Source organism: Dokdonella ginsengisoli, assembly GCF_042652785.1.
Classification (GTDB): Bacteria; Pseudomonadota; Gammaproteobacteria; order Xanthomonadales; family Rhodanobacteraceae; genus Dokdonella_A; species Dokdonella_A ginsengisoli.
On the sequence record NZ_JBHSHD010000008.1, the window covers coordinates 173,015 to 288,099 of the forward strand.

The 115,085-nt window shown below is 70.5% G+C and carries 90 protein-coding genes, 1 tRNA gene and 1 pseudogene (2 of these 92 running past the window's edge); 43 read left to right on the forward strand and 49 right to left on the reverse strand.

Going from position 1 to position 115,085, the window contains the following annotated elements:
• From ACFO6Q_RS11160 to purD, 10 genes are all read left to right on the forward strand, one after another.
• Positions 1-1,719, forward strand: the 3' portion of a protein-coding gene (locus ACFO6Q_RS11160; RefSeq protein ID WP_380020998.1) for a protein-disulfide reductase DsbD. 609 nt of this gene lie to the left of the window's left edge; the window shows 1,719 of its 2,328 coding nt (coding positions 610-2,328); its start codon lies beyond the left edge, outside the window; the stop codon is at positions 1,717-1,719.
• Entirely contained in the window at positions 1,716-2,267 is a 552-nt protein-coding gene (locus ACFO6Q_RS11165; protein ID WP_380021000.1) for a TlpA family protein disulfide reductase, read from the forward strand. The genes ACFO6Q_RS11160 and ACFO6Q_RS11165 overlap by 4 nt, the downstream gene beginning before the upstream one ends.
• Before the next feature lie 94 nt (positions 2,268-2,361).
• The gene (gene aroQ / locus ACFO6Q_RS11170) at positions 2,362-2,808 is read left to right on the forward strand and encodes a type II 3-dehydroquinate dehydratase (protein ID WP_380021002.1); all 447 of its coding nucleotides are present in this window, start codon (positions 2,362-2,364) and stop codon (positions 2,806-2,808) included.
• A gap of 47 nt (positions 2,809-2,855) precedes the next feature.
• Entirely contained in the window at positions 2,856-3,326 is a 471-nt protein-coding gene (accB, locus tag ACFO6Q_RS11175; RefSeq protein WP_380021003.1) for an acetyl-CoA carboxylase biotin carboxyl carrier protein, read from the forward strand.
• A gap of 94 nt (positions 3,327-3,420) precedes the next feature.
• On the forward strand, positions 3,421-4,788 hold the full coding sequence (gene accC, locus ACFO6Q_RS11180; RefSeq protein WP_380021005.1) for an acetyl-CoA carboxylase biotin carboxylase subunit: 1,368 nt from the start codon (positions 3,421-3,423) through the stop codon (positions 4,786-4,788).
• Positions 4,789-4,900: 112 nt separating this feature from the next.
• Entirely contained in the window at positions 4,901-5,797 is an 897-nt protein-coding gene (gene prmA, locus ACFO6Q_RS11185; protein ID WP_380021007.1) for a 50S ribosomal protein L11 methyltransferase, read from the forward strand.
• Positions 5,798-5,861: 64 nt separating this feature from the next.
• Complete coding sequence (locus tag ACFO6Q_RS11190) at positions 5,862-6,650, forward strand: zinc-ribbon and DUF3426 domain-containing protein (protein ID WP_380021009.1); 789 nt, start codon at positions 5,862-5,864, stop codon at positions 6,648-6,650.
• A gap of 274 nt (positions 6,651-6,924) precedes the next feature.
• Positions 6,925-7,158, forward strand: a complete 234-nt coding sequence (locus ACFO6Q_RS11195) for a helix-turn-helix domain-containing protein (protein WP_380021010.1) — start codon at positions 6,925-6,927, stop codon at positions 7,156-7,158.
• Positions 7,159-7,246: 88 nt separating this feature from the next.
• Positions 7,247-8,824 (forward strand): bifunctional phosphoribosylaminoimidazolecarboxamide formyltransferase/IMP cyclohydrolase, encoded by a 1,578-nt coding sequence (purH, locus tag ACFO6Q_RS11200; protein WP_380021012.1) that lies wholly within the window; start codon positions 7,247-7,249, stop codon positions 8,822-8,824.
• Positions 8,825-9,079: 255 nt separating this feature from the next.
• Positions 9,080-10,363, forward strand: coding sequence for a phosphoribosylamine--glycine ligase (gene purD, locus ACFO6Q_RS11205; protein ID WP_380021014.1), 1,284 nt, complete (start codon positions 9,080-9,082; stop codon positions 10,361-10,363).
• A gap of 17 nt (positions 10,364-10,380) precedes the next feature.
• Here the strand turns inward: purD and ACFO6Q_RS11210 are convergent, their stop codons facing one another.
• Positions 10,381-12,081: a tetratricopeptide repeat protein gene (locus ACFO6Q_RS11210; protein ID WP_380021016.1), complete on the reverse strand. Its 1,701-nt coding sequence runs from the start codon at positions 12,079-12,081 to the stop codon at positions 10,381-10,383.
• A gap of 169 nt (positions 12,082-12,250) precedes the next feature.
• On the opposite strand from ACFO6Q_RS11210, the gene ACFO6Q_RS11215 reads away from it, so the two are divergent.
• A complete protein-coding gene (locus tag ACFO6Q_RS11215) occupies positions 12,251-14,134 on the forward strand; it encodes an MFS transporter (protein ID WP_380021018.1) in 1,884 nt (627 codons plus the stop codon).
• 126 nt (positions 14,135-14,260) lie between these two features.
• On the opposite strand, the gene ACFO6Q_RS11220 is transcribed toward ACFO6Q_RS11215, so the two are convergent.
• The 5 genes from ACFO6Q_RS11220 to ACFO6Q_RS11240 all read right to left on the reverse strand — a co-directional run bounded on the left by ACFO6Q_RS11220 (position 14,261) and on the right by ACFO6Q_RS11240 (position 17,835).
• Positions 14,261-15,136 (reverse strand): beta-lactamase induction protein, encoded by an 876-nt coding sequence (locus tag ACFO6Q_RS11220; RefSeq protein WP_380021020.1) that lies wholly within the window; start codon positions 15,134-15,136, stop codon positions 14,261-14,263.
• Between the two features lie 156 nt (positions 15,137-15,292).
• A complete protein-coding gene (gene nudC, locus ACFO6Q_RS11225; protein ID WP_380021021.1) occupies positions 15,293-16,255 on the reverse strand; it encodes an NAD(+) diphosphatase in 963 nt (320 codons plus the stop codon).
• Positions 16,256-16,265: 10 nt separating this feature from the next.
• Positions 16,266-16,634 carry an iron-sulfur cluster insertion protein ErpA gene (gene erpA / locus ACFO6Q_RS11230; protein WP_380021023.1) on the reverse strand — a complete coding sequence of 123 codons (369 nt, stop codon included), beginning with the start codon at positions 16,632-16,634 and terminating at the stop codon, positions 16,266-16,268.
• Positions 16,635-16,685: 51 nt separating this feature from the next.
• On the reverse strand, positions 16,686-17,114 hold the full coding sequence (locus ACFO6Q_RS11235; protein ID WP_380021025.1) for a bactofilin family protein: 429 nt from the start codon (positions 17,112-17,114) through the stop codon (positions 16,686-16,688).
• Positions 17,101-17,835, reverse strand: coding sequence for a DUF6776 family protein (locus ACFO6Q_RS11240; RefSeq protein WP_380021027.1), 735 nt, complete (start codon positions 17,833-17,835; stop codon positions 17,101-17,103). The genes ACFO6Q_RS11235 and ACFO6Q_RS11240 overlap by 14 nt, the downstream gene beginning before the upstream one ends.
• Positions 17,836-17,945: 110 nt before the next feature.
• Here ACFO6Q_RS11240 and hemJ point away from each other — a divergent pair, with 110 nt between their 5' ends.
• Positions 17,946-18,374, forward strand: a complete 429-nt coding sequence (gene hemJ, locus ACFO6Q_RS11245; protein WP_380021029.1) for a protoporphyrinogen oxidase HemJ — start codon at positions 17,946-17,948, stop codon at positions 18,372-18,374.
• Between the two features lie 92 nt (positions 18,375-18,466).
• The gene (locus ACFO6Q_RS11250; protein ID WP_380021030.1) at positions 18,467-19,828 is read left to right on the forward strand and encodes an EAL domain-containing protein; all 1,362 of its coding nucleotides are present in this window, start codon (positions 18,467-18,469) and stop codon (positions 19,826-19,828) included.
• A gap of 145 nt (positions 19,829-19,973) precedes the next feature.
• Here ACFO6Q_RS11250 and bfr read toward each other — a convergent pair whose 3' ends face one another.
• Both bfr and ACFO6Q_RS11260 read right to left on the reverse strand, forming a co-directional pair.
• Positions 19,974-20,444: a bacterioferritin gene (bfr, locus tag ACFO6Q_RS11255; RefSeq protein ID WP_380021032.1), complete on the reverse strand. Its 471-nt coding sequence runs from the start codon at positions 20,442-20,444 to the stop codon at positions 19,974-19,976.
• Positions 20,445-20,626: 182 nt separating this feature from the next.
• A complete protein-coding gene (locus ACFO6Q_RS11260) occupies positions 20,627-20,830 on the reverse strand; it encodes a (2Fe-2S)-binding protein (protein WP_380021034.1) in 204 nt (67 codons plus the stop codon).
• 467 nt (positions 20,831-21,297) lie between these two features.
• Between ACFO6Q_RS11260 and ACFO6Q_RS11265 the strand changes: the two genes are divergently transcribed.
• The 4 genes from ACFO6Q_RS11265 to ACFO6Q_RS11280 all read left to right on the forward strand — a co-directional run bounded on the left by ACFO6Q_RS11265 (position 21,298) and on the right by ACFO6Q_RS11280 (position 31,021).
• Positions 21,298-23,661 (forward strand): winged helix-turn-helix domain-containing protein, encoded by a 2,364-nt coding sequence (locus ACFO6Q_RS11265; protein ID WP_380021036.1) that lies wholly within the window; start codon positions 21,298-21,300, stop codon positions 23,659-23,661.
• A 231-nt stretch (positions 23,662-23,892) separates the two neighbouring features.
• On the forward strand, positions 23,893-26,262 hold the full coding sequence (locus tag ACFO6Q_RS11270) for a DUF4394 domain-containing protein (protein WP_380021038.1): 2,370 nt from the start codon (positions 23,893-23,895) through the stop codon (positions 26,260-26,262).
• A gap of 139 nt (positions 26,263-26,401) precedes the next feature.
• Positions 26,402-30,094 carry a S8 family serine peptidase gene (locus ACFO6Q_RS11275; RefSeq protein WP_380021040.1) on the forward strand — a complete coding sequence of 1,231 codons (3,693 nt, stop codon included), beginning with the start codon at positions 26,402-26,404 and terminating at the stop codon, positions 30,092-30,094.
• Between the two features lie 105 nt (positions 30,095-30,199).
• Positions 30,200-31,021, forward strand: a complete 822-nt coding sequence (locus tag ACFO6Q_RS11280) for an energy transducer TonB (protein WP_380021041.1) — start codon at positions 30,200-30,202, stop codon at positions 31,019-31,021.
• A gap of 29 nt (positions 31,022-31,050) precedes the next feature.
• On the opposite strand, the gene ACFO6Q_RS11285 is transcribed toward ACFO6Q_RS11280, so the two are convergent.
• Entirely contained in the window at positions 31,051-31,584 is a 534-nt protein-coding gene (locus ACFO6Q_RS11285; RefSeq protein WP_380021043.1) for an RNA pyrophosphohydrolase, read from the reverse strand.
• Between the two features lie 314 nt (positions 31,585-31,898).
• On the reverse strand, positions 31,899-34,643 hold the full coding sequence (locus ACFO6Q_RS11290) for a TonB-dependent receptor plug domain-containing protein (RefSeq protein WP_380021045.1): 2,745 nt from the start codon (positions 34,641-34,643) through the stop codon (positions 31,899-31,901).
• A 242-nt stretch (positions 34,644-34,885) separates the two neighbouring features.
• On the opposite strand from ACFO6Q_RS11290, the gene ACFO6Q_RS11295 reads away from it, so the two are divergent.
• Positions 34,886-36,010, forward strand: coding sequence for a carboxylate-amine ligase (locus ACFO6Q_RS11295; protein ID WP_380021047.1), 1,125 nt, complete (start codon positions 34,886-34,888; stop codon positions 36,008-36,010).
• A 210-nt stretch (positions 36,011-36,220) separates the two neighbouring features.
• Here the strand turns inward: ACFO6Q_RS11295 and ACFO6Q_RS11300 are convergent, their stop codons facing one another.
• A complete protein-coding gene (locus ACFO6Q_RS11300) occupies positions 36,221-36,985 on the reverse strand; it encodes an NYN domain-containing protein (RefSeq protein ID WP_380021049.1) in 765 nt (254 codons plus the stop codon).
• A 141-nt stretch (positions 36,986-37,126) separates the two neighbouring features.
• On the opposite strand from ACFO6Q_RS11300, the gene ACFO6Q_RS11305 reads away from it, so the two are divergent.
• The 3 genes from ACFO6Q_RS11305 (at position 37,127) to ACFO6Q_RS11315 (ending at position 42,698) form a co-directional block, all read left to right on the forward strand.
• On the forward strand, positions 37,127-38,266 hold the full coding sequence (locus ACFO6Q_RS11305) for a serine hydrolase domain-containing protein (RefSeq protein ID WP_380021051.1): 1,140 nt from the start codon (positions 37,127-37,129) through the stop codon (positions 38,264-38,266).
• An 83-nt stretch (positions 38,267-38,349) separates the two neighbouring features.
• On the forward strand, positions 38,350-40,707 hold the full coding sequence (locus ACFO6Q_RS11310; protein WP_380021053.1) for a winged helix-turn-helix domain-containing protein: 2,358 nt from the start codon (positions 38,350-38,352) through the stop codon (positions 40,705-40,707).
• A 134-nt stretch (positions 40,708-40,841) separates the two neighbouring features.
• A complete protein-coding gene (locus ACFO6Q_RS11315; protein WP_380021055.1) occupies positions 40,842-42,698 on the forward strand; it encodes a choice-of-anchor Q domain-containing protein in 1,857 nt (618 codons plus the stop codon).
• 85 nt (positions 42,699-42,783) lie between these two features.
• On the opposite strand, the gene ACFO6Q_RS11320 is transcribed toward ACFO6Q_RS11315, so the two are convergent.
• The 4 genes from ACFO6Q_RS11320 to ACFO6Q_RS11335 form a co-directional block, all read right to left on the reverse strand.
• Positions 42,784-46,761 (reverse strand): Ig-like domain-containing protein, encoded by a 3,978-nt coding sequence (locus tag ACFO6Q_RS11320; RefSeq protein WP_380021057.1) that lies wholly within the window; start codon positions 46,759-46,761, stop codon positions 42,784-42,786.
• Positions 46,762-46,859: 98 nt separating this feature from the next.
• Positions 46,860-47,633 carry a hypothetical protein gene (locus tag ACFO6Q_RS11325; RefSeq protein WP_380021059.1) on the reverse strand — a complete coding sequence of 258 codons (774 nt, stop codon included), beginning with the start codon at positions 47,631-47,633 and terminating at the stop codon, positions 46,860-46,862.
• 58 nt (positions 47,634-47,691) lie between these two features.
• Positions 47,692-48,291, reverse strand: coding sequence for an RNA polymerase sigma factor (locus ACFO6Q_RS11330; RefSeq protein WP_380021061.1), 600 nt, complete (start codon positions 48,289-48,291; stop codon positions 47,692-47,694).
• Entirely contained in the window at positions 48,288-51,566 is a 3,279-nt protein-coding gene (locus ACFO6Q_RS11335; protein WP_380021063.1) for a CHAT domain-containing tetratricopeptide repeat protein, read from the reverse strand. The genes ACFO6Q_RS11330 and ACFO6Q_RS11335 overlap by 4 nt, the downstream gene beginning before the upstream one ends.
• A 280-nt stretch (positions 51,567-51,846) precedes the next feature.
• Between ACFO6Q_RS11335 and ACFO6Q_RS11340 the strand changes: the two genes are divergently transcribed.
• Positions 51,847-52,644, forward strand: coding sequence for a DUF4377 domain-containing protein (locus ACFO6Q_RS11340; protein WP_380021065.1), 798 nt, complete (start codon positions 51,847-51,849; stop codon positions 52,642-52,644).
• On the opposite strand, the gene ACFO6Q_RS11345 is transcribed toward ACFO6Q_RS11340, so the two are convergent.
• Genes ACFO6Q_RS11345 through ACFO6Q_RS11355 form a run of 3 tightly spaced genes read right to left on the reverse strand, consistent with a single transcriptional unit; the run spans position 52,641 to position 54,081 of the window.
• The gene (locus ACFO6Q_RS11345) at positions 52,641-53,054 is read right to left on the reverse strand and encodes a hypothetical protein (RefSeq protein ID WP_380021067.1); all 414 of its coding nucleotides are present in this window, start codon (positions 53,052-53,054) and stop codon (positions 52,641-52,643) included. The two genes, ACFO6Q_RS11340 and ACFO6Q_RS11345, sit on opposite strands and share 4 nt — an antisense overlap.
• Complete coding sequence (locus ACFO6Q_RS11350; RefSeq protein ID WP_380021069.1) at positions 53,051-53,449, reverse strand: DUF488 domain-containing protein; 399 nt, start codon at positions 53,447-53,449, stop codon at positions 53,051-53,053. The genes ACFO6Q_RS11345 and ACFO6Q_RS11350 overlap by 4 nt, the downstream gene beginning before the upstream one ends.
• A complete protein-coding gene (locus ACFO6Q_RS11355; RefSeq protein ID WP_380021071.1) occupies positions 53,446-54,081 on the reverse strand; it encodes a uracil-DNA glycosylase family protein in 636 nt (211 codons plus the stop codon). The genes ACFO6Q_RS11350 and ACFO6Q_RS11355 overlap by 4 nt, the downstream gene beginning before the upstream one ends.
• 144 nt (positions 54,082-54,225) lie before the next feature.
• On the opposite strand from ACFO6Q_RS11355, the gene ACFO6Q_RS11360 reads away from it, so the two are divergent.
• A complete protein-coding gene (locus tag ACFO6Q_RS11360; protein WP_380021073.1) occupies positions 54,226-56,364 on the forward strand; it encodes a WD40/YVTN/BNR-like repeat-containing protein in 2,139 nt (712 codons plus the stop codon).
• Positions 56,365-56,468: 104 nt separating this feature from the next.
• Positions 56,469-58,823, forward strand: coding sequence for a winged helix-turn-helix domain-containing protein (locus ACFO6Q_RS11365; RefSeq protein ID WP_380021075.1), 2,355 nt, complete (start codon positions 56,469-56,471; stop codon positions 58,821-58,823).
• Between the two features lie 267 nt (positions 58,824-59,090).
• Here ACFO6Q_RS11365 and ACFO6Q_RS11370 read toward each other — a convergent pair whose 3' ends face one another.
• From ACFO6Q_RS11370 to ACFO6Q_RS11385, 4 genes are all read right to left on the reverse strand, one after another.
• A complete protein-coding gene (locus ACFO6Q_RS11370; RefSeq protein WP_380021077.1) occupies positions 59,091-60,074 on the reverse strand; it encodes a beta propeller repeat protein in 984 nt (327 codons plus the stop codon).
• Between the two features lie 182 nt (positions 60,075-60,256).
• Positions 60,257-60,697, reverse strand: a complete 441-nt coding sequence (locus tag ACFO6Q_RS11375) for a YybH family protein (protein WP_380021079.1) — start codon at positions 60,695-60,697, stop codon at positions 60,257-60,259.
• A gap of 141 nt (positions 60,698-60,838) precedes the next feature.
• Positions 60,839-63,148, reverse strand: coding sequence for a choice-of-anchor Q domain-containing protein (locus tag ACFO6Q_RS11380; RefSeq protein WP_380021080.1), 2,310 nt, complete (start codon positions 63,146-63,148; stop codon positions 60,839-60,841).
• Positions 63,149-63,285: 137 nt separating this feature from the next.
• Positions 63,286-65,343 carry an amidohydrolase gene (locus ACFO6Q_RS11385; protein ID WP_380021082.1) on the reverse strand — a complete coding sequence of 686 codons (2,058 nt, stop codon included), beginning with the start codon at positions 65,341-65,343 and terminating at the stop codon, positions 63,286-63,288.
• Between the two features lie 226 nt (positions 65,344-65,569).
• On the opposite strand from ACFO6Q_RS11385, the gene ACFO6Q_RS11390 reads away from it, so the two are divergent.
• Positions 65,570-68,413: a choice-of-anchor I domain-containing protein gene (locus ACFO6Q_RS11390; RefSeq protein WP_380021084.1), complete on the forward strand. Its 2,844-nt coding sequence runs from the start codon at positions 65,570-65,572 to the stop codon at positions 68,411-68,413.
• Between the two features lie 98 nt (positions 68,414-68,511).
• Positions 68,512-69,951, forward strand: a complete 1,440-nt coding sequence (locus ACFO6Q_RS11395; RefSeq protein ID WP_380021085.1) for a right-handed parallel beta-helix repeat-containing protein — start codon at positions 68,512-68,514, stop codon at positions 69,949-69,951.
• Between the two features lie 111 nt (positions 69,952-70,062).
• Here the strand turns inward: ACFO6Q_RS11395 and ACFO6Q_RS11400 are convergent, their stop codons facing one another.
• Complete coding sequence (locus tag ACFO6Q_RS11400; RefSeq protein WP_380021087.1) at positions 70,063-70,461, reverse strand: VOC family protein; 399 nt, start codon at positions 70,459-70,461, stop codon at positions 70,063-70,065.
• A gap of 325 nt (positions 70,462-70,786) precedes the next feature.
• Here ACFO6Q_RS11400 and ACFO6Q_RS11405 point away from each other — a divergent pair, with 325 nt between their 5' ends.
• Positions 70,787-70,933, forward strand: a complete 147-nt coding sequence (locus ACFO6Q_RS11405) for a hypothetical protein (RefSeq protein ID WP_380021089.1) — start codon at positions 70,787-70,789, stop codon at positions 70,931-70,933.
• 62 nt (positions 70,934-70,995) lie between these two features.
• Here the strand turns inward: ACFO6Q_RS11405 and ACFO6Q_RS11410 are convergent, their stop codons facing one another.
• From ACFO6Q_RS11410 to trxA, 4 genes are all read right to left on the reverse strand, one after another.
• Entirely contained in the window at positions 70,996-71,433 is a 438-nt protein-coding gene (locus tag ACFO6Q_RS11410; protein ID WP_380021091.1) for a hypothetical protein, read from the reverse strand.
• Positions 71,434-71,662: 229 nt separating this feature from the next.
• Positions 71,663-71,736, reverse strand: a tRNA-OTHER gene (locus ACFO6Q_RS11415).
• Between the two features lie 292 nt (positions 71,737-72,028).
• Complete coding sequence (locus ACFO6Q_RS11420) at positions 72,029-72,268, reverse strand: hypothetical protein (protein WP_380021093.1); 240 nt, start codon at positions 72,266-72,268, stop codon at positions 72,029-72,031.
• Positions 72,269-72,623: 355 nt separating this feature from the next.
• Positions 72,624-72,950, reverse strand: a complete 327-nt coding sequence (gene trxA / locus ACFO6Q_RS11425; RefSeq protein ID WP_380021094.1) for a thioredoxin — start codon at positions 72,948-72,950, stop codon at positions 72,624-72,626.
• Positions 72,951-73,098: 148 nt separating this feature from the next.
• On the opposite strand from trxA, the gene ACFO6Q_RS11430 reads away from it, so the two are divergent.
• Together ACFO6Q_RS11430 and ACFO6Q_RS11435 are read left to right on the forward strand one after the other, a co-directional pair.
• Complete coding sequence (locus tag ACFO6Q_RS11430) at positions 73,099-73,359, forward strand: hypothetical protein (protein ID WP_380021096.1); 261 nt, start codon at positions 73,099-73,101, stop codon at positions 73,357-73,359.
• Between the two features lie 5 nt (positions 73,360-73,364).
• The gene (locus tag ACFO6Q_RS11435; RefSeq protein WP_380021098.1) at positions 73,365-74,372 is read left to right on the forward strand and encodes a hypothetical protein; all 1,008 of its coding nucleotides are present in this window, start codon (positions 73,365-73,367) and stop codon (positions 74,370-74,372) included.
• A 279-nt stretch (positions 74,373-74,651) separates the two neighbouring features.
• Here the strand turns inward: ACFO6Q_RS11435 and ACFO6Q_RS11440 are convergent, their stop codons facing one another.
• The gene (locus ACFO6Q_RS11440; protein ID WP_380021100.1) at positions 74,652-75,464 is read right to left on the reverse strand and encodes a TSCPD domain-containing protein; all 813 of its coding nucleotides are present in this window, start codon (positions 75,462-75,464) and stop codon (positions 74,652-74,654) included.
• A 159-nt stretch (positions 75,465-75,623) separates the two neighbouring features.
• Here ACFO6Q_RS11440 and ACFO6Q_RS11445 point away from each other — a divergent pair.
• Positions 75,624-75,905, forward strand: a pseudogene (locus ACFO6Q_RS11445) (hypothetical protein); the annotation flags it as partial.
• 185 nt (positions 75,906-76,090) lie between these two features.
• Here the strand turns inward: ACFO6Q_RS11445 and ACFO6Q_RS11450 are convergent.
• Positions 76,091-76,708: a hypothetical protein gene (locus ACFO6Q_RS11450; protein ID WP_380021102.1), complete on the reverse strand. Its 618-nt coding sequence runs from the start codon at positions 76,706-76,708 to the stop codon at positions 76,091-76,093.
• 105 nt (positions 76,709-76,813) lie between these two features.
• Positions 76,814-78,961: an adenosylcobalamin-dependent ribonucleoside-diphosphate reductase gene (locus ACFO6Q_RS11455; protein WP_380021104.1), complete on the reverse strand. Its 2,148-nt coding sequence runs from the start codon at positions 78,959-78,961 to the stop codon at positions 76,814-76,816.
• Positions 78,962-79,404: 443 nt separating this feature from the next.
• On the opposite strand from ACFO6Q_RS11455, the gene ACFO6Q_RS11460 reads away from it, so the two are divergent.
• The 5 genes from ACFO6Q_RS11460 to ACFO6Q_RS11480 all read left to right on the forward strand — a co-directional run bounded on the left by ACFO6Q_RS11460 (position 79,405) and on the right by ACFO6Q_RS11480 (position 85,228).
• On the forward strand, positions 79,405-80,790 hold the full coding sequence (locus tag ACFO6Q_RS11460) for a DegQ family serine endoprotease (RefSeq protein WP_380021105.1): 1,386 nt from the start codon (positions 79,405-79,407) through the stop codon (positions 80,788-80,790).
• 116 nt (positions 80,791-80,906) lie between these two features.
• On the forward strand, positions 80,907-82,214 hold the full coding sequence (locus ACFO6Q_RS11465) for a substrate-binding domain-containing protein (protein ID WP_380021107.1): 1,308 nt from the start codon (positions 80,907-80,909) through the stop codon (positions 82,212-82,214).
• Between the two features lie 28 nt (positions 82,215-82,242).
• A complete protein-coding gene (locus tag ACFO6Q_RS11470; protein ID WP_380021109.1) occupies positions 82,243-82,935 on the forward strand; it encodes an HAD family hydrolase in 693 nt (230 codons plus the stop codon).
• 24 nt (positions 82,936-82,959) lie between these two features.
• On the forward strand, positions 82,960-84,339 hold the full coding sequence (locus ACFO6Q_RS11475) for a leucyl aminopeptidase family protein (protein WP_380021111.1): 1,380 nt from the start codon (positions 82,960-82,962) through the stop codon (positions 84,337-84,339).
• A 112-nt stretch (positions 84,340-84,451) separates the two neighbouring features.
• Entirely contained in the window at positions 84,452-85,228 is a 777-nt protein-coding gene (locus ACFO6Q_RS11480; protein WP_380021113.1) for a class I SAM-dependent methyltransferase, read from the forward strand.
• A gap of 106 nt (positions 85,229-85,334) precedes the next feature.
• Here the strand turns inward: ACFO6Q_RS11480 and ACFO6Q_RS11485 are convergent, their stop codons facing one another.
• The 4 genes from ACFO6Q_RS11485 to lipB form a co-directional block, all read right to left on the reverse strand.
• Positions 85,335-85,952 carry a YiiX family permuted papain-like enzyme gene (locus tag ACFO6Q_RS11485; RefSeq protein ID WP_380021115.1) on the reverse strand — a complete coding sequence of 206 codons (618 nt, stop codon included), beginning with the start codon at positions 85,950-85,952 and terminating at the stop codon, positions 85,335-85,337.
• Between the two features lie 20 nt (positions 85,953-85,972).
• Positions 85,973-88,291, reverse strand: coding sequence for a carboxy terminal-processing peptidase (locus ACFO6Q_RS11490; protein ID WP_380021117.1), 2,319 nt, complete (start codon positions 88,289-88,291; stop codon positions 85,973-85,975).
• A gap of 175 nt (positions 88,292-88,466) precedes the next feature.
• Positions 88,467-89,468 carry a lipoyl synthase gene (gene lipA / locus ACFO6Q_RS11495; protein ID WP_380021119.1) on the reverse strand — a complete coding sequence of 334 codons (1,002 nt, stop codon included), beginning with the start codon at positions 89,466-89,468 and terminating at the stop codon, positions 88,467-88,469.
• Positions 89,465-90,151 carry a lipoyl(octanoyl) transferase LipB gene (gene lipB, locus ACFO6Q_RS11500; RefSeq protein ID WP_380021121.1) on the reverse strand — a complete coding sequence of 229 codons (687 nt, stop codon included), beginning with the start codon at positions 90,149-90,151 and terminating at the stop codon, positions 89,465-89,467. Before lipB ends, lipA begins: the two co-directional genes overlap by 4 nt.
• A gap of 152 nt (positions 90,152-90,303) precedes the next feature.
• Between lipB and ACFO6Q_RS11505 the strand changes: the two genes are divergently transcribed.
• Positions 90,304-92,259 carry a hypothetical protein gene (locus tag ACFO6Q_RS11505; RefSeq protein WP_380021123.1) on the forward strand — a complete coding sequence of 652 codons (1,956 nt, stop codon included), beginning with the start codon at positions 90,304-90,306 and terminating at the stop codon, positions 92,257-92,259.
• A gap of 72 nt (positions 92,260-92,331) precedes the next feature.
• On the opposite strand, the gene ACFO6Q_RS11510 is transcribed toward ACFO6Q_RS11505, so the two are convergent.
• The 4 genes from ACFO6Q_RS11510 to mltB all read right to left on the reverse strand — a co-directional run bounded on the left by ACFO6Q_RS11510 (position 92,332) and on the right by mltB (position 96,006).
• On the reverse strand, positions 92,332-92,622 hold the full coding sequence (locus tag ACFO6Q_RS11510; RefSeq protein WP_380021124.1) for a DUF493 family protein: 291 nt from the start codon (positions 92,620-92,622) through the stop codon (positions 92,332-92,334).
• The gene (locus ACFO6Q_RS11515) at positions 92,619-93,953 is read right to left on the reverse strand and encodes a D-alanyl-D-alanine carboxypeptidase family protein (protein ID WP_380021126.1); all 1,335 of its coding nucleotides are present in this window, start codon (positions 93,951-93,953) and stop codon (positions 92,619-92,621) included. The genes ACFO6Q_RS11510 and ACFO6Q_RS11515 overlap by 4 nt, the downstream gene beginning before the upstream one ends.
• A 104-nt stretch (positions 93,954-94,057) precedes the next feature.
• Positions 94,058-94,996 carry a septal ring lytic transglycosylase RlpA family protein gene (locus ACFO6Q_RS11520; RefSeq protein ID WP_380021128.1) on the reverse strand — a complete coding sequence of 313 codons (939 nt, stop codon included), beginning with the start codon at positions 94,994-94,996 and terminating at the stop codon, positions 94,058-94,060.
• Positions 94,993-96,006, reverse strand: a complete 1,014-nt coding sequence (gene mltB, locus ACFO6Q_RS11525) for a lytic murein transglycosylase B (protein ID WP_380021130.1) — start codon at positions 96,004-96,006, stop codon at positions 94,993-94,995. Before mltB ends, ACFO6Q_RS11520 begins: the two co-directional genes overlap by 4 nt.
• 241 nt (positions 96,007-96,247) lie before the next feature.
• Between mltB and ACFO6Q_RS11530 the strand changes: the two genes are divergently transcribed.
• The gene (locus ACFO6Q_RS11530; RefSeq protein ID WP_380021132.1) at positions 96,248-96,736 is read left to right on the forward strand and encodes a hypothetical protein; all 489 of its coding nucleotides are present in this window, start codon (positions 96,248-96,250) and stop codon (positions 96,734-96,736) included.
• A 57-nt stretch (positions 96,737-96,793) separates the two neighbouring features.
• Here ACFO6Q_RS11530 and rodA read toward each other — a convergent pair whose 3' ends face one another.
• The 5 genes from rodA to ACFO6Q_RS11555 all read right to left on the reverse strand — a co-directional run bounded on the left by rodA (position 96,794) and on the right by ACFO6Q_RS11555 (position 102,682).
• Positions 96,794-97,918, reverse strand: coding sequence for a rod shape-determining protein RodA (gene rodA / locus ACFO6Q_RS11535; RefSeq protein WP_380021134.1), 1,125 nt, complete (start codon positions 97,916-97,918; stop codon positions 96,794-96,796).
• Positions 97,915-99,879, reverse strand: coding sequence for a penicillin-binding protein 2 (mrdA, locus tag ACFO6Q_RS11540; protein ID WP_380021136.1), 1,965 nt, complete (start codon positions 99,877-99,879; stop codon positions 97,915-97,917). Before mrdA ends, rodA begins: the two co-directional genes overlap by 4 nt.
• Before the next feature lie 101 nt (positions 99,880-99,980).
• Positions 99,981-100,469: a rod shape-determining protein MreD gene (mreD, locus tag ACFO6Q_RS11545; RefSeq protein ID WP_380021138.1), complete on the reverse strand. Its 489-nt coding sequence runs from the start codon at positions 100,467-100,469 to the stop codon at positions 99,981-99,983.
• Positions 100,466-101,449, reverse strand: a complete 984-nt coding sequence (gene mreC, locus ACFO6Q_RS11550) for a rod shape-determining protein MreC (RefSeq protein ID WP_380021140.1) — start codon at positions 101,447-101,449, stop codon at positions 100,466-100,468. The genes mreD and mreC overlap by 4 nt, the downstream gene beginning before the upstream one ends.
• A 186-nt stretch (positions 101,450-101,635) precedes the next feature.
• A complete protein-coding gene (locus ACFO6Q_RS11555; protein ID WP_380021142.1) occupies positions 101,636-102,682 on the reverse strand; it encodes a rod shape-determining protein in 1,047 nt (348 codons plus the stop codon).
• 372 nt (positions 102,683-103,054) lie between these two features.
• On the opposite strand from ACFO6Q_RS11555, the gene ACFO6Q_RS11560 reads away from it, so the two are divergent.
• Together ACFO6Q_RS11560 and ACFO6Q_RS11565 are read left to right on the forward strand one after the other, a co-directional pair.
• Positions 103,055-103,990 carry a carbohydrate kinase family protein gene (locus ACFO6Q_RS11560; protein ID WP_380021144.1) on the forward strand — a complete coding sequence of 312 codons (936 nt, stop codon included), beginning with the start codon at positions 103,055-103,057 and terminating at the stop codon, positions 103,988-103,990.
• Between the two features lie 37 nt (positions 103,991-104,027).
• Positions 104,028-104,468, forward strand: a complete 441-nt coding sequence (locus tag ACFO6Q_RS11565; protein WP_380021146.1) for a DUF192 domain-containing protein — start codon at positions 104,028-104,030, stop codon at positions 104,466-104,468.
• Between the two features lie 365 nt (positions 104,469-104,833).
• Here the strand turns inward: ACFO6Q_RS11565 and ACFO6Q_RS11570 are convergent, their stop codons facing one another.
• Positions 104,834-105,031, reverse strand: coding sequence for a rubredoxin (locus ACFO6Q_RS11570; protein ID WP_380021148.1), 198 nt, complete (start codon positions 105,029-105,031; stop codon positions 104,834-104,836).
• A gap of 66 nt (positions 105,032-105,097) precedes the next feature.
• On the opposite strand from ACFO6Q_RS11570, the gene thiE reads away from it, so the two are divergent.
• The gene (gene thiE, locus ACFO6Q_RS11575) at positions 105,098-105,733 is read left to right on the forward strand and encodes a thiamine phosphate synthase (protein ID WP_380021150.1); all 636 of its coding nucleotides are present in this window, start codon (positions 105,098-105,100) and stop codon (positions 105,731-105,733) included.
• Between the two features lie 236 nt (positions 105,734-105,969).
• Positions 105,970-107,256, forward strand: a complete 1,287-nt coding sequence (gene hemL, locus ACFO6Q_RS11580) for a glutamate-1-semialdehyde 2,1-aminomutase (protein WP_380021152.1) — start codon at positions 105,970-105,972, stop codon at positions 107,254-107,256.
• 31 nt (positions 107,257-107,287) lie between these two features.
• Here the strand turns inward: hemL and ACFO6Q_RS11585 are convergent, their stop codons facing one another.
• A complete protein-coding gene (locus tag ACFO6Q_RS11585) occupies positions 107,288-108,718 on the reverse strand; it encodes a metal-dependent hydrolase family protein (RefSeq protein WP_380021154.1) in 1,431 nt (476 codons plus the stop codon).
• A gap of 283 nt (positions 108,719-109,001) precedes the next feature.
• On the opposite strand from ACFO6Q_RS11585, the gene ACFO6Q_RS11590 reads away from it, so the two are divergent.
• Together ACFO6Q_RS11590 and ACFO6Q_RS11595 are read left to right on the forward strand one after the other, a co-directional pair.
• Complete coding sequence (locus ACFO6Q_RS11590; protein WP_380021156.1) at positions 109,002-109,460, forward strand: DUF2628 domain-containing protein; 459 nt, start codon at positions 109,002-109,004, stop codon at positions 109,458-109,460.
• A gap of 22 nt (positions 109,461-109,482) precedes the next feature.
• The gene (locus tag ACFO6Q_RS11595; protein WP_380021157.1) at positions 109,483-109,986 is read left to right on the forward strand and encodes a hypothetical protein; all 504 of its coding nucleotides are present in this window, start codon (positions 109,483-109,485) and stop codon (positions 109,984-109,986) included.
• A gap of 9 nt (positions 109,987-109,995) precedes the next feature.
• Here ACFO6Q_RS11595 and ACFO6Q_RS11600 read toward each other — a convergent pair whose 3' ends face one another.
• From ACFO6Q_RS11600 to ACFO6Q_RS11615, 4 genes are all read right to left on the reverse strand, one after another.
• On the reverse strand, positions 109,996-112,941 hold the full coding sequence (locus tag ACFO6Q_RS11600; RefSeq protein WP_380021159.1) for a serine/threonine-protein kinase: 2,946 nt from the start codon (positions 112,939-112,941) through the stop codon (positions 109,996-109,998).
• Positions 112,941-113,534, reverse strand: coding sequence for an ECF-type sigma factor (locus ACFO6Q_RS11605; RefSeq protein ID WP_380021161.1), 594 nt, complete (start codon positions 113,532-113,534; stop codon positions 112,941-112,943). The genes ACFO6Q_RS11600 and ACFO6Q_RS11605 overlap by 1 nt, the downstream gene beginning before the upstream one ends.
• A 95-nt stretch (positions 113,535-113,629) precedes the next feature.
• Positions 113,630-114,862: an acetylornithine/succinylornithine family transaminase gene (locus ACFO6Q_RS11610; protein WP_380021162.1), complete on the reverse strand. Its 1,233-nt coding sequence runs from the start codon at positions 114,860-114,862 to the stop codon at positions 113,630-113,632.
• An 8-nt stretch (positions 114,863-114,870) separates the two neighbouring features.
• Positions 114,871-115,085, reverse strand: partial view of a VOC family protein gene (locus ACFO6Q_RS11615; protein ID WP_380021164.1) — the final stretch only. The gene runs 223 nt beyond the window's last position; the window shows 215 of its 438 coding nt (coding positions 224-438); the start codon falls outside the window, past its right edge — the gene reads right to left on this strand; it ends in the stop codon at positions 114,871-114,873.

The window sequence follows — 115,085 nt, forward strand, 5'->3', positions numbered from 1 at the left end:
TGGACGATGCCGAAGGGCTACTACCTGTATCGCGACAAGAGCACGGTGACCCTGGCCGGCGGCGACGGCGTGCGCATCGGCGCGCCGCGCTGGCCCGAGGGCGTGCCGCACACCGACGAGCACTTCGGCGAGGTCGTGGTGTATTTCGACCAGGTCGAGCTGCCGCTGCCGCTCGCGCGCGAACGCGGCGAGGCGCAGACGATCAAGGTGCACGCCGAATACCAGGGCTGCCAGGACGACGGCATCTGCTACCCGGTGATGACGCGCGAGATCGCCGTCGACCTGCCGGCGGCGACGGCGCAGGAGCTGGCAGCGGCGAAGGCATCTTTCGTGCCGGCGGCGCCGAACCCGGCACAGCCCTCGCCCGGCGCGGATGCGCCGACCGCTCCCGCCAGCGGCAGCGGTGACGGCATCGGCGGGCAGTCCGAAGAGCAGGTGCTGGCGGCGAACCTGTCGAGCAACCGCCTGCTCGCCCTGCTGTCGTTCTTCGGCTTCGGCCTGCTGCTCGCGTTCACGCCGTGCGTGTTCCCGATGGTCCCGATCCTGTCCGGCATCATCGCCGGCTCCGGCGAGAACATCTCCACGCGGCGCGCCTTCGTGCTGTCGGTGGTCTACGTGCTGGCGACCTGCGTGGTGTTCACCATCGCCGGCGTCATCGCCGGGCTGGCCGGGGCCAACCTGCAGGCGGCGTTCCAGAAGCCGTGGATCCTGTGGAGCTTCGCCGGCGTCTTCGTGCTGCTGGCGCTGAGCATGTTCGGCTTCTACGAGCTGCAACTGCCCAGTTCGCTGCAGACCCGGCTGGCCGATCTGAGCAACCGCCAGAAGGGCGGCTCGCTGATCGGCGTGGCGATCATGGGCCTGCTCTCGGCGCTGATCGTCGGCCCCTGCGTCGCGCCGCCGCTGGCCGCGGCCGTGCTGTACATCAGCCAGACGCGCGATCCGGTGTTCGGCGGTCTCGCACTGTTCGTGCTGAGCCTGGGCATGGGCGCGCCGCTGGTCGTGTTCGGCACCGCCGCAGGGCGCTACCTGCCGCGCGCCGGCGCCTGGATGAACGCGGTCAAGGCGGTGTTCGGCGTGCTGTTCCTGGGCCTGGCGATCTGGATGCTCAGCCGCATCCTCGACGGCGTCTGGGTGATGCTGATGAGCGGCGCGCTGCTGATCGGTTCGGCGGTCTATCTCGGTGCGCTGGAGCGCCTGCCGGACGGCGCGTCCGGCTGGAGCCGGTTGTGGAAGGCGCTCGGCGTGATGCTGCTCCTGCTCGGCGCGGCCCAGCTGATCGGCGCCGCCGCCGGCGGTCGCGACGTGCTCAAGCCGCTCGGCGGCATCGTCGCCGCCGGCGGCAAGGAGAGCGCCGCCGGCGAACTCGCCTTCCGCAAGATCAAGACCGTCGCCGACCTCGAGCGCGAAGTCGCCGCCGCCGCGCAGGGCGGCCGCCGCGTGATGCTCGACTTCTATGCCGACTGGTGCGTCAGCTGCAAGGAAATGGAGAAGTTCACCTTCACCCAGCCGGCCGTGCACCAGGGCCTCGCCGACTTCGTCCTGCTCAAGGCCGACGTCACCGCCAACGACGAGGCCGACCAGGCCATGCTCAAGCGCTTCGGCCTGTTCGGCCCGCCGGCGACGATCTTCTTCGCCGGCGGCGAGGAGCGCCGTGCGCTGCGCCTGATCGGCTTTGAGAACGCCGACGCCTTCGTCGCGCGCATCGGCAAGCTGCAGTGAGCGTGTTCAACCGCACGAACCTGCTGATCCTGGTCATCGCCGCGGTCGGCGCGGGCGCCGGCTTCCTCGCCGGCGGCTGGCTGCGGCCGGCGCCGCCGCAGTACGCCGCGCCGCACGCGCTGAAGGTCGGCGATGCCAGCACGCCGGTGGCGCTGCCGGACCTGGACGGCAAGCCGCAGTCGTTCGAGCAGTGGCGCGGCAAGCTCGTGCTGGTGAACTTCTGGGCCAGCTGGTGCGGCCCCTGCCGTGAGGAAATGCCCCTGCTCGACCGCAGCCAGCGGCGCTACGCCGGGCAGGGCCTGCAGATCGTCGGCGTCGCCGCCGATACGCCCGAAGCGACGCAGACATTCCTGAAGGAGTACCCGGTCGCCTATCCGATCCTGGTCGACGATCCGGCGCGCGGCAGCGACGTCGCGCTCGACTACGGCAACCTGCGCGGCGTGCTGCCGTTCACCGTGCTGATCGGCCGCGACGGCCGCATCCTCGCGCAACGCGCCGGCAATTTCAGCGAGGCGGCGCTGGACGCGTGGCTCGCGCCGCATATCTAGCCGCAAACTCCGGCATTTCCCGTCAAACGTCGTCGAACTGGACAGATTGCCGGACGTCCTCCAGACTAGCGGCCCGTTTTCGGCGGACGCGCCCGTGGCGAAGATCCTGGTCCTGCACGGCCCCAACCTCAACCTGCTCGGCACGCGCGAGCCGGAGGTCTACGGCCGCACGACGCTGGCCGAGATCGACGCGGACCTCGTCGCACGCGCCGCCGCCGCCGGGCACGCGCTGGAGCATTTCCAGTCCAATGCCGAGCACGAGCTGGTCGAGCGCGTGCAGCGCGCCCGCACCGACGGCACCGGCTTCATCCTGATCAACCCGGGCGCGTTCACGCACACCAGCATCGCCCTGCGCGACGCGCTCGCGGCGGTGGCGATCCCGTTCATCGAGGTGCACCTGTCGAACGTGCACGCACGCGAAGCGTTCCGCCGCCACAGCTATCTTTCCGACATCGCCGTCGGCGTGATCTGCGGCCTCGGCCCGATCGGTTACGGCCTCGCCCTCGCCGCGGCGGCGCAACGGCTGGATCACGCCGGCTGACACAGCCGGCCTCAGAACATCATCGTTCCGAACCTCAGAGGTTCTCCATGGATCTGCGCAAGATTAAGAAACTGATCGACCTGCTCGAGGAATCCAACCTCGCCGAACTGGAAATCAAGGAAGGCGAGGAGATCGTGCGCCTTTCGCGCCTGCCCAAGGGCATGGTCGCCTCGCTGCCGCAGATGGCGCCGATGGCGCCCGTGCGCATGGAGGCGCCGGCGCCGGCCGCCGCGCCCGTCGCCGAGGCGTCCGCGCCGGCCGGCGGCGGCAAGTCGCTGCCGGAAGGTCACACGGTCAAGGCGCCGATGGTCGGCACCTTCTACGCCTCGGCCAATCCGGAAGCCGCGCCGTTCGTGAAGATCGGCCAGTCGGTCAAGGCCGGCGACACGCTCGGCATCATCGAGGCGATGAAGATGTTCAACCAGATCGAGGCCGACGTCAGCGGCACGGTGCTGGCGATCCTCGTCAACAACGGCCAGCCGGTCGAGTTCGACGAGCCGATGTTCGTCATCGGATGAAACCGGGGCCGAGGGCTGAGGGCTCAGGGCTGAAAAGCCCGCGCCATCGCTCACGGCCCATCGCTTCGGCCCTCAGCCCTAGGCCCTCTGCCCTATGCTCGACAAAGTCGTAATCGCCAACCGCGGCGAGATCGCACTGCGCGTGCTGCGCGCCTGCCATACGCTCGGCATCAAGACGGTCGCCGTGCACTCGACCGCGGACCGCAACCTCAAGCACGTCGGCATGGCCGACGAGTCGATCTGCATCGGTCCGCCGCCGGCGGCCGAGAGCTATCTGAACGTGCCGGCGATCATCGCCGCGGCGGAAGTGACCGACGCGCAGGCGATCCATCCCGGCTACGGCTTCCTGTCGGAGAACGCCGACTTCGCCGAGCGCGTGGAGAAGTCCGGCTTCATCTTCATCGGACCGACCGCCGACGTGATCCGCCTGATGGGCGACAAGGTCGAGGCGATCCGCGCGATGAAGGCGGCCGGCGTGCCGTGCGTGCCGGGTTCGGGCGGACCGCTGGGCGAGGACATCGCCGCGAACGCGAAGATCGCGCGCGAGATCGGCTACCCGGTCATCATCAAGGCCGCCGGCGGCGGCGGCGGACGCGGCATGCGCGTCGTGCACACCGAGGCGCACCTGTCCAACGCGATCCAGATGACCAAGTCCGAGGCCAAGGCCGCGTTCGGCAACGGCGAGGTCTACATGGAGAAGTTCCTGGAGAATCCTCGCCACGTCGAGATCCAGGTGCTCGCCGACGGCCAGGGCAATGCGATCCACCTCGGCGAGCGCGACTGCTCGATGCAGCGCCGCCACCAGAAGGTGGTCGAGGAAGCGCCCGCGCCGGGCATCACGCCGGAGCAGCGCGCCGAGATCGGCAAGGTCTGCGTCGAAGCCTGCCTGCGCATCGGCTACCGCGGCGCGGGCACGTTCGAGTTCCTGTACGAGGACGGCCGCTTCTACTTCATCGAGATGAACACGCGCATCCAGGTCGAGCATCCGGTGACCGAGCTGATCACCGGCGTCGACCTCGTGCGCGAACAGCTCCTGATCGCCGCTGGCGAGAAGCTGTCGATCCGCCAGGAAGACGTCGTGCTGAACGGCCACGCGATCGAATGCCGCGTCAACGCCGAGGATCCGGACACGTTCATGCCCAGTCCCGGCACGGTCAAGCGCTTCGAGGCGCCGGGTGGCCCCGGCGTGCGCGTGGACACGCACGTCTACGACGGCTACCGCATCCCGCCGAACTACGATTCGATGATCGGCAAGCTGATCGTGCACGGCCGCGACCGCGCCACCGCGATCGCGCGCATGCGCATCGCGCTGTCGGAGATGGTCGTCGAAGGCATCAAGACCAACGTGCCGCTGCAGCAGCGCATCATGGCCGACGGCGGCTTCCAGGCCGGCGGACAGAACATCCACTACCTCGAGCGGCGCATCGCCGAGGCGAAGGACAAGGCGATCGGCATTGGGTGAAAAGCAGGGCTGAGGGCCTGGGGCTGAGGGCTGAAAAGCGGCAGTCCCCAATGCCCTCGCCCGCGCCTTCCGCTTTTGAGCCCTCAGCCCTTCGCCCTCAGCCCCAGCTCCCATGCCCTTTCTCGAACTCTCCCTCACGCTGCGCGCGTCCGACCAGGAACGCGTCGAACTCGCACTGGAAGAAGTCGGCGCGCTCAGCGTGACCCTGCTCGACGCCGAGGTCGACACACCGAACGAGCGCGCGATCCTCGAGCCGGGCGTCGGCCAGACGCCGCTGTGGGGCGAGATCGCGCTGCAGGCGCTGTTCGACCCCGACGCCGATCGCGCCGGCCTGGTGCACGTGCTGACCGACCTGCTGCCGGACCTCGCGCCCGATCGCATCGCTTTCCGCGAGGTCGCCGACCAGGACTGGACGCGCGTGTGGATGGACCAGTTCCACCCGATGCGCTTCGGCCGCCGCCTGTGGATCTACCCGTGGAACGTCGAGCCGCCGGCCGACGCGGACGCGGTGATCGTCCGCCTCGACCCCGGCCTCGCCTTCGGCACCGGCACGCATCCGACCACCGCGCTGTGCCTGGAGTGGCTGGACGGCATCGAGCTGGCCGGCCGCAGCGTGATCGACTACGGCTGCGGCTCCGGCGTGCTCGCGATCGCCGCGCTCAAGCTCGGCGCGGCGCGCGTCGCCGGCGTCGACAACGATCCGCAGGCACTCGAGGCGAGCCGCGACAACGCCGCGCGCAACGGCGTCGACGACCGCCTCGAGCTGTTCATGCCGGAGGAATTCGCCGACGCGCCGGCCGAGGTGTTCGTCGCCAACATCCTCGCCGGCCCGCTGGGCGAGCTGGCGCCGCGCTTCGCCGCGAACGTGCGTCCGGGCGGCCTGCTGGCGCTGTCGGGCATTCTCGCCGGGCAGGCGCAGGAACTCGTCGAGCGCTATGCCGCGTGGTTCGACGACCTCGTCGTGACGACGCGCGAGGACTGGGTGCGCATCGCCGGCCGCCGCCGCTGAGCGGCCGCCGCGCGCACCGACACCGGTCACGTCGACGACGCGGCCGGCGCCGTACAATCGCCGGATGTACGTGCAATGTCCCGAGTGCCTGACGATCTTCAAGCTCGGCGGCGCCGAGCTGGCCGCGGCCGGCGGGCGCGTGCGTTGCGGGCATTGCGCGGCCGGCTTCGACGCCTTGCGCACGCTGACCGACCAGCTGCCGCCGGAACCGATCGAATACCTCGACACGCATCCCGCCGGCGAGCTGCCGCCGCAGCTGGACCTGCCGGTGTTCCGGCCCAATCCGGCGCAGGCGATGCTGTTCGTCGCGCCGGCCGAACGCACGCTCGCCGCCGAGCGTTCGACCCTGCCGGCCTTCGCCGCGGCGCGCCGGCGCGCGCGCCCGCCGCGCACCGCGCGCTGGCTGGCCGGCTGCGCGCTGCTGGCGCTGACCCTACTCGGCGAGGTCGCCTGGGCCGAACGCGCGCGCTGGCTCGACGACGCGCGCACGCGCCCCTGGCTCGACGCGGCCTGCGCCCGGCTCGGCTGCACCCTGCCGCTGCGCCGCGACGCGTCCGCACTGACCCTGCTGTCGCGCGACATCCGCCCGCATCCGTCGGTCGAAGGCGCGCTGATCGTCTCCGCCACCGTGCGCAACGACGCGGACTTCGCGCAGGCGTATCCGACCGTCGACATCACCCTGTCGGACCTCGACGAGAAGCGCATCGCGATGCGCCGTTTCATGCCGCGCGAGTACCTCGGCGACACGCGCGGCATTGAACGCGGGCTCGCCGCCGGCGCCAGCGCGGCGCTCGTATTCGAGGTCGCCGATCCGGGGCGCAACGCGGTCGCGTTCGAGTTCAAGTTCGAGTAGAACCGCCGTCCGCGGCGCCGTGTTCAACGATCGCTTGAAGAAGCGCGCGCAAGCCGCGCCGACGCAAAGGCATCGCCGTCGCGGCGTGCTCGCCTCACCGGATTTCACATTCCCAGGACTTACCAAGGCGCACCGGCAGCGCTACTATCCCCTTCCGACGTGTCTCCCAATCGGCGCGTCGGCCCACTCAAGGAAGTTCGTTTCATCTGAAGGGGCCCTGGTCGCTGTGAACGCCGCAAGTCTTCAGCGCGCCGATGGCGCGCACGAATCCTCGTTGCAACCCGCGCTGCGCGAATGTGTCTCGCGCGCCGTACGCCGCTATCTCTCCGACGTCGAATCCGAACCGGGCGAAGGCCTGCACGCGCTCGTCATGTGCGAAGTCGAGTCGCCGCTGCTGCGCGAGGTCATGACCTGGTACGGCGGCAACCAGAGCCGCGCCGCGGCCGCCCTGGGCATCAACCGCGCCACCCTGCGCAAGAAGCTGCAGCAGTACGGCCTGGCCGACTGAACGGCCCCGTGCGCCCTCGGCCCCGGCCGGAGGCGCGAAATCCGCCGCGCCGCTACAATTCCGCTTTTCCCGGCGGTCTGCCTCAGCCATGTTCGATGCGACTCTCGTCCCCACGCGGCGCGCGCTGCTCAGCGTTTCCGACAAGTCCGGCCTGACCGATCTCGCGCGCGGACTCGACGCCCTCGGCGTCGCCCTGCTCTCGACCGGCGGCACCGCCAAGGCGCTGCGCGAGGCCGGGCTGCCGGTGACCGACGTCAGCACGCTGACCGGCTTTCCCGAGATCATGGACGGCCGCGTCAAGACGCTGCACCCGCGCGTGCACGGCGGACTGCTCGGCCGGCGCGGCGTCGACGACGCGGTGATGGAGCACCACGGCATTCCGCCGATCGATCTGCTGGTGGTCAACCTGTATCCGTTCGAGCAGGTCACCGCGGCGCCGGACTGCACGCTCGCCGACGCCATCGAGAACATCGACATCGGCGGCCCGGCGATGCTGCGCGCGGCGGCGAAGAATCACGAGCACGTGGCGGTGGCCGTCGATCCGGCCGACTACGCCGAAGTGCTCGAGGCGCTCGCGCACGGCGGCACCTCGCTGGCGCTGCGCCGCCGGCTGGCCGCCAAGACCTACGCGCACACCTCGCGCTACGACGGCCTGGTCGCCAACTGGCTCGGCACGCGCGCCGACACCGACAAGCCCGAAGCGTTCGCTCCGAGCCTGCGCCTGGCCTTCGAGCGCAGGCAGACGCTGCGCTACGGCGAGAACCCGCACCAGGGCGCCGCGCTCTACGTCGAGCAGGATCCGCCGCCGGGCACCGTCGCCGGCGCGCGCGTGCTGGCCGGCAAGGAACTGTCCTACAACAACATCGCCGACGCCGACGCCGCGCTCGAATGCGTGAAGGCGTTCCGCAAGACGCCGGCCTGCGTCATCGTCAAGCACGCCAACCCCTGCGGCGTCGCGCTCGGCGCAAACCTCGCCGAAGCCTACGAGCACGCCTACGCGACCGATCCGGTGTCCGCGTTCGGCGGCATCATCGCGTTCAACGGCCGCCTCGACGCGGCCACCGCGAAGACGATCGTCGCGCGCCAGTTCGTCGAGGTGGTGGTCGCGCCGTCCTTCGACGAGGACGCGATCGCGGCGATCGCGGCCAAGCCGAACGTGCGCGTGCTGGAGACCGGCGACTGGAGCGAGCTGCCGCCGCACGCGCAGGACTACAAGCGCATCGCCGGCGGCCTGCTGGTGCAGGACGCCGATCGCGACACGCTGCTGCTGTCGGACCTGAAGGTCGTCTCCAGGCGCACGCCGGACGCTGCCGAGCTGCACGACCTGCTGTTCGCCTGGCACGTGGCGATGTACGTGAAGTCCAATGCGATCGTCTACGCGCGCGGCGGCCGCACGATCGGCGTCGGCGCCGGCCAGATGAGCCGCGTGATCAGCGCCAAGATCGCCGCGCTGAAGGCGGCCGAGGCCAAGCTCGAAGTGCCCGGCAGCGTGATGGCGTCCGATGCGTTCTTCCCGTTCCGCGACGGCATCGACGCCGCCGCCGAAGCCGGCATCCGCGCCGTAATCCAGCCCGGAGGCTCGATGCGCGACGCCGAAGTGATCGCCGCCGCCGACGAGCACGGCATGGCGATGGTGTTCACGGGCGTTCGCCACTTCCGGCATTGAGGCCGCTACGCGGCATCAATCCCAAAGTTCGCATGGCAAACTTTGGGCCCCGGCCTTGCTCTTCCACACCCCCATTCGCGCCTTTGGCGCGAATCGCCCCCTGACTCAAGGGGGCATTGACGCCGCTACGCGGCATCAACCCCAAAGTTCGCATGGCAAACTTTGGGCCCCGGCCTTGCTCTTCCACACCCCCATTCGCGCCTCTGGCGCGAATCGCCCCCTGACTCAGGGGGCATTGACCGCAGGAATCGCGTTATGAAAATTCTCGTCATCGGTTCCGGCGGCCGCGAACACGCGCTGGCCTGGAAGCTGAAGCAGTCGCCGCGCGTCGGTGAAGTGATCGTCGCGCCGGGCAATGCCGGCACGGCGACGGAACCGGGCGTGCGCAACGCCGACGTCGCGGTGACCGACGTCGACGGCCTGCTCGAGCTGGCGCTCGACGAGGACGTCGCGCTCACCGTGGTCGGTCCGGAGGCGGCGCTCGCCGCCGGCGTGGTCGACCGCTTCCGCGCCGGCGGCCTGCCCTGCTTCGGGCCGACGCGCATCGCCGCGCAGCTGGAAAGCTCCAAGGCGTTCGCCAAGGACTTCCTCGCCCGGCACAACATCCCGACCGCGCACTACGCGGTGTTCACCGAGCTGGATCGCGCGCTGGCGCATGTGCGCGAGCGCGGCGCGCCGATCGTGATCAAGGCCGACGGCCTCGCCGCCGGCAAGGGCGTGGTGGTCGCGCTGACCCTGGCCGACGCCGAGCAGGCGCTGCGCGACATGCTCGGCGCGCACGCGTTCGGCGACGCCTCGGCGCGTGTCGTGGTGGAGGAATTCCTCGACGGCGAGGAAGCCAGCTACATCGTCATGAGCGACGGCGCGCACGTGCTGCCGCTGGCGACCAGCCAGGACCACAAGCGCCGCGACGAGGGCGATCTCGGCCCGAACACCGGCGGCATGGGCGCGTACTCGCCGGCGCCGGTGGTCACGCCGGACGTCGAGCGGCGCATCCTCGACGAGATCGTGCGTCCGACCATCGCCGGCATGGCCGCCGAAGGCGCGCCGTTCACCGGCTTCCTGTACGTCGGGCTGATGATCGACCGCAGCGGCGCGCCGAAGGTCATCGAGTTCAATGCGCGTCTGGGCGATCCGGAAACGCAGCCGATCCTGCTACGCCTGAAATCCGACCTGGTCGAGCTGGCCGAGGCCGCGCTGGACGGCCGCCTGGACGCGCTCACGGCGCAATGGGATCCGCGCCCCGCGCTCGGCGTCGTGGTCGCCGCTGCCGGCTATCCCGGCAAGGTGCGCAGCGGCGACGCGATCGCCGGACTGGATTCACCGGCCGGCGACGACAGCAAGGTGTTCCATGCCGGCACGCGCCTCGACGCGGCCGGCCGCGTGGTCACCGCCGGCGGCCGCGTGCTGACCGTCTGCGCGCTGGGCCAGGACATCGAATCGGCGCGCGAACGCGCCTATGCGGCGGCGCGTGCGATCACCTTCGACGGCGCCTTCCACCGCCGCGACATCGGCCACCGCGCGCTGCGCCGCGGCTGACGGCGCGAACGCCGCCGTCAGGGCTTCTTCGGCGGCGCGGCGGCGGGCGTGGCCGACAGCGGCGGACCGCGGTCGGGCTCCAGCCGCGCCGGACGGTAGATGCTGGAACTGGCCGGCCACGGCCGGTCCGGCAGTTTCTTCGCCTGCAGCTGCTGCAGGACCTCGCGGAACGGAGCGAGCTCGGCCTGCCCGCCGCCGCGCAGGACCAGGAACATCGCGCCCTGCTGCGTCTTCACCGCGTCGTCCCACTTGCCGTTTGCGGCCAGCGCGAGCGCGTAGGCCTCGCCCACCTGCGCCGACTCGCTGCCGCGATAGATCTTGCCGGCGTAGTCCAGCGCCATGCGCTTCTCGTCGGCGCTGGCGGCCGAACAGGTGCTGGCCAGGCGCACGAACAGCTGCAGCAGATATGGATCGTTGGCGCTCTTGGCGAGCGCGCCGTTGACGTCCTTGAGGCCGGCGGCGCAGCGCCCGGCCGCGACTTCCGCCGCCACCAGCCGCGCCAGCGCGTCGCCGTCGCCGCTCAGCTCGGTCACCTTGCGGTACTGCTCGATCGCGCCGTCGTAGCGGGCGTTGCGCAGCAGCAGGTTGCCGAGCGAGACGCGCGCGCCGATCTGCTTCGGATCGAGCCGGATCGCGTCCTCGTAGCCGCGCTGCGCGCCGGCGTCGTCGCCGGCGACTTCGCGCACGGCGCCCTGGCTGAAGCGCGCGACGGCATTCTTGCCGTCGGCCGCGATCGCCGCCGCGGCACGCGATTCGGCCGCAGGGATGTTTCCGGAAATCGCCTCGATGCGCGCGTACAGCGACAGCACCGCGACATCGTTCGGGGCGATCTTGAGCGCCTTGTCCAGGCTCGCGCGCGCGGCGGCGTACTGACGCTGGCCGGACTGCACGATCGCCTCGTTCATCGCCTGCGCCTTCGGATCGACCGGCTTCTGCGGCGCGGTCGGTGCGGCCGGCGGAGCCTTGGCCGCGTTGCGGCCGAACAGCCCGCTGCCGAGCGGGTCGTACAGCGACGGGGTATTGTTTCCGGCCTTGGCGCGGGCCTCCGCGGCGGCCTTGGCGTCGCCCGCGCCGGCATGGGCGTCGGCCAGCTGCGCGTAGAGCTTGTTCGCGTCGGGAGCGAGCTTGAGCGCGCGATCGAGCTGGTCGATCGCGTCGCGGTAGCGCTTCTGCCGCAGCGCGATGTCGCCGAGCATCGCGTACGGCACCGCCTCGTCCTGCTTCTTGGCGGTGTATTCCTCGAGCATCTTGCGCGCGCCGTCGAGATCGCCGGCGGCGATGCGCTGGTTGGCCGCGGCGGTGCGGATCGGCAGGTAGTTCTGGTCGAGCGCGAAGGCGTTCTCGAACGAGGTCTTCGCGCCGAGCGCGTTGCGGTCGTTGAGCGAGATGATGCCTTGCAGGTAGCGCCAGCGTCCGTCCTTGGGGGCGAGCAGGACCGCGTCCTCGATCGCCACCGTGGCGGCGGCGTTGAGCTCGTTGCGCGAATAGACCGTCGCCAGCAGCGCGTAGGCCTCGGCGAGCCGGTCGCCGGCGAGCGTGGCGCGCACGCGGTCGAACTCCTCGCGCTCCTTGCGCAGCGCCTCGGCCTTCGGCGCGGGCAGCTTGGTCAGGTCCGGCACCGGCACGGGCTTGAGCAGCGCGTCTTCGGCGTGCAGCAGCGGCGCCGCGAGCGCGAGGCCGACGGCGAGAACGATCTTGGACAGCGGGCTTGGGGACATCGGCGGATACCGCGGCGACGCGGCCATGGAGGAACAAGCCGCGCAGTTTACCTGCTCGCCGCGGCGCGCGCGGCGGACCGGCACCGACGCGCAAAGTTCGCCGCCTCCGCGTCGCCAACTCATGCGACGTCCTGCTAGATTCGCGCCACTTCCCGGGAATCGGCGCGCCATGAGCGGCTCCAACCAGTTCGATCTGCTGCGCACGCGCCGTTTCGCGCCGTTCTTCGCCACGCAGGCGCTCGGCGCGTTCAACGACAACGCCTTCCGCCAGGCGATGATCGTGCTGATCGGCTTCCATCTCGGCCTGTCGGTGGAGAAGGCCGGCACCTACGCGATGATCGCGCCGGCGATCTTCATCCTGCCGTTCTTCCTGTTCTCCGCCAGCGCCGGCCAGATCGCCGAGAAGTTCGAGAAGACGCGCCTGATCCGCTACATCAAGCTGTTCGAGATCGGCGCGATGCTGCTGGCGGTGTACGCGTTCCACGCGCACCAGGTCTGGCTGCTGTTCGTCGTGCTGTTCCTGATGGGGCTGCATTCGACCGCGTTCGGGCCGATCAAGTACGCGATCCTGCCGCAGGCGCTGAAGTCCGAGGAACTGGTCGGCGGCAACGGCCTGGTCGAGATGGGCACCTCGATCGCCGTGCTGCTCGGCATGATGGCCGGCGGCGCGCTGATGGCGCTCGGCGACTTCGGCACCACCGCCGCCTCGGTCCTGGTGGTCGCGATCGCGGTGGCCGGCTATCTCACCAGCCGCGCGATCCCGCCGGCGCCGGCGACCGCGCCGGACCTGAAGTTCAACTACAACGCCGCCGGCGAGACCGTGCGCACGATGCGCTACATCGGCGCGAACCGCACGATCTTCAATTCGGTGCTCGGCATCTCCTGGTTCTGGTTCTTCGGCACCGTGTTCACCTCGCAGCTGCCGGCCTACACGCAGGTCTTCCTCGGCGGCGGCGAGAGCGTGCTGAACCTGACGCTGGCGCTGTTCTCGATCGGCGTCGGCGTCGGCTCGCTGCTGTGCGAACGGCTGTCCGGCCACAAGGTCGAGATCGGGCTGGTGCCGTTCGGCTCGATCGGCATGACCGTGTTCGCGCTCGATCTGTATTTCGCGCGGCCGCTGCCCGCCGCCGTGAACGGCCTCGGCCTCGGCGCGTTCCTGCTCGCGCCGGGGCACTGGCGCATCGTGCTCGACCTGGTGCTGATCGGCGCATTCGCCGGCCTGTTCATCGTGCCGCTGTTCGCGCTGGTGCAGAGCCGCAGCGAGCGCAGCGAACTGTCGCGGGTGATCGCCGGCAACAACATCTTGAACGCGCTGTTCATGGTGCTCGCGGCTGGCCTCGGCCTCGGCCTCACTGCGCTCGGCTTCTCGATCCCGCAGATCTTCCTCACCGTCGCGCTGCTGAATGCGGCGGTCGCGATCTACATCTACACGCTGGTGCCCGAATTCCTGATGCGGTTCCTGTCGTGGGTCCTCGTCAAGACGCTATACCGCATCGAGGCCGACGGCGCCGCGCGCGTGCCCGAGGAGGGCCCGGCGCTGCTGGTCTGCAACCACGTCAGCTTCATGGACCCGCTGATCGTCATGGGCATCGTGCGGCGGCCGATCCGCTTCGTGATGTACTACAAGATCTTCCGCATCCCGCTGCTGAACTTCATCTTCCGCACGGCCAAGGCGATCCCGATCGCCGGCGCGAAGGAAGACGCCGAACTGCTCGAGCGCGCCTTCGACGAGGTCGACCGCGCGCTCGCCGACGGCGAACTGGTGTGCATCTTCCCCGAAGGCGGCCTGACGCGCGACGGCGAGATCGCGCCGTTCCGCCCCGGCGTCGAGCACATCCTCGCGCGCCGGCCGGTGCCGGTGGTGCCGATCGCGCTGCGCGGCCTGTGGGGTTCGGTGTTCAGCCGGCGCGATTCCGCGCTCGGCCGCTCGCGGCTGCCGCGACGGTTCTGGTCGCGCATCGGCATCGCCTTCGACGAGCCGCTGCCGGCGGCGCAGGCCAGCGCGGCCGTGCTCGAAGCGAAGGTGCGCGCGCTGCGCGGCGATCAGGCCTGAGCACCGCCGGCAGGCCATGCGCCGGAACTTGCGCCTGTGCGCCGATCTCGCCGCGCCTGCGCAGCGGGGAAGCCGCCGCACGAGCGAAGTGTTCGTCGTCGACGCCCTGACCGCGACGCGTGTCCGTCAGGTCGCCCAGCCGGCGATCACGCACAGCGCGATCAGCGCCACCCAGACGTAGAGGATGCGGCGCAGCACGGTGCGCGTATCGGCGAGTTCCACCAGCGGATTGTCGACGTCGGCGGCGTAGCCGTCGCCGGCCACCACGTCGGCGTCGATGCCGGCGCGCGCCAGCACGCCGAGGAAGCCGAGGTCGAGCGTGAAATAGCCCTGGCCGTGCGCGGCGTGGTAGTCGCGCCAGGTCTTGATCACGGCGTCGAACTCGGTCACCAGCGCCAGCGTCAGCGCGACCAGGTGCGACGGCGCCCAGTCGAGCACCAGCGCCGTGCGCTCGAGCAGCGCGCGGCGCTCGCCGTCGATTTCCACGGTGAAGGAGGGATGCCGCGCGAGCAGCTGCACGATGCGGTAGGCCAGCGCGCCGGCGGGGCCGAGGATCACGAACCAGAACAGCACGCCGAACCAGCGCGACAGCGCCGAGGCGAACGTGGCCTCGACCAGCGGAGCGGACTGCAGCGGCAGCGGCTGCGCCTCGGGCACCGGCCGCAGGCCCTGCACGGCGGCGTGGCGCCGGTCGCTGTCGGGCGCCTTCAGTACCGCCTCGATGTCGGCGTCGAGATCGCGCGGACCCCAGCTGTAGAACAGCACCAGCGCGCCGAAGGCGAGCACCGGCAGGCCGAACAGCACGTGCGCGAGCGCGCTCTGCACCAGCACGCAGAGCACGAACACGATGGCCGGAATCAGCAGCGGCGACGGCGCGCCGTGCGAGCCGTTCCAGCGCGACAGCCAGCGCTTGAGCCACGAGAAATCGCGCAGGCGCGCGAGATCGGGCAGCGCATGAGCCGCCGCGAGCACCAGCACAACCGCCAGCAGAGTCTTTGCCATGGAGCGTTCTCGAAATTGCCCGCCATCGATGCGACGCGGCGCCGCGTTCATTCTAATGCGATCGTTGGTGATCGCCAGATTCCGGCGACTCGTCGCGCGCGCGCATGACGACCGCTCCGCACGATCCCTCCGCGGCCGCAGCTTCCACCGGCGCGGTCAGTCGCGCGGTTTCTGCCAGGGCTCGTCGGAAGCCAGCTCGGCCAGTTCCAGGCCGCTGCGGCTGCGCAGCCAGTCGGCGATCAGCTCGTGCGAGACCGACACGCGCGGCGGCAGCACCAGGCGCCGCTCGGCGAGTTCGCGCACGAGGTCGTCGACGCCGAACCAGCGCGCGTCGCACAGCTCCGGACCGAGGTGGATGGTCGGATCGACCGCCTCGGCGGTGAAGCCGAGCATCAGCGAGGCGGGGAACGGCCACGGCTGCGAGGAGTGGTAGGTGCAGGCACCCACGCGCACGCCCGATTCCTCGTGGACCTCGCGGCGCACGGCGTCCTCGAGCGACTCGCCCGGTTCGACGAAGCCGGCCAGGGTCGAATAGCGGTTTTCCGGCCAGCTCGCCTGCCGGCCGAGCAGGCAGCGGTCGCCGAAGCTGACGATCACGATCATCGCCGGATCGACGCGCGGGAAATGCTCGATCGCGCAGTCCGGGTTCGTGCAGCGCGCGCGATGGCCGAGCGCGGCGAGAAGCAGCGGCGCCGAGCAGTTCGCGCAATAGCGCGTGCGCGCATGCCAGTGCGCATAGGCGCGTGCATAGGCGAACAGCCCGGCGTCGTGCGCGGGCAGGCGCAGGCCGGCGCCGCGCAGGTCGATGAAGCCCGCTGCCAGGGCGGCGGCCACGCCGGCAGCGGTCGCCGCGTCCAGTTCCAGCGAGAACAGCGGGCCGCCGACGTCGGCGCCGAGATAGGTCGGTATGGCCTCCGCTGCGAACGCCCTGCGTTCGGCGGCGTCCAGCAGCCGCAGCCCGTCGCGCGCGGCCGTTGCCAGGGCGCGGCCGTCGTCGGCGACCAGCACGAAGCGCGCGCGCGCGTCGGCGAGCTGCGCGGCGCCCCATTCGGCGTCGTCGCGCGACTCGGCGTTGCGTTCCAGCGGATGGCCGGCGAAAACGTTGACGCGGTCGCTCACGGGCGCCGGGTCAGACGGTGAAGGACGAACCGCAACCGCAGGTCGTCTTCGCGTTCGGATTGCGGATCACGAACTGCGCGCCGGTCAGCGATTCGGAATAGTCGATCTCGGCACCGGCGAGGTACTGCAGGCTCAGCGGATCGACCAGCAGGGTCACCCCGTCGCGGTCGACGGCGAGGTCGTCCTCGGCGCGCGCCTCGTCGAAGGTGAAGCCGTACTGGAACCCCGAGCAGCCGCCGCCGCTGATGTACACGCGCAGCTTCAGCTCCGGATTGCCCTCCTCGGCGATCAGCTCGCGCACCTTGCCGGCCGCGGCGTGGGTGAACACGAGCGGCGCGGCGTCGGCGTCGAGGTAGCTGGGCGTGGTGGTTTCGGTCATGTCGGCAGGCCCGCGGGGACCCGCTCAAGATCGCGCCGGAGGCGCTTCATTTCAAGTCAGGCCTTCGGCGACCACGCCGCTCAGCTCCGGCGCCGGCAGGCGGCGCGGCGGTTCGCTCTGGTACAGCATCTTGCCGTTGATCTGCGCGCCGGCCGCCATCTCCAGCAGCTTGTAGTGCACGTTGCCTTCGATGCGCGCGTTGCCGGCCAGTTCGAGACGCTCGCCGACGAAGATGTCGCCGTTGACCGTGCCGTTGATGACCGCGTTGGCGACGCGCACCTCGCCGTTGACGCGGCCCTTGTCGCTCAGCGTGAGTACCGAGTCGGCGCCTTCGGCCGAAACGGAGCCGTCGATGACGCCTTCCAGGTGCAGGCCGCCGCCGAACTGCACGTCGCCGCGGATCGTGGTGCCCTCGGCGATCAGCGTGCTGATCGCCGCGATCGACTGCTTGCCGTTGCTCTTGCCGCTACTGCCGAACATCGTCTTTCCCCTCAGCCTCGCCATTGACGGCATCCTTCCACTCGAATTCCTGCTCGACGCGACCGCCGTCGCCGTCGGCCCGCACCTTCACGCGATTGGGCGCGAACCCCGGCGGGAGCATGATGGTACCGTTCACCTGCTGGAAATACTTGAAGCCGTACTCGATTCCGGCGTTGTCCAGGCCCTGTCCCAGCGCGCTCCAGTCGAGCGCGGCGAGCTTGCCGTCGCGCACGCCCTCGATCGACAGCGTCAGGCGGCCCTTGATGTCCTGGCCGCGCTTGAAGTTCTGCGTCAGGGTCGCGCTGAAGTTCCACGCGCCGCCGCCGTCGCCGACCGGCTTCATGGACAGCGCGTGCACGGCCAGGCCCTCGCGCTTGGAGCCGCCGACGAGGCGGCCATAGAAGGCCAGGTCGGCGCGCAGCGCGTCGATCTCCTCGTCGCGCTCGCGCAAGGTGCGCTGCACGTCGGTGAGCGCCTCGCGCGCGACCTGCTCGGAACGCTCGAGCACCGCGACGTGCTTCTTCAGCTCCTCGTTCTGCGCCTCGGCCGCGGCCAGCACGGCGCGGCTGTTCTCCTTGCGCAGGCCGCTGGCCAGACCCGAGGCGATCGCGGCGACGACCAGCAGGGAACCGAGCCACGCGACTGCGAGCAGCAGCCATTCGCGGCGCTGGCGCCCGGGATCGTGCTTGCGCACGACGAAGGGAGGAATGACACGGGGCATCGTCGGGAGACTCGCGCGGACGAATCCGAAGCTTATAGTCGCGCCCGCGAGCTGCGGTCAAGGCGCCGGCGTCCGCGCCGTATACTCGCCGTCCGCCTCGGGAGTCGCGCATGCTGTGGCTGAAAGCGTTTCACGTGATCTTCGTCGTGACCTGGTTCGCCGGCCTGTTCTACCTGCCGCGCCTGTTCGTCTACCACGCCGAAGCGGACGAGGCCGTCGTGCGCGAGCGCCTGAAGATCATGCAGCGGCGGCTGCTGATGATCACGCACGTCGGCGGCGCGCTGGCGCTGGGCTTCGGCCTGCTCACGCTCGGCTCGTTCGCCCACGCCAGCCTGGGCTACCTGCAGCAGGGCTGGCTGCACGCCAAGCTGGCGCTGGTGGTTCTGCTGATCGTCTACCACGCGATGCTGGTGAAGCTGGTGCGCGAGTTCGCGCAGGACCGCATCCGCCATTCCAGTCGCTGGCTGCGCGTGTTCAACGAGGTGCCCGCGCTGCTGCTCGTCGCGATCGTCCTGCTGGTCGTCGTCAAGCCGTTCTGAGGTCCGCGTAAACATCCGAAACGCGACGTGCATGGCTCACGGCCTGTGCACTCGCGGACTGGTACATTCGCGCCGACCCACGGGGGACGCCGATGTTCGCGCACGAAGGCCAGCGGCCCGACCAGCGATCACTGCTGCAGTCGCAGCTGCCGCAGCGCCTGACGCGCCTGCGGCGGCGCGGGGAGAGGCTGCGCGAGGGCTGGGACGTCAACACCCTCGCCCTGCTCGGCGACGATGCCGGCTTCCTCGCCGCGGCGCTGAGCCAGTCCGGATCCGGCGACATCGCCGACGCGCTGGGCGAACTGGCGGCGGCGGTCGCCCCCCTGCTCGATCCGCCGCGGACGCCGGACCAGGCGAGCATGGATCGCCTCGCCGCCCGCCTCGCGGCGCTGGCGCGCTTCGAACCGGTCGCGATCGCCGAACCGTCCATCGAAGACGAGTTCCCGCTGCTGGCCGCCGCGCCGCCGGTCGAGTGGCATTCCTTCGCGAGTGCCGAACCTGCGCCCGCCGTGCCGGCACCGCCTCCCGCACCGCGGCAACCACCGGTGCTCGACGAGGAGGAAGGCGCGCGGCTGGAAGCCCTGATCGCCGCCGCCGCCGCGCTGGAACAATCCATCGCCGCCGACGGCCTTTCCAGCGACGCGTACACCGGCTTCGGCCACGCCGAACCGGTCGCGCGCACGAACGCGATCGCGCCGCCGGACACGCTCGAGGCGCGCCTGCGCGCCGCGCTCGACGGCGACGGGCTGGAGCTGATGTTCCAGCCGATCGTGCCGCTGCACGGCGAGGCGCGCGAGCAGTTCCAGGCGCTGCTGCGCCTGCGCGGCGGCGACGGACGGATGTACACCGCGGCCGATCTGATTCCCGCGGCGGAGCGCGCCGGGCTGCTCGGCGCAATCGACCGCTGGGCGCTCGAGCGCTGCATCGCGCTGATCGCGCAGCGCATGCAGGCCGGCCGCGCGATGCGCCTGTTCGTCAACCAGTCGCTGCACAGCGTGCGCAACGCCTGGGCGGTCACGCGCATCGAGCGCCTGCTCGGCGAATACCGGATCGGCGCGCAGGCGATCTCGCTGGAGCTGCGCGCCGACGAGGCGGATCTGGCGCCGATCGACGTCGTGCGCTACGCGCATGCGGTGAAGGCGCTCGGCTGCGGCTTCGTGCTGTCCGCGTTCGAGACCGGCGAAACCGGCGAGCGCCTGCTCGCGGCGCTGCCGTTCGACGCGGTGCGGCTCTCGCCGCGTCATCTGCAGCTCGCCGACGCGGACGCGCGCGAGGAACTGCGCGCCCTGGTCGAACGGCTGCACGAGCAGGGCCGCCGCGTCATCGCCCCGCGCGTCGAGGACGCGCGCATCGCCAGCGCGCTGTGGTCGGCCGGCGTCGACTACGTGCAGGGCAATTTCGTGCAGCCGGCCGACAGCGACCTCGGCTTCGACTTCCGCGGCTCGGTCATCTGAGGTCTACACGCGGCTCGTGCAGCGCCGGCCCGATTCGTCGGAGCCGATGATCGGAAGGGACGCGCAGCCTGCGCGCGCCGGCAGGCTCCGCGGTGACGTTCGCTGGCGATTCGCTGGCACCACGCCGGGCGCGATGCCCGCCGGGTCAGCTGTCGATCTTGGTCTGCAGGTACGGCACTTCGCCGAGCTGGCCGATCAGGTTGAGCTGGGTCTCGAGCCAGTCGATGTGCTCTTCCTCGGATTCGAGGATGTGCTCGAACAGCTCGCGGCTGACGTAGTCGCCGAGCTTCTCGGCGTCGGCGATGCCGGCCTTCAGGTCCGGCACCGCCTGCATCTCGAGCTTGAGGTCGCAGGCCAGCGCTTCCTTCGGCGATTCGCCGATCAGCAGCTTGCCCAGCGTCTGCAGGTTCGGCAGGCCGTCGAGGAACAGGATGCGCTCGATCAGCTTGTCCGCGTGCTTCATCTCGTCGATCGATTCCTTGTACTCGTGCTCGGCGAGTTCGGCGTAGCCCCAGTTCTTGTACATGCGGTAATGCAGGAAGTACTGGTTGATCGCGGTCAGTTCGTTGTAGAGCACCTTGTTCAGGTGCTTGATGATCTCGGGATGGCCTTTCATGGCGGGCTCCGGTCGTGGCGGCAGGCACTCGTCGATGCAGCGGCCGAACCGGCGCACGCGAGCGGAACGCGGCGACTATATCGCGCGTCGGCGAGCCATGAAGGAACGAAAATCGCACGCATTTGCGCGTGCGGCGCCGGCGTCCGGCGAGCCGCCGGAGCGGACTTGGGGCGAGCCGCGGCTCAGGCCGCGGCGGCGATCAGCGGCAGGTCGAACGTGCGCCTGGGCACGGCCGTGTCGAGGATCTCGCGGGCCAGATCCTCGCAGCTGCCACAGCAGTCACCGCAGCCGGTGCGACGCTGCAGCTCCGCGAACGTGTGCGCACCCTCGCGGGCGGCTTCGCGGATCGAGCGTTCGGTGACGGCGTTGCAGATGCAGATGTACATGGACGGATTCCGGCGGGACTTGCACATTCAAATGCAAATGCGAATGATTGTCAACAACTGGTCCGTTTCGGCGCCAGGCGGCCGGCTCGGCCGACGCTCCCGCTCGCCCTGTGCCATCGCGCGCCAGCCCACTGACGGGAAAACGGCAGCGCCGAAGAGAGAAGCGTGATTCCCACTTCTCCTGTCGACATTCCTTCCCCTTTGTCAGCGACCCGGGCAGGGATCGCCATCGCGCCGAGCACGGTGCGGATCGACGCAATGAAGGGTTCGCCACTGCAACGGACGGCGCGCAGGAGATCCGCGGTTCCATCGACGCGCGCTGCGCGCTGGTCGGTCATTGCCGTTCGACATGACCGGCTGCCCGGGCGGCGACCTCTGCGGCGCGGCACCGCGTCCGTTCGCGTTCCGCGCGACGGCGGTCCCGGCCTGCGTGTGATGCGCCGCGCCGGATCGGTAGGGGCTAAGCTATGTCGGTGCCGATCTACCGCTTCCGAAACTTCCGCCTCAATCCGCAAGCGCACGAGCTGTATCAGGACGACAAATTGGTCGCGCTGCCGCTGAGCACGCTCGACTGCCTGATCTACCTGATCCAGCATCGTGCGCGCACGGTCGGGCGCGACGAGTTGACCGCCGCGGTCTGGGGTCGTGCCGATGTGAGCGATGTTTCGCTCAGCCACGCGATCATGCGCCTGCGTCGCCTGCTCGGCGATACCGGCAGCGACCAGCATTGCATCCGCACGGTGCAGCGGCTCGGCTATCGCTGGGTGCTCGAGCCGACGCTGGAAGAAGCCGCTCCCGCGTCCGCGATCGAACCGAACGCGAGCACCGTCGCCGAGCCGGCGCCGCCTGCTCCCGCCGCGCCTTCGCCGGCCGTCGGTCGCGCCCGCGCGCGGCGCTGGGGCCTGGCCGCGTTGCTGCTGGCGATGATCGCCATCTGCCTGCTCGCACTGCCGCCGGTGCGCCGGCACGGGCCGGCGCCGGCCGCCGGCGACGTCAAGCGCGTGGCGATGGTGCTGCCGGCCACGGTCGAGGCGCCGGAGGAATGGGCCTGGCTGCGCCTGGGTTTCATGGATCTGGTCGCCAATCGCCTGCGCCAGGGCAAGCTGACCACCACGCCGAGCGAAACCGTGGTCGCGCTGGTCGATGCGCGCGCGCTCGACACCACCGACGCGGACAAGCGGACCGACGCGGCCGCCGATACGCGCCTGCTGATCCAGCCGCACGTCGCGTTCGCCAACGGCTTGTGGAACGTGCGCCTGGAAGCCCGCGGCGGCGGACGCCAGCTGCTGGCCGAAACCCAGTCCAAGGACGTGCTCGCCGGAGGCCGCGCGACGACCGACGAACTGCTGCTCAAACTCGGCCACACGCCGCCCGCCAGCACGTCCACCGAACCTTCCGAAGCGGCGGAAGAGCTGATGCAGCGGGTCAGCGCCGCGGTGCTGGCCGGCCAGCTGGATACCGCACGGGCGCTGATCGAGAACGCTCCGGCCGCCGCCAAGGCGAGTCCGGACATCGCGCTCAGCACCGCTTCCATCGAATTCTTCAGCGGTGAATACGAGGCCAGCCGCAAGCACGACGAGGCCCTGCTCGACCGGCTGCCGGCGGCGACCCAGCCGCGGCTGCGCGCGCGCGTACTGAACCGGCTCGGTGCGACGTATTTCCGCCAGAACCGCTATGCCGACGCCGACGCCGCCTTCAGCGAGGCGATCGCCCTGCTCGCATTGCAGAACGAGCCGGACGTCCTCGCCACCGCCTACACCGGTCGCGGCGCCGTCGCCGGCCAGGCGCAGCGCCTGGACGAGGCGGCCGCGCTGTTCGGCCAGGCGCGCACGCTGCACCAGATGAGCAACGACGCGTTCGGAGTGGCCCGGGTGGATCTCAACCTCGGCGCCGTCGCGATGGACCGCGGCCAGCCGGCCGCCGCCGTGCCGGTGTTCCGCGATGCGGCGGAGCGCTTCGAAACCCTGGCCACGCCGGAGGCGCGCAATTCCGCCCTGCGTTCGCTGGCCGACGCGCAGTCGATGCTGCTCGAACACGCTCAGGCGCTGGCCACCACCGACCGCTTCTGGCCGCCCGAGGCGCACAACCGCAATCCGCGCGAAGGCTGGTGGCTGACCCTGAGCCGGGCGGTGGCGCTGACCGGCGTCGGCCGGCTGCGCGACGCGGAAGCCCTGCTCGAGCGCGTGCGCCGCGACAGCGACCCTGCCGAGGATGCGGTGGCGCGGCTGGAAGCGGAGGCCGTGCTGGCCGATATCGCCCTGCTGCGCGGCAATCCGACGGCAGCGGCGGTGGCGGCGGCAGCGGCACTGACGCCCGCGCTGGAGAGCACCAACTGGCAGGACTACACCTCGACCTGGTTCACGCGGGTGCGCGCCCTGCAGCGCAGCGGCCAGCTGAGCGCCGCGGCCGCCGAAGTCAGGCGCCTGCGCGAATGGGCGCAGAAGCTGTCGGGCGATCGCTGCCTGCTCTACGCAACGCTGGCGCAAGCCGATCAGGCGAACGCGGAGGGCAACCGCGACGCGGCGCTGCGCGGCTATGTCGAAGCGATGACGCGCGCCGAACGCCTGGGCATTCCCGAAGATCTCGTCACGGTGGGCGAATCCTATGTTCCGGCGCTGCTCGCCGCCGGCCAGGTCGACCAGGGCAGCGCCGTCGGCGGACGCCTGGCGCAGTGGGCCGACAAGGACGTGCGCGCGGCGTGGGTGCAGGCGCAGGTCTTCCTGGCCCTCGGCAAGAGCGATGCCGCGCGCACTGCGCTCGCGCGTGCACGGCAGCTCGGCGGCGAGCGCGTCCTGCCCGGCGAGGTCCCGACCGCGACGGCCGGCCGCTGACGGCGGCGAACCGGTCGTTCTTCCGATTCCCACCGGAAAACATGGGTTTGCAACGGCCTCTACAAGCGTTCTACAGACGCCCTACAAACGCCGCCGGGCGCTTTCGGCCAGGCTGAGTCGTCCGCCGGTCCGGCGGAAGCGCCAAGCCCGGCCGGGAGTGCCGGGGATGACACGGCGATGACTGCGCGCATCAGGGCGGAACGCCAGTTGCCACATCCAATCGGGGCATTCATGAAAGCTTCCGCGTTTTTCGGCCAGGCCGCTGCGGCCCTGGCCCTGACCTTGCTCAGCGCCGGCGCGACCTCGCAGCCGCTGCCGCGCACCAGCCTCAACAAGGCCAGTTCCGGCCATGCATTCGCGCTCGGCGCCACGCCGGCGAGCCGGCCCGCCGTACCGGACGGCAGTTGTGCACCCGACGGGCTTTGCCTGAGCGTCACCCTCGCCCTGGCGGACTCCGCCAATCCGGACCTGTGCGGCAGTGCGAGCACGCTGCAGGTGAACGTCGGCGACCAGGTCGACATCTGCTACACCGTCAGCAACAACTCGACCACGCCGCTGAACTACCACTCGCTCAGCGATGATCACCTCGGCACGCTGATGACCAACAGCAACGTCGCGCTGGCACCGGGGGCGAGCTACCGGTACCACCGGACGATCGTCGCCAGCACCAATCCGAACAGCGATACCGGCACCTTCGTTTCGACCTGGACCGCCAGCGACGGCCTCGCCGGCTACACGCCGGACGACACCGCGCCCTATGCCTTCATCGACATCAGCGCCGACGGCACGGCGTTGAACCTGGGTGACGACGCGGCCAGCGCGGTGACGCTGCCGTTCCAGTTCCCGTTCTTCGGCGGCAGCTACGGCAGCCTGTGCATCGGCAACAACGGCGAGCTGCGCTTCGACGCGGCCACCTGTTCGACCTCGCCGTACAACAACCAGGCGCTGCCCACGGCCAGCCTGAACGGCCCGGCGATCCTGCCGTACTGGGACGACATGCTGCCCAACGGCACCCTCTACTACGCCACGCGCAACAGTGCGCCCAACCGGCAGTTCATCGTCGCCTACAAGAACAAGTTCGCTTACGGCGATGGCGGCGACCCGACCGGCCAGACCGGCGCGACCTGGGAGGTGATCCTCGACGAGGCCGGCGGTTCGATCGCGTTCCAGTACCAGACGGCCAGCTTCGGCGGCGCCGCGTCCGGCTACGACGACGGCGTTTCGGCGACCGTCGGCCTGCAGGGCAACAGCACGCTCGCCGACCAGTATTCCTACAACACGGCCAGCCTGCACGACGGCCTCGCCATCGCCTGGACGCCGTCCAACCCGGTCTCGTTCAGCGCGACCGCCTCGGCCACGCTCGACGTCGGCTCGCCGGTCATGATCACCACGCCGGACCGTTCGACCGGCTTCACGCCGACGGTGGACGCCGGCAGCACGGTGAGCGAGCCGCTGCTGATCGACAACATCGGCAACCGCGATCTCCACTGGAGCCTGACGCCGCCGGCGACGAATGCGCATTTCCCGAACGTGCCGCGCGCCACCACGCCGGTGGGCCGCGGCACGCCAGGTCCGCTCGATCCCGTCGCCGGCGCCGCCGGCAAGCGCACGACGCTGGCACCCCTCGGCACGGCCGCGGTGCCGGTCTATGCGGGCAAGGTGCGCGCCGGCCCTTCCGACTTCGTCACGTTCGACGCACTCGATCCGGCGGTGTTCCACACCATCATCGAAGCCAACGCCGCGCTGTTCGGCACCACCTTCGTCGACGGCGACTTCAGCAAGGTGTACGGCGTCGACTACTTCGAAGGCGATCTGTACACGGTCAGCACGCTCGACGGCCAGACCACCCTGGTCGGCAACACCGGCCTGGTCAGCTGCTGCATGGTGGTGCCCGGCGGCATGCGCTGGGATGCGACGACCGGCCTCACCTACCTGGTGATCGACGATTTCAATCCGCGCACCAGCACGCTGTACACGATCGACCTCGCCACCGCGACGACCACCCTGGTCGGCCCGCTCGGCGCGCTGATCCGCGACATCGCGATCGACGGCGACGGCTTGATGTACGGCGTGGATTCCGATGCCGACACGCTGGTCGCGATCGACAAGACCACCGCCGCCACGCAGACGATCGGCTCGCTCGGCATCGACGCCGTGTTCGGCCAGGGTCTGGACTTCGATGCCGAGACCGGTGTGCTGTATCTGGCCAGCGCGAACTCCAACGCAATCTCGACCATGTACACGGTCGATCCGGCCACCGGCGCGACCACGCCGATCGGCCAGATGGGCGGCGAAGTGGACAGCATGGCGATCGCCAAGTCCGGCGTGGTCTGCTCGACTCCGGCCGATACGCCGTGGCTGAGCTACGACCCGGGCAGCGGCACGCTCGCGCCGGACCCGGACATGACCCATCCGGCCACCGTCAACGTCCACTTCGACGCCGGCAGTCTCGCGCCGGGCAGCTACAGCGCCAACCTGTGCGTGTACGGCAACGATCTGGCGCACAGCAAGATCGCCATCCCGGTCAGCCTGACCGTGCAGGAAGCCGGCCCGACCGACGTGATCTTCGCCAACGGCTTCGACAGCGACGCCGAGAACTGACCGCCGCGGATTCCCGGGTTTGCCGCACCCTCCCCGGCGGCAAATGCCGTCCGCTCCTTCCGACCGGAAGGAGCGGACGGAGTCTCGGTGCGGCCGCCTTCCCGTTGCCGCCGCCTCCTTGCAGAAAGGACCATCGTCCATGCGCAACCCGATCACCGTCGCCGTCCTCGCCGCGCTCGCCGGCACCAGCGCCGGGTTGGCGCCGCGCCCGCTGCCGGCGGCGGCTCCCGCTCCGGCGTCCTACAAGCTCTTCGCGCCGAAAGACGCGCTGCCGCCGGGCACCCCCGGCGTGCAGCTGCTCGAGGACTACGGCGATTTCGCGCTGTACCGCAGCGCCACGCCGACCGTGGCGGGCACGCGCGGCGCACTCGCCGCCAAGGCGGACATGGACGTGCTGCAGTTCACCGCACAGCCGTTCGACACCCAGCGCGACCAGCCGGCGCCGCCGGCACCGTTCTCGCCCGAAACCACGCCCGGGCCGTCGCTGCAGCTGGTGCAGTTCGTCGGTCCGGTCAAGAAGGAATGGCTGGACGCTCTGGCCTCGCGCGGCATCGCGCCGGTGCAGTACGTCGCCAGCAACGGCTACCTCGTGTGGGCCGACGAAGCCGCGCAGGCGGAACTGGCGGCCCTGCGCCGCTCGGCCGGCTGGCTGCAGTACGCCGCGCCCTACCAGAGCTTTCTGAAAGTCGATCCGGCGCTGCGCCAGCGGCTGGCCGCGAACGCCGCCGCCAGCGACGAAGTCGACGTGACCGTGCAGGTCTACCGTCACGATGGCGCCGGCGAAACCAGGCAGTTCGTGCAGGAGCGCGCCATGCTGCCGAGCGCACAGCAGGGTCCGCTCGGCGCGGGCGTGCCGAACCACCGCTGGGTGCCGATCCTGAAATACGAAAACCTCAGCCTGCGCGTGCGTCTGGCCGACGTGGTCGCGATCGCCGCGCGCGCGGACGTGACCTTCGTCGGCATCACGCCGACCTTCCGCCAGATGGACGAGAAGCAGGACGTGATCCTGGCCGGCGATTTCGCGCCGAGCCCGGCCTCGATCGACTACGTGCAGTTCCTGACCGAACTGGGTTTCCCGCAGGACCCGGCCGCTTATCCGATCGTCGACGTGACCGACAGCCCGGTCGACGAGGGCGGCACCGGCGTGACCGTGCTGAACACCGCCGACGTCAAGTTCCGCGTGGCCGGCGATGCCGGCCAGCCGTCGCGCGTGGTGTATTTCCAGAACTGCTCGTCGCAGCCGGACGGCGAGGTCGGCGCGATCGACGGCCACGGTTCGCTCAATGCCGGCATCGTGGCCGGCTACGACCAGCGCAGTGGCTTCCCCTACCGCGACGGCGACGGCTTCCAGCTGGGCCTGGGCGTCAATCCGTTCGGCCGCATCGGCTCGACCGCGATCTTCGTGCCGGATTTCGACACCAGCGGCTGCGACAACGGTCCGGCCGGACTGATCGACGCGAACTGGCGCAACGGCGCGCGGATCAGCAGCAACTCCTGGGGTTCCAACGGCAACGGCACCTACGAGGCGACCCAGCAGATCTACGACGCCGGCGTGCGCGACGCCGACGCCGCCACCGCCGGCAACCAGGAACTCATCTACGTCTGGGCGGCGGCCAACTCCGGCCCGAATCCGTCCACCATCGGCATTCCCAGCGCGGCGAAGAACCTGATCACCGTCGGCGCCTCGGAAAACGTGCGGCCCGACTGGACCGACGGCTGCGGCATGGGCCCGGCCGACGCCGACCATGCCGACGACATCGCCCGCTTCTCCAGCCGCGGCCCGGCTCCGGGCGGACGCGTGAAGCCGGAAGTCGTCGCGCCGGGTTCGCACATCCAGTCCGGCGCCAGCAACTACGCCGGCTACGACACCGGCGTGTGCGATCTTCACCATCCTGCCGGCCAGACCGAATTCGCCGCCTCCTCGGGCACCAGCCATTCGACGCCGGCGGTGTCCGGCATCGCCTCGCTGGCGTACTGGTGGATCGAGCACGGCGGTGCCGGCGCGGCGGCCGGCAGCGTGACCGAGGTCGGCGGCGCCCGCGCGCCCAGTCCGGCGCTGATGAAGGCCTGGCTGATCGCGCATCCGAGCTATCTGAGCGGCGACGGCGCTGGCGACGACCTGCCGAGCAACAACCAGGGCTACGGCATGCCGAACCTGGCCGACATGTTCGGCACTACGCCGAAGGTGCTGCTCGACCAGAGCGATCTGCTCGTCGCCAGCGGCGAGGTGCGCGACTACATCTGGGAAGTCGCCGATCCGTCCAGACCGCTGCGCGTCGCGCTCGCCTATACCGACGCGCCGGGCGCGCTCGGCACCAGTCCGCAGGTCAACGATCTCGACCTCGCCGTCCGCGTGAACGGCCAGAGCTACCTCGGCAACCACTTCGATCATCAGTGGAGCACGCCCGGCGGCAGCGCCGACGACAGGAACAACTACGAAGCGGTCTTCCTGCCGGCCGGCGCGAGCGGCGAAGTCACCGTCACCGTCACTGCCGGCAACATCGCCGGCGACGCCACCTTCAGCGGGGGCGGGCCGAACCAGGACTTCGCCCTGGTCTGCAGCAACTGCCGCCGGGTGTCCACCTACACCCTCGCCGCCGCGCAATCGAGTCTGCAGGTCTGCGCCGGCGGCACCGTCGACACGACCATCCGTCTCGGCCAGGTCGAAGGCTTCGCCGATCCGGTCAGCCTGAGCGCCGGCGGCGCTCCGCCCGGCACGAGCGTCACGTTCGCGCCGAATCCGCTCGAGCCGCCGGGCGAGTCGACGCTGACGCTCGCAGCCAGCGAGTCGGCGCAGCCGGGAATCACCACGCTGAGCGTCGACGCCAGCTCCGGCTCGATCGCCAAGTCGATCGATCTCGAACTCGGCGTCTACGACGCCGCTCCGCCGAATCCGGCGCTGGACGGCCCGGGCGACGGCGACGTCGACGTGCCGCTGCTGCCGACCCTGCGCTGGCAGGCTGCGCCACAGGGCTACAGCTATCTCGTGCAGGTCGCCACCGACGCCGCCTTCGGCCACGTCATCGCTTCGACCCAGACGCTGGACACCGAGTGGACCCTGCCCGAGACGAGCCTGCTCGACTCCAGCACGCGCTACTGGTGGCGCGTGGTCGCACGCAATCCCTGCGGCGACAGCGCGCCGCTCGGCGCCGGCGCGGATACCGTCTTCGCCGACGGCTTCGATCCGGCGGCGGCGATCGTCGGCGCGCGGCCGTTCACCACCGTCGCGCAGCCGGGCGATTGCGCCGTCGGCACCGCGCCGGTGATCGTGCTCGGCGACGACACCGAAAGCGGCGCCCCAGGCTGGACCCACGGCGCCGCCAACGGCAGCGTCGATACCTGGGCACTGGGCGATGCGGCGCATCGCGGCGCCCATGCCTGGCAGGCGAACGCACCCGCCACCGCCTCGGCCAACGACCAGTGGCTGATCTCGCCGAGCGTCCAGCTGCCGGCCGACTTGTCGCCGCTGAGCCTGTCGTTCTGGAACCAGCAGTCGATCAAGAGCGCCTCCGGCGGCAGCAGCTGCCAGGACGGCGCGATCCTGGAAATTTCGGCCAACGGCGGCAGCAGCTGGACGCCGGTACCCGCCACCGCGCTGCAGACCGATCCCTACAATGGCGCGATCAGCGGCAGCTTCGGCAACCCGCTCGGCAATCGCCAGGGCTGGTGCGGCGATCCGCAGGCTTACCTGAACTCGATCGTCGACCTCGCCGGCTATGCCGGCCAGACCGTGCAGTTCCGGTTCCGCCTCGGCCACGACCGCTTCGCCCATCGCGCCGATCCGAACTGGGCGATCGATCAGGTAACGATCAAGGGATGTGCGTCGCCGTGAGCGCATGCGCCCGGAGGAGTCCGGCGGCTGGAGCGAAGCGGAGTGCGACCTTGCCAGAGGGCGCGAAATGAGGCACAGATAGCCCGACCGAGAGGAGATCCGCCGATGAGCACGGATTCGGGGATGAGCTGGCGCCGCACCGTTTCGCTCAGCACCACGCTGGCCGTTCACCTGGCCATGCTGGCCTTGCTGCTGGGCACCTATCCGGCGCCGCCGCCGCGAGCCGGCGAATCCGCCGCGCCGATGGTCGTGCGGCTGATCGCCGAAACGCGCAAGCTCGCCGGCGAGGCGTCACCGCGACCGCGCGAGGCGACGCCGCCGCCGGGCAGGCCGGCGAGGGAGATTCCGCGCGCCGCACGCGTGCGCAGTGCGGCCGTCCCGCCACGGCCGTCGACGACGCCCGAATCCGTGGTGCACGCCTCCGCGCCGCCGCTGCGCGCACCGGCGGCGCCCAACGATGTGGCTGCGCCCGCGGCGCCGGTCTCCGGTCCGGCACTCGCTGCGGCCGGCACGGCCGGAGGCGCCGGCCTGGAAAACGGCGGCAGCGGCGATTCCGGCGCCTCCGCCGGCATCCGTTTCGCGACGAAGTCGCCGCCGCTGCTGCCGCGTTCGATGCGCGGTTCGAAGTGGAAGGGCTACGCCCTCATCGGCCTGCACGTGGGCGCGGACGGAAAACCGAAGGAAGTCGTCGTGCTGCGCTCCTCCGGCGTGCACGACATCGACCGCACGGCGCGGCTCGCCGCCCAGCGCAGCACCTACGTGCCGCACATGACCCAGGGCCGGCCGGTCGAATACTGGGGTGTGGTGCCGGTCGTCTTCGGCGAAGCGACGCCCGACGTCGAACGGGATCTGGCCGACCTTGCCGAACGCTGGCGATCTTCCCGCCGCGGCACCGACGGGCTGGGGACGACGCGGCCGGCGGTGTAGCCGGCCGGTCCTCCGGTTTCACGGGTGCGTCAGGTGGCGACGATGGCGACGCGATAGTTCCACTGCTGGTCGCGCAGGGGCACGCTGCAGCTGTCCTCGGCCAGCACCACCAGATGGCGCAGCGCCTGCTCGTAGACGCGGCGCTTGAAGTTGACGACGTGCGCGGCCGGGTACCAGAAATCGACCCAGCGCCAGAGATCGAACTCCGGCTTTTCGTTCGCGTCGAGGCGGAACGCCGATTCCTCGCCGACCAGCCGCAGCAGGAACCAGACCTGCTTCTGGCCGATGCACACCGGCCGCTCGTGCCGGCGCACCAGCCTCGGCGGCAGGCGATAGCGCAGCCAGCCCGGCGTCGCGCCGAGCACCTCGACGTGATGCGGCAGCAGGCCGGTTTCCTCTTCCAGCTCGCGGTACATCGCTTCGATCGGCGTCTCGTCGCTGTGCATGCCGCCTTGCGGAAACTGCCAGCCGTCGCGGCCGACGCGACGCGCCCAGAACACGTGCCCGTGCTCGTTGAGCAGGATGATGCCTACGTTGGGTCGATAGCCATCGGGATCGATCACGGCGAAATTCCTCCGTCGGGCGGTTCGCGGAACGCTGCGGTACGCGGATCTGCCGTCGCGTCGCGCGCGTCGATGCTCGACGCGGGAAACGCGGCGCAGCCCTGCCGCGTCCGTTTCCTGCAGGCCGCGGCACGATGCCCGGCCTTGCGAACCACTCGATAACCGCCCCGATTCTTCCATAGCGTTCGCCGGCGCGGCAAGGCGAAGCGCGCCGGCGGATCGTTTCGATTTGAAAAGCCCGATGAATGGGCGATGACGGCGCGCGTCCGTCCGCGCCGGCGCGGGCGCGCGGATGCGCGCCGCACCGCACGCCTTCATCCGCGCTTGCCGCCACCGAAGTGGTAGTCGAACTGCAGCCACCACTGGCGTCCGTAGATGTCGTACCAGGCGCTGCTGTAGTTCGGCCAGCCCGCGCTCTTGTCCACCGGCAGCGAATTGCGCAGGTTGTTGACGATCAGCGACAGGTGCGCGCGTTCGTTGAAGTCGTAGCCGACGCTGCCGTTGACCAGCGTGTACGGCTTGCGCCGCGCCTCGCCGTCGTTGCGCGGCACGCCGCCGTAGCGCGTGCCGTTCAGCGTCGCGCTCCAGTCGCCCAGGCTCCAGCTCAGGGCCGCATTGACCTTCTTGCGCCAGTCCTGCTGGTAGGTCACGTCGTTGACGTAGTCGCGCGTCGGATCGCCGACGAACTGCTGGTAGTCGTGGCTGAGCACGCGCGTGAAGCCGGCGTGCAGCAGGAACTTGCCGTAGCGGTCGGTCGTCCAGCGGTAGTTGCCGCCGAGGTCGATGCCGGAGGTGCGCTCGGTCGCCGCGTTGATCGGGTTGAGCAGCAGGTTGGTCACCTGGTTCGGATTGACCGGCGCGTCGGGCGAATTGCGCACCACGCGCGCGAGCGCGTCGCGGCACAGCTGCGAATCGATGTCCACCGGGGTGCCGGCCTCGGTGTGGCCGACGCGGCAGTCCGCCTCGGTGCGCAGGATGATCTCCGAGTCGAGATTGGTCACCGCATCCTTGATGCGGATGCGGTAGTAGTCGGCGGTCAGGTCCAGTCCGTCCAGCGGCGACCACACCAGGCCGTAGGTGAACGACTTGCCGTTCTCCGGCTTCAGGCCGAGGTTGCCGGAGCTGCGGAAGTTCATGTTGTACTGCACGTCGCAGCTGTTGTAGCTGTGGCCGTCGAGCGCGCACTGGTAGAAGTCGGTGTTGCCCGGCTCGTAGCCGACCGTTCCCTTGGCGAACAGATAGTTCATGTCCGGCGCGCGGAACGAGGTCGAGTAGGTGCCGCGCAGCAGCAGCGTCTCGAACGGGCGGTACTCGAAACCGAGGTTGTAGGTGCTCTTGCCGATGCTCTGGCCTGAGTACTTGTAGCGGTCGTAGCGCGCCGCGGCGATGCCGGTGAGCTGCGCGAAGATCGGCACGTTCAGTTCGATGCCGGCCGCGTAGCGGTTGCGCGTGCCGCTGTCGTCGTGGGCCTCGGCGACGTTCCAGATCTCGCCGGCGTTGATGCGCGGATCGGGCCGGTTGCTGAAGCCCTGGCGCCCGGCCTCGACCACCCCGGCGACGCCGAGCGGGCCGGCCGGCAGCTGCAGCAGCTCGCCGTTGACGCTGAAGCTGAGGTCCTCGGTCCAGGCCTTGTCGCGTTCGAGCGTGTGCGTGCTGAGGCTGCGGAACAGGCGCGCGTCGAGCGGCGTGGTCAGGCGCGAGGGATCGGCGTCGTAGGACGGAAACGTGTCGCCTTCGTAGTCGTGCGTGCCGGTCTGCGGGCCGAGGAAGTAGTCGTCGACGCCGCGCAGGAAGCGGAACACGCCCTGGTCGCTCTTGTAATCGGAGCGGTTCGCCGCGGCGACGTACTTCCAGCCCGAGTCGCCGAACGAGCCGCGCGCGCCGAAGGTCACGTTGAACTGGCGCTGCAGGAAGGTGCGCGCGCCGGCCATGCGGCTGCCGGTTTCCTCCGGCGCGAGCAGGCGGGTCCAGCTTTCCAGCCGCCCGGTCGCGTCGTTCCAGAACGCCGTCGGCGAGGTCCAGTTCGGATTGCGCACCACGGTGGCGATGTCCGACCAGCCGGCCATGAAGTCGCCGAACAGCTCGGTGTTCTCGTTCAGCGCGTAGGTCAGGCTGGCGTAGCCGGTGGCGAGCTTCTTCTTGGTCTGCACCGTGCGATCGCTGTAGTAGTGGTCGCTGCTGCAGTAGCTGCCGCCGTAGCCGGGGCGTTCGAACGCGCGCAGGCTGCCGTCCAGCAGCGGTCCGGGCGCGGCGCAATCCAGCGGGTAGTAGTTGCGCGAGGCCGGATCGCGGATGCCGATGACCTGCGGCGGCGGCAGGCCGCTGTCGTCGTAGCGCGTGTAGGAATTGCTCAGGCCGCGGTCGCCGTACCAGATCGGCTCGCGGTTGGTCAGCTCCAGGCCGAACACGCCGCTCAGATCACCCCAGCTGCCGCCGCCGATCAGCTGCACGCGCTGGTTGTCGCCGCCGCCGCGCTGCGTGCCGCCGACCTTGAGGCTGAGGTCCAGGCCCTCGTGATGCTGCTTGAGGATGATGTTGACGACGCCGGCGATCGCGTCCGAGCCGTAGATCGCCGAAGCGCTGCCGCTGAGGATCTCGATGCGGTCGATCATCACGCTCGGCACGTTGGCGAAGTCGACCGCATTGACCGAGCCGTTGTAGGCGACCGGGTAGTCGGCAACGCGATGGCCGTTGACCAGCACCAGCGTGTAGTTCGGTCCGAGGCCGCGCAGGCTGATCACGTTGGCCGCCGGCGTGAAGGTGCTGCCGTAGTCCTCGCCCTGCACCAGGCCGGTGTTCTGGGTGAGCTGGGTCAGCACGTCGAACACGCTGCGATAGCCGCCCTTGTCGATGTCGTCGCCCTTGATGACGATCACCGGCGCCGGACCCTCGACCTGCGCGCGCGGAATGCGCGAGCCGGTGACGGTGACCGCCTCCAGCTGCTGCGAAGGCGCGGCCGTCTCGCCGGCGTCCTCCTGCGCAATCGCGCGCAGCGGCAGGCTCAGGAACAGGGAGATCGCGACCGGCAGGCTGCGGCGGAGGAGCGGGCGTACGCGCATGGTGTGGACTCGACAGGGAAAGGAATTGCGGGCTTCGCGCGTTCGACACACACGCGCGAGCGAAACGATCGCCAGCCTAGCGACCGCCCCCCGTTCGCGCGCCCAACAATGCGGAATATCGTGATGACGCGACGCAACATTCAGCGAACGGCATCGCAATCGGGAAAACCGCCGCTGGACGTTTAACGCCGTCCACACCAGCCGCACGCCATGCTCGGGCGCCCTTCACGCCGGTTCCCGCGATGTCCGACGACGCCTACACCTTCGGTCTCGAGGAGGAGTTCTTCTTCGTCAATCCGGTGACGCGCAACGCCGCCACGCGCGTGTCCAAGCGGCTGCTCAAGCTCTGCCGCCAGCGCTTCGGCGAGGTCATCGCGCACGAACTGCTGCAGTCGCAGATCGAGATCAGCTCGCCGGTGTTCGGCCATCACGACGAGGCGCGCGAGGAAATGCGCCGCCTGCGCCGCGGCATCGCCGAAGTCGCCGCCGCCGCCGGCCTGCGCATCGTCGCCGCCGGCACGCATCCGCTCAGCGCCTGGCAGCAGCAGGCGCACACCGAGAAGTCGCGCTACGCGCGCATCGTCGACGACTTCCAGATCCTCGGCCGGCGCAACCTGTTCTGCGGCCTGCACGTGCACGTCGCGCCGCCGCCCGGCGTCGACCGCGTCGCGCTGATGAACCGGCTGATGCCGTGGCTGCCGCTGCTGCTCGCGCTGTCGACCTCCTCGCCGTTCTGGAGCCGGCGCCGCACCGGCCTGCTCAGCTACCGCCAGACGGCCTACGACGAATGGCCGCGCTCGGGCATTCCGGACTTCTTCGCCGACGAGGCCGAATACGGCGCGTTCCGCGACCTGCTGGTGCGCGCCGGCGCGATGCGCGACGGCAGTTATCTGTGGTGGGCGATCCGCCCGGCGCAGGACCATCCCACGCTGGAACTGCGCATCGCCGACTGCTGCACGCACCTGGACGATGCCCTCGCGCTGGCCGCGCTGTTCCGCTGCCTGGTGCGCGCGCACGTGCGCCGGCCCGAACTCGGCGCCGCGCGCAGCGCGCTGACGCGGCGGCTGATCGACGAGAACCGCTGGCGCGCCAAGCGCTTCGGCCTCGACGCGCAGTTCATCGACGAAGGCGACGGCGCCACGCGCAGCTGCGCGCAGTGGCTGGACGCCGCGCTCGAGCTGGTCGCCGAGGACGCGCGCCGGCTCGACTGCGAATCCGCGCTGCGGCACCTGGGCACGATCTTCGCGCGCGGCACCAGCGCGCACGAACAGCTGGCGATCTACCACACGCAGCGCGAGGCCGGCGCCGGCAGCGTCGACGCGCTGCGCGGCGTGGTCGACTGGCTGATCCAGACGAGCGTGGCGTAGCGCTTCTCACCTCTCCCGCTGGCGGGAGAGGTCGCGCCGCAGGCGCGGGTGAGGGAAATCAGGGTGTCGCGCTCCATCTGCCGTCATCCGCCACCGGCGTCCTCCGGCCGCCGGTGGGTGGCCGTCCATCCCGCACCGGGAGAAGGAGAAGTCGCGAGCGCCCTACCCTACTCGCACACGCAAGCTGAATTCGCTCGAAGGCAGCGCCCTTTACGCACCGGCCGGCGCCCCCTTGCGCCCGCCGCGCTTGCGATTGCGCACGTAGGTCGAGGTCGACGCACCATCCGCGCTCTTGCGCTTCTCGACCTCGAACAGTTCGGTCGCCGCGATCAGCTCGCCGAGCTTGCGGAAGCCGTAGTTGCGCGCGTCGAATTCGGGCGCCTGCTTCGCGATCGTGTTGCCGACGCTGCCCAGCTGCGACCAGCCGGCGTCGTCGGAGGAAGCTTCCACCGCCTGGCGCAGCAGCGCCACCAGCCGCCCGTCCTGCTTGAGCTGCGCGCTGGTGCGCGGTCCGGCGGCCTCGTCCTCGTCTTCCTTGTCGACCAGGATCTCGGTGTAGATGAACTTGTCGCAGGCGGACACGAACGGCGCCGGCGTCTTGCGCTCGCCGAAGCCGTAGACCACCAGCCCGGCCTCGCGCAGGCGCGCGGCCAACCGCGTGAAGTCGCTGTCGCTGGAGACGATGCAGAAGCCGCCGAGCTTGCCGCCGTAGAGCAGGTCCATCGCGTCGATGATCAGCGCCGAGTCGGTGGCGTTCTTGCCGGTGGTGTAGCGGAACTGCTGGATCGGCTGGATCGCGTGCTTGAGCAGCGCCTCCTTCCAGCCCTTCAGCTGCGGCCCGGTCCAGTCGCCGTAGATGCGCTTGACTGTCGCCGTGCCGTACTTGGCGATCTCCGCGAGCAGCCCTTCGACCACCGCCGGCTGCGCGTTGTCGGCGTCGATCAACACGGCGAGTTTCGGCGAGATCGTGGCCATGACGGCGCTCCGCGGGAGGAACGCGCAGCGTACTCCGTCGCCCGCCGCGCGCAAAAGCACCTCGTCACGCCGCCTTGATGTACCGTCACGACGCACAGGCGATAATGGCCGGGTGACGCGATCAGGGAGATGCGGATGGGGATGAAACGTCGGATCGGATGGATGCTGGGCGCGCTGGCCGCCGCGTGCATGCCGGCCGCCGCGGCGACGATCGACACGGTCGTGCGCAAGGCGCACGAAGCCGGCCAGTTCGACGGCGTCGTGCTGGTCGGCCGCGACGACGCCGTCGTGTACCGGCGCGCGATCGGCCTGGCCGACCGCATCGCGCAGCAGCCGCACACGCCCGGCGAGAGCTGGCGCTGGCTGTCGATCAGCGAGCAGCTGGCCGCGGTGCTCGTGCTGCAGGACGTGGAGCGCGGCAGCCTGAGCCTGGACGGCACCCTGGCGCAGTACCTGCCCGGCTTCGGCAACGCGGCGATCGGCCGCATCACGCTGCGCCAGCTGCTGCAGCACACCTCCGGGCTGGCCAACCCGGACGAGGCCGCCGTCGACGAGCGCGGCGTGCCCGCCTTCTATCGCGCCAACGGCGAGACGGCCAACGCGAAGGCGATGCTGGCGCCGTGCGCGGGTGCGCCGAAGGCGGCCCCGGGCGCGCGCTACGAAGCCAACACCTGCGACTACCTCGTGCTCGCCGCCGTGCTCGAGCGCGTCAACGAAACGCGCTACCCACAGCTGCTCGCCAAGCGCATCGCCAAGCCGCTGGGCATGTCCTCGCTGAGCCTGCTGCCGCCCAACGGCTCGCCCACGCGCAGCGGCGTGATCGGCCACAGCAGCGAAGGTTCGCGCGAGGCCCCCTACGACGCCGGCCGCTACGGCGCCGCCGGCGCGCTGCACGGCACCCTCGACGACCTGTGGCGCTTCGACCGCGCGCTGATGGACTACGTGCTCGTCTCCAAACCGGCGGCAGCGACGATGTGGACCGGCAACCCGCGCCTGGGCAACGCCGCGCTCGGCGCCTGGGCGTACGCGGCGCAGCCGCGGCACTGCACCGCACCGGTCGGCGTGGTCGAGCGGCGCAGCGAGATCGGCGGCATCCGCGCGGTGAACCTGCTGGTGCCCGAACGCAACACGGCGCTGATCGCGTTCTCCAACACGGCGCGCACCGACTGGGGCCAGATCTCGCAGGGCAGCGGCCTGCTGCACGACCTGCTCGACGCCGCGCTGTGCACGTCCGACCTCGAGCCGCCCGCGGCCGCGCCGAAGGGCAAGCGCAAGCGCTGACGACCGCATCGCGGTGCCGCGCTGCGCCGCACGGCGGCGGCGACCGGCTTCCGCACCGCCGCGCGCGCCGCTAACCTGACCCGATGGCCCGGCTCGTGTTCCGTTTCGGCGATTGCAGTCTCGACGTCGCCGCGCGCGAGCTGCGTCGCGACGGCGTGCGCGTCGACCTGCCGCCGCTCGTGTTCGACTGCATCGCCTACCTGCTCGCCCATCGCGACCGCGCGGTCGGCCGCGACGAGCTGGTCGCCGCGGTCTGGGGCAAGGCCGCGATCAGCGACACGATGCTCGGCAAGGCGATCCTAGCGGCGCGGCGCGCGGTCGGCGACAGCGCCGAGAAGCAGGCGCTGCTGCGCACCGTGCCGCGATTCGGCTACCACTGGGTCGGCGCGGTGCAGGAACAGGACCTCGCCGACGCGATTCCGGAACCGGCACAGCCACCACCGGTGCCGGCGCGCGCACCGGCGGCGCCAAGCCGTCTCCGCCCGGCACTGGCGGCGACGGCCGTGCTGCTGGCCGCCGCCGCACTGGGCGCGGCCTGGCTCCTGCGTTCGCCGCCGCCGTCCGCACCGGCCGAGACAATGGCGCCCGCCGACGCGACACCGAGCGACCTGCTCGCCGTGCTGCCGACCGAGGTGTTCGCCGATCCCGCCGACGACTGGCTGCGCCTGGGCCTGATGGACCTGCTCGCCACGCGCCTGCGCACGGCCGGCGTCGCGGTGGTGCCGAGCGATGCGGTCGTGCGCGCCGCCGGTGCGGAGCGGTCGAGCGAGCGCGTAGCGGCGGCCGTGCGCGGCGCGATCGACGTCGGCGGCTGGATCGTGCCGGCGGTGCGCAAGTCCGGCGCCGAGTGGATCGTGCACGCCGAGCTGGTGCGCGGCGGCCGCCGCGGCAGCGTGCAGGCGCAGGCGGCCAGCCCGGTCGCCGCCGCCGACGCGGTCGCGCAACGCCTGCTGGCCCTGCTCGGCCGCGCCGCCGCCGACGAGCGCGCCGATGCGGACCTCGGCGTCACCGAGCTGCTGCAACGCACCGACGCCGCGCGGTTGGCCGAGAACCTGGATCTGGCCCGCGCGGTGATCGCCAACGCGCCGGAGGCTCTGCGCGCGCTGCCGGAGGTGCGCGAACGCGCGATCCGCATCGACCTGCGCGCGGGCGAGTTCGAGCGCGCGCGCAGCGCGATCGTGGCCCTGCTGCAGGACGTGCCGGCCGAGGTCGACCCGGTCATGCACGCGCGCCTGCAGGAGAACCTGTGCGTGGCGGAAATGCGCCAGGGCCGGCCGCAACCCGCGATGGCCGCCTGCGATCGCTCGATCGAGCTGCTGGAGACGCGCAACGAACCGCTTCCGCTCGGCCGCGCCTACAACAACCGCGGCATCCTGCATGCGCGCCGCAACGAGCTGGACGCCGCGCTGGCGGACTTCGCGCGCTCGCGCGTGGCGCTGAACCTCGCCGACGACCCGCTGCTGCTGGCGCAGCTGGACGGCAACGAGAGCACGGTGGAAATGGCGCGCGGGCGGCCGGCCGAGGCGCTGCCGACGCTGCAGCGCGCCGGGCGCACCTTCCAGCGCTTCGGCATGATCAACGAGTTCGTCACCGCGCTGGTCAACCAGATCCACGCGCACCTGATGCTGCTGCAGCCGCTCGAGGCGCTGCAGGCCAGCGACGCCGGCTGGAGCGAGCGCACGCGCCTCACCGACCCGGAAGTGCGCAGCACCTTCGAGCGCGATCGCGCCGAGGTGCTGGCCGCGAACGGCCGCCTGAACGAGGCGCGCCTGGTGCTCGACGGCCTCGCCCACGCCGCCGGTCCGGATCCGGCGCGCCTGGCGCCGATCCGCGCGGCGCAGGCCGAGCTGGACCGCACCGGCGGCCAGCCGGCTGCGGCCGCCCTGCTCGCGCGGCAGGCGCTGGCCGGGCTGAATTCGCCGGAGGAGGCGCACGAACGCGCGCGCGCCTGGCTGCTGCTGGTGCGCGCGCTGCGCGAGTCGGGCGACGCCGCCGCGGCGGCGGACGAGGCCGCGCGCTTTGCCGCCTGGGTCAAACCCGATTACCCGCCGCGCGCCCGCCTGTTCGCCGCCCTGGCCGGGGCCGAGACGGCCGCCGCCGCGCAGCGCGACGAGGCCGCCGTCGCCGCCTACGAGGCGGCCGCGGTCATCGCCGAGACGACCAGCGCCGACGGCATCGCCGAGGTGGCGGCGTCCTACTCCGGCTACCTGATCGCCGGCGGCCAGCTGGCGCGCGCGGCCGTGGTCGCCGGCCCGCTGGCACGCCACGCCGAGCGCGATTACGAATCGGCGGTGGTCGGCGTGCGCCTGTACCAGGCGCTCGGCCAGCCGGCGGCCTGGCAGAAGGCGCTGGCGCAGGCACGCCGCCTGGCCGGCGAACGGCCGCTGCCGGCCGGCCTGGAGGTGCCGCCGGCGCCCGCGCCGGTGGCGCGCAACGGCTGACCGCCGCGCCGGGAAAGGAATCCGAACGAAAGCCGAACAGCGGCGGCATGGAGCCGCCGGCCCGCGCCTGCCAGCCTGTCGCAGTCACGGCCGCCACGCGCGGCGGCCGACCGATCGATCCCCCGGAGTCCCGCATGTCCCATTCCGCCCTCTCCTCCCTTCGCCGCCGCGCCCTGCGGCTGAGCCCGCTCGCCGCCTGCCTCGCCGCCGCCCTGCTGATGCCGGCCGGCCACGCCAGCGTCCGCCCCGCCGCCGAGCGCGGCAGCCTGCAGGTCGGCAACTGCGACGACGCCGGCCCCGGCAGCCTGCGCGACACGGTCGCCGCCGCCGCCGACGGCGACACGGTCGATCTCTCCGGCCTGGGCTGCGACACCATCACGCTGAGCAGCGGCGCGATCGGCATCGGCGTGGCCGACCTGAGCCTGACCGGCCCCGGCCGCAAGCAGCTGACGATCAGCGGCGGCGACGCGGACCGCGTGTTCGACCACGCCGGCACCGGCACCCTGAGCCTGTCGGGCCTGAGCGTGACGCACGGCTTCGGCCTGGAGGGCGGCGGCTGCGTGCGCAGCGCCGGCAACCTGGTCCTGGACGGCGTGACCGTGTCCGCCTGCGCTGCCGGCACGCCGGACACCGCCGGCGTCGCCGGCGGCGGCGCCAGCGCGGCCGTCGATGCGACGCTGACCAACACCGACTTCCTCGACAACACTGTCGACGGCAACCTGCGCGTGCGCGGCGGCGGCCTCGCCGTCGGCGGCTCGCTGCACGCCAGCGGCAGCCGCTTCAGCAACAACCGCGCCTACAGCCACGAGGTCGCCGGCGGCAACGCGTTCCAGAACATCGCCGAGGGCGGCGCGATCCACGTGCTCGTCGACGCCGAGCTGGTCGACAGCACGATCAGCGGCAACACCGCCCAGTCCGACACCTACGAGGTGTTCGGCGGCGGCCTTGCGGTCGGCTCGGATCCGGACAACGCCGCCGGCTCGCTCGACCTGCTCGGCAGCGAAGTCAGCGGCAACACGGTGGTGTCCGGCTGCCCGGTGTGCGCCCCGCAGGGCGGCGGCATCGCCGCGGTCGGCATCACGCGGCTGCGCCAGACGGTGGTCAGCAACAACACCGTCGGCTCGGCCGGCTCCTACGGCGGCGCCGGCGGCCTGCGCGTGTTCGACGCGGCCAGCGCCGAGATCGTGCAGAGCACGATCAGCGGCAACCATGCCGACTCGGCCGGCGGCGGCCTGATCGGCCCGAGCCAGGGCTACCTGACGATCGACGCAAGCCTGATCACCGACAACTTCGCCGGCAACCAGGGCGGCACCAACGAAGGCGGCGGCGGCGTGCTCTGCTTCAGCTGCACGATCCAGCTCTCCAGCAGCACGGTCAGCGGCAACACCGCCGGGGCGAACGGCGGCGGCATCGGCATCCTGTTCGGCGAATACGCGCCCGGCACGTCCACGGTGATCGACAGCACGGTCTCGGGCAACGTCGGCAACGAGGGCGGCGGCTTCATGCTCGACGGCGGCCGCGCGCAGTTCAGCAACAGCACCATTGCCTTCAACCAGGCCAGCGAACGCGGCGCCGGCATCAGCGGCAGCGAATACGCCTACGAGATCGACCTGCAGAGCAGCATCGTCGCCGGCAACACCACCGGCACCGACGCCAACAACGTGTGGGCCTACCCGGACACCGTCAGCGGCGCCAACAACCTGATCCCCAACGCGCCCGGCCTGCCGGCGGCGATGCCGGCCGACACCCTGACCGGCGATCCGCTGCTGCTGCCGCTGGCCGACAACGGCGGCGCCACGCCGACGCATGCGCTCGGCAAGGGCAGCCCGGCGCTGGACGCCGGCAACAACGCCGTCGGCCTGGTGTTCGACCAGCGCGGCGACGGCTTCCCGCGCGAGGTCGGCGCGGCGGCGGACATCGGCGCGTTCGAGCAGCAGGCGGCGGCGCCGGACGACACGATCTTCGCCGACGGCTTCGACGCCGCCGAATAGAACGCACCGCGCCGGCCGGCACGATCGTGATTGCGGCGCCTGGAAGCATCGCCGCCGCGGCGATGCTTCCAGGGCCGCCTTCGAGTCAGTCGAAGCCGTCGGCGAAGATGCGATCGACGTCGTCGGCCGGCACCGCAAACAGTGTCGAGGCGGTGGCCGCCAGGTGCGCGGAATCGCCGGCGTAGCTCGCCGTCAGCGTGTACACACCCGGCGGCGGCGCGGGCAGCGGACAGCCGGCCACGCCGTTCGCGGCGGTCGTCGCCTCGCAGGACACGCCGTTCACCTCGAAGTGCACGCTCGCGCCGGCCACCGCGGCCTGCGGCGTCTGCGCGATGTCGGTCAGGCTCGCCTGCACCAGCGCCGTGGTTCCGGCGTGCGCACCGGTGGCGCCGACGAAGGCGAGGAAGCTCGCATGCGGCCCGCTGTCCCAGTTCAGGCGCGCCGGGTTGGACGTCAAGGTCAGCCCGCCGACCGTCGCGCTGGCGACGATCACGTCGGCGCCGGCGGAAACGCCCTGGTAGGCGAACTGCGCGACGCCGTTCGCATCGCTGCGCACCAGCGCCGCGCGCGGGTTCGCGCCGGTCACGCGCACCGACACCGGCGTATCCGGCGGCACGACCAGGTTCGAGAACGTCGCGGTCAGGGTGCGCGTGTCGCCCTGCCGCGGATTGGGCGTGGTCGTCCGCGGCGTCAGCGCCAGTGCCGGCGAAGGATTGGTGGCGGCGAAATCGCACACGCCCGAGGCCGGCGTCAGCTTGTACACGACATCCGGCGCGCTGCTGTAGAGGCAGCCGTCGTTGCCGATCGTGCCGCTGCCGAGGTTGCGCGCCAGCGGCGTCTGCACGGCCGGCGTGGCGATCTCGACCCGGTTGAGGAAGAAGCCGGTCGCGTCGAGGTTGTAGGTCAGCAGCGACTGCGCGGCGCCGTTCGCATCGGTCGCACCGACGCGCAGCCAGTAGCACGAGGTCACGCCCGGCACCGCCTCGACGGTCGGCGGCGAGGGACCGTCGGTGGCGCTGACGCGCATCACCGGCGACTGCTCGCAGGGGTTGTACACGGTGGCGACGTAGAGCGTGCCGTCCGGCGCGAACGAGAGCACCCCGTTCGGCGTGCCCGGCAGGGTCGCGTAGACGGTCACCTCGGTCGGGCGATCGGGATCGGCGCCGGACGGATCGGTCAGGCGGAACAGCGAAGGATCGTCCGAACCGGCGCCGGTGCAGTTGTCGTCGAAGAACAGGTCGCCGCTGAGAGGATCGAACGCGATGCTGTGCGGGCAGGTTAGGTTCGAGGCGAGCACGCGCAGCTGCGCGCCGGTGTTCGGATCGATCTCGACGATGTCGCCGGTGCGGAAATCGCCGGTGGTGACGGCGTGCGTGGCGTACAGGCGGCCGTGGGTGTCGAACACCGGCGTGCCGAGCGTCGGGCCGAGATTGGACAGGCGCGTGCCGGCGGAACCGCCTTCCGCGGCGAAGCGGTAGAAGTCGCCGGTCGGCAGGTGCCCGACGTAGGCGTTGCCGGCCGCGTCGAACGCCGGGTTGGTGGCGCCGACGCAGCCGAAGTTGGTGTTGCCGTAGAAGAACGGATAGGCGGCAAAGCCGTTGAGGTACGGCGCGATCACCTCGTCGCCGAGCGCGACCGGCGGCGTCACGCACGAACCCGCGGCGCTGCCGCTGAAGCTCACGATCGCGCTGCCGGGCACCGGCAGGTTGCCGTCGCTGACGTCGACCGCGGTGAAGGTGACGCTTTCCTCGAACGCGTCCGTCGCGGTGAACACGATGCGCCCGTCGGCGTCGGTGACGGCCGGCGCCGGCGCGGTGACCACGGCGCGGCCGTCGTGCGCGAGCTCGACGCGCTTGCCCGGCGTGGGGCGGTCCTGCGCGTCGTGCAAGGTCACCGTGATCGAGGTCGTGGCGATGCCGTCGGCGGCCACGCTGGTCGGGAACGCCAGGATCGACGCGCCCGCCGCGCGCGGCGTGACGAAGCTCAGCCGCGGCGTCTGCGCCAGCGCGGTGCCGGCGACGCGAACGGTGAAGACCAGATCCTCGACGCTGGCGTCGGTCAGCGTGAACACCGCGCTGCCGGTGCCGGCCGCGGTGGTCGCGCTGGCCGGCGTCACCGAGGCGTGGCTGCCGGGCGCGGACAGGGTGACCGTCGCGCCGCCGATCAGGTTGCCGTTCGCGTCCGCCGCGCGCACCACGATCCATGCCGGCGTGCTGCCGTCGGCGGGCACCGGCAGCGGCAGGCCGAGGTCGGCCGGATAGGTGAAGCCGTCCTCGCGATACGCATGCGCTTCGGACACCGCCGCGTCGACCGCGCCGGGCGTCTGCGCGGTCAGGCGCTGGTGCAGGCGCGCGAGATTGGGCGAACCCAGGCCCACGTGCGCGAAATCGCTGCCCATCGAGGCGGCGGTGTGGAACGCGTCGGTGCCGGCCAGCGGGTACAGCGCAGGATTGAGCCAGCCGAAATTCTCGCCCTGCGCCTGGTTCAGCAGCGCGGTGAATGCGGCCCACAGCGGCGTCGAGCTGCTGGTGCCGCCGTAGAGGCCGCCGGTGGGACAGCCGCCGAGCGCGGCGGCGCAGATCAGCACGCCGCGGGCCGGATCGGCGTTGGCGGCGACGTCGGGCAGCGAGCGCATCGCGCCGGCGTGCAGGCCGTCCTGGTAGGCCGGGCGCGGAAAGAACCGGCTGCTGCCGAAGCCGCCCTGCCCGGTCGGCGGCACCGCGCCGCTGCCGTCCCACCAGGTTTCGCTGGCGTAGGTGTAGCCGGGGCCGAGCGTCAGCGAGGTGCCGCCGACCGCGGTCAGGTGCGGCGCGCTGGCCGGCACGGCGGCGGTGGCGGCGGCGCCGTCCAGGCAGGTGCTGCCGGTGTCGCCGCTGCCGGAGAACACGGAAATGCCCGAGGCGGCCGCGGCCTGCAGGATCGCATCGATGCTCTGCACGTCGGCGGCGCTGGTCTGGTCCTCGCAGTACGCCCAGCTGTTGCTGATGACGTCGACCTGGTCGTCAATCATCGCGTTGAACATCGCCTGGAAGCTCGCCCCGCCGCTGAACGGCGTGTGGTAGACGCCGATCTGCGCACCGGAGGCGACCGACAGCACGTCGGCGAGGTCGAGCAGCACTTCGTCCTGGTTGGCTCCCGGCACGGTGCCGCCGCCGACGGCGACCGACTGGACCTTGTCGATCTGCGCGTCCGGCAGGCCGATCAGGCGGATGTAGTCGGCGACGTCGCTGCTCGTGTAGTGGTCGTATTCGAGCAGGCCGATGCGCTGGCCGGTGCCGTCGACGCCCTGCCAGGCCGGCGGCGGCGGATCGACGCCGATCAGCTTGCCGTAGCCGGCCGCGGTGCCGTTCTGGTTGATGCACTTGGCCAGCGCGCGCAGGTACGCGGCCTGCGCCGCGGCGCTGCCCTGCTGGGCGACGAGGAAATCCCAGTCGGCCAGCGCGGTCAGCATGCACACCGTCGAGAACACGAGGATGTGGATCTCGCGCTGCGACTGCGGCCGTGCCAGATCGCTCAGGCCCTGCACCGCGTGCACGCGGGCGGCGATCGCCGGCGGCAGGTTCGGTTCGCCGTCGTTGGCGTGGAAGCGGCGGCCGTCCAGCACGTAGTCGTCGATGCCGATGCCCAATGACGCGGCGACGGTCGCGCGCGGCGCTTCCACGTCCAGCGTCATGCGGTTGGCGGAATCGGCGGCGATGCGGAAGCCGTGCGCGGCGAACCAGCCGCGCACGGCGGCGTAGCCGTCGGCGCTCGGCCCGTAGCGGTCCGACACCGCGGCCGGCGGGAGGAAGCGGCGGAACTGCGCCGACGCCGGGTCGTAGACCTCGGCCAGGTAGCTTGCGAAGCCGGCTTCGTCGTCACGGCGCAGGATCACCGTCAGGCGCAGCGCCTGCGGGTCCGCGCCGCTCTTCTCCTGCAGGCGCTGCGCCGCGGCCAGTGCCGGCAGCACGTGCCCCGGCAGGGCGACGGTCTTCTCCGGCGCGGCGAACGCGCCGCTGCAGACCAGCAGCGCGGCGAGCGCGATCCAGCGCGAGACGCTCGCGCGAGCGCGTGAAACGAACATGACGACCCCCTTGGCGATGCGGCCGCGACGGCCGCTCTTTCAGGGGAGTGAGCGCGGAACCGGAAACATCACGCGAGCCGGCCGGACGCCGGCCCCGCTCATTCCGCGCGCACGTGCAGGGTCCATTCCTGCGCCGCAGCGCCGTCGCCTTCGGCGGCGAGCGAGACGCGATAGTCGCCGGCGGCCAGGGTCGCCGGCGGCAGCGTCGCCTCGACGAAGCGGTACGCGCCCTCGGTGCGCGCGACGAGACCATGAGCCTCGAACACGTCGCGCGCCGGCGCGCGGATGCGCAGGACATAGCGCGCCGGCGTCGCGGGCGACGCCGGTTCGACCGAAGCCGTTTCCGCTTGCAGGCGGACGGCGGCGTTCGCGGCGGGAAGGCGCACCGCGATGCCCGTCGCATCGCCCGCGCTGCGCGAAAGATCGGCCAGCAAGGTGATCGTCTGCACCGCCGCGATCGACGGCGCCGCCGGTCGCTGCACACCGGACTGGCGCAGCGGCAGGCACAGTGCGAGCAGCAGCGCGGCCGCCGAGGCGAAGCCGAGCCAGGCGGTCCGCCGGCGGCGCATTCGCCGGGCCGGCGCGGCGGTCGGCGACGCAGGGCGTGCCGAAGCCGCCGCGGACAGCGCGCGCTCGGCGCGCAGGCGCTCACGATCGGCCGGCGTCGCCAGCAGCCAGCGTTCGACCGCCGCGCGCTGCGCCGGGTCGAGAAGGCCGCGCGCGTAGTCGTCGAACAGATCGGTCTCGACCGCGCGCAGGCGCACGCCGAACGCCTCGTCGAGCAGCAGGCGCTCCTCCAGCGCCGCCGACGCCTCGTCCGGCAACCGGTGCAGCAGCCATGCACGCAAGGTCTCGTCGCCGGGTTCGCTCATCGCAGTCGTCGTGCCGTTCGGGCCGGTATCCCTGGCTGTGTGTCCGTTCGCGCTTTCATCACGGCGCCGCCTCGCGCCGCAGGCGTTCGCGCAGGCAGGCTTCCAGCCGCTCGCGCAGGCGCAGCGCACGGTTGCGCAGCGCGTTGAGCGAGACGCCGAGCCGGCTCGCCAGGCGCTGGCGCACGCGGATGCGTTCGCCGCCGTCGGCGCCGTAGTAGTCCAGGATCAGTTCGCGCGCCTGCGCGCCGGCTTCTTCCAGGCAGGCCGACAAGGCCGCCGCGTCGCGCTCGTCCTGCGCACGTTCCTGCACGGACGCCTCGTCTTCGGCCGGCCAGTCGTCGCCGTCCTCGGCGTGCTGATGCCGCCGTTCCTTCGCGCGCGCCTCGAGTGCGACCAGGCGCGCGATGCCGAGCACGTAGGAAGCGACCCGCGCGACCTCCACGCCTTCGTCGAGGCGGCGCGCGAGGCGATCCAGGGCGATGTCGGCGAGTTCCTCGGCCTGCGCCGGCGCGTGCAGGCGGAAGAAGCGCAGCAGGCGCCGGCGCAGCGTCTCGTAGGCCGCGCCGGGCTCGCCGTCGCGCTGCAGGCGCTGCAGCAGGGCCGCCAGCGCCGCGGCATCAGCCGTCGCCGCCGCGGGTGCGTCGACCGGAGAGATCATCGCCAATCGCCCTGCAGCACGAAGCCGCTCCAGTAGTACGCCGATGCGAAGCGCGGATTCTGCCGCAACTGTTCCTGCGCGCGTGCCAGCGCCTGCGGCGGCCGCAGTCCGCCCTGCAGAAGATGACGGTAGAAGGCGTGCATGAACGCAGCACTGGCGCGGTCGTCGACGCTCCACAGGTTGGCCACGACGCGGCGCGTGCCGGCGTAGAAGAACGCCCGCGCGAGGCTGAGCACGCCCTCGCCGGGCAGATCGGCGCCCTGCGCCGAATCGCAGGCGCCGAGCGTGACCAGCTCGACCGGCATGCGCAGTGCGTAGAGATCGTCCACGCGCAGGAAGCCGTCCTGTGCGCGCCCGGCTTCGTCGTACAGCGACAGCACGATGCCCGACAGCTGCGGATGGCGCGCATCGAGCACCGCATGCGTGGCGAAATGCGCGAACGCGTACGCGGACCAGTCCGCGCGCATCGCCGCCTCGCGGCTGGCGGCGAAATCCAGCGCCAGCCAGGAGCGTTCGGAGGATGCGAGCGCGGCGATCGCCTGCGCCTCCGCGCGCGAGGCGAGCAGACGCGGCAGCCCGGCGATGGCGGCATCGCGCGCCTCGGCCGGCCGCCGCACGGAGGCGTCGCGGCGCGGCTGCAGGCGCGGATCGTCCGGCGCGAATACCGGATCGGCGAGGATCGCCGCGCCGGCGCCCGCGGAATGCCGTTCCGGCAGCTCGCGCAGGCTGCGCAGCGCGGCGATCGACGGCAGCAGCACCGGCGCCGGCCGTTCGCCGTCGACCAGTTCGTCGGCCAACAGCGCGAACGGAACACCCTGCAGTTCGGCGTCGGCGACGATCGCCGCCTGGCGCGGCCAGCGCGCGCGCAGCGCCGGCGGGAACACCTGCTGCGCCAGCGCCGATGCGAGCCGGCGTACCGCCGCCTCGCTCTCGGCGTCGAGCGCAGCGCGGCGTTCGAGCGGAACGCCCGCATCCACGCGCCGCGTCGTGGTCACGCCGTCGAGCAGCGCCCGCACCGATCCGGCGATCTGCGCGCGCGGAGGCAGTTCGTAGGATTCGAGCCCGTCCGCCCGCAGCACCCACAGGTAGCTTTGCGTCTGGCCGAGCCAGAATTCGAAGATCGCCTCGTCCGCGCCGAGCAGGTCGGCGCGTGCGCGGTCGACGCGCAGCGGCGCCGGATGCGCAATGGCCGCGTAGCGCGGACTGGCCGCGCGCAGGCGGCCGCGCGCGGTGTCGAGATCGCGCAGCGCGGCGGCGACCTCGTCGCGCAGGCCGCCGGCCTGCGCCTGCGGCGTGCGCGCCAGGCGCCAGGCGAGGCGGCGCTGGCGATCGGCAGCTTCGCGCTCCTGCGCGAGCAGGGCCGGGTCCACTTCGCGCTCGATGCCGATCGAGCGTTCGGCCAGCAGGTCGAGCAGCGAACGCGCGCGGGCGCGCTCGGCGATTTCCAGCGCGCGCTCGGCGTGACCCTTGCGCGGCGTGCGGCGTTCGAGCGCCATCTCGACGTCGATAGCCAGCGCGTAGTACTCGTGCTGCGAAGCGAAGAACGCGGTGCGCAGGCCGGGGTCGGCGATCGCCGCGCGCTGCGATTCGACGATGGCCAGCGCGCGTTCGATCGACGCCTGCGCCGCGGCCGGCTTTCCGGTCGCCGCGTCGACCCGCGCCAGGCTGGCGCCGGCCGCCGCTTCCGCACTGGCATCGCCGCCGCGCCGCGCCTGGCTCAGTGCGCGGCCGTAGTGCGCGCGCGCCGAGGCCCAGTTCCGTTCGCGCAGATCGAGATCGCCCAGCGCCTGCTCGGCGGCGACGATCGCGGCCGTTTCGCGCAGCACGGTGGCCAGCGCCAGCGACTCGCGCAGACGCGCGCGCGCGGTTGGCCCGTCGTTCGCCGCGGCGGCGACGCGGCCGAGCCCACACAGCGCGTGCGCCTCCAGGCTGCGCAGGCCGTCGGCGCGCGCGATCTGCGCGGCCTGCGCGAAAGCGGCTTCGGCGCTCGCCGTATCGCCTTCGTCCAGCGCGGCGCCGCCCTGCGCGATCCAGGTCTCGGCCGCGCCGGAGCGGTTGCCGCTGCTCGACCACACCGCGTGCGCGCGTGTCCAGGCGGCGCGCGCATCGCCGCGTTCGCCCAGGCGCTGGTACAGGCTGCCCAGTTCGTTCCACGCCAGTCCTTCGGCTAGCGGATACGGCGTGGCGCGCAACTCGTCGAGCGTCTGCCGGTACACCGCCAGCGCGCTGCCGAACTCGCCGCGCGCCAGATGCGAGCTGGCGAGATTGCTGCGGCTGAATTCGACGCCCTGCGCGTCGCCGGTCTCCTGCGCGATGCGCAGCGCATCCGCCGCCGCCTGCAGGGCCTTGTGCGTTTCGCCGAGCGAGCGGTAGACCGCGCTGAGATTGCCGAGCGCCACGCCCTCGAATCGACGGTCGCCGGTGCGGCGGTACAGGGCGAGCGCACGCTCGCTCTGTTCGGCCGAGGTTTCGAACTCGCCCTGGTAGCCGAGTGCGGCCGCCAGGGTGCGCCGCGCGACGGCGCGCTCGGCGTCGAACGCGGGATCGGTGGCGTCGCAGCCGTGCGCGAGCGCGCGTTCCGCGGCGGCCTGCGCCTGCGGATAGCGCGCCTGCGCCAGTTCGAGGCGGGCCAGGCCGCTGCCGGCGCGCAGCGCCGCGCAGGCGTCGCCCAGATGTGTCCACAGCGAAGCGGCTTCGCGGTAGCGCCGGCGCGCGACGTCGACGTCGCCGCTGCCGCGACCGCCTTCGACGCCGCCGGCGGCGCGGCGCAGGGCTTCGGCTTCGGCGTAGAAGCGTTCGGCTTTCGCGCCGTCGCGGTCGCCGGCGCGGGTGGCGTGTTCGGCGCCGAGTTCGACGGTGAAGCTCACCGCGCGCTCCGGTTTGGCGGCCGCGACGTCGACGTCCCAGCTCGACGCCGCTTCGGCGACCAGGTACACGCGCAGCATCGCCGCGCGGCCGGCCTGGGTCTGCAACAGCGGCGAGTCGTCCGCGTCGCCTGCGCGCGCGCGCAGATGCAGCATGCCGTCCTGCTGGCGGATCGACAGCAGCGCCGAACGTCCGCGCGGCAGGCTGATGCGGTAGCTCGCGTGTTCGCCCGGCGCCAGCCGGACGGCATGGCTGGCACCCGGCCGCAGCGCCGCCGTGTCGGCGGCGCGCGCGGCAGGAACGGCGAAGCCGGCGAGAAGCGCGACGAGCAGGCCGGCGATTGCGCTGCGGCCGCGGCTGCGCGCGTTCGACGCGATCCCCGTTCTCGTCCGGCGCTGCGCGCTTGGCATGGGCCGCATCTTCGATAGGTCGGCCGCCGCCGGACGGCGGAAGCCGGTTGCGAGAAAGCGCTGGCGAAACGAACGCAGGCGGCGCCGAGGCCGTCGATCGCATCGCGCCGGCATCTTCTCACAGCCCGCCGCGGCTCCGTCATCGCCGGCCGATGACACCCGGCGGGGTTACACTGCGGCCGGCATTCCTGGACGGATCGGGAACCCATCCCCGCCGGTCGCAGCGCAACCCCGGCACCGCCGCGCGCGCGTTGCAGGCCCCTTCACAAGGAGAACCGCGATGCGCTACGCCCTGCTGCTGTTGCCGATCCTGGCGTCCTGTTCCGCCGCGACGCCGAAACCCGAAGCCGGTACCCCACCCGTGACGCGAGCCGCCGCGAGCGTCGACGACAAGACGCTGTCGGCCTACCACTGGAACCTGCAGGGCGCCGTCGATCGCGACGGCAAGCGCATCGATGCGCTGTTCGCGCGGCCGCAGCGGCCGCTGCAGCTGGATTTCCGCGACGGCCGGCTCGGCGTCTCCAACGCCTGCAACCGCATCGGCGGCGACTACCGCATCGACGGCGGCCGCCTGCGTCCCGGGCAGATGATGCAGACCCTGATGGCCTGCGCCGATCCGGCGCTGTCCGGCCTGGACGAGGCGATCCGCAGCCGCCTGCAGGGCGCTCCGCGCCTGAGCGTGGAAACCGGCGAGGCGCCGCGCCTGCGCCTGACCACGGACGGCGGCGACGTCCTCGACTTCGGCGGCGTGCCGACCGCCGAAACGCGCTACGGCAGCGCCGGCGAGACGATGTTCCTGGAGATCGACGCGCAGACGCAGCCGTGCGCGCATCCGCTGATCCGCGACAAGCGCTGCCTCAAGGTGCGCGAGCGCCGCTACGACGCCAACGGCCTGGCCGCCGGCGCGCCGGGCGAATGGCAGCTGCTGTACCAGGACATCGAGGGCTACACGCACGAGGCCGGCGTGCGCAACGTGCTGCGCGTGAAGCGCTACGCGATCGCCCACCCGCCGGCCGACGCGCCCGCGCAGGCCTACGTGCTCGACACCGTGATCGAATCGGAGATCGTGCGCCCCTAGCGCGCGTCGCGCTCCGGCGCGCCGGCGTCGACCATCGCGATGTCGACCGGCTCGCCGGGATTGTGGCTGCGGATCGCGAAGCGCTTCGCGTCGAGCGCGAGGATGTCGGTCGGGTACGCGATGCCGTCCTCGATCATCACCAGCTTGCCGCCGTCGTAGGTCCAGCGGCCCAGCGCCGGCGGCGAGCCGGGCGACTCGATGCGCAGGCTGCCGTCGGCACCGAAACGGTAGCGCGTTCCAGGCGCGACCGCCGTGGAAGACTCCACGCGCCAGTCGCGGTCGACGAAGGCCGGCGCCGCCGCCGGCACGGGCTTCGCCGCGGGCGTTGCGGGGGCAGCGGACGGTTGCGGCGACGGCGAGCACGCCGTCAGGGCCAGCGCGAGCGCTGCAGCGGCGGTGATCTTCTTCATGCGGTTCTCCGGTTGCGGCGCGCCGCCGCGAGCAAGGCTTCGCGCAGGACGACGGCCTGGTTCTGCGTATCGCTCTTCGCGCCGTAGACGAGGGTGAGCCGCCGCGGACCGGCGGCGGCGAGCAGCGCGTGCAGGCGCTCGCGCGGCTCCGGCGCGGCCAGCTCGTCGAGATAGCGCGTGCGGAATTCGGCCCAGCGTTCCGGCGCGTGGCCGAACCAGCGGATCAGCGCGGCGCTCGGCGCGAGTTCGCGCGCCCACTCGTCGAGCTGCAACACCTCCCTGCTGCGTCCGCGCGGCCAGAAGCGGTCGACCAGCACGCGATGGCCGTCGTCCGCGCCGGGGGCGTCGTAGGCGCGCCGCAGCGCGACGTCGGCGGCGGGCTTCGCGGCGCTCACCGGCGGCCTCCGGCGAGTGCTTCGCGCACGCGCTCGCGCAGCTGCGGCAGCAGTTCGCGCTCGAACCACGGATGCCGCTGCAGCCAGGCGGTGTTGCGCGGCGAGGGATGCGGCAGCGGGAAATGGCGCGGCGCGTACTCGGCCCAGGCGGCGACCGTCGCGGCGAGGCTGGCCTTGCGCGCCGCACCGAGATGGTGCTGCTGGGCGTAGCGCCCGATCAGCAGCGTGAGTCCGATGCGCGGCAGCCGCGCGAGCAGGTCGTCCTGCCACAACGCCGCGCATTCGCGCCGCGGCGGCAGGTCGCCGCCGCGGCCGCGACCGGGGTAGCAGAACCCCATCGGCACGATCGCGACCTGCGCCGGATCGTAGAACTGCGCCGGTTCGAGGCCGAGCCAGTCGCGCAGGCGTGCGCCGCTGGCGTCGTCCCACGGCACGCCGCTGGCGTGCACGCGCGCGCCGGGTGCCTGGCCGACGATCAGCAGGCGCGCGCCGGCGCCGGCCTGCACCACCGGGCGCGGCCCCAGCGGCAGCTCGGCGGCGCAGGCCTGGCAGGCGCGGATCGCGGCGAGCAGGCCGCGCAGATCGCGCTGGCGGGGTGTCGCCGCGGAACCGGTGCGACGAGGCGGTGGCATGCGCCCATTCTACGCGGCGGTGCGATGCGCTTCTCACTCGCGCGCCGCCCTCACGGAAACCGCACGGATTGCAAATGCCCGGCGAATGACGCCGCCGCCGCGCAAGGCCGACGCTGCACGGCCGCCGTCACCGGGAGACTTGCGATGACCCTCCGCCGCCTCGCCGTTCCGTTCGCATCCGTGTTCACCTGCACGGCGCTCGCCGCGCCCGGCCTCGACGCCGGCGACGCACGGCCGCCGATGCCGGCCGGCCTCGCGCCGCCGGCCGTCGCGGCGCCGCTCGCCGGCCCGGCCTGGCAGCCGCTGGGGCCGCCCGGCGGCGACGTCACCGACGTGGCCGCCTCGCCGACGCAGCCGGGCGTGCTGCTCGCCGGCACCGCGCCGCTGGCATCGTTCGGCGGCAGCCTCTACCGCTCCGCCGATGGCGGCGCGAGCTGGAACGCGGTCGACGACCTCGCCGGCCGCAGCGTGTTCGCGCTCGTCTTCGATCCGCAGGGCCACGCACACGCGGCGACCCAGGACGGCGTGTGGAGCAGCCAGGACGGCGGAACGAGCTGGACGCAGCGCGACCTCGGCATCGATCCGCTCAACGACGTCGTGCTCGACATCGCGCTGGACCCGGCCGACCCGGACGTGCTGTGGATCGGCGTCAGCGCGGCCTGGGGCCAGCAGGCGGTGAACCTGATGCGCTCGGACGACGGCGGCGCGACGTGGCAGGACCGCACGCCGCCGCTGGCCGCGCCGGCGAACGGCGTCGGCGTGGCGGTGAATCCGGCCGATCCGCTGCAGGTCGCGGCGGCGTTCCGCGGCGACTTCAGCGGCGGCGAGGTCTGGCTCAGCGAGGACGGCGGCGCCAGCTGGCAGAACCGCAGCGCCGGCCTGCCCGGCACGCCGCTGAACGCGGTCGCCTGGAGCGGCGCGCGGCTGCTGGCCGGCGGCGGCATGCTGTTCGGCGCGCAGGATTTCGGCCTGTACGGCTCCGACGATCTCGGCCAGAACTGGACGCCGCTGCACGCCGGCTGGCCGCTGCTGATCGCCACCGCCATCGCGGTCGATCCGGACGACGCGCAGACCATCGTGGTCGCCACCGACGGCGCCGGACTGAACCGCACGCGCGACGGCGGCGCCAGCTGGGAAACCGGCATCGGCGCGACCGGCTCGCTGGCGATGCAGTCGGTGCGCTTCGCGCCGGGCAGCTCGCAACAGCTGCTGGCCGGCGCCAATTCGCTCGGCGTGTTCCTCTCGCACGACGGCGGCGCCACGTTCGACGGCGCCTCGCAGGGCATTTCCGAACTCGGCCTGTACTCGATCGCGGCCAACCCGCTCGATCCGCTGCAGCTCGCGGTCGCGTTCCAGGGCAACAACAGCGGCGGCGTGTTCAGCTCGGCCGACGGCGGCGCCAGCTGGACGCTCGAGGCGGTGCCGCCGACGCGCTACAGCCGGGTCGGCTACTCGCCGGCCGGCGTGCTCTACGCGATTTCCAGCGGTCCGTCCTACGTCGCACCGGAAGGCCTGTACCGGCGCGAGGCCGACGGCCAATGGACCGCGCTCGGCCCGGACCAGGGCGAGCACTACGAATCGGACCTTGCCAGCCTGCGCTTCGGTGCGAACGATCCGGACCTGATCCTGCTCGGCGGCGGCGACTTCGGCGTCGCCGGCACCGACGGCACCGTCTGGCGCTCGATCGACGCCGGCACCAGCTGGACCAAGCACGCAGTCAGCGGCGGGCTGTTCGTCGGCGACGTCGAGATCGTCGAGGACGGCAGCGACGAAATCGCGATCGCGCCGTACAACGGCCGCGAGACGCCCGAACAGGGCGGCGTGCTGCGCTCGACCGACGGCGGCGCGACCTGGACCATCGCGCTGGAGACGGCCACCTTCCACCGCCCGCCGCGGCTGTGCGCGCAGGCCGGCGCGCCGGACACGCTGTTCCTCGCCGTCGGCGACGACTGGTCGACCAGCAGCCTGCTGCGCAGCGACGACGCCGGCGCGACATGGACGCCGACCGGCTGGCAGGGCGCCACCGTGGTCGACGTCGCCTGCGATCCGGGCGACGGCGCGGTGCTCTACGTCGCGCAGGAAGGCGCCACGCGCGTGGCGCGCTCGGCCGACGCGGGCGCCACGTTCGCGCCGTTCGACGCCGGGCTGGAGCGCGCCGGCATCGCGCGCGAACTCGCCTTCGACGGCGGCGCGGCGCCGCGCCTGCTGCTGGCCAGCGGCCGCGGCAGCCACGCGATCGGGGCGCCGGGCGAGGAGACGATCTTCGCCGACGGCTTCGACTGAAGCGGCCCGGCGCCTCCCCTCGCCGCGGCCGCCGCATGCGGCCGCTTCCGGGCAGCGGGTACACTGCGCTGCTCGGCGCTCGGCGTTCGGCGCTTGGAGCGAGGATGGAACAGCAGGAACCCGCCGCCTACCGCTGCGGCGACTACACGATCGTGCCCGCCGAACGCCGGCTGCTGCGCGGCAGCGACGCGCTCGATCTCGAGGCGAAAGTCTTCGATCTGATCCTGCTGCTGCTGCGCAACCGCGAGCGCGCGCTGGACAAGCAGACGCTGACCGCCGCGCTGTGGGGACGCCGCCCGGTCACCGACGCGGCGCTGAGCCAGCTCGTGCACAAGGCGCGCCGCGCGCTCGACGACGACGGCGACCGCCAGGCGATGATCCGCACCGTCTACGGCCGCGGCCTGCAGTGGGTGGCGCCGACCGAGACGGTGTGGCCGGCGGCGGTCGAGGATGCCGCGCCCGCACCTGCCGAAATCGTCGCCGGACCGGCGCTGCCGGCGCCGCGCCGGCGCGGACGCTGGGCGCTGCTCGCCGCCGCCGTGCTGGCCGCGGCGGCGATTGCGCTGTTCGCGCTGCGCCCGCGCGAGCCGGCACCGTCGGCGCTGCCGCGGCTGGCGATGCTGCCGATCGAGAACGCGACCGGTGAGGCGGCGCTGGACTGGACGCGCAGCGGCCTGCCCGGCCTGATCGGCAGCCTGCTCGGCGAGAGCGGCGCGGTCGACGTCGGCGACACCCTGCAGGTGGCCAAGGCCTGGGACTACCTGCCGATCCCCGGCCGCTCGCAGGCCGAGCGCCTGCGCTACACGACCGGCGCGGCGATCCTGGTCGAAGGCCGCCTGCGCCGGCTCAGCGACGAACTCTACGAACTGGACCTGCGCGTGGACGGCGGCGACGCTGCGCACAGCGGCGAGATCGTGCTGACCGCGGCGCAGCCGGCCACGCTCGGCGTCGACGCGGTGCCGCGCATCCTGCGCCTGCTCAAGCGCGAGGCGAAGACCGACCCTGCCACCGAGCGCAGCCTCGGCGGCGATGCGTATCTGGCGCAGACCTTCGCGCGCGGCGTGGACCTGGCCACCCACGGCGACTGGGAAAGCGCCAAGACGTATTTCGCGCTGTGCGTGCAGAACGCGCCCGACTTCCTGCCGGCGCGCCTGCGCCTGGGCGAGGCACAGGCGAACACGCGCGACCTGGCCGCCAGCGAGGCCACGTTCCGCGCACTGGTGGACGAGGCGCGCCGGCGCCAGCTGCCGGCGATGGAGGCCGCGGCGCTGATCGACCTGGCCGAGAACGAGTTTCGCCGCGGCGACCGCAGCGCCGCGCTGGCCCTGCTCGAGCAGGCGCGCGAGCCGGCCGGACGCGGCGGCGATCCGGACGCGCAGGCGCGCCTGGCCCTGCTCGCCGCGCGCGCGCACGCGATCCTGCAGCAGCCGCAACTGGCGGCCGAGAACCTGCAGCGCGGACGCGAGCTGATCGAGCGGCACGCGCTGCGCCAGCGCGCGCCGCTCCTGCACTACGCCGAGGAACAGATCGCCGAGGTGCGCCGCGACTATCCCGCGCAGGAAGCCGCCGCGCGCGCCGCGCTGGCCGCGGCCGAGGCGATCGGCGACGAGCGCATGGCGATCAGCGAGACCTATCGCATCGGCCGCATGCTCAGCTGGCAGGAACGGCCGTTCGCCGCACTGCCGCCGCTGGCGCGCGCCTGGCAGCGCGCACGCCAGCGCACGCTGCTCGACGTCGAGGCGCTCGCCGGCGTGGAACTGGCCTGGGTGCTGTCGGAAACCGGACGCTACGCCGAAGCCTGCGCCGTCGCCGACTCGCTCATCGTCGAACTCGAGCCGCAGCCGAACGCGTACTGGAAGGCGGTCTCGCTGGCGGCGCGCGCACGCTGCCAGCGCGCCGGCGGCGACGCGAAGTCGGCGCTGGCGACGTACCGCGCGGTGCGGCCGCTGGTCAATCCGCGCGAGGATCCTTCGCTCGACGCGCTGGTGTCGCAGTACGAGGCGCTGGCCGCCTTCGTCGTCGAACGCGAGGCGCTGCCGGCGATCCAGGCACGCCTCGCCGCGGCCGGCGACGGCGCTTCGTACAAGCACGTGCGCCGCCTCGTCGACGCGGTCGCCGCCGCCGCGCGCGGCGACGTCGCCGCCGCGACCGCGCACCTGGAAGAAGAATCGGCCGACCCCGACCGCGACGACGGCCAGGGCAACGAGCTGCGCCGCTTCGCGCTGCACGTCGCGCTGGCGACCGACTCCGAGGCGATCGCGAAGATCGCGCAGCGCCGCGACGACCTGCTCGCCAGCAACGACGTCGAAGTGCTGCGCCTGTACGCGCAATGGTCGGCGCGGCGCGGCGAAGCGGCCGTGCGCGAACGCGCGCAGGCGCGCATCGACGAACTGCGCCGCGGCGCGCTGGCGGGATTGGAAGGCATCGACGTCATGCTTCCGCCGGCGAAGGCGGATTGAGGGCGGCGCATCGCGGTCATTCCGCTCTCAACCGCCGTCACTCGCGCGGAAGCGGGAGTCCATCGCGCCTTCCAATGGATGCCCACGCCTCCCTTCTCCCCCGGGGAGAAGGTGGCGCGCAGCGCCGGATGAGGGAACTCCTGGCACGACGCCGCACGTTTCCCTCACCCGCCGCGCTGCGCGCGTCGGCCTCTCCCGCAAGCGGGAGAGGCGGTCTCCTGTCCGATGCGAGCAGCCGGTGTCGGACGAAACCGTTGCGCCGAGTGATCAGGGCGTCTCGAAGCCGTTGCGGAACAGGCGGTTCTCGTAGATCACCAGGCCGTCGTTGCCGGCGGCGACTGCGGCGCCGCCGCGCAGGCTCAGCGAGGCGAGCGCGCGGCCCTGCGGATCGCAGAAGCCTTCCTGCCAGTTCTGGCCGCCGTCGCGGCTTTCGTAGATGCAGCCTTCGAACGTGGTCGCGTACCAGTGCTGCGCGTCGCGGTACCGGAGCTGGTTGACCAGGCCCGGCGGCGTCGATGGCAGCGCCTGCCAGGTCTGCGCGCCGTCGGCGGTGACGTACAGGCCGAAGCCGTCCGTGCCTTGCGTGGAAACCATGCCGTGGTCGACGTCGACGAAGCGGGCGGCGTTGATCTTGCCGTGCGGGAAGGTCAGCAGGGTCCAGCTGGCGCCGCCGTCGTCGCTGCGCAGCACGGTGCCCAGGCCCTCGCCCTCGCGGATCACGCCGCCGGTGGCGTAGCCGACCTCGGCGCTGGGGAACTGCAGCTCGTGGAAGTTGATGTTGAATTCGCCGGGATAGCTCAGGGTCCAGTTCTCGCCGGCGTCGGCGCTGCTCCAGATCTGGCCGCCCTTGATCGCGACGTAGTTCGTCGCGTCGAAGAAATGCACGTCGAACACGCTGCCCTGCGTCTCGCTGCCCCACGGGCCGACCTGGGCCCAGGTCTGGCCGCGGTCGGTGCTGCGGTAGAGGCCGCGGCGCGCCGCGTACAGCTCATCCTCGCTGACCGCGTGCGCCCACAGCAGGCTCTGGCCCTGGTCGGGCACGACGCGCACCGGGTTCCAGGTGTAGCCGCCGTCCTCGGTCAGCAGGCCGCAGTTGAACGCGCCGGCGGCGAAGCCGCGCGGACCGTCGGGGAAATCCAGCGAGGTGACCGAGCAGGTCTCGGTGCCGCTGGCGAGGACCCAGTCGTCGGCCGGTGCGGCGTGGCCGGCGACGAGCGCCGCGGCGAGGAGCGGTGTAGCGACTGCGAACATGGTGTGCCCTTGGTTTCGTTCCGGGGAAAGGCGACGCGAGCCGGGCGAAGACGCACCGGCGCCGGAGAACGTCGCGGCGATCCCGATGACAGCACGCGGGCATCGCCGCAGGCCATCACGAAGTCCTTACGAAGTGCTTACGCGGCCTGACGGCGCACGCGGCGGGCGCGGCCGCGCCGTCTTCAGGCGCCGGGCGGGCGTTGGAGCATCGCCTTCGCCGAAGCGTGGTCGAGCGGCGCGGAGGTGTGCTCGTGGACGATCTTCCAGCCGCCGTCGAGACAGCGCAGGGCCATGGTGAGGCGGTTGTCGAGCGAGCGCAGCTCGCGACCGTCGGCGGCGAACGCGGTGTAGGTGAGGATGGCGTGGCCGACGGCGAGATCGCCGCAGACCGTCGAGGCGGGCTGCTCGGCGCGCACGACGACATATTCGTCGCCGAGCGAGGAAAACCATTCGCTCACCGCCGCGCGCCAGGCGTCGATGCCGCGCACGCTCCACGTGCCCCACAGGTCGAACAGCAGCACGTCGTCGGCGTACAGCGCCAGGAACGCCTCGACGTCCTTGCGACGGACCGCGCCGGCGTAGGCGTCCAGGGTGTTCGGGAAGGGATCGTCGCGCTCGGTCACGGGGACTCCTGCAGATCGTGTGTCGCGGGCCGCGGCGCGCCGTCCGGTCGCGGGGCGGCCCAGCCTTTTCGCGGTGAAGATACCCGACACACGGCCGGCGGAGCGCGTTTCTTAACGGGACGTGCGCGGTCCGTCGCCGCCTCACTCGCCCGGATAGTCCGAGTCGGCGCCGTCGGCGAAGACGAGATCGGAAGCACCCTCGATCGCGCCGCTGGTGCAGGCGTCGTCGTCCTCGCCGGGACGCGCGGCGCCGAACTGGTCGAGCACCTCGACCAGGCCGCTGGCGGTCAGGCACAGCGGCGCGTGGTCGACCGCGGGATTGCCCGGCTGCGGCGCGCTCCACGGCATCGGCCGGCCGAGCAGCGCCACGCGCGACATCGGCGCCGCCACGCCGACCAGGTTGCCGGTGAGGTCGCCGGAAAGCGGGCACGACGGCGCGTCGGCGATCACGTTGTAGCCCTTGGAGACGGCCGCGCCGGAGCCGACCACGGCGCAGTCGGGGCTGGAGTTGTCGGTGCCGGTGTCGCGGTTGCCCGACGAGAGGATCGCCGACAGCACTGCATTGCGGTCCACCGCGACGCCGCCGCCGGCGCTGCGGTCGGTGCGGTTGGCGGTGAAGGTCGAGTAGGCGATCTCGACGTCGCGCGAATTGGACGTGGCCAGGCCGCCGCCGAAGTCGCCGGCGCGGTTGTCGGCGAACAGCGAGTCGCGCACGACCAGCGGATCGCCCTGGGCCAGGAAGGCGCCGCCGCCTCCGCCGCCGGCCGTGTTGCGCGTGAACGCGCTGCGCGTGATGCGCACGGTGCCGCCGTCGGAAATGAGGTACAGGCCGCCGCCGTCGCCGTCGGCCGCGTTGCCGTCGAACCAGACGTTGTCGAGGGTGGTATGCCCGCGCGGGAACAGCAGCAGGCCGCCGCCGCGATCCGACCAGCTCTCCTGCGACTCCTGCGCCGTGCCGCCGCTGATGCGCAGGCCGAACAGCCCGATCGGCACCTGGGTGAGCGAACCGCTCGGCGTGCCGAACACGCGGTCGCCGCTGCGCGCGTGGATGATCGACTGGTCCGGCCCGTGGCCGACCAGCACGCGCGGCGCCCGCTCCAGGCCCTGGATGTCGAGATCGCCCCTCGCGCCTTCGTCCTCGTCGCGTCCGGGAATGTTCACGTCGTACACGCCCGGCGGTACGCGGATCACGGCGAGCGTGTTGCTGGCCGAGGCTTCCTGCAGGGCGGCGCGCAGGGTGCAGCCGCCGAGCGTGCTCAGGCAGGTGCCGTTGCCGACGTTGGCGTCGGGCGCGTCGGCGGTGCTGTTCACCGTGAAGGTGTAGCGCTGCTCGTAGGCGCCGCGGTCGCAGCCGTTGGAGCGGCCCAGGCCGCGCTGGTCGGTCGAGGTGCAGTGCGCGCCCTCGCCGTCGTAGTCGCCCGGCGCACCGCTGTCGACCGCCGGGCTGCCGGGCAGCAGCAGGTTGACCGGCACGCCGCCGCCGGCATCGACCAGCGTGCCCAGCCGCGGATCGGCCTGCTGGTCCGACGGCGGCGCCGGCGAGAACGGACAGCCCTTGCGCTGGTACAGGTTGTAGCCGAGCGAGCGCACGCGCGTGCAGTACAGGTCGGCCGAGGCGCGCGCGCCGCCGGCGATCACCGCGTTGTCGGCGAAGATCGAGTTGTCGATGCTGGCCTCGCCGTCGCCGAACACCGCGCCGCCACGCTGGTTGGCGGAATTGAACGCGACGGTGACGTTCTTCAGCCGCGCGGACGTGCCCTGCGAATGGATGCCGCCGGCCTCCGGGGCGACGTTCTCGGCCACCGTGGTGCTCTCCAGCGAGAACGCGCCCACGCTCGACAGGCCGCCGCCGAGCTGGACGGCGCGGTTGCGCGTGATCGAGCTGCGCGTGACGCTCACTTCCTCGGCGCCGGAATACACGTAGATCGCGCCGCCGCGCTGCGCCGCGTTGCGCGTCAGGTGGCTCTGCGCGATGCGCACGCGGCCGCGGCGCGCGTAGACCGCGCCGCCCACGTCGGCGCCGGCGTCGCCGCGGCTGAGGGTCAGGTTGCTGAGGATGAAGGTGCTGCCCGCGGTCATGTCGACGTGGAAGATGCGGTCGATGCCGTTGCCGCTGATGACGCTGCGGGCGGCGCCCAGCCCGATGATCGCGATGGTGCCGCTGCCGGTGACGTCGAGGTCGCCGGTGGCGTTGGCGTCCTCGCCCGCGCCCTCGCGCGTGAGCTTGTAGCCGAGCAGATTGCTGCCGACGGTGATCGCGTCGGTGGCGGTGCCGGCCGGGCAGCCGCCGAAGGCGGTGTCGGTGCGCGCCGCCTGCACCGCTTCGCGCAGCGAGCAGTGCTCTTCGTCCTCGCCGAACTGGTCCTGCGGCGTGGTGACTTCGATCAGCCCGGCCCGGCACGGCAGCCAGGCCAGGACGAGGACGGCAGGGAGGAATCGGGACAGGCGCATCGACGTATCCGTTCGGGACCTGTCCCTGTCCACGGAACGTCGCGGCGCGAGGGGCCACGCCCGGCAGCGAGGACGGGCGTGGCGCCGCGCGCACGGCGCGGGTTACCCCGAGCGGGTCGCTGCGGACGACCGCCGCGTCACTGCGGCCACACCGGCGGCATGCTCGCCGTCCGGTTGGGGAAGTACTGCCCGTAGCTGACCGTGCCCATCGTGCGGATCGTCTTGAGCAGGTCGGGGTTGGCGATCACCTTCGGGTCGAGCGGATTGTCCGACAGCAGCACCAGGTCGCCGATGTAGCTTTCCTTGATCGCGCCGCGGTCGGTGAAGCCGTACTGCATCGCGGCGCTGGTGGTGAAGGCCTTGATGCCGTCGAGAATGCCGATGCGCTCGTCGCCCGGCACCTTCGGGCTGTTGGCGAACACCGCCGGGCAGTCGGACGGATTGTGGTTCGGATACCACGACGGCTGCTGCACGTTGCGCGTCGCCGCGACCCAGATCTCGAACAGCGGATAGGGCGGCTCCACCGGACTGTCGCTGTGCAGGGTCATCGGCAGGCCGCGATCGAGCACCGAGCGCGCCGGATAGACGTTGAGGATGCGCTGCGGGTCGAGCACCATCTGGCATTCGGGCAGGCCGTAGAAGTACACGTTGCTCGACATCACGCTGACCGCGGTCGTGCCGACCGACTTGAGCTGGTCCAGATCCTGGCCCGAGATCATCGCCACGTGCAGCATCGTGTCGCGCTTGCCCGGCGGCGGCGGCGCGTCGCGCGTCGCCACCACCGCGTTGACCGCATCGCTGATCGCCGCGTCGCCGATCTGGTGGATGATCATCGGATAGCCGGCCGCGTGCGCCGCGCGCAGGCGCAGCGCCAGTTCCGACTGCGGCACGTCGGGCAGTCCGACGTAGGGCTGCGCGAACAGGCCGCCCAGGGTGAACGGCGGAAACACGTTCGTGTACGGCGACTTCAGATAGCCGGTGTAGCCCTGCAGCGAGCCGTCGGCGAACGACTTCAGCGCCTGCACCGACACCAATTGGCTGTCGCGGAACGCCGCCCTGCCAGCCTCGCCCATGGCGATGGTCTTGGCGAAATCGGAACTGCTGTTGTCGTAGGCGATCATCGCCGCCGACAGCGGGAACGCGCAGTCGGGCCGCTGGCAGCCGGCCGTCGCCTCCGCGTAGAGCCCGAACTCGCCGAGCCCGGCCGCGCCCTCCTGCGCCAGCGTGTAGCCGTGCTGCGCGTAGATCTCCGCGCCGTTCTGCAGCAGCTTGGCGCCGAGGCCGGGGTTGGCCTTGAGCACCTGCCCCTGGAACACGCCGGTCGCGTACAGCGAGAGGTCCTCGTCGAGCTGGCCCATGTTCGCCAGCGCGGTCTCCACGTTGATGTTCATGATCGGCTTGTGGCAGTTGCCGTCGCTGGTCGAGCCTTTGGTGCCGCAGATGTTGAGGGCCGCCAGCGCCGGCGTGTTGACGTAGGAGATGTGCCCCGATTCGCTGGTGATGTAGATCGGCACGTCGGTGGTGATCGCGTCGAGCTGGGCCAGCGCGTTGCCGTTCTCGAACGTGGTGCATTCGAACGACAGGCTCCTGGGCTTGCTCACGCAGCTCGGATCGTGGCCCAGGCGCGAGGGGTCGTAGTTGAACGCGAGCACCGGCGTCGGCGGTGTGTTCAGCAGCGCCTTGGCCACGGCGGCGCGCAGGCGCGCGACGACGTCGCTCTGGTTCTGCACCGGAATGAAGCAGCGCTGCGGATCGGTCGGCGTGACGCAGCCGGGCGCGCCCGGCGACGGCTTGAAGTAGATGTTGATGCTGGAGACGTCGAGCCAGTGGTCGATGTCGGTGAACATCGCGTAGCCGGCCATGTGCGAGTGCGGATCGATGAAGCCGGGCAGGATGGTCCAGCCGGTGGCGTCGACGCGCTGCGTCGTGCGCGTGGCCAGGCGCAGGACCTCGAAGGTGTTGCCGACCTTGATGATCTTGCCGCGGGCGTCGATGGCGATCGCCTCGGCGACCGGCTGCGCCTCGTCCAGGGTGATGACGTTGGCGTTGAGCAGGACCAGGCGCGCGATGCCGGGAAAGGCCTGCGCGCGCTCGGGCGGCGGCGTCTTCTGCGCGGCGCAGCCGGCGAGGGCGAACAGGGTGGAGAGGAGTGCGGCGGGGACTGCGGACTGCTGAACGACGGAACGCGTTTCCATGTCCATGCTCCTGGCGTTGAACCCGCGAAAAATCTACGCGGCCGCCCGGTGAAGTCACGGTGAAATCAACCGTCGAAAAACCTGCGCAATTTGCGCAGTCGGCCCCTGTCGCACCCGCGTACGGCCGCGCGCGGCAGCCGTGCGCGCGCAAGCGCAACGAAAGTGCAAGCGCTCCGTCACCGGAAACACGTCCAATCGGCGGTTCTCAATTTTCGGGGAACCACCCATGCCTCATCCTTCCCGTCTCGCCCGCGCCGTGCTCGCCGCGCTGGCCGCGGTCTGCGCCGGCCAGACGCAGGCCGCCGTCGAACTCGTGCGCCGCGGCACCTATCCGTCGGGCATCGTCGCGGGCGCCGAGATCGTCGCCTACGACGCGCCGACGCGCCGCCTGTTCGTCACCAACGGCGCCCTCGACAAGATCGACGTGCTCGACGTCGCCGACGTCGACGCGCCGCAGCTGCTGTTCCAGATCGACATCGCGCCGTACGGCGGATCGCTGACCAGCGTGGCGGTGAAGAACGGCGTGCTGGCCGCGGCGATTCCGAACGCGGACGGCACCCAGCCCGGCGTCATCGCGCTGTTCGACGCCGACGGCATGCACCTGGGCACGTTCACCGCCGGCGTGCTGCCCGACCACGTCAGCTTCAGCCCCGACGGCCGCTACGTGCTGTCGGCGAACGAGGGAGAGCCGGTCGGCGACGTCGATCCGCCCGGCTCGGTGACCGTCGTCGATCTCGCCGGCGGCGCCGGCGCCGCGGTCGCGACGACGATCGGCTTCGACGCCTTCGACGGCCGCGAGGAAGAACTGCGCGCGCGCGGCGTGCGCCTGTTCCCCGGCCGCGCCGCCGGCGTCGACCTGGAACCGGAATACATCGCCACCGCGCCCGGCAGCGACGTCGCCTTCGTCAGCCTGCAGGAAGCCAACGCCTTCGCGGTGATCGACCTGGCCTCGCTCAGCGTCGAGGACATCGTCGCCGCCGGCCTCAAGGACCATTCGCGCGGCCTGCCGCGCGTGGACACCTACACCTTCCCGCAGCTGCCCACGCTCGGCACCACGCCGGCCGGGCAGACCATCCGTCTCGGCGGCTTCTCCGGCCTGTGGTTTGAAGGCACCGACGCGAGCGGCGCGCTGAAGTTCATCACCGTGCCCGACCGCGGCCCGAACGGCGAGCCGAGCAACGTCGACGGCGATGCCGCGCTCGAGCGCCCGTTCGTGCTGCCGGACTACCAGCCGCGCATCGTGCGCTTCAGCCTCGACCCGGCCAGCGGCGCGATCACGCTCGGCGCGCAACTGCCGCTGTTCCGGCAGGACGGCACCACGCCGATGACCGGACTGCCCAACATCGGCAACGGCGTCGACGAGGAACCGGTCGACCTGTTCGGCAAGCCGCTGCCGCTCGATCCGCTCGGCGCGGACATCGAAGGCCTCGTCGTCGCCGCGGACGGCTCGTACTGGATGGTCGACGAGTACCGCCCGGCGATCTACCACTTCAGCAGCGCCGGCGTGCTCGTCGACCGCTTCGTGCCGCAGGGCACCGGCGCGCTCGGCGGCCAGCCGGCCGGCCACTACGGCCAGGAGACGCTGCCGGCCGAGTACTCCACGCGCCGCCCCAACCGCGGCTTCGAGGGCATGGCCTACGATACCGACGCGGGCGTGCTGTACGCCTTCATCCAGACGCCGCTGGCCAACCCCGACACCGCCGCGAGCAACGCCTCGAAGGTGATCCGCATGCTCGGCATCGACCCGGCCAGCGGCGCCACCGTCGCCGAGTACGTCTACCTCATCGACAAGACCGACTTCCGCGAGCAGAACACCGACAAGATCGGCGACGCCGCTTACCTGGGCAACGGACGCTTCGCCCTCGTCGAGCGCGACGACTCGACCGAGCGCAGCGGCAAGAAGATGCTGTTCGAGTTCACGCTGAAAGGTGCCACCAACCTGCGCGCGGCCGGCGCACCGGCGCCGCTCGCCGGCCTCACGCTGGAACAGCACACGCCGGACCAGCTCGCCGCCGCCGGCATCCGCGCCGTGTCCAAGCGCAAGGTGGCCAACCTGCCCTCGCTCGGCTACTTCGCCGGCGACAAGCTCGAAGGCCTCGCCGCGCTACCCGACGGCCGCCTCGCCCTGATCAACGACAACGACTTCGGCATCGCCCCGCAGCCGCTGCCGAGCCCGCCCGACGGCAGCGTGCCGATGGACGCCGAGCCGACGCCGATCCAGCTCGGCCTGGTCAGCTTCGACCAGCCCAGCGGCCTGGACGCCTCCGACCGCGACGGCCCGTCCGGCGATCCGGCGATCGACATCCGCAACTGGCCGGTGTTCGGCATGCACATGCCCGATTCGATCGCCGCGTTCTCCGCCGGCGGCGCCACGTTCTACGCCAGCGCCGGCGAAGGCGACGACCGCGGCGAAGTCGCGCGCATCTCCTCGCTGGAACTCGACCCCGGCGTCTTCCCCGACGCCGCGGCGCTGCAGACCGACGCGCAGATCGGCCGCCTCAACGCCTCGACCATCGACGGCGATCTCGACGGCGACGGCAAGTACGATCGCCTGCAGATCCTCGGCAGCCGCTCGATGGCGGTGTGGGACCGCTGGGGCAACCTCGTCTACGACAGCGGCGATCTCATCGAGCAGGTGACCGCGGCGCGCTTGCCGACCGCGTTCAACTCCGACAACGAAGCGAACGACAGCTTCGACACGCGCAGCGACAACAAGGGACCCGAACCCGAAGCGCTCGCCGTCGGCACCACGGCGTCGGGCCGCACCTACGCCTTCGTCGGCCTCGAACGCGTCGGCGGCATCGTCGCCTTCGACGTGACCGATCCCTACGCGGTGAGCTACGCCGGCTACGTCAATCCGCGCGACTTCGGCGTCGAACTCGACCTCGACGTCGATCCGGCCACGGCCGGCGACCTCGGCCCCGAAGGCATCGTGTTCATCCCCGCCGCCGACAGCCCGACCGGCGAGGCGATGATCGCCGTGGCCAACGAGATCAGCGGCACGACCACGCTCTACACGGTGTCGGAAGTGCTGTTCCGCGACGGCTTCGACGGCGAAGCGATGCGCTGATGCAGGCCCGCTCCGGGGACCGGCACGCCGGTCCCCGGAGCGCACACCGCCGTCGCCGCCGCGTGCGATGATCGCGCCCGCCACTGCGGAGCCCGACGATGACGATGCGAACCGGCCGTGCCGCGATGGCGGCGGCGTGCGGTCTGTTTTCCCTCACGAGCGCAGCCGAAACCTTGCAGGTCGGCCCCGGCCAGGCGTATGCGACGCCGTGCGCGGCGATCGCCGCGGCCGCCGACGGCGACACGATCCTCATCGACGCCGCCGGCCACTACGACGGCGACGTCTGCGCCTGGTCGACGAACGGCCTGACCCTGCGCGGCATCAACGGCCGCCCGCGCATCGATGCCGCCGGAAACAGCGCGCAGGGCAAGGCGATCTGGGTCGTCGCCGGCGACGACACCACCATCGACAACGTCGAACTGTCCGGCTGCCGCGTGCCCGACGCCAACGGCGCCGGCATCCGCCAGGAAGGCGTCAACCTGACCGTGCGCAACGCCGACTTCCACGACAACGAGAACGGCATCCTCGCCGGCGACCGCGCCGGCAGCACGATCACTATCGAACACAGCGTGTTCGCGAACAATGGCGCCGGCGACGGCCAGTCGCACAACCTCTACATCGGCCACGTCGACCGGCTGGTGTTCCGCTACAACTGGTCGCACCACGCGGTGGTCGGACACCTGCTGAAATCGCGCGCCGCCGAAAACATCATCGAGTACAACCGCCTCACCGGCGAGACCGGCGGCAGCGAAAGCTACGAGATCAACCTGCCCAACGGCGGCCTGTCCTACGTCATCGGCAATCTGATCCAGCAGCCCGCCACGACGCAGAACGGCGCCCTGCTCGACTACCTCAGCGAAGGCTTCGGGCAGAACACCGACGACCGCCTGTTCGTCGTCAACAACACCTTCGTCAACGAGCGCGGCAGCGGCACCTTCCTGCAGATCGGTGCCGCCGCGACCACGCCGGTGATCGCGCGCAACAACATTTTCCACGGCGGCGGCACGCCGAGCTCGCAGGCGAGCACCGTGCTCGATCACAACCTCGTCGGCAGCGACGCCTGGTTCGTCGACGCGGCGAACTACGACTACCGCCTGCGGCCCGGCACGGCCGCCATTGATGCCGGCGTCGACCCCGGCAGCGGCGCGGGCCGATCCCTGTTGCCCACGCGCGTGTACGTGCATCCCGCGGCGGGTGCCGATCGCCCGGTCGTCGGCGCGATCGACATCGGTGCCTACGAATGGGTGGGCGACGTCGTCTTCGACGACGGCTTCGACGGGTGGGCGAAGCGAACGCGGCGGTGTTTCGCCGCAGGCCGTAGAGGGAGAGGAATTCCGATCACTTCCGCCGTCATGCCCCATCGCGCACCCTGCCCGGCGCGCGAGGAACGCCCGACGACTGCGCGCCGCTCACTCCCCTTGCGGCATTTCCCGGCACAGCTGGATCGGGTCAGTGCGGACCCGTTTCTCCGTCATGCCCGCGAAAGCGGGCATCCATGGAAAAGAGCGCAACGTGGATGCCCGCTTTCGCGGGCATGACGTCGACTCGGTCGTCCGGCTTTACGCGGGAGGACGGACGGCAATGCGCCGTCCTGCCCCGTCGCACACGCCCCGCCCGACGTGCGAGGAACGCCCGCGATACCGCGCCGCTTACGCCCCCTGCGGCACTTCCTGGTACAGCTGGATCAGGTTGCCGCAGGTGTCGTCGAGCACGGCCGCGATCACCGGCCCCATCGTCGCCGGCGCCGAGCGGAACGTGACGCCGAGGATCTTCATGCGCTTGTATTCCTGCTGGATGTCGCTGACCGCGAACATCGCCGCCGGCACGCCCGCGTCGTACATCGCCTTCTGGAACGCCTTCGCCGCCGGATTGGCGTTCGGTTCCAGCAGCAGCTCCACGCTTTTCGAGCCGTCCGGCGAAACGACGGTGATCCAGCGGTACTCGCCCATCGGAATGTCGGCCCGCTTCACGAAGCCGAGGATGCTCGTATAGAACGCCAGCCCCTTCTGCTGATCGTCCACCATCACGCTGGTCAGCTGGATCTTCATGGTCGCCCTGGTCGAAGTTGCAGACGCCGATTCTGCAAGGGTTGGCGGTTTCGATCCAGCGACGCGCCGCCGAAACGGGGCCGGGTTCACTGACCGGGCTCATCGCAAACGAGCCCGGCTAGGGTTCGCGCGCCCGCCGCACGGGAACGGCGTGAGACGATCAGCACGAGGCGTAGCCCACTGACAACAGCACCGAGCTACGACTGGCCGCACACGCTGTTCTTCGCGGACCTTCCGTATTGGCGCACGCTGGGCCTATGGAACGACGTTCCCGCGGTCGGAATACGAGCAGCTGGCGGAGACGATGCGTGCCCTGCAAGGGTGGATGATCCTGACGATCAACGACCATCCGGACGTCCGGCGGCTGTTCGCAGAGTTCCCGACCAATACCATCGCCATCCAGTACACGGTCGGCGGCAGCGCGAAGGCGAAGTCGGCGCAGGAGTTGATCATCCGTGCTGGACGCTGGTAGGAACGGCAGATATGAAGAACCCGCCATATGGCGGGTTCTTCATCTGACATATAACTCAAAGACTAGACGGCCACGTACTGAACGTACCCGTACCTATCCATGATCAGGAAGCCGAGGACACGACCATTGGGCCGCATCACTCTATAGATGGCTCCCCCGCCAGGGAGATCGCGCTCATGTTCGATGATGACGTCCGGCCCAGCGGGACCTGCATCCCCGGCGAGACCGGCATCTCCGCTCTTATTGCTCTCCGTTCCTAACTCCGCATTCAGTTGGGCGATTACCGACTGCGGAGCCATCACGGTTTGACCGGTTACCGTATAGGTGAACAGGATGCTTGATACCTGCTCGGCCTTACTGATGACCGTCATGGCGAACGGGACATCTTTCCCAAACGTTTTAGTCGTCGTCGTGACATCGTCGTCAGCCGACGCCAGAGGAGCCCCTGCGAAACCCGTCGACAGCAATACAAACAAAAGTGCAGTTTTCAGACTCTTCATGACTATTCCCTTAGTTCATCCATAAAAAAACGCTCAAGCCACCTCTGCCAAGTGGCTTTGCCCATATAGCACTGACCCCGATGTCGAGCAATGGCCCCTAATATGTGCCCGTGCTGAATGATCAGTCCGTTTCCGGTCAGGGGACCAGTTGGGGCATCCGGCCCATTCCGAGTTTCGGCGCTAGCGGGCGCGAGTCGACCTGCTGCCGATCAGGAGGGCGTGAGGAGAGCGCGGGGCGGCAGGATTCGAACCTGCATTGGTCAGGGCCAACGCCCCGGTGCTGTTGCCGTTAGCTACGCCCGCGTCAGGATGGTACCGCAGGCCAGCTTGGTGCACGCGGCGCCCGTCCGACGTAGCACCGTCTATCGTCATTCGCTCCAAACTCGCGGGTCGCGTTGTGCGACACCCATCGCCGTAAGGGGTGTTGATCACGGACAATTGGGTGATACGTCCATTTCGGCACGACGATCAGATTCATCGAAATCGTGGTCGAAGGCATCCTGCGCACGCCTCGAGAGTCCCCGTCGGTCGTTTTGGCGAACCGCGATTTCCAGGAGAAAGGGCCGGGCGGCGCAGGGCCGCCCGGCGCGACGCGTCAGCGTTGCGACCCGCCGCTTTGGCGTTCGATGCGCTGCAAGCGTCGCCGCAGGATTTCTTCGCACAGCGCGGCGATCCTGCGCGCCTGCGTGCCGTAGAACTCGACCGAGCCGTAGCCGGTGTAGATGCGCACGCGGCGCTTCATGGCGGGGATGTGGCACGAGAGTGCGTAGCGCAGTTCTGCGATCTGTAGAGTGAGTTCGTCGGGGGCGTTGTGTGCGTGGCGTGCGTTGCGCATGGCGTTTCTCCGGTTCGCCCGCGACCCGGAGTGGATCGCTGTGGGCGAATCCCTCCCAGCGCCGCGCGCAGGTGCGTCAAGGCCGCGCGCAGCGCGCCCGAAGGGCTTGGCCTTGACGCGCCGAGCACGGCGCTAGGCTGAGACGACCACAGCGAGTCCCTTTGTGATTACCTCGCCCGGTGCGAGTGCCTTTGCTTTTGCAGCCGGAGCCGCAGCTGCGGCTCCGGGACCGAACGCGGGTGCGGTGTCGGTGCCGGCGCGCGAGCGCGACAAAGCCGCAGACGCCCGGCGTCGCGACTCGTTCGTTCGCAGCAAAGAGGAAGAAGGGAGAAAACGAATGGCGACCGCGCGCGGCTCAGAGCACCGCGTCGATCACCTTGGCCAGCTGCGCTTTGGAAACCAGCCCCGTCTGCGTCGCCTGCACCTTGCCGTCCTTGAACAGCAGCATCGTCGGCGCCGAGCGCACGCCGTAGGCGATGGCGGTCTTCGGGTTCCTGTCCATTTCCAGCTTGGCCACCTTCAGCCGCCCGCCGTAGTCGGCCGCGAGCTGTTCCAGCATCGGCGCCAGCGCCTTGCACGGGCCGCACCATTCGCCCCAGAAGTCGACGAGGACGGGGGTCGAGGAATGCAGGACGTCGATGGGGAAGGTGGTGTCGGTGGTGGGGAAGATGTTGGCATTCATTGGCTGACTGACTCGCTCACCACGTCAAGGAAAGTAGCTCTGAACCCGATACTGCTCTCATTTCCGCCGAATTCAACAAAAAGCATCTTGCCAAGGAGGCCTATTCAGTGCAATGTAATCGCGACACAGCTTGTAGGATAATTACAAAATGGCAACCGAACGAGAACTACTAAAAGCTCTAGAAATAAATGCAATCGCGTATCAGAAGGGGGGAAGTGAGAACTTTGATCACGATTTCGCAATTGCCAGCCTATTGAACAAACGTGGCTATTTTATGGTCTTTAATGTTCATACTGAAAGCCAAACATCGGAGCGCGCAGTAGATTTCTTCTCAGTTAATCGCTTATCCGCACGCGGGAGAGCGAGACTTGCTGAGCTCGAAGATTCAGACGAACAAGGGGAAATTTGAAATAAATGCAGGACTCACTCAATCAAACCGGGTGGCAAAAAACTTTTCCATCAGCTGAGGATGGTTGGAGGGCGGCCTACCGCTTTCGACCCTACTTAGCTAATGCGCCAGAATACGAGCTACAAGACCGCCTCACCTATATCCTCCGAAACCTTCTCACGATAACACCGGAGGGAAAAATTAGCCTTTCCAAGGATGAGCATGGCCGCAAATATTGGCTCCAAAAACTGACCCACTTAAATCTTGAATTATGGCGAAGAAATAAGCCACCAATCAATCCAACAAATTTCCCCGACATGATTCCATTCGGAGAAAAAGAACTTGTTCTTTCAAAAACAAATTCGGAATTCATCAAATACACAAAGATACGCCCAGTATTCGCGCGGTATGACGACGCCCCATATGCACAGCGTTTAAAGCAGCAAGGGGAGCTCAGAATCAAGCCCGCCTCAGCATTCAGCGATGTCACACTTGATCATGCGCGCCATGACAATGAACTATCACTTGAAGTGATAACCGCACCATGCGACTACGACCTTGGCCTCGTCGGAAGTGACACTAGGTTGCGTTTCCCAGAACGTCAATGGCTGCGATATTCCTGCAAAAAGCCAAGTGACTTTTATATTTACTGCCTAACAACCTCCTTCGATTTCCGGTACTTTGAAGATTTTTCAATGCGCCCGCCCGTGACGCCCGCCTGCGTTCTTATACGAGACCAAAAAAAGTTTGAACACTTAATCATCGCAGCAGCACAGAGAGAGCTTCCAGATTGGAAGATAAAATTTGGCCCGGCCCGCTATATTGAACCTTACTCCTTAGGAGAGCGTATCTCATGGGCCGGGGAGGACATTTACTTCTTTAAACACCATCGTTACATGTACCAGCGCGAATACAGACTTATTTGTATTCCTCCATCACCAGTCTTTGATACACTACAACCAAAAATTCTCACACTTGGATCATTAGAAGATATAACTGAACTGCTTACACCTAAAGTTTCGCCGACCGCATAACTTGCCCTAATTGCTGCCGAACTCGAATGAATACTTCTTCGATGATAAAAGCGTCAGCGAGGTCGAATAGTATTTCATACAATTTGTTATTACTCTCATACCGAATAAGTACGAGCCCTTGCGGATTTACTTGCGCGCTGACAATATTTTGCACAGTCGGCAACTTCTGCACATCGTCCATATTATCTGACTGAGTCATCACAGCGGTAGGAAGTAATTAGAAAATCGAGCAATGACCCTCAGAGATCGGGCCGGAAACTACCGAGACTAATGCCATTCCTACCCACACTTCGAATACCCACAATTCAAACACGTCGCACACCCATCCATGATGATGACGGCGTTCGTGTTGCACTTGTGGCACATGGTGGCGCCGGCCGGAAAGGCAGCCGCGTCCTTCGCGGCGCTCTCGGCGCCGGCGAGGTTCTCGGAAATGCCAATGGGTCCCCGCGTTCGCGGGGATGACTCTTCGGTCGAAGACGCCGTACCGGCGTCTTCGCTCACCTTAGAATTTTTTTTTGACCGCTCTTCGTAGGCCGCACGCTTCTCGGCGATCAGCTTGCGCTGGGCGTCGTCGAGTTCCGGGTCCTGCAGCAGACCGATCATCTTCATGTGCTGCTCGATGACGGCGCCCAGTTCCGCGACGATGCTGGGCATGTAGACGCCGCCGGCCTTGAAGTAGCCGCCGCGCGGGTCGAATACCGCCTTCAATTCCTCCACCAGGAAGGTCACGTCGCCACCCTTGCGGAAGACCGCGCTCATGATGCGCGTGAGGGCCACGATCCACTGGAAGTGGTCCATGTTCTTGGAGTTGATGAAGATCTCGAACGGGCGGCGCAGTTCGTATTCGGTGCCGGCGTTCAGCACGATGTCGTTGATGGTGACGTACAGCGCGTGCTCGAACAGCGGCGACTTGATCTTGTAGGTGGCGCCGATGAGCGTTTCGGGGCGCTCGACCTTCTCGTGCATCTGGATGACTTCGGCCATCGGCACGGACGGCGCGCTCTCCGGCGCCTGGGCGGCGGGGACGATCCTGGCGGTTTCTTCGGGCTTGACGACGCTGTAACCCTTGATCTTCTTGCTGATCTTCATGGTCTTCACTAAAGGCTGGAACGGGTCGGAACGGGACCGCGAAACCGCGGCGGGGCCGGGGTTCGCGGAAGGAAATATGGGGGTGGCCGGAGCCGGTGTCTTCTGCGCCGCGCGGTTCGGCGGCGGCGCGGGTCGCAGGCCGCGGCGCGACGCTATTTTTTCTTCGCCGTTTTCCGGACGGCTTTCCTGGCGACCTTTTTGACCGCCTTCTTCGCCGCCTTGCGGGCGGGGGCTTTCTTCACGGCCTTCTTCGCCGCGGTTTTCCGGGCGACGGGCTTTCTTGCGATGGCTTTCCTGACGGCGGCCTTCTTCACGGCCTTTTTCACGACCTTCTTCGCGGCTTTCTTGGCTGCCGGCTTCTTGGCGGCTTTCTTCTTCGCCGCCGCATCCAGCTCCGACGCGCTCTTGCGGCGCAGGTCGGCGGCGTGCGCGCGCTGGTAGGTCTGGATGTCCTTGAAGCTGCCGTCGGCGTTGCGGACCGCGTAGAGCTTCTTGCCGGCGCTGCTGTACAGCGTGGTGCGTCTGGTGGCCATGCGCTTCTCCGTCGCGGCACGGACGGTTTCACCACCGGCCGGCCGCCGCGGGGTCGGCCGGTGGCGCCGCAGGATCGCTCCTGCCGGTGGAACCTACCTGCGCTTGCCGGCCTTCTTCGCCGCCTTCTTGGCGGCCTTCTTCGCCGGAGCCTTGCGGGCGGGGGCCTTCTTGGCGGCGGCCTTCTTGCCCGGGGCCTTGCGGGCGGGCGCCTTCTTCGCCGCGGCTTTCTTCACGGCTTTCTTGACGACCTTCTTCGCGGCGGCCTTCTTGACGACCTTCTTGGCCGCCTTCTTCGCGGCGGGCTTCTTGGCGACTTTCTTGACGGCCTTCTTGACAGCTTTCTTGGCGGCCGCGGCCTTGCCGGCGGCTTTCTTAACCACCTTCTTCACCGCCTTCTTCGCGGCGGCGGCCTTCTTCTCGACTTTCTTTTCGACCTTCTTCACCGCGGTCGCGGCGGCCTTCTTGTCCTTGGCGACGACCTGCTTGGCCTTGGCGACGACCGCCTGGACCTTGCGCGCGGCCTGCTTGCGCGCCTTGGACGCCTTCTTGGCGACCTTCTTCGCGGTGTTCTCGACGGCCGCCTTGGCATCGGATGCCGCGGTGCTGACCGAGTTCACCAGTGCGCCGACCGCGTCGACCGCGGCGCTGCCGATCTGGCTGGCGCCTTCCTTCATCTCTTCGAACGTGGAACTGCCGCCTTCGCTATGCATGGTAGGTTCCCCTCTCCTTCGCCTGATGGGTTGGATTATTGAGTACGTTTGCCTGGCAGCACGTCGCGGTGGGCGCCGGGTTCGATCCGTGAGCCTGCTCGGCTCCTAGAACTTGCCGTAATAGCCTTCCTTCAGCGCGTCGAAAAGATTCGCCGCGGTGTGCGTTTCGCCATCGTACTCGATCTGTTCGTTGCCTTTGACCTCCACCACCGAGCCGTCCTCGAGTTCGAAACGGTAGATGGTGTTCTCCAAATCATGCTCCTTCACCAGCACTCCTTGGAAGGCCGCCGGATTGAAGCGGAAGGTCGTGCAGCCCTTCAGGCCCTGCTTGTGGGCGTAGCGGTAGATGTCCTTGAAGTCTTCGTAGGGGTAATCGGTGGGGACGTTGGCGGTCTTGGAGATCGACGAATCGACCCATTTCTGCGCGGCGGCCTGGATGTCGACGTGCTCCACCGGGCTGATGTCGTCGGCGGCGACGAAGTAGTCCGGCAGCTTTTCGTCGACCTCCTGCGAACCCGGAATGGCCTTGCCGTTGATCAATTCGCGATAAGCCAATAGCTCATAGCTATAGACCTCGATCTTTTCCTTGGTCTTGCGGCCCTCGCGGATCACGTTGCGGCTGTAGTGGTGGGCGAAGCTGGGCTCGATGCCGTTGGAGGCGTTGTTGGCCAGCGACAGGCTGATCGTGCCGGTCGGCGCGATCGAGGAGTGGTGCGTGAAGCGCGCGCCGACCTCGGCCAGTTCGGCGACCAGCTCGGGCGCGGTGCCGGCCACGCGCTGCATGTAGCGGCTGTACCGGGCGTGCAGCACGCGGCCGGGGATCGCATCGCCGACCTTCCAGCCGTCGGCGGCCATTTCCGGGCGCTTGCGCAGCATCTCGCCGGTGACTTCGAAGTCGCGCGCCAGGATCGGCGCGGGGCCTTTTTCCTTGGCCAGCGACAGCGCCACTTCCCAGCCGGCCAAGGCCATCTCGCGCGCGACGTCCTCGGTGAAGGCGACCGCGTCGGCGTGGCCGTAGCGCATCTTGAGCATCGTCAGCGTGCTGCCCAGGCCAAGGAAGCCCATGCCGTGGCGGCGCTTGCTCAGGATTTCGTCGCGCTGCTGCGGCAGCGGCAGGCCGTTGATCTCGACCACGTTGTCGAGCATGCGCGTGAACACGCGCACCACTTCGCGGTACTCGTCCCAGTCGAAGCGCGCCTTCGGGCCGAACGGGTCGCGCACGAAGGTGGTCAGGTTGACCGAGCCGAGCAGGCACGAGCCGTACGGCGGCAGCGGCTGCTCGCCGCAGGGGTTGGTGGCGCGGATGTGCTCGCACCACCAGTTGTTGTTCATCTCGTTGACGCGGTCGATCAGGATGAAGCCCGGCTCGGCGTAGTCGTACGTCGAGACCATGATCATGTCCCACAGGTGCCGCGCGCGGATGTGGCCGTAGATCTTGCAGGCGACCAGGCCGTCGTCGCGGGTCACGTAGTTCTTGTGCGTGGGCCAGTCGCGCCAGACCACCTTGTCGGCGTCGGTCAGGTCGATCTCGCCCTGTTCCTTCACGTGCACCGGGAACACCAGCGGCCAGTCGGCGTCCTGCTCCACCGCGTCCATGAAGCCGTCGGTGATCAGCAGGCTCAGGTTGAACTGGCGCAGGCGGCCGTCCTCGCGCTTGGAGCGGATGAACTCCTTCACGTCCGGATGGCTGACGTCGAACGTGCCCATCTGCGCGCCGCGGCGGCCGCCGGCGGAGGAGACGGTGAAACACATCTTGTCGTAGATGTCCATGAACGACAGCGGCCCCGACGTGTACGCGCCGGCGCCGGAGACGTATGCGCCGCGCGGACGCAGGGTCGAGAACTCGTAGCCGATGCCGCAACCGGCCTTCAGGGTCAGGCCGGCCTCGTGCACCTTGTCGAGGATGTCGTCCATCGAATCCTGGATGGTGCCGGAGACCGTGCAGTTGATCGTGGAGGTCTTGGGCTTGTGCTCGTGCGCACCGGCGTTGGAGGTGATGCGGCCGGCCGGGATCGCGCCGCGGCGCAGCGCCCACAGGAAACGGTCGTACCAGTAGTTCTGCTTCTCCGGCGTCGTCTCGACGTCGGCCAGCGCCTTGGCGATGCGCTGGTAGCTGTGATCGATCGACAGGTCGACCGCTTCGCCCTGCTTGGACTTCAGGCGGTACTTCTTGTCCCAGATGTCGTAGGAAGCCGGCTGCAGGGGGATCTCCACTGCGCCGCGTGCGAGCTGTTCCAAACGCACCGTGCTCATGCTCTTTCTTTCTCCCGAATTTCCGCCGGATCTTGAGGTCCGGCTTGCCAACCCACTACCCGATCGATCGTCGTGGCCGCGTCCGCGAAACGGCGCCGCCGGCACTACCCCATAGGTGTGGGGCACTGCACCGTCTACGACAACCTGCCGATCAGATTCCGCCCCCGTCGCCGGAATCCTTGCCTATCGTGCCGCCATTGAACTCAACCCAATGTATAGGCTTTGTGAACATGCGTGAACACAAGATGTTGTGCCAGCGGCGCACTAACGTACGCCTGCACGCCGACGTTGGCAAGCACTTTCTCGGCCGCGCCGCGCGCGCCGGCCGAAGCCTGAACGGCACCTGCGCGGACCGCTTGAAGCGGCGGAAACCGGACACGATTTGCGCGGTCTGCAGCATGCGTCGATGCTTGTCCCCTTTCCTGCCGCCAAGGATGCGTTCCATGCCCTCGTTGCCCCGCCCATCCGCCCGTTTCCGCCGTCCCCTGCTGTCCGCGCTCGTGCTGGCCGCGATGCTCGCCGGCGGCGCCCACGCCGCGCTGCCGCCGGCGGTCGACGGGCAGGCCCTGCCCTCGCTCGCGCCGATGCTGGAGAAGACCACGCCGGCGGTGGTCAACATCGCCTCGAAGACGCGCGTGGCCGTGCGCAACCCGTACTTCGACGATCCGATCTTCCGCCGCTTCTTCGGCGTGCCGAACATGCCGCGCGAGCGCGTGCAGCAGTCGCTGGGCTCGGGCGTGATCGTGGATGCGAACAAGGGCTACGTGCTGACCAACAACCACGTCGTCGAAGGCGCCGACGACATCTCCGTCACCGTCGCCGACGGCCACACGGTGAAGGCCAAGCTGATCGGCACCGATCCGGACACGGATCTGGCCGTGCTGCAGATCCCCACCGGCAAGCTGACCGCGCTGCCGCTGGCCGATTCCTCGCAGCTGCGCGTGGGCGATTTCGTGGTCGCCATCGGCGAGCCGTTCGGGCTCGGCCAGACGGTCACCTCCGGCATCGTCTCCGCGCTCGGCCGCTCGGGCCTGCGCGGCTCGGGCTACCAGAACTTCATCCAGACCGACGCCTCGATCAATCCGGGCAACTCCGGCGGCCCGCTGGTCAACCTGCGCGGCGAGCTGGTCGGCATCAACTCGATGATCTACTCGCCGTCGGGCGGCAACGTCGGCATCGGCTTCGCGATCCCGTCCAACCTCGCCGCCGACGTGATGCGCCAGCTGATCCAGTCCGGCGAGGTGAAGCGCGGCGCGCTCGGCGTGGAGGCGCAGGACGTGACGCCGCAGCTGGCGAACATGCTCGGCATCGACGACCGCAAGGGCGCCGTCGTCACTCGCGTGCGCGCCAAGTCGCCGGCCGAGAGCGCCGGCCTCAAGCCCGGCGACGTGATCGTCTCGCTGAACGGCAAGACCGTCGCCAGCGAACAGGACCTGCGCAACGTCGAAGGCCTGACCGCGCCGGGCGCGGCGGTGGACGTGGGCGTGCTGCGCGAGGGCAAGCCGCTGACCATCAACACCGCGCTGAAGGTGAACGAGACCGTGGTGCTGAAGGGCGAGACGCTCGACCCGCGGCTGGCCGGCGTGCAGTTCGGCGAGATCTCCGACGGCCTGCGCCGGCAGGGCGTGGGCGGCGTCAGCGTAACGCGCATCGCCGAGAACAGCCGCGCCTTCGCCACCGGCCTGCGCAACGGCGACCTGATCGTGGCGGTGAACCGCCGCGACCTGGAAGGCAGCACCGATTTCAGCCGCCTGGTCGGCGCGCATCCGCGCCAGCTGATGCTGACCCTGCTGCGCGGCGAGGAAGCGTTCTACCTGCTGCTGCAATAGCGCTGCGCATAATGTGAAGTTCGGCGCCGCAAGCGATCCGGCTTGCGGCGCCGCTGGCGCCTGCGTGATAAGGTTGCGCCTTCATTTTCCGACCCTTACGCGCGAATCCCCACGCCATGCTGCTACGCCGTCTGTGCACTCCGCTCGTCCTCGCGATCTCCCTGCTCACGGCCGGCCCGGCCCTGGCGCAGAAGAAGCCCGCCGCCGCCGCGGCGTCCGCCGACGATCTCGTCTGGCGCGGCGACCACGCCACCGGCCGCTCGCTGATGGAGGACCTCGCCAAGCAGTACGCGAAGGAGAAGAAGGGCAAGATCTCGCTGCAGCCGTTCAGCACGCTGTCGGGCCTGGACGCGGTAGCCGCCGGCAGCGCGGACTTCGCCGGCAGCGCGCGCGCCAAGTACGCGCGCCGCAGCGAGGAAGCGGCGCTGAACTTCATCCCGGTGGCGCTCGACGGCGCGGTGCTGATCACGCACCCGAAGAATCCGGTCGGCAACATCACGCTCAAGCAGATCCACGACATCTACTACGGCCGCATCAAGAACTGGAAGGACCTGGGCGGACCGGACAAGGAGATCAACCTGTACGCGATCGCCTCGCCGCTGGACGGCGTGGAGTACAGCTTGCGCGAACTGGTATTCCGCAACGGCGACCAGCGCGTGGCCGCGCCGCGTCTGTACATCAACACGGTCAAGCTGGAAGAAGCCGTCACGCTCGATCCGGCCGGCCTGGGCCTGTCGACGATGGCCGGCACCTACGCCAACAAGAGCGTGAAGGCGCTGACCGTCGAAGGCGTCGCGCCGAACACCGCGACGGTCGGCGACGGCAGCTATCCGCTGTACATCACGCTGTACCTCGCCGAGCTCAACGACTCACCCAAGCAGGCGGCGATCGAGCGCTTCCTCGCCTTCCTCGAGACGCCGACCGCGAAGGACATCCTGCGCCGCCACCAGCTGACGCCGTACTCCGACGCCAGCGCGGTGATCGCCAAGAACGAGCAGCGCATGGCCTACATCGACGCGCAGGTCGGCCGCAACGCGGCCGCTTCCGCCGCGGCCGCTTCCGCCGCGGCCGTCGCCGCCGCGTCGGCGCCACCGCCGACTCCGGTGGCCGCGCCGCGCGCCAGCCTCGAAGCGAAGACGCGCATCGCGCCGACCGCCGAGACGACCCTGGCCGCGCGCGAGAACCTCGCCCGCGCCGAGGCGAAGAAGGCCGACAAGGCGGCGGTCGCCAAGGCCGCGCCGAAGAAGCCCGCGGCGCCGAAGGCGGCGGTGGCGAAGAAGGCCGACGCCGGCGCCAAGAAGACCGAGAAGGTCGCCAAGGCCGCGCCGAAGGACGCCAAGGCCAAGAGCACGGCGAAGGCGGAACCGGCGAAGAAGCCGGCGGCCTCGTTCGGCAACGTCACCAGCGGCGCGAGCGGCGGCTGACCGGTACGGAAATCCCCGCGCGGCATCGATGCGCATCCTCGCGCTTTCGCTGGACCTGGACGACACGCTGTGGCCGGTCGCACCGGCCATCCAGCTCGCCGAGCGCGCGCTGGACGACTGGCTGCGGCGCCACCACGCCGCCGTCGCCGAACGCTGGCCGATCGCGGCGCTGCGCGAACTGCGCGACCAGGTCTCGGCCGAGCGGCCCGACCTCGCCCACGACTTCACCGCGCAGCGCCTGCTGACCCTGCAGCACGCGTTCGCCTCCTGCGGCTTCGGCGACGAACACGTCGAGGCCGCGTTCGAGGTCTACTTCCAGGCACGCAACCGCGTGGAGTGCTACGCCGACGTGGCGCCGGCGCTGGCCGCGCTGTCGGCACGCCTGCCGCTGGTGAGCATCTCCAACGGCAACGCCGACCTCGCGCGCATCGGCCTGCGCGGGCACTTCGCGCACTGCATCTCGGCGCGCGAGTTCGGCGCCGCCAAGCCGGACGCGGCGATCTTCCACGACGCCTGCGCGCGCCTGGGCGTGGCGCCGGAACACGTGCTGCACATCGGCGACGACGCGCATCTGGACGTCGTCGGCGCGCATCGCGCCGGCCTGCGCACCGCCTGGATCAACCGCCACGACGCGGCGTGGACGCACGCCGAGGTCGAACCCGATCTCCACCTGCGCGACCTGGACGAACTGGTGCGCTGGATCGACCGCCGCGCCGCCTGACCACGAATGCACCGAGGAACCGAAATGGACGCCTGGATCACCGCCACCGATGCCGCCGACGCGATTCCGCTCATCGCGGTCGATCGCGAGAGCTTCCCCGCCGTGGCCGTGGCGCTCGGCGACGACGCGCAGCGCTGGTGCGCGGCGAACGACTTCGCCGGTGAAGCCGGGCGCTTCCTCGCCCTGCCGGGTGCCGGCGGCACGGCCGCGGCGCTGCTCGCCGGCTGCGACCGCCGCGACGCGGTGTTCGCGCTGGCCTCGCTGCCGCTGCGCCTGCCGGAAGGGCGCTACGCGCTCGACGCGCGCGGCCTGGCGCTCGACGCCGGCGAGGCCTCGCTCGGCTGGGCGCTCGGCGCGTACCGCTTCTCGCGCTACAAGAAACCCTCGCGCAGGGCGGCGCAGCTGGTCGTTGCCGACGACGTCGCACAGCGCACGGCGCCGCTGGCCGAAGCGATCTTCCACGTGCGCGACCTGATCAACACGCCGACCGAGGACATGGGCCCGGCCGAGCTCGCCGGCAGCCTGCGCGCGCTGGCCGAGCGGCACGGTGCGGGCTATCGCGAATGGGTCGGCGACGAGCTGCTCGCCGCCAACTTCCCGACCATCCACGCGGTCGGCCGCGCCAGCCATCGCGCGCCGCGCCTGGCCGAGCTGACGCACGGCCCGGCCGATGCGCCGCACCTGGTGCTGGTCGGCAAGGGCGTGTGCTTCGACACCGGCGGCCTGGACATCAAGCCGGCCGACGGCATGCGCTGGATGAAGAAAGACATGGGCGGCGCCGCGCACGCGATCGGCCTGGCCGCGCTGGTGCTCGCGGCGAAGCTGCCGCTGCGCCTTTCCGTGCTGATTCCGGCGGTGGAGAACGCGATCGCCGGCAACGCCTACCGCCCCGGCGAGATCGTGCGCACGCGCGCCGGGCACACGGTGGAGATCGACAACACCGACGCCGAAGGGCGCCTGGTGCTGTGCGACGCGCTGGCCTACGCGTCCGAGCAGAAGCCCGACCTGATCCTCGACTTCGCCACGCTGACCGGCGCCGCGCGCATCGCGCTCGGCCCGGAGCTGCCGGCGCTGTTCGCCAACCGCGACGAGATCGCCGACGGCCTGCTCGACGCAGCGCGCGCGACGCGCGATCCGCTCTGGCGCCTGCCGCTGTGGCGGCCGTACCTGACGATGCTCGACTCGCACGTCGCCGACCTCGCCAACTCCGGCGCCTCGCGCCACGCCGGCGCGATCACCGCCGCGCTGTATCTGGAGCGCTTCGTGCCCGAGGCGCAGCCCTGGGCGCACCTGGACGTGTATTCCTGGAACGATTCCGACAAGCCCGGCCATCCGCGCGGGGGCGAGGCGCAAGGCCTGCGCGCGTATTTCGAGTTCGTGAAGCGGCGCTACGCGCGCGCGTGACGATGCGAGCGGCGCGAAGCGCGTCCTCGCGCACGCGCTCGTTCGCATCCACGCACACGGCGACGTCATGCCCGCGAACGCGGGCATCCCTTGAAGACGGCGGGCGAATGCGATGACGTCGACGTTGGCGGATTTCTACGACGCGGAACTGGCCCGGCACCACCGGCACCTCGTCGCGGCTGCCGGCGTGGGGCCGCGCGACCGTGTGCTCGACATCGGCTGCGGCGCGGGACAGACCACGCGCGACGCCGCGCGTGCCGCGCCGGAAGGCGAAGCGCTCGGCGTGGACGTCTCCGCGCCGATGCTGGAGATCGCGCGGCGACGCGGCGCGGAGGAAGCGCTGCGCAACGTCACGTTCGAGCAGGCGGACGCGCAGTTCCACGCCTTCCCGGCCGCCCGCTTCGATCTGTGCATCAGCCGCTTCGGCGTGATGTTCTTCGCCGACCCCGCCGCGGCGTTCGCCAACATCGGCCGTGCCCTGCGACCGGGCGGGCGCCTGGCGTGGATGGTGTGGCAGGACCAGGAGCGCAACGAATGGTCCGTCGCCGTCCGCCGGGCGCTGGCGACGGAAACCGATTCTCCGACTGCCCTGGCCGCGTTCTCGCTCGGCGATCGCGCTGTCGTCACGCGACTGCTGAGTTCGGCCGGCTTCGTCTCGATCGGTTTCGCGCAGGTGCGCGAGCCGGTCTTCTACGGCCCGGACGTCGATACGGCCTTCGAGGCCGTCGCCGGCTTCCCGTTCGTGCGCGAAGCGCTCGCGCGCACGGACGAACCATCCGGCGAGGCGGAGCGACGGCTGCGCGACCTGCTGGAGGCGCACAGGACCGCCGAGGGCGTGCTGTTCGATTCACGCGTGTGGATCGTCACGGCGACTCGCGCGATCGGATAGCTGAGAGCATGCGACGACCGCCGGGCCGGCGCCGGCGCGCAGACGCCCGCCCACGCATCCGGTCGGCCTCCCGGCTCTGCGGGAAAGGCCGTCCGGACGCAGAGCTTCAACCCTCGGCCACCGTCTCCAGCAGCGGCGAGGCGAACATCGCCTGCGGCGAGATCACGGTTTCCTGCAAGGGCACGGCCTTGCCGTAGCGCTCGCGCAGTTTGGCCCGCACGAGCGGATCGTCGAGCGCGAAATCGCCGAGCTTCTGCCGTTCGCCGAGCTGGACGCCGAGCGCGCGGTCGTACAGTTTCCAGACCAGCTCGGAGCAGTAGATGCGCCGGTCCGACCATTCGAACGCGGCGTCGTAGGGCTTGCCTTCGAAGGCTTTCGCAGTGCGGCGCAGGCGCTCGACCTGCGATGCGGAAAGCGGCGTGCGCGGACGCTTGACCACGTAGTGCCCGCCCTCGCCGCGCGCCAGCCATGTTTCGAGCGGCGTGTAGCGCACCGTCCGTTCGGCCTCGAAGACGAAGCGGCGGCCGTCGCGTTCGAGGATCACGCCCATGTGGCTGTAGCGCGAGCGCGTGGCTTTCTGGATCGCCGCGCTCTGTGCGGAGCGCGAGGTCTGGAAGACGACGTCCCCGTCGACGACGGCGGGTGCCGCTGCCGTACGGCCGGCGGCGAACCCCAGCAGCGCGGCGGCGCACGCCGCGACCAAGGCCGACCGGGGCGTGCGCACGGCGGCGAGCGGGCTTCGGCTCAGTCGACCTGCGTCGACGCCGCGCCGTACGGCAGGATGCGCGCGGCGAGCTTGGTGTCGGTGCGGATCAGGCCGATCTCGTCGGCGAGGATGTGCGCGGCCTCGTCGAGCACGACGTCGCGCTTGTCCTTGGCCTGCTTCTCGCGCTCGACGTCGCTGGTGATGCTGCGCTCGTCGGGCTGCAGGCCGTCGTCCTGCAGCACCGCGTTCTCGTCCTTGGCGGACGGATTGTCGGTGTTCTCGCGTTTCTGCGCGGCACCGCCATTCTTCTTGTCGTCGAGCGCGATCTCGGCTCCGCCGTCGACGTCACCCTTGCGCGTGCGGGGCTGTACGCCCGCGTTCTCGTGGATCTTCTGCACCGTCTTGCTGGCCGGATCCGCGGCCGGCGTGGCCGAGTTGCTGGCCTGGTCGCGCGACTTGCGCTTGGCCTCCTGCTCGTCGCGCTCCTTGCGCCGCGCCTGCTCGTTCAGCGACACGGTCTTCTCGGCGCGCAGCTTGCGCACGTCGGCGATGTCCGCCTCGAAGTTCTGCCATTCCACGTTCTTGGCGGTGCGCGCGCCGTGGCGCTCGACCAGCATCGGCACGACCGGCTTGAGGTCGGCGACCGGCGCGTACTTGGCCGGCGGGATCGACGTCCACGGCAGCGCGTTGTCGTAGCTCGACTCGCCGAAGTCCTTCGCGTCGACCGTCAGCGGGAAGCTGATGTCCGGCGTCACGCCGCGCAGCTGGGTGGAACCGCCGTTGATGCGGAAGAACTGCGCGATGGTCATCTTGACCTCGCCGAAGGTCGGCTTCTCGTTGTGCGCGACGTCGTCGAGGTCGACCAGGTTCTGCACCGTGCCCTTGCCGAACGTCGGCTCGCCGACGATCAGGCCGCGGCCGTAGTCCTGGATCGCCGCGGCGAAGATCTCCGAGGCCGAAGCGGAAGCGCGGTTGACCAGAACGGCGAGCGGGCCGTCCCAGGCCATGCCGGGATTGCCGTCTTCCTCGGCCTCGACCTGGCCGCCGGCGTTGCGCACCTGCACGACCGGACCCTTGTCGATGAACAGGCCGGTGAGGTCGGTGGCCTCGGCCAGCGAGCCGCCGCCGTTGTTGCGCAGGTCGACGATGACGCCGTCGACCTTGTCGGTCTTCAGCTCGCCGAGCAGCCTTTCGACGTCGCGCGTGGCGCTCTTGTAGTTGCGGTCGCCGCGGCGGCGCGCGTCGAAGTCCTGGTAGAACGTGGGCAGCGAGATCACGCCGATCTTGCGCGTGCGCTCGCCGTCCTTGACGTCGATGATCGACTTCTTCGCCGCCTGCTCCTCGATGCTGACCTTCTTGCGGGTCAGATCCAGCATGACGTGCTTGCCGTCGGGACCGGCGTCGGCCGGCAGCACCTCCAGGCGCACGACGGTGTCCTTGGCGCCGCGGATCTTCTCCACCACGTCGTCCAGGCGCCAGCCGATCACGTCGACGATCTGCCCGTGCTCGCCCTGGCCGACGCCGACGATGCGGTCGCCGACCTTCAGCTTGCCGGACAGCGCGGCGGGGCCGCCGGGCACGATCTCGCGGATCGCGGTGTAGTCGTCGTCACGCTGCAGCACCGCGCCGATGCCTTCCAGCGACAGCTTCATCGCGATGTCGAAGTTCTCCGACGCGCGCGGGCCGAGGTAGTTGGTGTGCGGCTCGATCGACGAGGCGTACGCGTTCATGAAGGTCTGGAACACGTCCTCGCTGTTGAGCTGGCGCACGCGGTCCAGGTAGTTCGCGTAGCGCTTGTCGAGCGTCTCGCGGATGTCCTTGTCGGCCTTGTTGGCCAGCTTCAGACGCAGCCAGTCGTTCTTGACGCGCTTGCGCCACAGGTCGTCCAGCTCGGACGTCTCCTTCGCCCACGGCGCCTTCTCGCGGTCGTACTGGTAGGTCTCCTCGACGCCGAAGTCGAAGCCCTTGGCGAGCAGCGCGCGCGCATAGGCGACGCGGTCGCCGACGCGCTGCTGGTAGATGTTGAACATCGCGTACGGCGCAGTGAGATCCTGGTCGTAGATCGCGTCGTCGAGCTTGTCCTTGTATTGCGAGAACTTGTCGACGTCGGCCTGCGTGAAGAACAGCTTGTCGCCGTCGAGCGAATCGAGGTAGCGCTTGAAGATCTGCTCGCTCATCGCGTCGTCGAGCGGCGTCGGCTTGTAGTGGAACCGCGTCAGGAAGCGCGTCGCCCACACGGCCGCCTCGGCCTGCGAGGGGGTCGCCTTGAGCAGCGGAGCGCCGGCTTCCTCGGTCGGCTTGGCGAACGCCGGCCCGATCAGGGCGGTCAGCGCAACGGTCAACAGCAACTTCCGCATCGGTTTCACCATGGTTTGTGCGCGGGCCCTCCCGCGCAGAGATCATCGGAACGGATTTTCGAGCGTCTCGCGCGGATCCTTCCGCGCCAGCTGCGATCAAGACTGCGCGACCGGCGCGGAGTTTTCAATTCCGCGCGCGGCGCTCCCTGCGAAGCGGGGGCACCCAGACCATCGCTCATGCGACCTGAACGAACCCCGCGGCGTGCGCCATCTCGTCCGCGTGGTACGAGGAGCGCACCATCGGACCCGAGGCGACGTGCTCGAAGCCGATGCGGTAACCGAGCTGCTCGATCGCCTTGAACTCGTCCGGCGTCCAGTAGCGCAGCACCGGATGATGGTGCGCGCTCGGCTGCAGGTACTGGCCGATCGTCACCATATCGACATCGTGCGCACGCAGATCGTTCAACGTCTCCTCGATCTGCTCCCAGGTCTCGCCCAGGCCGAGCATGATGCCGGACTTGGTCGGCACGTCCGGATGCTGCGCCTTGAAGCGCTTGAGCAGGTCCAGCGACCAGTCGTAGTCGGCGCCGGGGCGCACCTCGCGGTACAGCCCGCGCGGGGTTTCCAGGTTGTGGTTGAACACGTCCGGCGGATTGCCGGCCAGCGCTTCCAGCGCGCGTTCCATGCGGCCCTTGCCGCGGAAGTCCGGGGTCAGGATCTCGATGCGGATGCCGGGGTTTTCGAAGCGCACGGCACGGATGCAGGCGGCGAAGTGCGCCGCGCCGCCGTCGCGCAGGTCGTCGCGGTCGACCGAGGTGATGACCACATACTTCAGGCCCATGTCGCGGATCGTGCCGGCCAGGTGCGCCGGCTCCAGCGGATCGGGCGCCTTCGGCCGGCCGTGCGCGACGTCGCAGAACGAGCAGCGGCGCGTGCAGACCTCGCCGAGGATCATGAAGGTGGCGGTGCCCTTGCCGAAGCATTCGTGGATGTTCGGGCAGGACGCTTCCTCGCAGACCGTGACCAGGCGGTTCTCGCGCAGCTTGGCCTTGAGCTTGGCGACGGCGTTGCCGGGCGGGATGCGCACGCGGATCCACGACGGCTTGCGCAGGGTCGGCGCGTCGGCGAAGGCCGCGCGGTTGCGCGCGATCTTGTCCTCGCCGAGCTGCTTGCCGAGAGCGGATTCGTCGACGGGCGTATGGAGAACAGCCAGCGGAATGGTCTTGACGTCGGTCATGCGGATTGAGCGACGCGCACGGCGTCGCCGGTGGCGGAAAGGGGGAGTTGCGCCGCGGCCGTCTGCGGCATCAGGCCGAATTGTCGCGCCAGCTCGCCGATCAGGACGGTTTCGACCTCGGCCAGCGAGCCAGGCCCGCCCAAGTCTAGCACCTGGGTGACGGCCAGGCCCTGATAGCCGCAGGGATTGATGCGGTGGAACGGTTCCAGGTCCATGTCCACGTTGAAGGCCAGGCCGTGGAACGAGCAGCCGCGCCGCACGCGCAGGCCGAGCGCGGCGACCTTGGCGTCGCCGACGTAGACCCCCGGCGCGCCGTCGCGGCGCATGGCGACGATGTTCCAGGTATCGAGGGTGTCGATGATCGCCTGCTCGATGCGGTGCACCAGCTCGCGCACGCCGACCTTCAGCCGGCGCAGGTCGAACAGCGGATAGGCGACGATCTGGCCGGGACCGTGGTAGGTCACCTGGCCGCCGCGGTCGACCGGCACCACCGGGATCTCGCCCGGCAGCAGCACGTGCTCCCACTTGCCGGCCTGGCCGAGCGTGAACACCGGATCGTGTTCGAGCACCCACAGTTCGTCGGGCGTGTCCGGACCGCGCGTATCGGTGAAGGCCTGCATCGCGCGCCAGACGGGTTCGTAGGGCTGCCGGCCGAGGCGGCGGACGAGGACGGGCTGGGACATGATCGCGTAGATGGGTTCGCTGGCTCGTTTCACAATCGCCGCGTGCGGCCGGACCGCGCGCCCGACGCCTTGCTAGACTGGCCGCATTGCCACGGGGGAGTCGCGTCATGCGCAGCAGGACGGCTGGGGCGGGCATCGTACTCGCATTCTCGTTGTCGCTCGCGGCCGCGCCGGCCTTCGCCAATACCGAGCAACCCGTCGTCGTCATCGACCGGGACGCCGATTCCCCGCTCGGCGCGTACCTGCGCGCGCAGCTCGAACTGTTCGACGCGCTGCGCAGCGACGCCTCGCCGCGCCGGCAGGTGCTGGCCGCGCGCCTGTACGTCGACGACGAGGGCGTGCCGGCGGCCCTGCGCCCGAAGCGCCGGGACGTGGCGGCGAACGCCGCGCAGCTGGCGCGCGGCGACGCCGTCGTGCAGTGGATCGCCGCCGATTCCGGCAGCTATTACTCCAGCCAATGCGGCCCGACGCACTGGCCCGAGGCGGAAGTCGCCGCCCTGGTCCGGCTGGAGCCGGACAACGCCGGCGCGCTGCAGTACGCCGTCGCGCTGGCGCACGCGAAGGACGACCGGCCCGCACTCGACGAGGCGCTCTCGCGCATGGCCTCGGCGACGCGCGCCGACGATCATTCCGGCGACGAGGTGGCCGAATGGCGCGCAGCGCTCGTCGCCCACCCCGACACCGGTTTCGGTGCCTTGCGCGAGGACGCCTCGGCCGAGGAACACGCCTTGCTCGGCGCCCTGCAACGCGCCGATTCGGGTTCCGCTCCGGCCACCGATGCCCTGGAAAGCGTCTGCGCGCCGGACGGCAACGTCGAGCAGGCCTGGCAGCGCCAGGGCTGGTGCGTCGACGCCGGCGCCTTGCTGGCCGGCAAGGGCAACAGCTTCGCCTTGCGCGAAACCGGCCTGAAGATGCTCGCCGCCGCCGGCGCCACGCCGGGCGATGTGGCCGAACTGCAGCGCCAGCTCGACTGGCTGAAGGCGCACGCGGCCAACCCGCTGGTCAATCCTGCTGCATTCCACGACGCGCTTTCCGACCTGGTGGCGGACTGGCGCGGCGCACCGGGCCAGATCACCGCGACCGAGCGCCGGCTCAAGCGCCTCGACCAGCCGCTGACGCCGCCGGCCGGATGGCGCGAAGCGGACGCCGAAGAAGAACCCGAAGATTCCGCCGCGCAGGACGCCTGGCAGGCGTACGTGCGCGCCCTGCTCGACGACATGCGCGGCAGCGCCGACGTACACGCGCAGGCCCTGGCGCTGGCGTCGGACAAGCTCCTCGGATCCTGGCTCGGTACCGGCGGCCCCGCGGACGCGACCAAGGACGCGCCGGCGCCCGATGCCCTCGCCGCGCTGGCGGCGGCGAACCCGGACGACCTGCTGGTGCAATGGGTCGCCGCCACCTCGGGCAGCGACGCCGCCGGCGCCGCGATCGCGAACGTGCAGCGGCTCGACGCCGACAACGCAGCGGCCTGGGGCCTGTCGCTGTCCGCAGCCGATGCGGACACGCCGGCGCTGCTGCAGCGCATGGCGGCCGCGAAACGCTACGACGAACATCTCGCCGACCTGCTCGCGCCGTGGCTCGCCGCGGTGCGCAAGCGTCCGATACCCGCGGAAAACCTCCACGCCTCGTTGCTGCCGTCGGCGGCGGCCGAGAATCTCTCCGCCGATACGGCGGGCAAGGCCACGGCGCTGACCTTCGCCACGACGAGTTCGACCGCTGCATCGCACTTCGGCCGCGTGCATGCCGCTTGCAGGAAGCACGGCGACGCGGACGCGCAGCGCGATGACGCGTGCGTCGCGATCGGCCGCCTCATGCTGAATTCGAGCTACACGGTCATCAGCGCGCTGATCGGCAGCGCGGTCCTGCGCGAAGCCGGCCCGCTCTCACCGGGCGACCAGCAGCGTGCGCGCGCGATTGCCTGGTGGCAGGAAAGCCAACTGGGCGCGCTCGCCGATGGTGCCGGCCTCGACGCCTACTTCGACGATTTCGCTTCGACCGGCAGCGAAATCGAGGCACTGCGCCTGGCGGCGACGCGGGCCGGCAAGGCCGAACCGCCGGCGGAGTGGAAATCGCCGGCGGAAAAGCGCGCGGAAAAAAAAGGAAAGTGAAGCGCGCCTGGCGCCGCGCGGATTGCCCCGGCGGCGCCTGGGCGGCTCAACGGCAAGCGCGGAGCGGAACGCTCACAGCGTCCAGCGTATCCCCGGATCGGCACGCAGCGCCGCGTGCGCGGCGTCGTATTTCTCGCGCGTGGGACAGGTGAAGCTGGCGGTGACCGCGACGTAGTTGCCTTCGCGCGAGGGGCGCACCTGCACCGCGTCGGCGAGCACGACCAGGCCGAGGCCGGCGAGGATCGCCGGCACGCGGTGCTCGAGGTCGGCGGTGGCGCTGCCCATCGCGGTAATCTCGAACACGCCGGGGAACTGGAAGCCCTGGTCCGGGTTCTGCGGCTGGATCTCGTCGAGGTCTTTCATCCGTTCCCCTTCGGCGCTTCGGCCGACACGGCCGGGCCGGCATCGCCCTTGAACCACATCCAGAACCCGTCCGAAAGGCGCTTGAAGAAGCCGCCTTCGCCGCCGTCGCCGAGCGCGACCAGCGGCCGCTCGAGCAGGGTCTTGCCGTCGAGCGTGACCTTCAAGGTTCCGACCTGCTTGCCCTTCTCGATCGGCGCGATCAGGCGCGAGGGCATCTCCAGGCTGGCCTTGAGATCGCCGTAGCGGCCGCGCGGGAACGTGATCAGCACGTCCTCGGAGACGCCCAGCGGCAGCTTCGCCTCGACGCCCTTCCACAACTCCGGCTCGGCCAGCGGCTTGCCGGCGACGTAGAGCTTCTGCGTCTCGAAGAAGCGGAAACCGTAGTTCAGCAGCGCCTGGTTGTCGTCGGCGCGCTGCTTCTCGCTCGGCGCGCCCATCACCACCGCGATCAGGCGCTGGTCGCCGCGCAGGGCCGAGGTGGCCAGGCAGAAGCCGGCCTCGGAGGTGTGGCCGGTCTTGATGCCGTCGACGGTCGAGTCGCGCCACAGCAGCGTGTTTCGGTTGTGCTGCTTGATGCCGTTCCACTCGAAGTCCTTGACCGCGTAGACCTTGTACTCCTCGGGATAGTCGTGAATCAGCGCGCGCGACAGCAGCGCGATGTCGTGCGCGGTGGTGTAGTGGTTGGGATTGGGCAGGCCGCTGGCGTCGACGTAGTTCGTACCGCTCATGCCGAGCTTGGCCGCGTACTGGTTCATCAGCTGGGCGAAGGTCGCCTCGGAACCGGCGGTGTGCTCGGCCAGCGCGATCGCGGCGTCGTTGCCGGACTGGATGATCATGCCGTAGAGCAGGTCCTTCAGCGGCACCTGGCTGTTGAGCTGCAGGAAGCTGGTCGAGCCGTCGGTGCCGGCGCCGCCCGAGCGCCAGGCGTTCTCGCTGATGGCGACCTTGTCGTCCATCTTGATCTTGCCGTGCGCCAGCTCGGCCGAGACCACGTAGGAGGTCATCACCTTGGTGATCGACGCCGGCGCGACGCGCGCGTCCATGTTGCTCTCGGCGAGGATCTGGCCGCTGGTGTAGTCCATCAGCACCCAGGCCTTGGCGTCGATCGTCGGCGCCGGCGGCACCGGACCGCTGCCGGGCGCGCCGGGCACCGCCACCGCGGGTGCCGCGGGCTTGGCCACCGGCTGCGGGGTCGGCAGGTTCGGCTGCGCCGCGGCGGGTGCCGGCGCGTGCGCTGCGGCAGGCGCGGGCGCGGGCGGTGCGGCATGGGCGCAGGCCGCGGCCAGGAGCGAAGCGAGCAGGGCGGGCCGGATCAAGGCGGGCAATTTCATTCGGGACTCGGATCCTTGCAAGGCGCAAAGAAGGAATTGTCGCAGAGCATGCCGGCCAAAACACCCCGCCGCCGGATTCGCCCGGCGCGCGGTATGCCGCGCGTTCAGCGCTCGATCGCCACGCGCGGCGCGCCGAGGCCGAGCTGTTCGATGCGCGCGGTCATCGCGTCGGCGGCGTCGACGTCGGCCAGCGGACCGACGCGCACGCGGTGCACGGTGCGCCCGTCGATCGTCGCCGACTGGATGCCGACGCGGTCGAGGCCGGCGCGCGTCGCGTTCGCGGCGGCGCGCTCGGCGTTCGCGCGGTCGCCGAACGCGCCGATCTGCAGATAGATGCGCGGCGCGTCGTCCGCGGCCGTCTCCTCGGCGCGCGCGGCGAGCGGTCGCGCCGGCGCGACCGAAGCGATGCGGGTCGGCGGCAGCGCATCCGGACGCTCCGGATCGATCGCGCGCACCTCGACCACGCCGGTGCCCTTCGGCCACACGCCGATCTTGACCGCGGCCGCGTAGGAGAGGTCGATCAGGCGGTTCTCGTGGAACGGGCCGCGGTCGTTGACGCGCACCACCACGCTCTTGCCGTTGTCGAGATTGGTCACGCGCACGTAGCTGGGCAGCGGCAGCGTCTTGTGCGCGGCGCTGAACGCGTACATGTCGTACGGCTCGAACGAGGAGGTCATGTAGCCGTGGAACTTGTTGCCGTACCACGAGGCGATGCCGCGCTCGCTGTAGCCGCGTGCGTCCGGCAGCAGGCGGTAGGTGCGGCCGAGCACGCTGTAGGTCTCGCGGTTGCCGTAGCGCGAGCGCGGCTCGGCCTTGGGCACCGGTTCGGGAATCTTGCTGACGTCGATCGCCGGCGCGTCGGGACCGCCGTCCTGGTTCTTGTGGTAGCGCTCGGACTGCGGCCGCGAGGTCTCCGCCGACGGCCGCTCGCCGCGCTGCACGGACGCCGGCGCACGCGCCTCGTCGCGGCGCGGCTTGTGCCCGGCGCAGGCGACCAGGGCGAGGCCCAGCAGCGCGACGACGAGCGCGCGCAGCCGGTTCACGACGACGGGTTTTCCGCCACGCCGGCCGCGATCTCCTGCGCCAGCTGCCACACCGCCATCGAGTACAGCGGGCTGCGGTTGTAGCGCGTGATCACGTAGAAGTTCTTGAAGGTCAGCCAGAACTCGGGGCCGCGCTCGCCCTCCAGCTTGAGCAGGGTCGACGGCGTTTCCGCCTCGACGCGCTCGAGCGGCGCGTAACCCCACGCCTCCAGCTGTTGCAGCGTGTACGCCGGCTCGGAATTGGCCGGCGCCAGCGCCTGCGCGTCGCCGGCCGGTTGCGCGCGCACGGTCACCGGCTGGTCCTTCTGCCAGCCGTGCGCGGCGAAGTAGTTGGCCACGCTGGCGGTAATGTCGGGCAGCGAATTCCACAGGTCGATGCTGCCGTCGCCGTCCTCGTCCTTCGCCCACTGCGCGATGCTGGTCGGCATGAACTGGCCCCAGCCCATCGCGCCGGCGTACGAGCCCTTCAGCTCGTCGATCGGGTAGGCCAGGTGCTGGTCGCCGAGCAGGAACAGCTGCTTCAGCTCGCCGCGGAAGAACTTCGCGCGCGGCGGATAGTTGAACGCCAGCGTCGACAGCGCGTCGAGCACGCGGTACTTGCCGGTGATCTTGCCGTAGCTGGTCTCCACGCCGATGATCGCGACGATGACCTCGGGCGGCACGCCGTACTCGCCGCCGACGCGCTCGAGCAGCTCGCGGTTGGCGCGGTAGAACGCGACGCCGTCGACGACGCGCTTGTCGGTGACGAAGATCGGGCGGTAGTCCTTCCACTCGCGCGTCTTTTCGGCCGGGCGCGCGATCGCGTCGAGGATCGACTGCTGCGTCTTCGCACCGGACAGGGTCGCCAGCACGGCGGCCTCGTCGGGGCCGCCCTCCTTGGCGACCTCGGCGGCGAACGCACGCTGCTCGGCGGTGGCGTCGATCGGGCGCGGCGCAACGGATGCGGCCGACGCCGCCGCGTGGCCGAAGAGGGCCAGCGAGCCGATAAGGACGAGACGGGTTCGGATCAACGGAAAACGTTCAGGGGCTTGCACGCGGGCTACTCTACCATCGCCGATGCCGTTTTCGCGCTCCGCCGGGGGCGGATCGTACGCGTGCCGTCGGCATTCTCCGACGCGGTTTTCCGCGCTCGACCGACGCGATTTGCCGATCGCGCCCATCGGCGCACGCGCTCCCTCCGCGGCACCCTGCGAAGGTCCGCCGGATGCGCGACGCAGGCGGACGTCCCGTCCCTGCCAAGGAGAGCCGATCATGACGTTCCGCCAGCCGAACCTGCCGTCCGCCGTGCTGTTCGCCGCCGCCCTCGCCTCGAACCTCGCCGCCGCCCAGACCGTGCCCAACTACGGCGACGTCTACGGCTACTTCACCGACGATGCGCAGTACGAGTCCTGGTACACGCTGACCACGCAGCTGCGCCGCGGCTTCGACGACGTCTGCGGCGACACCTTCTGCGAGGGCGACTACGCCAATATCCAGTCGCTCGGTTATCGCTGCTCGATCGAGCAGTCCAGCGGCACGATCGGCCGCTGCCTCTGGCTGTTCGCCGGCAGCTACGAGGACATCGACCCGGCCACCGGACATTTCACCGTGACGAAAGGGTTCTGGCGCTGCCGCACGCCGCTGGCGCCGGGCACCACGATCGACGCCCTGCTCGCCGCGCTGGCCGGAGACGATCCGCTGCACGCGCCGCTGCCGGGCTCGTCGGCGACGATCTACGACGGCCTCGTCGACTGCCTGTGACGCCGGTCCGCCCGCGGGCGCCGTGGCGCGTCCGCGGGCCTCGGCGCGTGCCGGCCGTCAGCCGCGCGCGATCGGCGTCTTGCGGTGCGCGTGGATCGACATCAGCACGCCGAAGCCGGCCAGCAGCGACACGGCCGAGGTACCGCCGTAGCTGATCAGCGGCAACGGCACGCCGACCACCGGCAGCACGCCGGTGATCATGCCGCCGTTGACCACGACATAGACGAACAGCGACATGCTGATCGCGCCGGCCAGCAGGCGCGAGTAGGTGTCCTTCGCCTCGGCCGCGATCCACAGGCTGCGCGCGATGATGAACACGTACAGGGCGAGCAACAGCAGCACGCCGACCAGACCCCATTCCTCGGCGAATACCGAGAAGACGAAGTCGGTGGTGTGCTCGGGCAGGAATTCCAGCCGCGACTGCGTGCCCTGGTGCCAGCCTTTGCCCCACAGGCCGCCCGAGCCGACCGCGATCTTCGACTGGATGATGTGCCAGCCGTTGCCGAGCGGGTCGGCTTCGGGATCGAGCAGGGTCAGCACGCGGTTGCGCTGGTAGTCGTGCAGGAAGTGCCAGCCGACCGGCACCGCCGCGGCGAACGCCGCCAGCAGCATGCCGATGCGCCACCAGGCCAGGCCGGAGAGGAACACGCCGAACGCGCCGCTGGCGGCGATCAGCAGCGCGGTGCCGAGATCGGGCTGCTCGGCGACGAGGCCGCCGGGGATCGCGATCAGCACGCCGACGACGAACAGCGTCGACCAGTTCGGCGGCAGCGGCCGGCCGTGCAGGTACCACGCGACCATCATCGGCATCGTCAGCTTCAGCATCTCCGACGGCTGGAAGCGCACGAACTTCAGGTCCAGCCAGCGATGCGCGCCGCGGCCCTCGCCGAGCACGGCGACCGCCACCAGCAGCAGCACGCTGCCGGCGTACAGCCACGGCGTCCAGTTGCGCAGCAGCTGCGGCGGAACGCGCGCGATGGCGAACATGAACGTGAGGCCGAGCGCGAAGCGCATCGCCTGCGAGACGACCACGCCGCGGTCGAGGTCGCCGGCGCTGTACAGCGTCGTCAGCCCGATCCCCATCAGCAGCAGCAGCGAGCCGAACAGCGGCAGGTCGATGCGCGGCTTGCGCCAGAGCGCACCGAGCCGGTAGCGCAGCTGCGCGACCGCCTCGTCGATCACGGCGCGGCCTGCGCGGGTTGCCGCAAATCCGCCGTCGTGGCGGATTTGCGCGCCGGCGAGTCCGGCGCAGGTCCGGATTCGACCGACGTAGCGGCGGCGCCCAGGCGCGACTGCTGCTCCTGGTCGCCGGGCAGCCAGGCGTCGAGGATCTTGCGCGCGATCGGCGCCGCGTCCGACGCGCCGCTGCGGCCGGCCTCGAGCGCGACGATGACCGCGATGCGCGGCTCCTCCGCCGGCGTGAAGCATTCGAACAGCACCTGGTGGCGCTCGATCGGGCTGGCGCTGATGCTGGTCCAGGTCTCGTCGGTGCGCGAGAAGCGCTCGGCGGTGCCGGTCTTGCCGGCGATCACGTACGGAAACCCCTCGCCGAGGCCGCGCGCGGTTCCGCTGGCGACCACGCCGATCATGCCGTCCAGCACGGCGCGCCAGTCGGCCGGGTTGTGGATGACGCTCGGCAGCGGCCGCGCCTTGTCGACCATCTCCAGCGGGCGGTCGATGCCGCTGACGACCGCGCGCAGCAGGTGCGGCACGTGCGGCACGCCGCGGTTGGCCAACGTGGCGAGCGCGTTGGCCAGCTGCAGCGGCGTGACCACCCAGTAGCCCTGGCCGATGCCGGCGATCACCGTCTCGCCGGGGAACCATGGCTGCTTGTAGCGCCCGCGCTTCCACTCGCGCGAGGGCAGCACGCCGCCGCCCTCGCCGACCAGGTCGATTCCGGTCGGCCTGCCGAAGCCGAACTTGCCCAGGTACCCGCTGAAGCGGTCGATGCCCATATCCAGCGCGAGCGAATAGAAATACGTGTTGACCGAACGCGAGATGGCCTGCTGCAGGTCGACGCGGCCGAAGCCGCCGCGCACGTCGTCGCGGTAGGCGCGCGACTGGCCGGGGATGAAGAACTCGCCGGTCGACAGCACCGTGTCGCTGGGCTTGCGCAGGCCGAGCTCCAGGCCGGCCAGCGCGACGAACGGCTTCATCGTCGATCCGGGCGTGTAGTTGCCGCGCAGCAGGCGGTTGAGCAGCGGCTTGTTCGGCGCTTCGAGCAGCGCCGCGTAGTCCGCCCTGGAAATGCCGTTGACGAACAGGTTCGGGTCGTAGCTCGGCACGCCGACCATCGCCAGGATCTCGCCGTTGCGCGGATCGATCGCCACGGCGGCGCCGGCGCGGCCGCCGAACGCGGCCTCGGTGGCTTCCTGCAGGTGCGCGTCGATGGTCAGGTACAGGTTCTCGCCCGGCTTGGGCGCCACGCGCGCCAGCGGCTCGCCGATCGGACGGTGGTCGGCGTTGACCTCGATCTTCTCGTAGCCGGGTTCGCCGTGCAGGCGGTCCTCGTAGAAGCGTTCGATGCCGGTCTTGCCGACGTGGGTGGTGCCGGCGTAGTCGTCCTTGTCCAGCCGCGCGAGGTCGTCGTTGTCGATGCGGCCGACGTAGCCGACGGTGTGCGCGAATTCCGCGCCGAGCGGGTAGGAGCGCGTCAGGTACGGCACGACCTCGACGCCGGGAAAAGCCCAGCGGTTGATCGAGAACCGGGCGATCTCCTCCTCCGACAGCTTCAGCCGCAGCGGCACGCCCTGGTAGGAGCGCTTGCCCTTGCGCAGCACGTTGAAGCGCGCGACGTCGTCCTCGCCGATCGGCACGATCCTGCCGAGCGTCTCGAACAGGCGCGGCAGGTCGCCGGCCTGCTCCGGCGTCACCTCGAGGCGGAACGCGGCGACGTTCTCGGCCAGCAGCAGACCGTTGCGGTCGTAGATCAGGCCGCGCGCCGGCGCCAGCGGGCGCGTCAGCACGCGGTTGGCGTCCGAGCGTGTGCTGAACTCCTCATGGCGCACGATCTGCAGGAAATGGAACCGCGCCGCCAGCGCCGCCAGGCACAGCACGATGATCAGGAAGCCGGCCAGCGCGCGGCGCCGGAACAGCGCGTACTCGTGCCGGTTTTCCTTGATCGGCTTGAACGAGGTCGGCACGGGATCGGCCTATCGCGCCGCGGCGACCCGCGCCGGCAGCGACGGCTGCGCAGGCGGGGCGGGAGCGAGGGAACGGATGGCGGCGGCCACGGTGCGGGCTCCTATTCGCCGCCGCGCAGGCGCAGGCGCAGGTCGTCCAGCAGCAGGAACACGAGCGGCCACATCAGCATCCCGGTCGCCGGTGCGATCCAGAACGTCGACGACGGCATCGCCTCGCCGGAGAAACCGCGCACCATCAAGGTGACGATGCGGTCGTTCAGCAGCAGCGCGAGCACCGCCAGCGCCTGCTGCCACATCGGGAAGAAGCGCAGGCGCGCGCGGAAGCGCAGCACGATGAAGGCGAGCACGACCAGGCGCAGCGCCTGCTCGCCGAGCAGCTCGCCGGTCAGCACGTCGCCGGCGAGGCCGAACAGGAACGCAAAGCCCAGGCCGACCCGCTCGGGCAGCTCGATCGCCCAGTAGATCAGCACGATGCCGACCCAGTACGGCTTGAGCGGCAGCAGCAGCTGCGGCAGCGGCATCATCTGCAGCAGGAAGGCGGCGACGAGGCTGCCGAAGAACAGCCAGCCCTGGCCGCGCAGGCGCGTCATGGCGTGGTCTCCTCGGGCGGAACCGGGTCGGGAGCCGGAGCCGGAGCCGGCGCGGTCTCGGTCGCGGCCGGCGCAGGGCCGGACAGCTCGGCCGGCGGACCGACTTCTTCCTGTGGCGTCGGCGGCGGCCCGTAGGGTTGCGGCTGGTCGTGCAGCAGCAGCACCTCGCCGCTGCGATCCAGCGCCGCCGCGGGCCGCGCGACGGCGGCGGCGAACATGCCGCTCTGGTCGTTGCTGACCGAGCGCACCTCGCCGACCGGGAAGCCGGCCGGGAAACGCCCGCCCAGCCCCGAGGTCAGCAGCCGGTCGCCGACCTTCACGTCGGCGCTGATCGGCACGTTGGGCAGTTCCAGGCGGTCGATCGCGCCGCTGCCGTAGGCGATCGTGCGCACGCCGCTGCGCTCGACCACCACCGGAATCGCATGGGTCGGATCGGTGATCAGCATCGCCACCGAGGTGTTGGGCAGCACCTCGACGATCTGCCCCATGATGCCGTGCGCGTCGATCACCGGCTGGCCGATCTCCACACCCTGGTTGGTGCCGGTGTCGAGCATGATGCGGTGGCGGAATGGATCGAGGTCGACGTCGACCAGCCGCGCGAACTGCACCGACAGGCCGAGGTTCTTCTGCGCGTCGAGCAGCGCCTTGAGGCGCGCGTTCTGCGCGATCACGGTGTCGAGCCGGTTCAGGCGGGCCTGCGCGAGCAGCAGGGCCTCGCGCAGCTGGCGGTTCTCGCCCGCGAGCTGGTCCTGCGTGACGACCGCGGTGCGCGTGGCGCGCGCCACATCGGCCGGGAACGCGGCGAGGCGGTAGATGGGTTCGACCACCGCGCTGCCGGTGCGCCGCAGCAGCTCGAGATAGCTGCCGCGATGGTCGAGCACCATCAGCATGACCGCCAGCGCCAGATAGACGATCAGCTTGAGCGTGCTGACGGCGCCTTCGGCGAACAGCGTGGCGTTGTCGGGTCGGGCGATCGCCATTTAGGCCGGGAACGGAGAATCGAGGATCGGGAATCGTAGAAGCGGAAAATCGGCAGCCACCAGCGCGGGAAAACGGTGCACGGCGGCTCTCGAAGCGAATGGGGAAAACAACGCGAGAATATCGCCGTTCCGGCGCAAGCGTCCGGCTTCGCCGATTCCCCTATTCCCGACTCCCGATTCCCCGCCTCACTCCGGCGCGAAGAAATCGCTGCCGTGCTGGTCGATCAGTTCGAGCGCGCGGCCGCCGCCGCGGGCGACGCAGGTCAGCGGATCATCGGCGACGTGCACGTGCAGCCCGGTTTCCTCCGAGATCAGCCGGTCGATGTCGCGCAGCAGCGCGCCGCCGCCGGTCAGGATGATGCCGCGCTCGTAGACGTCCGAACACAGTTCCGGCGGCGTCTGCTCGAGCGCGCCGCGCACCGAGCTGACGATGCCCGACAGCGGCTCGTGCAGCGCCTCGAGGATCTCGTTGGAATTGACCGTGAAGTTGCGCGGCACGCCCTCGGCGAGGTTGCGCCCGGACACCTCGATTTCCTTGACCTCCGACTGCGGGAACGCGCAGCCGACCTCGAACTTGATGCGCTCGGCGGTGGACTCGCCGATCAGGGTGCCGTGGTTGCGGCGCACGTAGTTGATGATCGCCTCGTCGAAGCGGTCGCCGCCGATGCGCACCGACTGCGAGTAGACGATGCCGTTGAGCGAGATCACCGCGACCTCGGACGTGCCGCCACCGATGTCGAGCACCATCGAGCCGCGCGCCTCGTGCACCGGGATGCCGGCGCCGATCGCCGCGGCCATCGGTTCCTCGATCAGGTACACGTCGCGCGCGCCGGCCGATTCGGCCGACTCCTTGATCGCGCGGCGCTCCACCTGGGTCGAGCCGCAGGGCACGCAGACCAGCACGCGCGGGCTCGGCCGGAACATGCGCGCCTTGTGCACCTTCTTGATGAACTGCTTGAGCATCTCCTCGGTCATCGTGAAGTCGGCGATGACGCCGTCCTTCATCGGGCGGACCGTGTTGATCGCCGCCGGCGTGCGTCCGAGCATGCGCTTGGCGTCACCACCGACCGCCGCCACCGAGCGCGGTCCGCCCGGTCCGCGGTCCTGGCGGATCGCGACGACCGAGGGTTCGTTCAGCACGATGCCCTGGCCGCGCACGTAGATCAGCGTGTTGGCGGTACCGAGGTCGATCGAGAGATCGTTGGAAAAGAGTCCGCGTAGACCTTTGAACATGAGCGCGGCGCCAGCCTTTTGAGTGCGAGAGAAAAGCGCGCGAGTTTAGACAGCCGCGGCCGGCCGGGCAAGGTCGGCGAAGTTAAAAAACCCTTGCCCGACGCGGATTTCCGACGCACGCCGGCGTATCGAAGCGGCCCCGCGGCGGGCCGCGCCGGGCCCGGATTCGCCCGCGGTCCGCCTCCTCGCGGCCACATCGGCCTGCGCCGCTTTCGCGCCGCCTGCGCGAGCGCACCACCGCGGCGATCCTGCGCCCGCCGCGCGGGCAAGGCGCCGGATCCGCGCAAGGCGGCGGCGCGTCGGGTAGACTTCGGCGGTTTGGCGCCGCGCAAGGCGCGCCGCGCGTTCCCGCTCCCTTTTTCGGAATCGTCGATGTCCGCACTGATCTGTGGTTCGCTCGCCTACGACACCATCATGGTGTTTCCGGACCAGTTCAAGAAACACATCCTGCCCGACCAGGTGCACATCCTGAACGTCTCGTTCCTGGTGCCGCGCATGCGCCGCGAATTCGGCGGCTGCGCCGGCAACATCGCCTACAACCTGAAGCTGCTCGGCGACGATCCGATTCCGTTCGCCGCGGTCGGCCAGGATTTCGGGCCGTATCGCGAGCACATGAAGCAGTGCGGCATCCGCCTCGACCACGTCAGCGTGTTCGAGGACCTGTTCACGCCGCAGTGCTTCATCACCACCGACCTGGACAACAACCAGATCACCGCCTTCCATCCGGGCGCGATGCTCAATTCGCACGAGCACCACGTGCGCGACGTCGACGGCGTGAGCTTCGGCATCGTCGCGCCGGACAGCCGCGACGGCATGCTGCAGCACGCGCGCGAGTTCGCCGAGAGCGGCGTGCCTTTCATCTTCGATCCGGGCCAGGCCATGCCGCTGTTCGACGGCGCGGAGTTCCGCGCCTTCATCGAGCAGGCCGACTACGCCATCGTCAACGACTACGAGTCGCAGCTGCTGCAGCAGCGCACCGGCTGGAGCGCGAGCGAGATCGCGCAGCGCGTGAAGGCCTACGTCGTGACCCAGGGCCCGAAGGGCTCGACGGTCTACACCGGCGGCACGACCATCGCGATTCCGCCCGCGCAGGAGCGCCGCATCGTCGATCCGACCGGCTGCGGCGACGCCTACCGCGCCGGCCTGATCTTCGGCCTGATGCGCGAGATGGACTGGCCGACCACCGGCCGCATTGCCTCGCTGATGGGCACGCTGAAGATCGAGCACCCCGGCACGCAGAACCAGCGCTTCAGCTACGACGAGTTCGCCGACCAGTTCAAGCAGCAGTTCGGCTACGCGCTGGCCTGAGGCCGGCGCCGCAACCAGGATTCCGAGGAGTTCGCCGATGTCCGCTTCGTCCCGCTTCGCACGCGTCCTCGCCGGCCTCGCGCTCGGCGCCGCCGTCCAGGCCTGTACGGCGAAGACGCCGGCGGTCGAGATCAAGGGCCGCACCTTCAGCATCGAGATCGCCGAGGACGACGCCTCGCGCGCCCACGGCCTGATGGGACGCGACAGCATGCCGACCGACCACGGCATGCTGTTCGTGTTCCAGGACGACGCGCCGCGCGCGTTCTGGATGAAGAACTGCAAGTTCCCGCAGGACATGCTGTTCTTCGACGCCGAGCGCCGCCTGATCAGCGTGCAGCGCAACGTGCCGCCGTGCCTCTCCGATCCGTGCCCGGCGTATTCCAGCGGCGCGCCGGCGCGCTACGTGCTCGAACTCAACGCCGGACAGGCGGATGCGATCGGCGTGCATCCGGGCGACGAGCTGACGATTCGTCGCTGACGGGACCGAAATCCAGCCAGCCGTCCTGTCCGAGGGTGAACCCCTCGCGCAGGCCGTGCACGCAGATCAGGCCGTGACGGTACGGCACCGGAACGACGTCGCGGTCGACGTGACCTTCCTCGATGGGAATGAAGACGCGCATGGCGGCTCCTGTGGTTGACTGCGTACAGTCAAACAAACGCGGGTGCCGCGGGCGTGACGGAAAGAGGACGAATTGTGGCGGCGGGAAAGCCGCCGCGAACGGCCGGCACGCGTGGATCGCCGATCGCTCACGCGCTGCGCGATGCCGTCGTATTCGATGGATGCCCGCGGTCGCGGGCATGACGTCCGCGTGGGAACGAGGCCGTCCGGCCGCGCCGCCGGCCTCAGATCTCGACCATCTCGAAATCGGACTTGGTCACGCCGCAGTCCGGGCAGGTCCAGGTCTCGGGCACGTCTTCCCAGCGCGTGCCCGGCTCGATGCCGTCCGCCGGCCAGCCCTCGGCCTCGTTGTAGATGAAGCCGCAGACGACGCACATGAAGGTGCGGAAGGGAGCGTCGGCACGGGCAACGGATTCGGACATGCGGCGGAATGATTCTGCGGGCGGAAGCCGCGTATTCTCCCAGCTTGTCCCCGCGCGCGAAAGCCGATGACCCAGACCCCGTTTCCGCCGCTGCGCGGCCTGTACGCGATCACCGACGGCCCGCGCGCGGACGTGGTCGAGGCCAGCGCCGCGGCGCTGGCCGGCGGCGCACGCCTGCTGCAGTACCGCGACAAGACCCATGATGCGGCACGCCGCGCGGACGAGGCGCGCGCCCTGCAGGCGCTGTGCGCCGCGCACGGCGTGCCGCTGATCGTCAACGACGACGTCGAACTCGCCGCCGCGGTCGGCGCGGCCGGCGTGCACCTGGGCGAGGACGACCTCGCCGTCCATGCGGCGCGCGCGCGGCTCGGCGCGCACGCGATCGTCGGCGTGTCCTGCTACGACTCGATCGAGCGCGCGCGCCGGCTCGCCGCGGCCGGCGCCGACTATCTTGCCTTCGGCGCGTTCTTCCCGTCGCCGACCAAGCCGCAGGCGCGCCGCGCGACGACCGGCCTGCTGCGCGCGGCGAAGCCGCTCGGCCTGCCGCTGGTCGCGATCGGCGGCATCACGCCGGACAACGCCGCGCCGCTGGTCGACGCCGGCGCCGACTGCCTCGCGGTGATCTCGGCCCTGTTCGGCGCGGCGGACGTGTGCGCGAGCGCGCAGCGCTTCGCGGCGCTGTTCGAGGCATCCGGTTCTTAGGAGCGGCAAGAAGGATTTCTCGCAGAGGCGCGGAGAACGCAAGAGAAAGACAGAAGAGGAAAAAGCATCAATTCTTCCTCTGCGTTCTCTGCGCCTCTGCGAGAGACGCTCTTTTGAAAGACGCTTTTTGCCGCACTCCGCCTCCGGAAACGGACTTGGCCCGTGTAGCATTCGAACTTCGATGAACCCTTACCGAGCGCCTCTCCGCGAGGGAGCGGCTCGATGCCGAGACGCCCATGACGACCAACCACGAGCTTTTCCAGCGCGCGCTCGCGCGCATTCCCGGCGGCGTGAATTCGCCGGTGCGCGCCTTCAAGTCCGTCGGCGGCGAGCCGTTCTTCACCGCACGCGCCGACGGCGCCTTCCTGTGGGACGTCGAGGACAAGCGCTACATCGACTACGTCGGCTCGTGGGGCCCGATGGTGGTCGGCCACAACCATCCGCACGTGCGCGCGGCGGTCGAGCGCGCGATCCAGAACGGCCTCTCGTTCGGCACGCCGTGCCCGGCGGAAGTGACGATGGCCGAGACGATCGCCGAGCTGGTGCCGTCGATGGAAGTCGTGCGCATGGTCAACTCCGGCACCGAGGCGACGATGTCGGCGATCCGTCTCGCGCGCGGCGCGACCGGGCGCACGCGCATCGTCAAGTTCGAAGGCTGCTACCACGGCCATGGCGACGCGTTCCTGGTCAAGGCCGGGTCCGGCGCGCTGACCTTCGGCACGCCGACCTCACCCGGCGTTCCCGATGCGCTGGCCGACCTGACCCTGACCCTGCCCTACAACGACCTCGAAGCGGCGCAGAAGCTGTTCGCCGAGGCCGGCGACACCATCGCCGCGCTGATCATCGAGCCGGTGGCCGGCAACATGAACTGCATTCTGCCGCGACCGGGCTACCTCGCCGCGCTGCGCGAGCTGTGCACGCGCCACGGCGCGCTGCTGATCTTCGACGAAGTCATGACCGGCTTCCGCGTCGCGCTCGGCGGCGCGCAGGCGCTGTACGGCATCACGCCGGACCTGACCACCTTCGGCAAGATCATCGGTGGCGGCATGCCGGTCGGCGCCTACGGCGGACGCCGCGACCTGATGCAGCAGGTCGCGCCGGCCGGCCCGATCTACCAGGCCGGTACGCTCAGCGGCAATCCGGTCGCGATGGCCGCGGGCCTGGCGATGCTGGACCTGATCCGCGTGCCGGGTTTCCACGACGAACTCGACCGCCGCACGCGCCTGCTGACCGATACGCTGCAGGCCGCCGCCGACGAGGCCGGCGTGCCGCTCAGCATCAACCGCGTCTGCGGCATGTTCGGGCTGTTCTTCACGTCCGGCACGGTGGAAACCTACGCGCAGGCGACCGCCTGCGACGTCGCCGCGTTCAACCGCTTCTTCCAGGCCATGCTGCAAGCCGGCGTCTACCTGGCGCCGTCGGCGTTCGAGGCCGGCTTCGTCTCGATCGCACACACCGAGCAGGTCATCGCCGACACGTACCAGGCCGCGCGCGCCGCGTTCGTGCAAGCAGCCGCGCGCTGAACGCGCGCGGCGGCGAAGAAATCGTCGCCGCCTAGTTCGCGGCAACGGGCCTGTCGTCCTGCCGGTAGACGCGGCCGCCCTTCATCACGAAGACGACCTTGCGCATCGTCGCGATGTCCTGCAGCGGATCGCCGGGCACCGCGACGACGTCGGCGAACTTGCCGGCCTCGAGCGTGCCGAGGTCGGCGGATTTCTTCAGCAGCTCCGCCGCGTGCGTGGTCGCCGCCTGCAGCGCATAGGCCGGCGGCATGCCCGCTTCGACCATGTAGACGAACTCGCGCGCGTTCTCGCCGTGCGGGCAGGCGCCCTCGTCGCTGCCGAAGGCCACCTTCACGCCGGCCTTGTAGGCGCGGCCGGCGCCCGCCTGCATCAGGTTGCCGAACGTGCGCATCCTCGCCGCCTCCTGCGGCGATTCGCTGCCCCACTCGTCCGCGTTCTCGGCGACGATCTTGCCGACGCAGATCGTCGGCACGAACCAGGTGCCGTGCAGCTTCATCAGCTCGGCGCTGGCTGCGTCGATGAAGGTGCCGTGCTCGATCGAATCGACGCCGCCGAGCACCGCGCGGCGAATGCTCTCCGGATCGTGCGCGTGCGCGCCGACGGTGAGGCCGTATTCGCGGGCGGTGTCGGCGACGGCCTTGATCTCGGCCAGGGTCATGTGCGGGATGGCGCCGCCGGGCTGATCCTCGAACAAGCTGCTGGAGGCCATGATCTTGATCGTGTCGACGCCGTCCTTGTAGTGCTGGCGCACCGCCTTCATCGCTTCGTCCGGGCCATTGGCGATGCCGTTGTTCGGACCGAGGTCGCGCTGCAGGTCGGCGCGCAGCCCGACACTCCAGTCGGCGTGACCGCCGGTGCTGCCGATCGGACGTCCGGCGGTGAAGATGCGCGGGCCGGGCACGATGCCGGCGTCGACCGCGTTGCGCAGCGCGACGGTCTCGTTGTTGATGTCGCTCATGTCGCGCACGGTGGTGAATCCCGCCTGCAGCGTGCGCTGCGCATGGACGACGGAACGCACGGCGAAGTCGGCGAGGTTCCAGCGCAGCGGGTCGGCGTCGGTGGTCAGTGAAAGATGCGTATGCGCATCGATCAGGCCCGGCAGGCAGGTCGCGTCGCCGAGGTCGATCGCCGTCGCGCCGGGCACTTCGATCCGCCCCGGCTTGATCTCGCGGATGCGCTCGCCCTGCACCACCACCGTGGCGGCGCCGAGCCGCTGGCCGGCCTTGGCGTCGAACCAGTGGCCGCAGTGCAGGGCCAGCGCCGCAGCGCCCGGCGCCGGTGCCGGGTCCGGCGCGGTGGCTGCCATCGCCGGGACCGCGGTCGCAGCCGCAACCATCAGCACGGCGGCGCCTGCCCAACGGCAGCGACGTCTCCGGATCGTGCTCAGCACCATCGCGCCCGTCACCATCGCGCTCGTCACCATCGCGCCCGTCACCATCGCGCTCATCGACATCGCGCTCATCGACGCACCCCTCCCTCCGGCGCTCGGAGGAGCGCTGCGGACAGCAATCTCCCCGATCGCCCGGCCCGCAGCCAGGCCCATTGGTCAGCCCTCGCCGGCCTCGCGCTCCCATCGCGCCGCACACGTGCGGCCGGCCGCACGCGGACGCGCTTGCGTGCGCGTACCCGCGTCGCCGGAACGGCGCGCCGGCATCGATCGAAAAAAATGACGCAAAGCGGCCCGGTTGGGTGATTTCCCGGACGAGGGCGATCGTCGCCCGACCCACTCGACCCGGAGCATCGCCGTGAACACCGATACCAATGTCCTTTCGCCCAACCCCGGCGTCGCCGCCAACGTCGACATCGACACGCTCGACGTGTCGGACAAGTGGAAGCGCTACTTCAAGGGCATGCAGAAGTACGGCGGCGTGCAGGCGCCGCTGCTGAAGTCGCTGCCGCCGGATCGGCGCAAGGCCGCGCTCAAGGAGATGGCACCGCCGATCTCGAGCTTCGCGCTGGCCTTCGTGTTCGGCTTCTTCTACTACCTCGTCAAGGGCATGTGGAAGAAGGGCCTGGTGCTGCTCGCGTTCGTGCTGGTCGTCGTCATCACCGTGAGTTTCCTGCTGTACCTGGTCGGCGGCGAAACGCTGGCCAACGCGACGCGCTTCCTCGGCGGCGCGATCTTCGGGATCATGGCGCCGCGCGACTTCTACGCGTTCAAGGTCGACGGCGACGACGGCTGGATGCCGGTGCGGCCGTTCTGAGCATCGCGGCCGGAACCTCGCCATGAACGCTTCTTCCGCCGCGCCGGAGCCGATCGCCGCATCGGCTCCGGTCGCCCGCCCCCGCTATCCCGGCGTCGTTTCCGGCTGGCTGATCGCCGATCTGCTCCTGTGCGTCTTCAACGCCGGGCTGGCGCTGCTCGGACTTTCGCTGCTGCTGGACGGCGACCCGGGACCCCTGCCGCTGTCGACCGCCCTGGCCGAGACCGCCATCCACGCCGGCATCGCGGCGTTCGGCATTCCCGGCAACGCCCTGCTGCTGCGCTATCGCCCGGGTGGCGCGATGCTCGCGAAGATCGCGCTGCTGTTCGTCGGCGCCGGCGTCGCCGTGTCGCTGTACGAGCTTCCGCTGCGCCTGGCCGACCCCGAAGCGACCTGCCCGCCGGAGACCATGGTTGCCGGGGCCGTCGTCGGGCTGTTCTGCCGGATCACACTCAATCTCGTCTACTTCGGCATGCTGCGGCGCGCAGCGCGCTTCCTCGACCGTCTGCCCTCGCCTGCGCGCTGAGGATCGCCGTCACCGGCGGCGCGCGGCCGCCTCGACGAGGCGCTTCACGTGCGGATCGACCAGCGGCGATTCGCGCAGGAACTTCGCGTTCTCGGCGATCAGCGCAGCGGAGTCGGCGCCGCCTTGCTGGCGCCGGCACAGGCCGAGGATGAATCGCGCATAGGCCAGGCGCCATTGCGTCACCGGCGCCAGCGTCGGCTCCCGGTTGTGCGCGATCACCGTTTCGACGTCCGTCGAAGCGGCGCAGCGTCCCTCCAGCGCATCGAACTGCGCCAGCAGGTAGCGCACGGTCGCGATCATCCGCTCGTTCGACGCCTGATCGAGGCTGACCAGTCCGTCCAGCGCCTCGCGCGCGTGGCGGCGCGCGGCGTCGAGATCGCCGAGATCGCGCTCGTCCTCGGCCAGCTCGGCCTTCAGCAGCTGCACGTCGAAGCTGCTCCGGTCGCCGTTGCGCTCGAGCACCTCCAGCGCCTGGCGGTGGTAGGTGCGCGCGCCTTCCGCGTCGCCCTTGTACTGGCGGATGTTGCCGAGCAGTTCCAGCACGTCGTTGGTGCTCTTCGAGCCGATGCGTTCGAACGAGGCCAGCACCGAGCGCGCGATCTTCTCCGCCTCGTCGTATTCGCCGTTGGCCAGGCGCAGGCGCGCCAGGTTCTGCGTCGTGACGATCGCGCGATAGCTGTCCTCGCCGCCGTGCGCGACGGCGTAGCGCCGGACGCGCTCGCCCAGTTCGATCGCCGCGCCGATCTGCCCCTGCGCCAGCTTCGACGCCGCCAGCGCCACTTCCGCCTGCGCGGTGGTCTCGCTGTCCTCGCCGTAGTGGCTGCGCGAGGTCGCCAGCACCTGTTCGAGGATCGCATCCGCCTCGGCGTAGGCGGGCTTGCGCACCAGCGCGCGCGCCAGCCAGTTGGCGCTTTCCAGGTAACGCGGATGCACGTCGCCGTAGATCGCGCGATTGGCGTCGACCACCTCGCGCAGGATCGCCACCGCGTCGTCGTTCCTGCCGGCGCCGCCGAGCAGGTTGGCCAGCTCCACGCGGATCAGGTCCACGTCCGTGGACGGCCCGAACGCCGAGCGCTCGCGGATCGCGATCGCCTGCTGCAGGCGTTCGATCGCCTCGCCGCGCCGGCCGCGGGCCTCCTCGAGGCCGGCGAACTGGTGCAGCGCTTCGGCCAGCTCCGGCTCCGCCGGCGCGCCGAGTTCGCGCAGGCGCTCGATCGAGCGGCGGAAGTTCGCTTCCGATTCGTCGAGGCGGCCCAGGCGCTTGTGCAAGGTGGCCAGCTGATAGACGGCGACCGCAGTCAGCTGCGCGGATTCGGGCGAGGCGTGCGAATCGCGCTGCGCGATCGGTTCGAGCATCGCCAACGCCGCGTCGTACGGTCCGTCGCCGCGTCCGATCGCGCTGGCGTAGCCGGTCGCCAGCGTGACCGCCAGCGGCGACTCCTTGCCGAGCGCGGCCACGGCGATCTCGTAGCCGCGCTGCAGGAGCGCGGCTGCCTTGCCGTACTCGCCGAGGCCGACGTAGGTGCGACCGAGCGCCTCGAACAGCTGCGCCTGCATTTCCGGCTGCGGCTTCAGGTCGGTTTCGGCGCGACGCACGCCGATGTCGACCAGCTCCAGCGCCGTGGGCGTCTTGCCGAGCGTGACTTCCGGATTGGCCGAGTCGAACACGCCGATGAGGAAATCGCGCACCGCGCCGGCCGCCTTCGCCTGCGCCTCCGCGCGCGCCGCCTCGGCTTCGGCGCGGTCGCGCTGCCGGTGCGCCTCGTGCGCCTGCCACAGCGTGCCGGCCATGCCGGCGAGCAGCGACAGCACGATCAGCACGACCACCGCGACGGCGATGCGATGACGGTGCAGGTAGCGGCGCAGCCGGTCGAACGCGTCCGGCGCGCGCGCCAGGATCGGGCGGCGCTCGACCGCGGCCTCGACGTCGCCCAGCAGCGCCTCGACCGTGCCGTAGCGGGCGGACGCCTCCTTCGACAGCGCCTTCAGCGCGATCGCGTCGAGATCGGCGAACAGGTGCGCCGGCGCACCGCGGCGCGCCGCGGCATCGGCCAGTCCGCTCGGCGCGCGCGGCGTGTCGAGGCGGATCCTTTCCACCATCGCGGCCAGCGACAGGCCGCGCAGGGCCAGCGGCGGGCACCCGCACAGCAGGAAGTACAGCAGCCCGCCGAGCGCGTAGACGTCCGAGCGCACGCTCGCCGTGCTGGCGACGATCAGCTCGGGCGCGGCGAATTCCGGGGTCAGCGCCAGCTGCGTCGCCGGCGCGGCATCGGACTCGTCCGCCAGCGCCTGCGCGATGCCGAAGTCGAGCAGGTGCGCCCGCGCGTCGGCGTCGACGAGCACGTTGGCCGGCTTGATGTCGCGATGCACGACCAGCCGCTCGTGCGCGTAGGCGACCGCCGCGGCGACCTGGCGGAACAGGTCGAGCCGCGCGGACAGCGCGGGCCGTGCCTGCTCGAGCCAGGCGTCCAGCGGCGCGCCGTCGATGTACTCGGTGACCAGGTACGGATGGCCGTCGGCGAGCGCGCCGGCGTCGAGCAGGCGCACGATGCCCGGATGCTGCAGGCCGGCGAGCACGCGCCGTTCGGATTCGATGTGGCGCGCGAGCAGCGGGCGGTCGTCGCGGATGAACTTGATCGCGACCTGCTTGGCGAACAGGCCGTCGGCGCGCTCGCCCAGCCAGACCTCGCCCATGCCTCCGCGGCCGAGCAGGCGCAGCACGCGCCAGCTGCCGACGATCTTGCCGTCGTGGCCGATCGGATCGGACACCGCCGGCGGCACCAGGTAGCCGGTGGAGCGTTCGATGCCGGCCAGCCAGCCGCGCAGCGCGGCGGCGTCCCCGGCGCTGCTGCGCGCGAGTTCCTCGACGAAGGCGTCGCGTTCGTGTTCGGGCAGGTCGAGCAGGCGGTCGAGCAGCGCCTCGCGGCGCTGCCAGTCGTCGGGCGAGGACTCCATCAGGAATCCGGATGCAGGCGCTCGTACAGCCAGCCGCGCGCCTTCAGCCAGTCGCGCCGCACCGTGCTGCGGTCCAGGTCGAGCACCTCGCCGGTCTCCTCCTCGCTGAGGCCGGCGAAGTAGCGCAGCTGCACGACCTGGGCCAGGCGCGGGCGCACCTGCTCCAGCCGTCCGAGCGCGTCGTTGAGTTCGAGGATGCGGTTGGCCTCGGCGAGGTCGGCGTCGAACGCCTCGGCCTCGCCGAGGGTTTCGTGCACGGCGCCGCCGCCGCGCTTCTGCGCGACGCGGTCGCGCGCGTGGTTGATGACGATATTGCGCATCGCGCGCGCGGCGATGGCGAGAAAGTGGCTGCGCTCTATGCGGCCGAACAGCTCCGGCGACGCGGCGAACTTCAGGTACGCCTCGTTGACCAGCGCGGTGGTCGACAGCGTCTCGCCGGCCTTGCCGCGCCGGCGCTGGCGATGGGCGATCCGGCGCAGCTCGTCCTGCAGGCCGGTCATCAGCGCCGACAGGTCCAGGTCGCGCTCCTCGACGAGGCTCTCCAGCTGCAGGCCGATTTCGGTTTCGTATTCGCTTTCCTGCCGCAGTTCCATGCCCCATCCGCATGACGACGCCGACTCCGGCGAAGGGTAGCAGCGTCGGGCGCGCCGCCGCTCGTCCTCCGTTCCGGCGCGCCGGCCGCCGGTGTTCAGGCGCCGGCGAAGTCGTCGAGCGCCGCGGCGAGGCGGCGCAGGCCGTCGGCCAGTTCGGCGTCGGTGATCGTCAGCGGCGGCACGAAGCGCAGCACGTCGGGCCCGGCCTGCAGCAGCAGCAGTCCATGCGCGGCCGCGCGATCGAGGATGTCGCCGGCGCGTCCCTTGTGCTCATCCGCCAGCACCGCGCCGATCATCAGCCCGCGCCCGCGCACCTGCGCGAACAGGCCGCGTCCGCGCTCGAGCGCGGCGAGCCCGTCGCGCAGCGCCTGCGCCTGCCGCGCGACGTTCGCCGCAACGGCCGGCGAGGCCAGCTTGCGCAAGGCGACGCGGGCGACCGCGGCGGCCATCGGATTGCCGCCGAAGGTGGTGCCGTGCGCGCCGAACTGCATGACTTCGGCGACCTTCGGTCCCGCCAGCATCGCGCCGATCGGAAAACCGCAGCCGAGCGCCTTGGCCAGGGTGACGATGTCCGGCACGACGCCGTCCTGCGCATGCGCGAACAGCGTGCCGGTGCGGCCCATGCCGCACTGGATCTCGTCGAGCGCCAGCAGCGCGCCGTGCGCGTCGCACAGCTCGCGCGCGCGGGCGAGAAAGCCCGGCGCCGCCGGCGTCACGCCGCCCTCGCCCTGCACCGGTTCGACCAGCACGGCGGCGACGTCGCCGGGTGCGAACGCCTGCGCCAGCGCGTCGGCGTCGTTGAAGTCGACGTAGCGGAATCCCGCCGGCAGCGGTTCGTAGCCTTCCTGGTACTTCGGCTGCGCGGTCGCGGTGACGGTCGCCAAGGTGCGCCCGTGGAAGGAGCCGCGGAACGTCACGATCACGCGCCGCTCCGGCGCACGCCCGTTCGCCGCGGCCCACTTGCGCACCAGCTTGATCGCCGCCTCGTTCGCCTCGGCGCCGGAGTTGCACAGGAACGCGCGCTCGGCGAAGCCGGCGGCCTCGACCAGCTCCGCCGCCAGCCGCAGCGGCGGCTCGGTGTAGAACACGTTGCTCGCGTGCCACAGCTTGCCGGCCTGCGCGGTCAGCGCGGCGAGCAGGTCCGCATCGGCGTGGCCGAGCGCGTTGACGGCGATGCCGGCGCCGAAATCGACGTAGTCGCGGCCGTCCAGATCCCACACGCGTGCGCCTTCGCCGCGGTCGAGCACGATCGCGCGCGGGCGGTACACCGGCAGCCAGTAGCGCGAGCCGAGGGCGAGCAGGTCGGAAGTGGTCTTGCCTTCGTCCATGTCCGCGCTCACCACACCCCGGTATTGGGCATCGACGCCCACGGTTCCGCCGGCGGCAGGCGCTCGCCCTTCTGCAGCAGCTCGACCGAGATCAGGTCCGGCGAGCGCACGAAGGCCATGTGGCCGTCGCGCGGCGGGCGGTGGATCGTGATGCCCAGCGACTGCAGGTGCGCGCAGGCGGCGTAGATGTCGTCGACCTCGAAGGCGAGATGGCCGAAGTTGC

Bases quoted from the DNA above. Each gene is read 5' to 3' on its own strand.
- ACFO6Q_RS11325 (WP_380021059.1), bottom strand. From the start codon at position 47,633: ATGAGCGAACCCGGCGACGAGACCTTGCGTGCATGGCTGCTGCACCGG.
- ACFO6Q_RS11190 (WP_380021009.1), top strand. From the start codon at position 5,862: ATGTACGTGCAATGTCCCGAGTGCCTGACGATCTTCAAGCTCGGCGGC.
- ACFO6Q_RS11470 (WP_380021109.1), top strand. From the start codon at position 82,243: ATGCGCATCCTCGCGCTTTCGCTGGACCTGGACGACACGCTGTGGCCG.
- erpA (WP_380021023.1), bottom strand. From the start codon at position 16,634: ATGACCGAAACCACCACGCCCAGCTACCTCGACGCCGACGCCGCGCCG.
- ACFO6Q_RS11265 (WP_380021036.1), top strand. From the start codon at position 21,298: ATGTCGGTGCCGATCTACCGCTTCCGAAACTTCCGCCTCAATCCGCAA.
- ACFO6Q_RS11215 (WP_380021018.1), top strand. From the start codon at position 12,251: ATGAGCGGCTCCAACCAGTTCGATCTGCTGCGCACGCGCCGTTTCGCG.
- ACFO6Q_RS11435 (WP_380021098.1), top strand. From the start codon at position 73,365: ATGCAGGACTCACTCAATCAAACCGGGTGGCAAAAAACTTTTCCATCA.
- ACFO6Q_RS11305 (WP_380021051.1), top strand. From the start codon at position 37,127: ATGAAACGTCGGATCGGATGGATGCTGGGCGCGCTGGCCGCCGCGTGC.
- ACFO6Q_RS11310 (WP_380021053.1), top strand. From the start codon at position 38,350: ATGGCCCGGCTCGTGTTCCGTTTCGGCGATTGCAGTCTCGACGTCGCC.
- ACFO6Q_RS11605 (WP_380021161.1), bottom strand. From the start codon at position 113,534: ATGGAACTGCGGCAGGAAAGCGAATACGAAACCGAAATCGGCCTGCAG.
- ACFO6Q_RS11300 (WP_380021049.1), bottom strand. From the start codon at position 36,985: ATGGCCACGATCTCGCCGAAACTCGCCGTGTTGATCGACGCCGACAAC.
- ACFO6Q_RS11595 (WP_380021157.1), top strand. From the start codon at position 109,483: ATGAACGCTTCTTCCGCCGCGCCGGAGCCGATCGCCGCATCGGCTCCG.
- ACFO6Q_RS11235 (WP_380021025.1), bottom strand. From the start codon at position 17,114: ATGTTCGGCAGTAGCGGCAAGAGCAACGGCAAGCAGTCGATCGCGGCG.
- ACFO6Q_RS11565 (WP_380021146.1), top strand. From the start codon at position 104,028: ATGTCCGCTTCGTCCCGCTTCGCACGCGTCCTCGCCGGCCTCGCGCTC.
- ACFO6Q_RS11315 (WP_380021055.1), top strand. From the start codon at position 40,842: ATGTCCCATTCCGCCCTCTCCTCCCTTCGCCGCCGCGCCCTGCGGCTG.
- ACFO6Q_RS11530 (WP_380021132.1), top strand. From the start codon at position 96,248: ATGACGTTCCGCCAGCCGAACCTGCCGTCCGCCGTGCTGTTCGCCGCC.
- ACFO6Q_RS11510 (WP_380021124.1), bottom strand. From the start codon at position 92,622: ATGAAAGACCTCGACGAGATCCAGCCGCAGAACCCGGACCAGGGCTTC.
- ACFO6Q_RS11460 (WP_380021105.1), top strand. From the start codon at position 79,405: ATGCCCTCGTTGCCCCGCCCATCCGCCCGTTTCCGCCGTCCCCTGCTG.
- ACFO6Q_RS11560 (WP_380021144.1), top strand. From the start codon at position 103,055: ATGTCCGCACTGATCTGTGGTTCGCTCGCCTACGACACCATCATGGTG.
- ACFO6Q_RS11515 (WP_380021126.1), bottom strand. From the start codon at position 93,953: ATGAAATTGCCCGCCTTGATCCGGCCCGCCCTGCTCGCTTCGCTCCTG.
- ACFO6Q_RS11345 (WP_380021067.1), bottom strand. From the start codon at position 53,054: ATGAAGAAGATCACCGCCGCTGCAGCGCTCGCGCTGGCCCTGACGGCG.
- ACFO6Q_RS11370 (WP_380021077.1), bottom strand. From the start codon at position 60,074: ATGTTCGCAGTCGCTACACCGCTCCTCGCCGCGGCGCTCGTCGCCGGC.
- ACFO6Q_RS11465 (WP_380021107.1), top strand. From the start codon at position 80,907: ATGCTGCTACGCCGTCTGTGCACTCCGCTCGTCCTCGCGATCTCCCTG.
- hemJ (WP_380021029.1), top strand. From the start codon at position 17,946: ATGCTGTGGCTGAAAGCGTTTCACGTGATCTTCGTCGTGACCTGGTTC.
- ACFO6Q_RS11280 (WP_380021041.1), top strand. From the start codon at position 30,200: ATGAGCACGGATTCGGGGATGAGCTGGCGCCGCACCGTTTCGCTCAGC.
- thiE (WP_380021150.1), top strand. From the start codon at position 105,098: ATGACCCAGACCCCGTTTCCGCCGCTGCGCGGCCTGTACGCGATCACC.
- ACFO6Q_RS11275 (WP_380021040.1), top strand. From the start codon at position 26,402: ATGCGCAACCCGATCACCGTCGCCGTCCTCGCCGCGCTCGCCGGCACC.
- ACFO6Q_RS11405 (WP_380021089.1), top strand. From the start codon at position 70,787: ATGATCCTGACGATCAACGACCATCCGGACGTCCGGCGGCTGTTCGCA.
- accC (WP_380021005.1), top strand. From the start codon at position 3,421: ATGCTCGACAAAGTCGTAATCGCCAACCGCGGCGAGATCGCACTGCGC.
- ACFO6Q_RS11450 (WP_380021102.1), bottom strand. From the start codon at position 76,708: ATGCATAGCGAAGGCGGCAGTTCCACGTTCGAAGAGATGAAGGAAGGC.
- ACFO6Q_RS11330 (WP_380021061.1), bottom strand. From the start codon at position 48,291: ATGATCTCTCCGGTCGACGCACCCGCGGCGGCGACGGCTGATGCCGCG.
- bfr (WP_380021032.1), bottom strand. From the start codon at position 20,444: ATGAAAGGCCATCCCGAGATCATCAAGCACCTGAACAAGGTGCTCTAC.
- purD (WP_380021014.1), top strand. From the start codon at position 9,080: ATGAAAATTCTCGTCATCGGTTCCGGCGGCCGCGAACACGCGCTGGCC.
- trxA (WP_380021094.1), bottom strand. From the start codon at position 72,950: ATGAATGCCAACATCTTCCCCACCACCGACACCACCTTCCCCATCGAC.
- ACFO6Q_RS11380 (WP_380021080.1), bottom strand. From the start codon at position 63,148: ATGCGCCTGTCCCGATTCCTCCCTGCCGTCCTCGTCCTGGCCTGGCTG.
- ACFO6Q_RS11400 (WP_380021087.1), bottom strand. From the start codon at position 70,461: ATGAAGATCCAGCTGACCAGCGTGATGGTGGACGATCAGCAGAAGGGG.
- ACFO6Q_RS11585 (WP_380021154.1), bottom strand. From the start codon at position 108,718: ATGAGCGCGATGTCGATGAGCGCGATGGTGACGGGCGCGATGGTGACG.
- ACFO6Q_RS11290 (WP_380021045.1), bottom strand. From the start codon at position 34,643: ATGCGCGTACGCCCGCTCCTCCGCCGCAGCCTGCCGGTCGCGATCTCC.
- ACFO6Q_RS11250 (WP_380021030.1), top strand. From the start codon at position 18,467: ATGTTCGCGCACGAAGGCCAGCGGCCCGACCAGCGATCACTGCTGCAG.
- hemL (WP_380021152.1), top strand. From the start codon at position 105,970: ATGACGACCAACCACGAGCTTTTCCAGCGCGCGCTCGCGCGCATTCCC.
- ACFO6Q_RS11335 (WP_380021063.1), bottom strand. From the start codon at position 51,566: ATGCCAAGCGCGCAGCGCCGGACGAGAACGGGGATCGCGTCGAACGCG.
- ACFO6Q_RS11270 (WP_380021038.1), top strand. From the start codon at position 23,893: ATGAAAGCTTCCGCGTTTTTCGGCCAGGCCGCTGCGGCCCTGGCCCTG.
- ACFO6Q_RS11610 (WP_380021162.1), bottom strand. From the start codon at position 114,862: ATGGACGAAGGCAAGACCACTTCCGACCTGCTCGCCCTCGGCTCGCGC.
- ACFO6Q_RS11600 (WP_380021159.1), bottom strand. From the start codon at position 112,941: ATGGAGTCCTCGCCCGACGACTGGCAGCGCCGCGAGGCGCTGCTCGAC.
- ACFO6Q_RS11475 (WP_380021111.1), top strand. From the start codon at position 82,960: ATGGACGCCTGGATCACCGCCACCGATGCCGCCGACGCGATTCCGCTC.
- ACFO6Q_RS11360 (WP_380021073.1), top strand. From the start codon at position 54,226: ATGACCCTCCGCCGCCTCGCCGTTCCGTTCGCATCCGTGTTCACCTGC.
- ACFO6Q_RS11390 (WP_380021084.1), top strand. From the start codon at position 65,570: ATGCCTCATCCTTCCCGTCTCGCCCGCGCCGTGCTCGCCGCGCTGGCC.
- mreC (WP_380021140.1), bottom strand. From the start codon at position 101,449: ATGGCGATCGCCCGACCCGACAACGCCACGCTGTTCGCCGAAGGCGCC.
- ACFO6Q_RS11570 (WP_380021148.1), bottom strand. From the start codon at position 105,031: ATGTCCGAATCCGTTGCCCGTGCCGACGCTCCCTTCCGCACCTTCATG.
- ACFO6Q_RS11480 (WP_380021113.1), top strand. From the start codon at position 84,452: ATGACGTCGACGTTGGCGGATTTCTACGACGCGGAACTGGCCCGGCAC.
- ACFO6Q_RS11220 (WP_380021020.1), bottom strand. From the start codon at position 15,136: ATGGCAAAGACTCTGCTGGCGGTTGTGCTGGTGCTCGCGGCGGCTCAT.
- ACFO6Q_RS11340 (WP_380021065.1), top strand. From the start codon at position 51,847: ATGCGCTACGCCCTGCTGCTGTTGCCGATCCTGGCGTCCTGTTCCGCC.
- ACFO6Q_RS11365 (WP_380021075.1), top strand. From the start codon at position 56,469: ATGGAACAGCAGGAACCCGCCGCCTACCGCTGCGGCGACTACACGATC.
- ACFO6Q_RS11455 (WP_380021104.1), bottom strand. From the start codon at position 78,961: ATGAGCACGGTGCGTTTGGAACAGCTCGCACGCGGCGCAGTGGAGATC.
- ACFO6Q_RS11320 (WP_380021057.1), bottom strand. From the start codon at position 46,761: ATGTTCGTTTCACGCGCTCGCGCGAGCGTCTCGCGCTGGATCGCGCTC.
- ACFO6Q_RS11240 (WP_380021027.1), bottom strand. From the start codon at position 17,835: ATGCCCCGTGTCATTCCTCCCTTCGTCGTGCGCAAGCACGATCCCGGG.
- ACFO6Q_RS11410 (WP_380021091.1), bottom strand. From the start codon at position 71,433: ATGAAGAGTCTGAAAACTGCACTTTTGTTTGTATTGCTGTCGACGGGT.
- mreD (WP_380021138.1), bottom strand. From the start codon at position 100,469: ATGACGCGCCTGCGCGGCCAGGGCTGGCTGTTCTTCGGCAGCCTCGTC.
- prmA (WP_380021007.1), top strand. From the start codon at position 4,901: ATGCCCTTTCTCGAACTCTCCCTCACGCTGCGCGCGTCCGACCAGGAA.
- ACFO6Q_RS11260 (WP_380021034.1), bottom strand. From the start codon at position 20,830: ATGTACATCTGCATCTGCAACGCCGTCACCGAACGCTCGATCCGCGAA.
- purH (WP_380021012.1), top strand. From the start codon at position 7,247: ATGTTCGATGCGACTCTCGTCCCCACGCGGCGCGCGCTGCTCAGCGTT.
- ACFO6Q_RS11295 (WP_380021047.1), top strand. From the start codon at position 34,886: ATGTCCGACGACGCCTACACCTTCGGTCTCGAGGAGGAGTTCTTCTTC.
- ACFO6Q_RS11395 (WP_380021085.1), top strand. From the start codon at position 68,512: ATGACGATGCGAACCGGCCGTGCCGCGATGGCGGCGGCGTGCGGTCTG.
- ACFO6Q_RS11355 (WP_380021071.1), bottom strand. From the start codon at position 54,081: ATGCCACCGCCTCGTCGCACCGGTTCCGCGGCGACACCCCGCCAGCGC.
- ACFO6Q_RS11385 (WP_380021082.1), bottom strand. From the start codon at position 65,343: ATGGAAACGCGTTCCGTCGTTCAGCAGTCCGCAGTCCCCGCCGCACTC.
- ACFO6Q_RS11420 (WP_380021093.1), bottom strand. From the start codon at position 72,268: ATGCGCAACGCACGCCACGCACACAACGCCCCCGACGAACTCACTCTA.
- lipB (WP_380021121.1), bottom strand. From the start codon at position 90,151: ATGTCCCAGCCCGTCCTCGTCCGCCGCCTCGGCCGGCAGCCCTACGAA.
- ACFO6Q_RS11430 (WP_380021096.1), top strand. From the start codon at position 73,099: ATGGCAACCGAACGAGAACTACTAAAAGCTCTAGAAATAAATGCAATC.
- ACFO6Q_RS11440 (WP_380021100.1), bottom strand. From the start codon at position 75,464: ATGAAGATCAGCAAGAAGATCAAGGGTTACAGCGTCGTCAAGCCCGAA.
- lipA (WP_380021119.1), bottom strand. From the start codon at position 89,468: ATGACCGACGTCAAGACCATTCCGCTGGCTGTTCTCCATACGCCCGTC.
- ACFO6Q_RS11490 (WP_380021117.1), bottom strand. From the start codon at position 88,291: ATGCGGAAGTTGCTGTTGACCGTTGCGCTGACCGCCCTGATCGGGCCG.
- accB (WP_380021003.1), top strand. From the start codon at position 2,856: ATGGATCTGCGCAAGATTAAGAAACTGATCGACCTGCTCGAGGAATCC.
- ACFO6Q_RS11555 (WP_380021142.1), bottom strand. From the start codon at position 102,682: ATGTTCAAAGGTCTACGCGGACTCTTTTCCAACGATCTCTCGATCGAC.
- ACFO6Q_RS11210 (WP_380021016.1), bottom strand. From the start codon at position 12,081: ATGTCCCCAAGCCCGCTGTCCAAGATCGTTCTCGCCGTCGGCCTCGCG.